88 protein-coding genes (1 of these 88 running past the window's edge) are annotated in these 115,343 nt (G+C 59.1%); 44 read left to right on the top strand and 44 right to left on the bottom strand.

Features of this window, described 5'->3' with window-relative positions; genetic code table 11:
* Both JNN07_17290 and JNN07_17285 read left to right on the top strand, forming a co-directional pair.
* On the top strand, positions 1-106 hold the 3' end of the coding sequence (locus JNN07_17290; GenBank protein ID MBL9169499.1) for a hypothetical protein. It extends 257 nt beyond the left edge of the window; only the last 106 of its 363 coding nucleotides appear in the window; the start codon falls outside the window, past its left edge; it ends in the stop codon at positions 104-106.
* 269 nt (positions 107-375) lie between these two features.
* Positions 376-3,738: a PAS domain S-box protein gene (locus JNN07_17285; GenBank protein MBL9169498.1), complete on the top strand. Its 3,363-nt coding sequence runs from the start codon at positions 376-378 to the stop codon at positions 3,736-3,738.
* 16 nt (positions 3,739-3,754) lie between these two features.
* Here the strand turns inward: JNN07_17285 and JNN07_17280 are convergent, their stop codons facing one another.
* A complete protein-coding gene (locus tag JNN07_17280; protein MBL9169497.1) occupies positions 3,755-5,017 on the bottom strand; it encodes a HAMP domain-containing histidine kinase in 1,263 nt (420 codons plus the stop codon).
* A gap of 244 nt (positions 5,018-5,261) precedes the next feature.
* A complete protein-coding gene (locus JNN07_17275; protein ID MBL9169496.1) occupies positions 5,262-6,008 on the bottom strand; it encodes a PRC-barrel domain-containing protein in 747 nt (248 codons plus the stop codon).
* Between the two features lie 392 nt (positions 6,009-6,400).
* Here JNN07_17275 and JNN07_17270 point away from each other — a divergent pair, with 392 nt between their 5' ends.
* The 4 genes from JNN07_17270 (at position 6,401) to JNN07_17255 (ending at position 10,108) form a co-directional block, all read left to right on the top strand.
* Positions 6,401-6,799, top strand: coding sequence for a hypothetical protein (locus tag JNN07_17270; GenBank protein ID MBL9169495.1), 399 nt, complete (start codon positions 6,401-6,403; stop codon positions 6,797-6,799).
* A gap of 158 nt (positions 6,800-6,957) precedes the next feature.
* Complete coding sequence (locus tag JNN07_17265) at positions 6,958-8,025, top strand: DUF748 domain-containing protein (GenBank protein ID MBL9169494.1); 1,068 nt, start codon at positions 6,958-6,960, stop codon at positions 8,023-8,025.
* Between the two features lie 26 nt (positions 8,026-8,051).
* A complete protein-coding gene (locus JNN07_17260) occupies positions 8,052-8,777 on the top strand; it encodes a group 1 truncated hemoglobin (protein MBL9169493.1) in 726 nt (241 codons plus the stop codon).
* A gap of 14 nt (positions 8,778-8,791) precedes the next feature.
* Positions 8,792-10,108 carry an AI-2E family transporter gene (locus tag JNN07_17255; GenBank protein ID MBL9169492.1) on the top strand — a complete coding sequence of 439 codons (1,317 nt, stop codon included), beginning with the start codon at positions 8,792-8,794 and terminating at the stop codon, positions 10,106-10,108.
* Positions 10,109-10,120: 12 nt separating this feature from the next.
* On the opposite strand, the gene JNN07_17250 is transcribed toward JNN07_17255, so the two are convergent.
* The 3 genes from JNN07_17250 to JNN07_17240 all read right to left on the bottom strand — a co-directional run bounded on the left by JNN07_17250 (position 10,121) and on the right by JNN07_17240 (position 12,821).
* A complete protein-coding gene (locus JNN07_17250) occupies positions 10,121-10,567 on the bottom strand; it encodes a response regulator (protein MBL9169491.1) in 447 nt (148 codons plus the stop codon).
* A gap of 277 nt (positions 10,568-10,844) precedes the next feature.
* A complete protein-coding gene (locus JNN07_17245; GenBank protein ID MBL9169490.1) occupies positions 10,845-11,195 on the bottom strand; it encodes a hypothetical protein in 351 nt (116 codons plus the stop codon).
* Positions 11,196-11,915: 720 nt separating this feature from the next.
* A complete protein-coding gene (locus tag JNN07_17240; protein MBL9169489.1) occupies positions 11,916-12,821 on the bottom strand; it encodes a DUF4142 domain-containing protein in 906 nt (301 codons plus the stop codon).
* A gap of 317 nt (positions 12,822-13,138) precedes the next feature.
* On the opposite strand from JNN07_17240, the gene JNN07_17235 reads away from it, so the two are divergent.
* From JNN07_17235 to JNN07_17215, 5 genes are all read left to right on the top strand, one after another.
* Entirely contained in the window at positions 13,139-14,653 is a 1,515-nt protein-coding gene (locus tag JNN07_17235) for an FAD-dependent oxidoreductase (protein MBL9169488.1), read from the top strand.
* 167 nt (positions 14,654-14,820) lie between these two features.
* On the top strand, positions 14,821-16,743 hold the full coding sequence (locus JNN07_17230; GenBank protein MBL9169487.1) for a hypothetical protein: 1,923 nt from the start codon (positions 14,821-14,823) through the stop codon (positions 16,741-16,743).
* Positions 16,744-16,784: 41 nt separating this feature from the next.
* Entirely contained in the window at positions 16,785-17,567 is a 783-nt protein-coding gene (locus JNN07_17225) for an SDR family oxidoreductase (protein MBL9169486.1), read from the top strand.
* A gap of 229 nt (positions 17,568-17,796) precedes the next feature.
* Positions 17,797-18,351: a hypothetical protein gene (locus JNN07_17220; GenBank protein ID MBL9169485.1), complete on the top strand. Its 555-nt coding sequence runs from the start codon at positions 17,797-17,799 to the stop codon at positions 18,349-18,351.
* A gap of 97 nt (positions 18,352-18,448) precedes the next feature.
* Positions 18,449-19,087, top strand: coding sequence for a hypothetical protein (locus JNN07_17215; protein ID MBL9169484.1), 639 nt, complete (start codon positions 18,449-18,451; stop codon positions 19,085-19,087).
* A gap of 141 nt (positions 19,088-19,228) precedes the next feature.
* Here the strand turns inward: JNN07_17215 and JNN07_17210 are convergent, their stop codons facing one another.
* The 3 genes from JNN07_17210 to JNN07_17200 form a co-directional block, all read right to left on the bottom strand.
* Positions 19,229-20,977 (bottom strand): DUF892 family protein, encoded by a 1,749-nt coding sequence (locus tag JNN07_17210; GenBank protein MBL9169483.1) that lies wholly within the window; start codon positions 20,975-20,977, stop codon positions 19,229-19,231.
* 316 nt (positions 20,978-21,293) lie between these two features.
* Positions 21,294-21,455, bottom strand: coding sequence for a hypothetical protein (locus JNN07_17205; protein ID MBL9169482.1), 162 nt, complete (start codon positions 21,453-21,455; stop codon positions 21,294-21,296).
* 47 nt (positions 21,456-21,502) lie between these two features.
* Positions 21,503-21,700, bottom strand: coding sequence for a DUF3185 family protein (locus JNN07_17200; protein ID MBL9169481.1), 198 nt, complete (start codon positions 21,698-21,700; stop codon positions 21,503-21,505).
* Between the two features lie 466 nt (positions 21,701-22,166).
* Between JNN07_17200 and JNN07_17195 the strand changes: the two genes are divergently transcribed.
* Genes JNN07_17195 through JNN07_17175 form a run of 5 tightly spaced genes read left to right on the top strand, consistent with a single transcriptional unit; the run spans position 22,167 to position 28,362 of the window.
* Complete coding sequence (locus JNN07_17195) at positions 22,167-22,316, top strand: lmo0937 family membrane protein (protein ID MBL9169480.1); 150 nt, start codon at positions 22,167-22,169, stop codon at positions 22,314-22,316.
* Entirely contained in the window at positions 22,316-23,596 is a 1,281-nt protein-coding gene (locus JNN07_17190; GenBank protein ID MBL9169479.1) for a hypothetical protein, read from the top strand. Before JNN07_17195 ends, JNN07_17190 begins: the two co-directional genes overlap by 1 nt.
* An 18-nt stretch (positions 23,597-23,614) precedes the next feature.
* Positions 23,615-25,843 carry a CHASE3 domain-containing protein gene (locus JNN07_17185; protein ID MBL9169478.1) on the top strand — a complete coding sequence of 743 codons (2,229 nt, stop codon included), beginning with the start codon at positions 23,615-23,617 and terminating at the stop codon, positions 25,841-25,843.
* Positions 25,840-26,982, top strand: a complete 1,143-nt coding sequence (locus JNN07_17180) for a hybrid sensor histidine kinase/response regulator (GenBank protein ID MBL9169477.1) — start codon at positions 25,840-25,842, stop codon at positions 26,980-26,982. Before JNN07_17185 ends, JNN07_17180 begins: the two co-directional genes overlap by 4 nt.
* A 12-nt stretch (positions 26,983-26,994) precedes the next feature.
* Entirely contained in the window at positions 26,995-28,362 is a 1,368-nt protein-coding gene (locus JNN07_17175) for a sigma-54-dependent Fis family transcriptional regulator (GenBank protein MBL9169476.1), read from the top strand.
* Between the two features lie 111 nt (positions 28,363-28,473).
* Here JNN07_17175 and JNN07_17170 read toward each other — a convergent pair whose 3' ends face one another.
* The 6 genes from JNN07_17170 to JNN07_17145 form a co-directional block, all read right to left on the bottom strand.
* Entirely contained in the window at positions 28,474-28,629 is a 156-nt protein-coding gene (locus JNN07_17170) for a DUF1328 domain-containing protein (GenBank protein ID MBL9169475.1), read from the bottom strand.
* A 388-nt stretch (positions 28,630-29,017) separates the two neighbouring features.
* On the bottom strand, positions 29,018-29,407 hold the full coding sequence (locus JNN07_17165; GenBank protein MBL9169474.1) for a phage holin family protein: 390 nt from the start codon (positions 29,405-29,407) through the stop codon (positions 29,018-29,020).
* 13 nt (positions 29,408-29,420) lie between these two features.
* Positions 29,421-29,720 (bottom strand): DUF883 family protein, encoded by a 300-nt coding sequence (locus JNN07_17160; GenBank protein ID MBL9169473.1) that lies wholly within the window; start codon positions 29,718-29,720, stop codon positions 29,421-29,423.
* Positions 29,721-30,262: 542 nt separating this feature from the next.
* The gene (locus JNN07_17155) at positions 30,263-32,533 is read right to left on the bottom strand and encodes a PAS domain S-box protein (protein ID MBL9169472.1); all 2,271 of its coding nucleotides are present in this window, start codon (positions 32,531-32,533) and stop codon (positions 30,263-30,265) included.
* 2 nt (positions 32,534-32,535) lie between these two features.
* Positions 32,536-33,060 (bottom strand): YfiR family protein, encoded by a 525-nt coding sequence (locus tag JNN07_17150; GenBank protein MBL9169471.1) that lies wholly within the window; start codon positions 33,058-33,060, stop codon positions 32,536-32,538.
* A gap of 71 nt (positions 33,061-33,131) precedes the next feature.
* Entirely contained in the window at positions 33,132-35,066 is a 1,935-nt protein-coding gene (locus JNN07_17145) for a TonB-dependent receptor (protein ID MBL9169470.1), read from the bottom strand.
* A gap of 581 nt (positions 35,067-35,647) precedes the next feature.
* Here JNN07_17145 and JNN07_17140 point away from each other — a divergent pair.
* The 5 genes from JNN07_17140 to JNN07_17120 all read left to right on the top strand — a co-directional run bounded on the left by JNN07_17140 (position 35,648) and on the right by JNN07_17120 (position 39,599).
* Positions 35,648-36,055, top strand: coding sequence for a hypothetical protein (locus JNN07_17140; GenBank protein ID MBL9169469.1), 408 nt, complete (start codon positions 35,648-35,650; stop codon positions 36,053-36,055).
* 103 nt (positions 36,056-36,158) lie between these two features.
* Positions 36,159-36,431: a hypothetical protein gene (locus JNN07_17135; GenBank protein ID MBL9169468.1), complete on the top strand. Its 273-nt coding sequence runs from the start codon at positions 36,159-36,161 to the stop codon at positions 36,429-36,431.
* A gap of 238 nt (positions 36,432-36,669) precedes the next feature.
* Positions 36,670-37,032 carry a glycogen-binding domain-containing protein gene (locus JNN07_17130; GenBank protein MBL9169467.1) on the top strand — a complete coding sequence of 121 codons (363 nt, stop codon included), beginning with the start codon at positions 36,670-36,672 and terminating at the stop codon, positions 37,030-37,032.
* Positions 37,033-37,045: 13 nt separating this feature from the next.
* A complete protein-coding gene (locus JNN07_17125; protein ID MBL9169466.1) occupies positions 37,046-37,513 on the top strand; it encodes a response regulator in 468 nt (155 codons plus the stop codon).
* A gap of 1 nt (position 37,514) precedes the next feature.
* The gene (locus JNN07_17120; protein ID MBL9169465.1) at positions 37,515-39,599 is read left to right on the top strand and encodes a PAS domain S-box protein; all 2,085 of its coding nucleotides are present in this window, start codon (positions 37,515-37,517) and stop codon (positions 39,597-39,599) included.
* A gap of 103 nt (positions 39,600-39,702) precedes the next feature.
* On the opposite strand, the gene JNN07_17115 is transcribed toward JNN07_17120, so the two are convergent.
* The 4 genes from JNN07_17115 to JNN07_17100 all read right to left on the bottom strand — a co-directional run bounded on the left by JNN07_17115 (position 39,703) and on the right by JNN07_17100 (position 44,228).
* Positions 39,703-40,248 carry a DUF3341 domain-containing protein gene (locus JNN07_17115; GenBank protein ID MBL9169464.1) on the bottom strand — a complete coding sequence of 182 codons (546 nt, stop codon included), beginning with the start codon at positions 40,246-40,248 and terminating at the stop codon, positions 39,703-39,705.
* 135 nt (positions 40,249-40,383) lie between these two features.
* The gene (locus JNN07_17110; GenBank protein ID MBL9169463.1) at positions 40,384-41,610 is read right to left on the bottom strand and encodes a putative zinc-binding peptidase; all 1,227 of its coding nucleotides are present in this window, start codon (positions 41,608-41,610) and stop codon (positions 40,384-40,386) included.
* Positions 41,611-41,685: 75 nt separating this feature from the next.
* Positions 41,686-42,081 (bottom strand): hypothetical protein, encoded by a 396-nt coding sequence (locus tag JNN07_17105; protein MBL9169462.1) that lies wholly within the window; start codon positions 42,079-42,081, stop codon positions 41,686-41,688.
* Positions 42,082-42,242: 161 nt separating this feature from the next.
* On the bottom strand, positions 42,243-44,228 hold the full coding sequence (locus JNN07_17100; GenBank protein MBL9169461.1) for a hypothetical protein: 1,986 nt from the start codon (positions 44,226-44,228) through the stop codon (positions 42,243-42,245).
* A 356-nt stretch (positions 44,229-44,584) separates the two neighbouring features.
* Between JNN07_17100 and JNN07_17095 the strand changes: the two genes are divergently transcribed.
* The 4 genes from JNN07_17095 to JNN07_17080 all read left to right on the top strand — a co-directional run bounded on the left by JNN07_17095 (position 44,585) and on the right by JNN07_17080 (position 54,964).
* Positions 44,585-45,016, top strand: a complete 432-nt coding sequence (locus JNN07_17095) for a response regulator (protein ID MBL9169460.1) — start codon at positions 44,585-44,587, stop codon at positions 45,014-45,016.
* Between the two features lie 93 nt (positions 45,017-45,109).
* Positions 45,110-45,448 carry a BON domain-containing protein gene (locus JNN07_17090; GenBank protein ID MBL9169459.1) on the top strand — a complete coding sequence of 113 codons (339 nt, stop codon included), beginning with the start codon at positions 45,110-45,112 and terminating at the stop codon, positions 45,446-45,448.
* A 295-nt stretch (positions 45,449-45,743) separates the two neighbouring features.
* Positions 45,744-45,938 carry a DUF2934 domain-containing protein gene (locus JNN07_17085; GenBank protein MBL9169458.1) on the top strand — a complete coding sequence of 65 codons (195 nt, stop codon included), beginning with the start codon at positions 45,744-45,746 and terminating at the stop codon, positions 45,936-45,938.
* 89 nt (positions 45,939-46,027) lie between these two features.
* The gene (locus tag JNN07_17080) at positions 46,028-54,964 is read left to right on the top strand and encodes a hypothetical protein (GenBank protein MBL9169457.1); all 8,937 of its coding nucleotides are present in this window, start codon (positions 46,028-46,030) and stop codon (positions 54,962-54,964) included.
* A gap of 2 nt (positions 54,965-54,966) precedes the next feature.
* Here the strand turns inward: JNN07_17080 and JNN07_17075 are convergent, their stop codons facing one another.
* The 4 genes from JNN07_17075 to JNN07_17060 all read right to left on the bottom strand — a co-directional run bounded on the left by JNN07_17075 (position 54,967) and on the right by JNN07_17060 (position 59,230).
* Complete coding sequence (locus JNN07_17075; GenBank protein ID MBL9169456.1) at positions 54,967-55,767, bottom strand: hypothetical protein; 801 nt, start codon at positions 55,765-55,767, stop codon at positions 54,967-54,969.
* A gap of 64 nt (positions 55,768-55,831) precedes the next feature.
* A complete protein-coding gene (locus tag JNN07_17070; GenBank protein ID MBL9169455.1) occupies positions 55,832-56,353 on the bottom strand; it encodes a DUF892 family protein in 522 nt (173 codons plus the stop codon).
* 195 nt (positions 56,354-56,548) lie between these two features.
* Positions 56,549-57,868, bottom strand: a complete 1,320-nt coding sequence (locus tag JNN07_17065) for a PRC-barrel domain-containing protein (GenBank protein MBL9169454.1) — start codon at positions 57,866-57,868, stop codon at positions 56,549-56,551.
* Between the two features lie 1,161 nt (positions 57,869-59,029).
* Entirely contained in the window at positions 59,030-59,230 is a 201-nt protein-coding gene (locus JNN07_17060) for a CsbD family protein (GenBank protein ID MBL9169453.1), read from the bottom strand.
* A 505-nt stretch (positions 59,231-59,735) separates the two neighbouring features.
* Between JNN07_17060 and JNN07_17055 the strand changes: the two genes are divergently transcribed.
* Positions 59,736-62,231 carry a response regulator gene (locus tag JNN07_17055; GenBank protein MBL9169452.1) on the top strand — a complete coding sequence of 832 codons (2,496 nt, stop codon included), beginning with the start codon at positions 59,736-59,738 and terminating at the stop codon, positions 62,229-62,231.
* On the opposite strand, the gene JNN07_17050 is transcribed toward JNN07_17055, so the two are convergent.
* Positions 62,228-68,524: a HAMP domain-containing protein gene (locus tag JNN07_17050; protein ID MBL9169451.1), complete on the bottom strand. Its 6,297-nt coding sequence runs from the start codon at positions 68,522-68,524 to the stop codon at positions 62,228-62,230. The two genes, JNN07_17055 and JNN07_17050, sit on opposite strands and share 4 nt — an antisense overlap.
* 239 nt (positions 68,525-68,763) lie before the next feature.
* Positions 68,764-69,636: a trypsin-like peptidase domain-containing protein gene (locus JNN07_17045; protein ID MBL9169450.1), complete on the bottom strand. Its 873-nt coding sequence runs from the start codon at positions 69,634-69,636 to the stop codon at positions 68,764-68,766.
* A gap of 501 nt (positions 69,637-70,137) precedes the next feature.
* Here JNN07_17045 and JNN07_17040 point away from each other — a divergent pair.
* The 10 genes from JNN07_17040 to JNN07_16995 all read left to right on the top strand — a co-directional run bounded on the left by JNN07_17040 (position 70,138) and on the right by JNN07_16995 (position 76,471).
* Positions 70,138-70,344, top strand: coding sequence for a hypothetical protein (locus JNN07_17040; GenBank protein ID MBL9169449.1), 207 nt, complete (start codon positions 70,138-70,140; stop codon positions 70,342-70,344).
* A gap of 95 nt (positions 70,345-70,439) precedes the next feature.
* Positions 70,440-71,171 (top strand): HAMP domain-containing histidine kinase, encoded by a 732-nt coding sequence (locus JNN07_17035; GenBank protein ID MBL9169448.1) that lies wholly within the window; start codon positions 70,440-70,442, stop codon positions 71,169-71,171.
* Positions 71,172-71,730: 559 nt separating this feature from the next.
* Complete coding sequence (locus JNN07_17030) at positions 71,731-72,546, top strand: nitroreductase family protein (GenBank protein ID MBL9169447.1); 816 nt, start codon at positions 71,731-71,733, stop codon at positions 72,544-72,546.
* Between the two features lie 2 nt (positions 72,547-72,548).
* Positions 72,549-73,064, top strand: a complete 516-nt coding sequence (locus JNN07_17025; protein MBL9169446.1) for a pyridoxamine 5'-phosphate oxidase family protein — start codon at positions 72,549-72,551, stop codon at positions 73,062-73,064.
* Positions 73,051-73,347 carry a hypothetical protein gene (locus JNN07_17020; GenBank protein MBL9169445.1) on the top strand — a complete coding sequence of 99 codons (297 nt, stop codon included), beginning with the start codon at positions 73,051-73,053 and terminating at the stop codon, positions 73,345-73,347. Before JNN07_17025 ends, JNN07_17020 begins: the two co-directional genes overlap by 14 nt.
* A gap of 24 nt (positions 73,348-73,371) precedes the next feature.
* Positions 73,372-73,845: a hypothetical protein gene (locus JNN07_17015; protein MBL9169444.1), complete on the top strand. Its 474-nt coding sequence runs from the start codon at positions 73,372-73,374 to the stop codon at positions 73,843-73,845.
* Between the two features lie 9 nt (positions 73,846-73,854).
* Complete coding sequence (locus tag JNN07_17010) at positions 73,855-74,061, top strand: dodecin domain-containing protein (GenBank protein MBL9169443.1); 207 nt, start codon at positions 73,855-73,857, stop codon at positions 74,059-74,061.
* An 86-nt stretch (positions 74,062-74,147) separates the two neighbouring features.
* Entirely contained in the window at positions 74,148-75,212 is a 1,065-nt protein-coding gene (locus JNN07_17005; protein MBL9169442.1) for a PAS domain-containing protein, read from the top strand.
* A complete protein-coding gene (locus JNN07_17000; GenBank protein ID MBL9169441.1) occupies positions 75,194-75,838 on the top strand; it encodes a response regulator transcription factor in 645 nt (214 codons plus the stop codon). The genes JNN07_17005 and JNN07_17000 overlap by 19 nt, the downstream gene beginning before the upstream one ends.
* A gap of 144 nt (positions 75,839-75,982) precedes the next feature.
* Complete coding sequence (locus JNN07_16995; GenBank protein ID MBL9169440.1) at positions 75,983-76,471, top strand: hypothetical protein; 489 nt, start codon at positions 75,983-75,985, stop codon at positions 76,469-76,471.
* 94 nt (positions 76,472-76,565) lie between these two features.
* On the opposite strand, the gene JNN07_16990 is transcribed toward JNN07_16995, so the two are convergent.
* Positions 76,566-80,240 (bottom strand): hypothetical protein, encoded by a 3,675-nt coding sequence (locus tag JNN07_16990; protein ID MBL9169439.1) that lies wholly within the window; start codon positions 80,238-80,240, stop codon positions 76,566-76,568.
* Between the two features lie 1,141 nt (positions 80,241-81,381).
* On the opposite strand from JNN07_16990, the gene JNN07_16985 reads away from it, so the two are divergent.
* Positions 81,382-81,951, top strand: a complete 570-nt coding sequence (locus JNN07_16985; protein MBL9169438.1) for a ferritin-like domain-containing protein — start codon at positions 81,382-81,384, stop codon at positions 81,949-81,951.
* A gap of 98 nt (positions 81,952-82,049) precedes the next feature.
* The gene (locus JNN07_16980; GenBank protein MBL9169437.1) at positions 82,050-82,547 is read left to right on the top strand and encodes a hypothetical protein; all 498 of its coding nucleotides are present in this window, start codon (positions 82,050-82,052) and stop codon (positions 82,545-82,547) included.
* A gap of 73 nt (positions 82,548-82,620) precedes the next feature.
* Here the strand turns inward: JNN07_16980 and JNN07_16975 are convergent, their stop codons facing one another.
* A complete protein-coding gene (locus tag JNN07_16975; GenBank protein MBL9169436.1) occupies positions 82,621-85,236 on the bottom strand; it encodes a hypothetical protein in 2,616 nt (871 codons plus the stop codon).
* Positions 85,237-85,709: 473 nt separating this feature from the next.
* Here JNN07_16975 and JNN07_16970 point away from each other — a divergent pair, with 473 nt between their 5' ends.
* The gene (locus JNN07_16970; GenBank protein MBL9169435.1) at positions 85,710-85,919 is read left to right on the top strand and encodes a hypothetical protein; all 210 of its coding nucleotides are present in this window, start codon (positions 85,710-85,712) and stop codon (positions 85,917-85,919) included.
* Positions 85,920-85,967: 48 nt separating this feature from the next.
* Here the strand turns inward: JNN07_16970 and JNN07_16965 are convergent, their stop codons facing one another.
* From JNN07_16965 to JNN07_16950, 4 genes are all read right to left on the bottom strand, one after another.
* A complete protein-coding gene (locus JNN07_16965; protein ID MBL9169434.1) occupies positions 85,968-87,170 on the bottom strand; it encodes an FAD-binding oxidoreductase in 1,203 nt (400 codons plus the stop codon).
* Between the two features lie 27 nt (positions 87,171-87,197).
* The gene (locus JNN07_16960) at positions 87,198-89,309 is read right to left on the bottom strand and encodes a catalase (protein ID MBL9169433.1); all 2,112 of its coding nucleotides are present in this window, start codon (positions 89,307-89,309) and stop codon (positions 87,198-87,200) included.
* A gap of 82 nt (positions 89,310-89,391) precedes the next feature.
* Complete coding sequence (locus tag JNN07_16955; protein MBL9169432.1) at positions 89,392-89,619, bottom strand: hypothetical protein; 228 nt, start codon at positions 89,617-89,619, stop codon at positions 89,392-89,394.
* Positions 89,620-89,629: 10 nt separating this feature from the next.
* Positions 89,630-90,571 carry a YihY/virulence factor BrkB family protein gene (locus tag JNN07_16950; GenBank protein MBL9169431.1) on the bottom strand — a complete coding sequence of 314 codons (942 nt, stop codon included), beginning with the start codon at positions 90,569-90,571 and terminating at the stop codon, positions 89,630-89,632.
* A gap of 447 nt (positions 90,572-91,018) precedes the next feature.
* Here JNN07_16950 and JNN07_16945 point away from each other — a divergent pair, with 447 nt between their 5' ends.
* Complete coding sequence (locus JNN07_16945; protein MBL9169430.1) at positions 91,019-93,007, top strand: PQQ-dependent sugar dehydrogenase; 1,989 nt, start codon at positions 91,019-91,021, stop codon at positions 93,005-93,007.
* An 865-nt stretch (positions 93,008-93,872) separates the two neighbouring features.
* Here JNN07_16945 and JNN07_16940 read toward each other — a convergent pair.
* The 9 genes from JNN07_16940 to JNN07_16900 all read right to left on the bottom strand — a co-directional run bounded on the left by JNN07_16940 (position 93,873) and on the right by JNN07_16900 (position 105,588).
* Positions 93,873-95,972, bottom strand: coding sequence for a response regulator (locus tag JNN07_16940; protein ID MBL9169429.1), 2,100 nt, complete (start codon positions 95,970-95,972; stop codon positions 93,873-93,875).
* Entirely contained in the window at positions 95,969-96,589 is a 621-nt protein-coding gene (locus JNN07_16935; GenBank protein ID MBL9169428.1) for a hypothetical protein, read from the bottom strand. Before JNN07_16935 ends, JNN07_16940 begins: the two co-directional genes overlap by 4 nt.
* Entirely contained in the window at positions 96,580-96,957 is a 378-nt protein-coding gene (locus JNN07_16930; protein MBL9169427.1) for a response regulator, read from the bottom strand. Before JNN07_16930 ends, JNN07_16935 begins: the two co-directional genes overlap by 10 nt.
* Positions 96,954-97,982 carry a chemotaxis-specific protein-glutamate methyltransferase CheB gene (gene cheB / locus JNN07_16925; GenBank protein MBL9169426.1) on the bottom strand — a complete coding sequence of 343 codons (1,029 nt, stop codon included), beginning with the start codon at positions 97,980-97,982 and terminating at the stop codon, positions 96,954-96,956. The genes JNN07_16930 and cheB overlap by 4 nt, the downstream gene beginning before the upstream one ends.
* Positions 97,979-98,821: a protein-glutamate O-methyltransferase CheR gene (locus JNN07_16920; protein ID MBL9169425.1), complete on the bottom strand. Its 843-nt coding sequence runs from the start codon at positions 98,819-98,821 to the stop codon at positions 97,979-97,981. The genes cheB and JNN07_16920 overlap by 4 nt, the downstream gene beginning before the upstream one ends.
* Positions 98,822-98,880: 59 nt before the next feature.
* Positions 98,881-100,908, bottom strand: coding sequence for a hypothetical protein (locus JNN07_16915; protein ID MBL9169424.1), 2,028 nt, complete (start codon positions 100,906-100,908; stop codon positions 98,881-98,883).
* Between the two features lie 23 nt (positions 100,909-100,931).
* Entirely contained in the window at positions 100,932-101,408 is a 477-nt protein-coding gene (locus tag JNN07_16910; GenBank protein MBL9169423.1) for a purine-binding chemotaxis protein CheW, read from the bottom strand.
* The gene (locus JNN07_16905; protein MBL9169422.1) at positions 101,405-103,411 is read right to left on the bottom strand and encodes a chemotaxis protein CheW; all 2,007 of its coding nucleotides are present in this window, start codon (positions 103,409-103,411) and stop codon (positions 101,405-101,407) included. The genes JNN07_16910 and JNN07_16905 overlap by 4 nt, the downstream gene beginning before the upstream one ends.
* Positions 103,412-103,761: 350 nt before the next feature.
* Positions 103,762-105,588: an ABC transporter ATP-binding protein gene (locus JNN07_16900; GenBank protein ID MBL9169421.1), complete on the bottom strand. Its 1,827-nt coding sequence runs from the start codon at positions 105,586-105,588 to the stop codon at positions 103,762-103,764.
* A 648-nt stretch (positions 105,589-106,236) separates the two neighbouring features.
* On the opposite strand from JNN07_16900, the gene JNN07_16895 reads away from it, so the two are divergent.
* On the top strand, positions 106,237-106,500 hold the full coding sequence (locus tag JNN07_16895; GenBank protein MBL9169420.1) for a hypothetical protein: 264 nt from the start codon (positions 106,237-106,239) through the stop codon (positions 106,498-106,500).
* 310 nt (positions 106,501-106,810) lie between these two features.
* Here JNN07_16895 and JNN07_16890 read toward each other — a convergent pair whose 3' ends face one another.
* The 3 genes from JNN07_16890 to JNN07_16880 all read right to left on the bottom strand — a co-directional run bounded on the left by JNN07_16890 (position 106,811) and on the right by JNN07_16880 (position 108,347).
* A complete protein-coding gene (locus tag JNN07_16890; protein MBL9169419.1) occupies positions 106,811-107,344 on the bottom strand; it encodes a cysteine hydrolase in 534 nt (177 codons plus the stop codon).
* Positions 107,345-107,396: 52 nt separating this feature from the next.
* Positions 107,397-107,561 carry a DUF3309 domain-containing protein gene (locus JNN07_16885; protein MBL9169418.1) on the bottom strand — a complete coding sequence of 55 codons (165 nt, stop codon included), beginning with the start codon at positions 107,559-107,561 and terminating at the stop codon, positions 107,397-107,399.
* A 429-nt stretch (positions 107,562-107,990) separates the two neighbouring features.
* Positions 107,991-108,347: a hypothetical protein gene (locus tag JNN07_16880; protein MBL9169417.1), complete on the bottom strand. Its 357-nt coding sequence runs from the start codon at positions 108,345-108,347 to the stop codon at positions 107,991-107,993.
* 294 nt (positions 108,348-108,641) lie between these two features.
* On the opposite strand from JNN07_16880, the gene JNN07_16875 reads away from it, so the two are divergent.
* Complete coding sequence (locus JNN07_16875) at positions 108,642-111,170, top strand: hypothetical protein (GenBank protein MBL9169416.1); 2,529 nt, start codon at positions 108,642-108,644, stop codon at positions 111,168-111,170.
* 118 nt (positions 111,171-111,288) lie between these two features.
* Positions 111,289-112,359 (top strand): exo-alpha-sialidase, encoded by a 1,071-nt coding sequence (locus JNN07_16870; protein MBL9169415.1) that lies wholly within the window; start codon positions 111,289-111,291, stop codon positions 112,357-112,359.
* Positions 112,360-112,386: 27 nt separating this feature from the next.
* Here the strand turns inward: JNN07_16870 and mtnA are convergent, their stop codons facing one another.
* Positions 112,387-113,484 carry an S-methyl-5-thioribose-1-phosphate isomerase gene (gene mtnA, locus JNN07_16865; GenBank protein ID MBL9169414.1) on the bottom strand — a complete coding sequence of 366 codons (1,098 nt, stop codon included), beginning with the start codon at positions 113,482-113,484 and terminating at the stop codon, positions 112,387-112,389.
* Between the two features lie 54 nt (positions 113,485-113,538).
* Positions 113,539-113,910: a hypothetical protein gene (locus JNN07_16860; GenBank protein ID MBL9169413.1), complete on the bottom strand. Its 372-nt coding sequence runs from the start codon at positions 113,908-113,910 to the stop codon at positions 113,539-113,541.
* A gap of 254 nt (positions 113,911-114,164) precedes the next feature.
* Here JNN07_16860 and JNN07_16855 point away from each other — a divergent pair, with 254 nt between their 5' ends.
* The gene (locus tag JNN07_16855; protein ID MBL9169412.1) at positions 114,165-115,184 is read left to right on the top strand and encodes an NAD-dependent epimerase/dehydratase family protein; all 1,020 of its coding nucleotides are present in this window, start codon (positions 114,165-114,167) and stop codon (positions 115,182-115,184) included.
* Positions 115,185-115,343 lie beyond the last annotated feature (159 nt).

Here is a 115,343-nt window from a genome sequence, read left to right as displayed (position 1 = left end):
CGTCGGCGTCGGGACAGGGGTGCCTCTGCCTGCGCACGGAGAATATTTACGGCTCCGATTTGGCAAGGATGGAAAACTCATGGAGTGGGCGAAAACCAAGTATTGATCCAGCGGAGTGCAGGTGTTAGTTCATCGGCCGGGCATCCCCGAGACCCTTGTACTTCGATCGGTTGGTGGAGTTTGAGGTCTCTGATCTGGAGGCCACCGCCGGGAGAGCCTGATTCCCGCTCAACTTCACGCCCACAATAGATTTGTCATCCCCGTTTGTTTTCACAAGTATCGCAAGGAACATGGTTAGCCCAACAAACAGGATCAGCGGGGCGCCGAACCGCTCTCAGAGCACTTCTGAGCAAGCGGCCAACTGAGCGGCCGGCGATGAATCCTCCATCCATGGTTCTCAACCGGAAGCCAGGCGAGGCCGATTCGGGGCAGGATTCGGGTCGCCTCGAACGTCGCGTTCTCCTGCTTGCACCCTTCGCGAATGAAGCCGAGCTGGCTGCCCGCTGGCTAACGGAAGCGGGGATGCTTCCTTACGTGTGCGGCAATGCCGCGCAGCTCATCGAAGAAAGCCGACGCGGATGCGGAGTGATCCTCCTGAGTGCGGAGGTTTTAGAAGGCGGCTCCTGCCCGGGCCTGGGTGACTTGCTGGCTGGCCAGCCCGCCTGGTCGGACATCCCGCTCGCCCTCCTGACCCTGAGTTCCAGGTCGACGGCAGCGCGGGGGCGCTACTCGGCGATTCTGGGCACCGGCCAAATCAGCTTACTCGATCGACCGCTGACTGCGGAGGCGCTCGTCAGCACCGTGGAGGTCGCGCTCCGAGCGCGCCAACGCCAATACCAAGCACGGGATTCCATCACCGCGATGCAAACGCTTTTGCGGCAGGAAGAGGATCGAGCGAGGCTCTTTGAGGCAACTCTGGCCTCGATCACCGATCTGGCTTACACCTTCGACCTGGAGGGCAACTGGATTTACGCCAACCAGCCGCTCCTGAAGCTGTGGGGTAAATCCCTCGAGGAAATCACGGGAAAGAGCTCGCTGGAACTCGGATACGATCCGGAGCTAGCCTGGCGACTCAAGGCCCAGGTTCAGCAAGTGATCGCAACTCGAAAACCCGTCCGGGGCGAGACCTATTTCACCAGCGCCTCAGGGGAGGAGGACTACCACGAGTACATTTTTAGCCCGGTGTTCGCACCCGATGGGAGAGTGGCGGCGGTCACCGGCACAACGCGTCTTACGACGGAGCGCAAACGCGCCGAGGCGGTTGCGGAAAGCCAGCGACGGGTCCTCCAACTCATTGCCGAAGATCATCCACTCGGTGAGATTTTGGAGTCGCTGGCGCGGGCAGTAGAGCTGGAATGCACACATCCAGCCTTCGTCTGCATCCATCTCTTGGATTCCGATGGAGCTTGTCTGAAGGAGGCGGCCGCTCCCAGCTTGCCGGCCCCGGTGCGAGCCGCTTTGGATGGCATGCCGATTGGCCCTGCGGCCGGCTCTTGCGGGGCCGCAGCGTTTTTGCAAAAGACGGTGCAGGTTGAGGAGATCGCGTCGGATCCGCGGCTGGCTTGCCTCCGAGCAGTGGCGCTCGACCATGGCCTCAGGGCTTGCTGGTCCCGGCCGATCCTCTCCAACCAGGGAAGCGTCCTCGGCACAGTGGGCATCTACTATCCCGAATGCCGACCGCCGGGCGAGCTCGATGTTCGCCTGGGGGAAATGGCCAGCCGCACGGCGGCCATCGCCATCGCACGCAAGCTCGGCGATGCTGCCATACGGGAGAGCCAACAACGATATAGCCAGCTGGTGCATGCCCTGCCCACCGCGGTCTACACTACCGATGCCCAGGGGTACATTCTACTCTTCAACGAGGCCGCCGCCGTTCTGTGGGGGAGACGTCCTGAGGTCGGGAGGGATCAGTGGTGCGGATCGTGGCGCACGTATGCTCCGGACGGGACACCGCTCCCGGCGGACCGGCTGCCGATGGCGAGAGCGTTGAGGGAGGGACATGGGATACGAGGAGGCGAAATCATCATCGAGCGACCCGACGGAACACGCCGGAGTGTGGTCCCCTACCCCGATCCGATTCGGGATGTCGCCGGCCGGGTCATCGGCGCGGTCAACATGCTGATGGACATTACCGAGAGCAAATCTGGCGAGGAAGCTTCGCGCCGGCTGGCCGCCATCGTTGAATCGTCGGATGATGCCATCATTAGCAAAGACCTCAACGGCCTCATTACCAGCTGGAATCGGGGTGCGGAACGGCTCTTCGGCTATAGCGCGCAGGAAATCATCGGAAAGCCCATCACGACGCTCATGCTCCCCGAGCACTCCCAGGAGGAGCCGAACATTCTCCGCCGCATACGTCGCGGCGAACGCATCGCGAACTACGACACCGTTCGCCGGCGGAAGAACGGGAGTTTGGTGGAAATCTCCCTGACCATCTCGCCCATCAAGGATGCCCACGGAAGGATAGTCGGCGCGTCCAAGATCGTGCGTGACATCACTGAGCAAAAGCAGTCGGAGCGCAAACTGGAGCAGGCGCATCAGGAGGCGGTGGCCGCCTCGCGCGCCAAAGACGATTTCTTGGCGGCGCTGTCGCATGAGCTGCGCACCCCCTTGAACCCTGTGCTGCTGTTGGCCAGCGAGGGTGCCGATGATCCCGAGCTGCCGGCCGGAGTACGGGCGCGGTTTCAGACGATTCGCAACAATGTGGAACTGGAGGCCCGGCTGATTGATGATTTGCTGGACATCACGCGCATCACCCATGGAAAGCTCAGCATGAACCTGGAGATGGTGAACGTGCACAGCGCACTAAACGAAGCCATCGCCACTGTTCAGTCGGAAGTGGATCTCAAGCGGATAGCGCTCACCACCCATCTGTCGGCGTCCGCCCCCTTCGTCGAGGGGGATGCCGTGAGGTTGCAGCAGGTATTCTGGAACGTGATCAAGAATGCGGTCAAATTCACACCCGAGTTCGGGACCGTGTCCATTTCCACACATTCGGAGGAGCCGGACAGCCTGAGCATCGTCATCTCGGACACCGGGATAGGCATGACCGAGCGAGAACTGGCCCAGGCTTTTGACGCCTTCACTCAAGGGGAGCATCTGAATGCGGCCGGAGCGCACCGCTTTGGAGGCTTGGGGCTGGGCCTGGCGATCGGCCGAAAGCTGGTGGAGTTGCATTCCGGCACCATCAGCGCCAGGAGCGCGGGCCGCGGCAAAGGAGCCACGTTCACCATAAACTTGCCCATTCGTCGCAAGACATCCAGCGGAAGTGTCAATTCATCGGAGAATGTTCCGGCATCCGGAACGCCCGCGCCCACCGGCACCGGTGGCCCGCGCCTCTTGTTGGTGGAGGACCATGCAGCCACCCGCGATGCGCTGAGACAGCTGCTGACCCGTCGCCACTACGAGGTGCAGTCCGCGTCCTCCGTCGCCGAGGCCCGCCGCCTGGCCGAGCAGCACGAGTTTCACTTGTTGATTTCCGACATCGATCTTCCCGATGGCACTGGCTGTGATCTGATGCGGGAAATCCTTCACCGCAATCCGGATGTGAAGGGGATCGCCCTCAGCGGATATGGAATGGAGTCGGACCTCTCCAAAAGCAAACTCGCCGGCTTCAGCATTCATCTCATCAAGCCGGTGCGCATGCAATCTCTGGAGCAAGCCCTCGCGCAACTGGCCTCGACACCGGCTCGCAACCAAGGCCCGGTGGAGAAGACCGCCCCGCGCCCAGCGGACTGATGGCGCATACTTCCCCTTAGGTTCCAGGATCGTATCGTCGCGGAAATCGGACTCGAAATTGAGTGCCGTGGGGGGCGGAGGAGGCGAGTTCCAGACTGGCGTCGAGCAGCTCACAGAGGCGCTTCACGATGGAGAGTCCAATCCCCTCTCCCGATTGCTGTTGGTGCGCTCGAGCTGAAACAGCCCCGGATGCTGAATCGGACACGACCATTCCTCCTACCGTATGGACCGGCGGACGATCGGCCTCGTGAGAAAAGTGAGTTGCCTGCTCCAGACCTGCCACCATTGCACCTCCCGATCCGGTGTGGAGCCCAGGGCCGGTATCCTTGACGTCCACCCACCATTTCTCGGGCTCCTCTCCCCAGGTAACCGTGACCCCGCCTTGGTCAGTGTACTTCAGAGCGTTGAGCAGGAGATTCTGAATGATGCGCCGCACCTTTCCTGCATCGCCTTCCACCACCAGGCTGGCGGGCCCCTGATCGCGCAGCTCCAGGGCGCGTTGAGAAGCGAGCGGGCGCGAGGAGTTGCACAACTCCGCGAGAATCGCCGCGGCATCAAAAGTCTGTACCTCCCGACGTTCCAACCCCGCCTCCAGTCGTGACAGGGTCATCAAATCTCCAAGCATGGAGCTCAGCGTGTCCACCCCCGTTTGAACCAACTGAGCAATCTTCGCGCGGTCGGACGCAGGCAGATCCTCCTCCCGCAGGAAGTCAGCCGCCGTGCTGACGGTTTGCACGTTGCCCCGGAGATCGTGAACCGCCTGGCGGATCAACTCGGCGCGACGCTGCTCCACCGAGGTGAGGTGCGTTAAGGCCTTCTGGAGATCTTCGACGTGACCCGCGGCCTCGGCCCGTTGCATCCGGGCATATTGGCTGGCGCTCTCGTTAATCCCCTCATTGATCAGGGAGATCAATTCCCGTTGCGCGATCAGCGCCACCGGGCGCGGAATCTCGGGATCGGTGGCAAAGCGCTCGATTTCATGGAAGAGGCACAGGTGGAGGTGTCCCCACTCCCGCATTAACTCCTTCAGCTGATAGCCCTGCTGCCACCGCTGAAGTCCATGCTTCACATTTTCAAGACTCTGTTCCTGGTCAGCGACCTGCGACGGGTTGGTACCGGGTTTGGATCGGAGCTTTAACTCGAAGGCATCCAGCAGTTGGGGTATATGATCAATGAACTGCGCTCGGGTGAGGGCGCTGACCGTGGTCATCTCGGCATCGGCGGCCGTAGCCTCTATCCACGCCTTCAAGATATGCTCCCGACGGGCGGCCAGGTGCATACTCAGATTGCCTAATAGCTCGAGAGTCCGGTCAGTCACGGAGCCGAACTGTAGAGACTCCCGACGCAAATGCGACCACTTTGATGCGCGGGCCGAACTTGCGAGTGGACTTCCCCGCAAACGCCTGGGCCCAGGCGCGCCAAATCCTTCCCATTGTGCGAATTAGCGGCAGAAAAACGGCGACCCTGAGCAGGATCGCCGTTTTCGTTGAAAGGCCCCAGCCTGATGCGCAGAGACTGACAGCTCAGGGGTTTCGGACGCGCAGGTGACTTTCGAGCGTATGGACGCCCTGAACGGATCGCACGCGGGTCTCGAGATCCTGACGAGCTTGCTCGCTCGGCACGGAGCCGTAAATATGAGTGACACCATTCTGCACCCGAACGTGCACTACATCCACGTTCTCGCAGACTTTATCAACGAGCGCCTGATCTTGAGGCGCAATGAGCAGCTCCCCGCCCTTGGGCGCCGGATCCCGCACAAAGGTGCGCGAGTCCTTCGCGTCGCGCGAAGCATCAGGAGCAAAGCGCTGCTCGCTGGACACCGTAGTGCCGTAGAAGCCGTCTACCTTCTGCGCCCATTCGGCATCCCGAGCGCTGGTCCACTCTCCACTCAAATTTTTTGTGGCTGTTCGCAGAGCCTCAGGAGTCGCGCGGAGCAAAATAGGCTTGCCCTCGGCGGAGCACTTGAGATCCCGCAAGGGCACGGCGATTTTGTTCTGAGTGCTGGAGACCGAGCTGTTCAAGGCGATGATGGCGTAAGGCGCCTTCCCGCTGACCGGGTCCACGATCACGTCATGCACCTTGCCCAGCTTCTCCTCATGATCGTTAATCACCGGTTGGCCAATCAGCTGACTCACCGATTTTCCAGCGGGCTTGGCGGAGTGTGCACCTCCCGCGACCCCGTCTTTTTCATGCTCCGCCTGGACGCGAGTGGGTGAAAGGGCGATACAAACAGCGGCTAAGCCGCAACTGACAAGGAAGTTGGTTCTCATAAAATTCTGCCGTTGAGTTAAGGACACCGTTAAGTGATTCGTGTTGGTTTGTTGTTACAAATTGCAGAACTCACCTAGCCGTATCCGTGCCAAGTGGCTTCGGAGCCCTGAGCAACCGATCGCGGGCCTGCGAATGGGGGCTGCCGGCTCTGTCAACCTCTCACTCCCTGCCTTTTGCACGAGATCGGGTCAGGCACATTGCAAAACGGCAGGCGCCCATGACCAATCCGATCCACCCATTTCTCCCGGCACCCGGGCTTGTTGAGCGCGAGTTCATGAGCAACAGACATCCCGCGTGCGAGGGAAGCCTTGACTGCAGGCACACAAAACCCACGTCGCCATTCTTGGGTACGATGCCTGCTTCAATAAAAGCAACTTCACATCATGCCATCATGAATCTATTCCAAAACCCCAACTGGTGGGACGAGACCTACGAATCCTCCTGGGAAAGAGTTAAAGCCGCCTTTAAACGCGACTGGGATCAAACGCAGCACGATTTGGGACGATCCTCCGTGCCCGACACCCATCAGCGACTTCCCCACACGCTGGCCCAGGCCATCGGGGAGGAAACCATCCCCCCCCGAGGTGTCCCGGCTTATGAAGACGCCGAAGCGGCGTATCGATTCGGTTACGGATCCCGGCACTATTACGGACGAAAAACGGACGAGTGGGATGATGATATCGAGGAGAAACTGCGGAAAGATTGGGAGGACCTCACTGCTCATCCAGACCAAAGCTGGGAACGCTATCGGGACGCGATCCGCCGCGGCTGGATGCACCGGAAAAGGTAGCTCCCAGATTACCCATGCCCGAGTCCTCGCCATCCAGTGGGACGATCTCACGCACCGACGCCAGGTTGGAGTCCGGGGGCCGGGCAGCTTCTCGCCCTCGTTCAAAAAGGAGAAGGATTCTGCTGACCCGAGTCCTACCCGGCCTCTTCTTACTCGCGGTGGGATTCCGCCTCTATCTCCCCACGGTCATCACAGGGTATCTGAACGATCTCCTGCAGCGAAACCCGCTTTATCGGGGACGGATCGAAGATGTAGAACTCAGCCTGTGGAGAGGAGCTTACGCGGTTCGCGGGATTCATATCAGCCGGACCACCGGAGCTGTTCCCGTGCCTTTCATCACGGCCAGAAGCCTGGAACTGGCCCTCGAGTGGCGGTCTTTGCTCCGAGGACAACTGGTCGGCAGGCTGGCGATCCATCATCCTGAGGTTAATTTCGTCGATTCGTCCGAAGCAGAACAGCGCCAGCAAGGAGGCGAGGGTGCGTGGATGGGATTGGTCGGCGATCTGTTCCCCTTTCGCATCAACACCGCCGTGGTGTCCGACGGCTCTGTAAACCTGCGCACCTACGACGGCCCCGTGCCCCTCAACGTGTATCTCTCCGATGTGCAGATCACGGTCTCCAACCTCAGCAACATCAGTCAGGAGACCAGCCCGTTCGTGGCGAACGTCCATGCCTCCGCCAGAGCGATGGATCAGGCACGCTGCGAGTGCCATATCCAGCTGGATCCCGCCAGTTACCGCCCGACGTTTCGCTTAAGCGCCCGGCTCCTCAATTTAGACGTAACCCTCATCAACGGCTTCGCGGCGCATTACGGGGCAATCGATTTCGAAAAGGGCTGGTTTGATATGGTAATCGAGGCCGACGCGAAGGAAGGGATGATCAACGGTTATGCCAAGGCGCTTTTCCGCGAGTTGGAGATCTTGAATGTCAGCTCCGACTTTGCGGAGGGAAGGATTCTCGAGGGTCTGTGGGAAGGTATCGTCAGTGTCGCCACCTTTCTCCTGAAGAATCAGGATCGCAACCAGTTTGGAACCTTGATTCCTTTCGAGGGGTCCCTCAGCGGAAGAACCCAAACCGATCTCCTCGCGCTGTTCTTGAACATTCTTAGGAATGCGTTCATTGAGGCCTACCTTCCCCGTTTCGAAGGTAGAACCGAGGAGGGGGGCCTGCTCCAGTTCCAAGCCCCGCAAACCTGGGACACCACCAACGGAATCTCCGACCCCTAACCGCCCACCACGAAACCTCATCGCTTATGTCTTCCATCTTCACTCCTCGGACGACCCTTACGGCTCGCCGTTTGCGCGCTTGGCTTGGAACCGGCTGGCTGTGTCTTGGCCTCCTCATCGCGACCCTGGCTCTGGCAGGGTGCGGAAGCCGGCATCAGGAAGCGGCGTCCGAAAACTACTTTACCTCCGGCAGCGATGAGGCGGATCAACGCGCCAGCCAGAGAATGGCCAAACAACGTCAACTGGAGGGTGGCAGCACCCGCGCCCGACAACGGTCTCGCAGCCAAACCACCAACGCCGCCGTGGCCTTAGCGGTCACAGATGACGAGAAGAGTCCGCTCTATGCTCGGCTGGGGGGGCACCCGGGGCTGGAGGCGATCGTTCGCGATTTTTTACCGCGCGTTCTCGAAGACCCCCGGGTGAATTGGAGACGCAGCGGCGTCCCTGGACGTTTCACGTCGATTTTCAAGCGCTCTGCGCCTACCAATTGGCAACCCACCCCCGCCAATGTCGCTCGACTCGAACGACACCTGGTCCAGTTCCTGAGCCTCGCCACCGGGGGCCCCTCGGATTACACGGGCGTGCCGATGAAATCGGGTCATGAAAACATGCGCATCACCAATGCGGAATTCGACGCGACGGTGGGTGACATCAAAGCCACCCTGGACAATCTCAAAATCCCGAACCGGGAACAGAAGGAGCTGCTTTCCATCATCGAGAGCACTCGAACCATCATCGTGACGGAACGATAACCGACCCCATCCACATGCCTAACAACTCAAGTTCATCCGCGGGCACACATCCGGCATTTGGTTATGTCCTGTTGGGGGCGGCTCTGTACGCGCTCATCCGATCGTTTGAGCTGATCGCTCCCATCCTGCTCTCTTTCCTGTTGGTCATTCTTATTTCTTTGGCACTGGATCCCCTCGTCCAGCGTCTCGCTCGTTGGACAGGAGGGCGCACCTCGGCCACAGCCTTGCTCGCAATGGCTTTCGCGCTGGTTGTCCTATTGACGGGATGGGCATTTTTCGGACCCATGACGACGTCGGTCAGCAAATTATCAGATCAACTGCCGCGCTACTGGGAGAAGCTTCAGAAACCGCTTATCAAGATGGAGCAGCAAGCCGTCCGATCTGAGCAGCGGCTGCAAGCTGAGGTCAAAACGGAGATTGCACGCGCCACACCATCAGCCACACCATCAGCCACACCATCAGCCACACCATCAGCCACACCATCGGCCACACCATCGGCCACACCATCGGCCACACCATCGGCCACACCGACTGCAACATCGGCTGCCATACCACGACGCCCAGCCGAGCCCACGCCTCCGGCGGAGGCAAGGCCCGCCGCTTCGCTGCGATCGGGTTTCACGCAGGTGTTCCAATCCCTGGCCGGGGGGTTTGCCGGAGCCGCGTTCAATGCGGCTCAGATCCTTGTTGTCCTCGGGACAGTCTTCTTCGGCGTTCTGTTCACCCTCATCAACCCGGTGCCGGTTTTTGGCATGTTCTACGCAGTCGTTCCCGAGCGATATCACGACCAGTCCAGGCAGATCGCCAAACGCGTCAGCAGCTTCCTTCCCGGCTGGGCCGGGGCCACCGCGCTGGGAATGCTGACGATCGGGGGCTTGGTGTTCTTGTTGATGTGGCCCATTTTCGGAGTAATGGATGCACTTCTGCTCGGCATGATTGCCGGCGTGTTCGAGGCGTTCCCGTATGTTGGCCCCATCTTGAGCGCGGTTCCCGCGCTCGTGTTCGGACTCGTCCAAGGAGGCACAACTCCGCTGTGGGTCATCGCCGCCTACGTGGCGGTCCAGGCGCTGGAAAACAACGTCATTCTTCCCTACATCATGGCCCGCGAGATGGAGCTTCATCCCGTGGCTGTGATCTTCTCCATGCTGATTTGCGTTCTGGCCTTCGGAGTTCTCGGAGTATTGATCGCCGCTCCCCTGGTTGCCATTGTGGCGATTCTCTACGATGAACTCTATCGCAAACGATTTCTCCCGACCGTGACACGGGGCGAGGTGGACCGAATGGTCCGGAAGGATATCGGAGAAAAACGCGCGCCCGCCGTGAAACAGTGAGAGCGGTCGCCGCTACTGCTGCTGGATCCGGGGGAATCGGTTGTATTCCAGCCAGTCACGAAGGCAGCACACCATGGCGATCAGGGAGGACATGGCAGCGGGTTTGACGAGATAGGAATTCGCCCCTAAGTCGAAGGCTTGAGTTACATCCTCCGGACGAGCAGATGCGGTCAGGATGATGATACATAGTCTTTTAAGGACCGGCTGCTCACGAACCCAGCGCAACACTTCAAAACCGTCCTTCATCGGCATTTTTAAATCCAAGAGCATTACCGTGGGCAGCGGAAAACGGATTCGGTCGCTGTATTCCCCTTCCCCACGCAGATAGGAGATGGCCTCGTCGCCGTTGTTGACCATTTGTAACGCAGCCTGGAAGTTCGCGGCTCGGCACGCGCTCCGCATCAACGACAAATCGTTGTCGCTGTCGTCGACCAAGAGAATCATCTGCTGCTCATTCATAAGGTCGGTTTGGAATTCGGCGTCCGCACTTGGCGATGAGGACCTTAGTAGTCGACCTTCATCCATCTCAAATAAAAAATTGAGGCCAACTCCACGACGGATCTGAGGTGGATCGATGGCGGGCGGAGGACGGTCGGTAGCGGGATCCATTGCCTCATCCCGACCGGGCGGGGATACGGCAGGCAGATTGGAAGTGCATGGGGAGTAGCTGAAGGAACCGCCGCGGACTCCTCCAATCGCTCGCGTTCTCCGCGACTACAGCCCATCCCCGAACAGACTACGGCCTGATGTCTTGCAGAAGTGATTGAGGATCAATGACCTGAGGAACAACCCGCGAGGACCCCACGCGTGAACGAGAAGCAAATAACAAAACCAAAGTGACTCCCACCGTCAGCACGGACACCACCACACAAGCTCTCTGAAAGTACTTTTGGAGAATTCGGCGTCGATGCCACCGTTGCGCCGCGGCGGACTTCACACGGCCCCCTCGGGGCAAGGGTGCACCGACGCTTGATAGAGGATCGCGCTGATTTCCCTCTTCGGCCTTTCCCGCCGCACCGCCTTCCGCCGACGATCCGGACCGGTTCGACGGAAGCAGGATGGCTGGCTTGGAGTCTAGATCGGACATGGGCAAACGAGGGCCACTCACTCGTCCCTTCAGCAGGCCGGTTGCCAGCCCGCCTGAATCGGGGTGGGTCGTGTCTATGGAGAAGCTGGAGAATGGGTTCCGCTGATAAGCAATTGCCCATTTTGAGGCCGGAGCCCTGCGAATTGCACTCCTCGCAGTCATCAAACCTGCATTTTGCAACACCCAAGGCAACCTGAACGTCGCCAAAGCGCTGACAAATTCCGGAGGCCACTCCTCCCCACCAAAAACTGGAGGGAGACTTTACCTCAATACTCCCTGCTTAACATCGCTGCCAGGGATTCGGTGAGCAAGCTAGGTCCCAATCCGTAAGGTCCGCGAAATCCATGGACCTTGCCAGCAGGAGTAGAAAAGCAGAGAGGACCGAGAAGATGACAGGCCCAAAAATTGCTAAGGAAGGCCCATTGAGTGTGGAGCCGGTGTGGTTCATGCGAAGGTTCCGCACTTCAAGATGCTCGGGAGGCGCGGCGAGCGATTACCTTCGGCCATAGGAGGTGAGAAACTCGGACGTCCTCCCGGGCGTCGCTTCTCTAACCGGCAAACTCTCCCCCTTTCCAGACGCTGTTCCCTCGCCCTTTTTAGATCGGCTGGGGACCACAACGTAGTCAATCAGCTGCGCGGGAGGGAGGCAGGTACAAAGAAAAGCCCGTCGCTCGAGCCATTCTCGAGCGACGAGCATTCTGCGACTAACCAAGCCGTCGTCTACTCCGACTTTGGCTTGTCGAAATCACTGGAAGAGGTGGGGCTCTTCTTGTCTTCACGATGTTCCACACTTACGCCCAACGACTGAGCGAGTTGTTTGGCCTGACGATGATGATCCTGCAGGGCCGGCAGAGTATTCTTGGCAAAAGTGCGGACCTCCTCATCAGAACCGTTCTTAGCGGCGTGTTCATACTTTTGAACGGAGGCGTAATGGCCACGCAGGACCTCGCGGGCATAAGCCTTATCGAACTCGGCGGTCGGGGTGTTCTTGAGTGCCTCGAGAGAAGTCCGACCTTGCATCTGCAGGCGGTCCCAGCGGGCCTCAGGCGCCTGTTTATCCGCTACGTCCTTACCACGAATCTGGCGATCCGCGTTGTAGTCGCGACGCTCCCGGTCGGTCGTCGGTGCATCCGCCACATCGGTGCGGTTCCGCTCCTTCAAGGACCCATCCTCCGTTCGGGCATTCCGGTCGCGGCCGGGTGCGACGCTGGCACCGACGGAAGCATAGGGTGATTGGAAGGTATTGGTGGGAGGCATCGTCCACGCCCGGCGTTGAGCGAGCTGCATGAGCTGATTGTTGACCTTGGTATGGTCCTGGATCATTCGTTGCGCGAAGGTCTTCACCTCGGTGCTTTCTGAACGCTCCATGGCGATTTCGCTCATGCGAACTTCTTTCATGCCACCCAGCAGGGCGGCACGGACAAAGCCCTCCGGACTTGCATCCATGTCCTTGTCCTTGGAATCCGGACGGGAGGCCCCGGAGTTATTCTTGTCTTGATAAGCTCCGCGATCTGAATCGCGACGATCTGCCTTGGCCTTGTCCGGCTCCGCCGCGGTGACGAGTAAACTGCACGCGAGGGTGGACAACGTGCCTGTTAATACTAAATGACGAATGGGTCGGTTCATAATTTGATGAGGTATATATTGTTGAAGTCGTGTTTGTCTCTGGCAGCACAGAGCCGGATGCGTGCCAGGACGGAACTCTCTTAGTGAGAACGAATCGATGCATGATCGGCTTCGAATATCATTCAAAACGCCACCAGTGCGCTGAATGACGACGCAATATGCGGGATGTCCAACGCTGAAAGCCAACTTCACCCGTCAAGGCATCTGGCATGCTAAAGGCTAAGGATGGAACGACTGACGACGAATAAGCATTCATCAATCAGATCCAACGTTATGCCACGCGGAGACAAATCCAGTTCCTAACCAGGAGCCATCCCATGCAGGACCATCCTTACTGGCTCCAGTCGGTACGTCCGGCGTCTTATCCTAGCATCGACCAGGACCTCACGGTCGACGTCGTGGTTATTGGCGGGGGCATCACGGGGGCCACCGCCGCCTACCTGTTCAAGCGAGAGGGCTACAAGGTATGTCTCGTGGACCGGGCTACCATGGGCGGATGCGATTCCTCTCGCACAACCGCCCATCTCTCGATGGTCACCGATGTGCGTTTAAAGGAATTGGTTTCGCGGTGGGGTGTAGATCGGGCGGCCGCCGTCTGGCAGGGAGGACAGGCCGCCATAGGTCTGATCGAACGAATCATCCGCAGCGGGACGATCTCGTGCGAATTCAAAACCGTTCCCGCTTACTTGGTGGCTTCGTCGGCATCCGACCCAGAAGCCGAGCGGGCTGATCTTTTGGAAGAATCGCAAGTGGCCCGCGACCTCGGCTTCTCCGCGGAGATGATGGAACAGACACCGATCTTCGGGCGTCCTGGCGTCAAGTTTGTTGATCAAGCCAAGTTCCATCCCGTAAAGTACCTGACCGGCTTGGTGGAGACCATCCCGGGCGAAGGTAGCCTGGTGGCGGAACACAGCGAGGTTACCGAGATCTGTTCCGACCCGATGGCGGTGGTAGCCGCGGGCCATCGAATTCGTTGCCAATATATTGTCATCGCCACCCACACGCCCCTAACCGGGCAAACGAACCTTCTTTCCTCCACCCTGTTTCAGAGTAAGCTGTTTCTTTACAACTCCTATGCCGTGGGAGCGCGCCTGCCGGCGGGCACAGCATGCGAGGCTTGCTTCTGGGATACCGAGACTCCCTATCACTATTTGCGGATCGATCGGAAGGGAGATTTCGACTACGCTATTCTCGGAGGGGGAGACCACAAGACCGGACAGCTCGAGCACACCGAGACCGTTTACCACGAGCTGAACGAGTTACTGCAACACTGGTTGCCTTCGGCGAAAGTGGATCATCGATGGTCCGGACAGGTCATCGAAACGCCGGACGGTCTGCCGTACATCGGTGAATCCGCTCCGCGGCAATTCATTGCGACCGGCTTCGGCGGCAACGGAATGACCTTCGGCACCTTGGCAGCGATGATGGCGGTCGACGCCTTTCACGGCTACACCAATCCATGGAAGGATCTGTTCGCTCCAAGTCGCAAGGCGTCCGGAGAGGGTCTCTGGCACTATCTGAGGGAAAACGCCGATTATCCCTATTACCTGATGCGAGACTGGGTGGCCGGCACGAAGTGTGGTTCATTGCAGCAAGTGGAACCCGGGAGGGGAATGATTGTGAACGTGGGCAAAGCGAGGGTGGCAGCCTACCGCGATCCATCCGGGGCGCTGACGCTTTGCTCGCCAGTTTGTCCGCACCTCAAATGCCTGGTCGCCTGGAATGAGGCCGAACGCACTTGGGACTGTCCTTGTCACGGGTCACGCTTTTCCCCGACCGGCGACGTGATCTCGGGCCCAGCAGAAAAACCGCTCGAGCGGCTTAAGGGCTAAGCGCCCACGGCAATTGCAAGATGCGCGACCGCGGGGTGGCAGAATGCATGCCGCGACGGTTTGAAAAGCATTTCACGGCGTAGCGCCCATCGCCAGCATCTAGCCCCATCCAGGCCTGGCCACTACCGTTCGCCCTGGCATGCCCTTTGCTAAAGGGGACGCCACAAATGAGCGAAAATCATGCGGATCCCACGCCGTCCCAAGAGGAGGAAACCGGATTGGTTTGGCAGAGTGCCGTCGAGCGCAAACGGAGCTTCTCCACCTGGGGAAATAACTCCCCGCAGCGCCTCGATGAAGCTCCGCCGGCGGTCGACATCGAGTTCAGAGGCGAGACCATTTACTTCATTGTCGTCGATCGATTCCATGACGCCCTTCCCCAAAATGCAGGGGCGAGAGCGGATCTGAACGACCCGTCTCATCAAAGCTGGACGAAGTACTGGGGAGGAGACCTCCAAGGCATTCTCGACAAATTGGACTACCTCCAATCGCTCGGTGTCACGGCACTCTGGCTGACTCCGCTCTTCGAGCAGGTCGAGTCGGCCAGCGGGGACGAATGCCCGCTGCATGGTTATTGGGCGCGCGATTTTAAGCGCATCAACTCCCGGTGGGTGAACGACGTCAGCGAGACCAGACTCTTCGCCCGTCAGGACACGGTTTTCGACCGCTTGATCAGCGAGCTGCACAAGCGCGGCATGAAGCTGATTCTCGACATTGTGTGCAACCACAGCTCCCCCCAGACGGACGAGGGCAAGGGCCGTCTCTACGATGACGGGCGACTCGTGGCCGACTTCTCAAACGATACGGAACACTGGTATCATCATTACGGGCCCGTGACCGATTGGGAAGACGACTGGCAGGTGCAGAATTGCGAGTTGAAGGGACTGGCCACCTTCAACGAAAACAACATCTACTACCGTCGCCACATCAAGGAGGCGATCAAGCTATGGCTCGACAAAGGGGTCGACGCCCTTCGCATCGACACCGTGAAGCACATGCCGTTGTGGTTCTGGCAGGAATTCAACTCGGACATCCAGATGCACAAACCCGGGGTGTTTATTTTTGGCGAGTGGATCCACAGCCATCCCGACAACGCCCGATCCGTCGCTTTCGCCAATGATGCGGGAATGAGCATCTTGGACTTTGGGCTGTGTCACGCCATCCGAGACTGTTTTACACGACCTGGCACCAGCGGTTTTCAGGAGGTTCAAAACATTCTCGACAAGGATGATCACTATCGTTCGTCCACCGAACTGGTCACGTTTTTTGAGAATCATGACATTCCCCGGCTGCAGTCGCTGAACGCCGACGAGGCGTGGTTACGCCTGGCGACAGTGCTGATCCTCACCGCGCGAGGAATACCCTGCGTCTACTACGGTTCCGAACAGTATTTGCACGACGACACCAATGGCGGGGAGGAGCCTTACAACCGTCCCATGATGGTGAGTTGGAGCATCGAAACGGAGCTGGCGCAGCTGCTGAGGGTTTTGTCCTCGGAGCGGAGGCGAAATCAAGCGGTGCAATGGGGTGGTCACTGGCCGCTGGTGGTGGAGGCGGATTTCTATGTGTTTCTGAGACGTTATCGCTCCGACCGCCTGCTGGTCTTTCTCAATAAGGGCCCCGAACGAATCTGTTCACTGGGCGATGTGGCGATGGAGGATGGTGCATACACGTGCCTGCTGAGCGGGGAGCAGATGACGGTTGTCAACGGCACTGCCAGCCCCCTGGCCGTTCCTCCTCGATCAGCGCGCGTGTTTAGTAGGGTGGGTCCGCCGCTCACCGCGCCGGTGTTGATCCGGGTTCAGGTGAACGGCGCACCCACGTCACCCGGCGAGACAGTCGCCATCATCGGGGATTGCCCGGAGCTCGGAGACTGGGACATCCGGGAGGCGGTGCCTCTGGAGTGCATCAACCGTAACACCTGGTTCGGAGAGATTTGCTTTTCCCAGACGTGTGGGAAACCCATGGCCTATAAATTTGTAATTCTCTCCGCGGTTACTGACGCCGCCCCGCATCGTGAGAACCGCACGACGCGACGTCGAGCCATCCCCATCCAGGGTGTCAGCCGTTGGCGTGACATCTGGGAGGAATAATTATGACGGAGTCGGACACAGACGAGCTGGTGTCGGACAATCTGAAAGGTCGTGTCGCCGTGGTGACGGGGGCAGGATCGGGGATTGGGGCGGCGACGGCGGAGCTGCTGGGTTTGTCCGGCGCGAAGGTGGCGTTGTTGGACCTCCGATTAGATCGACTCCAACAGGTCGCGATTTCATTGTCCCAGCAGGAGGTGGTGTTTCACACCAAGCAGGTCGATGTATCCGTGGAGGAGGATGTTCGGAAGGCCTTTCAAGAAATTGGAGCTCTCTGGGGAAGAATCGATGTGGTCGTTGCCAACGCCGGGATTAACGGGATTTGGGCTCCGTTGGTGGATATCACCGCTGCGGAATGGGATCTGACGCTCGCGGTAAACCTGCGCAGCACCTTTCTCACTCTGAAGCACTCCGTGCCTTGGCTGCGCCAGGGCGGCGGGGGCAGCATCATTGTCGTCTCCTCTATCAACGGAAATCGCGTCTTCAGCACGCTCGGCGCCACCGCCTATGCCTGTTCCAAAGCCGCTCAGATCGCCCTGATGAAAATGAGCGCGTTAGAATATGCGAGGGATCGAATACGTATCAATGCAATCTGCCCAGGATCAGTGGCCACGCACATCGACGAATCGCTCACGGCCCGAAACCTGGATTTCATCAGGCGTCGGCCGGTGCAATTTCCGGAGGGTGAAGTTCCTTTAGGCGACGGGGCAGCGGCGCAGGCGGATCAGGTGGCCGAGATCGCGTGGTTCCTCGCGTCCGACTATTCCAACCATGTGACGGGCACGGAGATTTATGTGGATGGTGCACAATCTCTCCTCAAAGGATGACCGCGCGGCGGACACCTCCCGCTCCGGTGGGATCCATCCCTGCCTACCTGCATCAGCCGCCGTTCAACAATTTCCCGCCTTTCAGCTGCCAAGCCTCACAGGAGCGAGCGAGGATCGAGCTGGGTTGGCACGTTCATAGCTAGATGACTACCGCAGCCGATCGATCGCGCAGGTCATGGCTGACGCAACGAGTAAAACCTAACGGTGGAGTGAACAGATTATGAAAGCCATGAAACGAGCGATTCTTTGGGTGGGATTGGCAACCCTGGTCGGGAGCATTGCTGATGCTCAGGAGCGAACCCCTTCAGCCGACATTCTCCCCGCGAAGCCTGCGACTCCGGCGAAGCCGGCAGAGCCCGCGATCCCGGCACCCCCCGCCCGCCCCACAACTCCCCCCATCCCCGAGCGGCCCGTGCTTCCGGTGGAGCCGCCCCCTAATATTGATCCCCCTCCCCCTCCTCCTTCCACCAATCTCCCTCCTGATTGGTGGACCAAGAGGCCGGGAGACTGGTGGACGAACCAATCGCCAGGATGGTGGGCGGGATTGAATCCTGCCTCAACCAATGTTCCGCCAGGATGGTGGTCGAACGTTCCACCGCGTTTCTGGACCAATGTCCCCCCGCATTGGTGGACCAACGCGCCTCCACAATGGTGGTCCACCCTTCCCCCCACCACTCTGACGAATGTGCCGCCCAACTGGTGGTCGAACGTTCCCCCGGCCTGGCGCGACCGCCCGCCCTACCCCTATTACACCAACCGCGGCCCCTTGCGACGCATCCCTTGATTCAAGCCCGCCCCACATACAGGCGAACCCCGTTCGCTCGAGCAACCGGCGCCCGTCTCGCCCACTCGCAAGCACTGCTTATGCCCCCTCAAGATTCATGGCCGCAATCCTAACCCGAAAGTCCTCACATCGGTATTGGGTTGAGATAGGTGCTGCCTGGAGGCCGGCGGTGCTGAGTTGCCTCATGCTGGGGACCGGATGTTCGCAGACCACCCTCACGCACCCTTTGAGGTCAGGATCGGAGCAACTGCTCCTCAGCACTGCCGCTGACCGAGCCATTTCACACATCTCATTGGATGTTCTCCGCGGTAAGCGTGTCTATATTGATGGGTCGTTCGTGGAGGGCTACGACGTGAAATACTTGTTAGGATCCCTTCGTGAGGCCGTCAGTCGAGCCGGAGGACTGCTTCAGACGGACTCCTCCCGCAGCGAAGTGGTGATCGAGCCCCGCGTAGGCGCGATGTCGATCGATCCCAGTGATTCACTGATAGGAATACCCAAGACCGGACTACCTCTCCCGCTGGCGGGTGCGATTGAAACCCCCGAGGTGGCGCTCTATAAAACGTCGCGGCACAATTCCATCACCAAGGTTGCCCTGTTCGCTTACTCGTCCGATTCCAAAGCCTATTTATTCGGTAGCGGCCCAGTCGTAGGAAAAGCCTATATCCGCTACTACAAGCTGCTCGGGCTCATTCAATGGGTGGCGACTGACGTTCCCGACCTGAAAAGTAAGTAACCAAGACAATCCAACCGCCCTGCGGCATGCCGGAGCCGAAGAGCATCCCTTGGAACGGCACCAAGGGTGCGAAGGACTTTTGTCTTTTAGTCTCTCCGGCACCCTTGGTGGAGGGTCAGACACTCGGCTCAACGAAGTGCCTCAATTGCTTTCGGAATAAGAGGAGTATGATCGGCGATTCCATCCCGTCCGATTGTCATCGTCTTCGTCAGAGTAGGATCGCTCACCCCGGTCTCCCGCCGAAGAGGATCCAGCCTCGCCCCGAAAACGGCCTTGCTCATCCCGATTCGAGCGATGGTCTCCTGCGGTGATCACTCCGGTCCGGCGTCGGGAGGCGTCGCGTTCCCCAGCGCGAGTGTCGCTGCGGCTGGAACTGCGCGAGCGGTTCTCAGAATTGGATTCGCGATCCCGCGCATAACGACCTTGATCGGCCTGATTTCGAGCTGAACGGTTGGAACCCGGGCGTGAGGAGCCACGAGAGGCATCGTCAGAAGAACGTCGGGTTTCATAGCTGCGATCGGCCGATGATCGGGACTCACCCTGAAACCGGTCCTGGTTGCTTCGCGAAGAGTATCCCGAGCGGCCTGTTTGCCCCCTCTGGGAGCCTTCACCCGACGAGGAGGAACTACGATTTTCGCTCCGGTACCGTCCTTGATTATCCCGGTCACGATCAGAGGACGATCCGGAGGATCGAGCGCTGCTGCGACGATCGTTGGAGTAGGCGGAGGAGTCACCTCCGTAGTTTTGGCCCTCGAACCGACCATATTGATCCCGGTCGCGACTCGTGTCGGAAGATCTCCAGCCGGAAGAACCCCGGTTCATTTGGTGATCCGAATAGCGATCATCGCCTTCCTCGCGGGACGCTGAGGAGCGAGAGCGGGTTGGAGATCTTCCGTGATCGTCACGCTCACGCTCGGGCCCTCGATCCCAGTCGCCCTCCCGTTCGGAGTTAGAATATTCAACCCGAGGGAATGATCGGCGGCTGTCGTCGTACTCGGTCCGGAAGGTGGGTCGATCCCGGTCAGAGTAGCGCTCATAGTCTCTATCTTGACCCTCTCGATCCTCATCACGATGACGACCGCCGCTGCTCGAGCGTGGCGAATCTATATCTTCATCGTCCTCGGGAAAATACCTTCGGCCATTACCTTCACGCCATTCATCGGGGTGCCGTTCACGTTCATATTCTCCCTGTTCAGAAGTTGAGTGGCGATGCTGTGGGGCATTGTCCCATACAGGCTCATTGTCGCGTGGCATATCCGTCCTTTGTTGTGGTTTGAGTTTGTTTGTTTTGTTATCGGCGGCGTCTTGGTTGAGTCGGGCTTCTGAAATCCGGGTGAGCAACGCATCGGTGGACTCCTCCTCGCGAAGTGTCGTCTCGAGGAGCTGCGTGATTTTGTCCTGCTGCAAAGTTTTCGCCCAGGCCAGGAGCGTTCCATAAGTGGCGATCTCATAATGCTCAGCCTTTTGGGCGGAGGCGACGATGAGCGCATCCTTGCTGGCCGAAGGGGCACCTTGGAGTGACTTCCTGGCTTCGCCGATGATTCCGCGCATTCCGACGCAGGGTCGGTGGGGGGCTGGCTTGCCCAAGAGTTTGAAAATTTGCTGATCGCGTTTCACATGCTCCCGCGTCGCTTTCGCGTGATCGTTGATCGCCTGCTTCAGAGCGGGTTCGTGAACAGCTCGAGCCAACAGGGGCAAAGCTTTGACCTGTTGCTTTTCAGCGTGAAGAACATCGGCCAACTCACTCAGAAAAATGCGCTGTAGTGGGGAACTGGGAGCTTTTCGAGTTCGTGGCTTGGATTTCTTCCTGCGCTTGGCCCGGGGCTTCTGGGTCCCCGGAGGCTTGGGTGTGGATGGGGCCTCGGTAAGAGTTAGAGTGGGAGTTTTCACGGTTTCACATTTTAGCAAAACAGGTGCCAGCGGGCGGCCCGCATGCGTCCTATGGATTCGCCGAGAGTCTCTTGCAATCCTCCGGATTGCTTTGCATTTTGCGTCATGCAAAGCGCGGCCTTGAATCCAGTCGTGTCCCCACCCGGAAACCGGACCATCCGCCCTTCACCACGTTGAGCGGTCCGCGTCCACCAATAAAAAACCCGACAGTTGATAGCTGCACGAGTTGCCCCTCGTGGCCGTTCAACCGTCGGGCGTGGAACCGGAGGAGGCCTTCCCCAGAGGAGTCAGGCCGTCCTTCAGTTACCAGATGCCGTCAGGGTTGGGTTTTTTCCTGGATCTTTTCACCCATCTTTTCAATGTCCTGCCCCGCGCCGTTCGCTGTGTGTTTGCAGCCGCTACCAGCAAAGGAGAGCATCAAGCAGACGAGGAGGAGACCGAAGCGTGTAAGTGCCAGTTTCATGGGGATCGAGTTCATAATTGTTGTAGTCAGGTCGTGGTGGACGAGTTGAAAAAATCAAGCGCTCATGCTTTTCCGAGTCTCAAGACGGCCCCGACGGACGTCAGGGCGACCCCGAGCAGCAACAGCCAGATCGACTTCTCGGTAGGGCTGCCGGTAAAGAATCGAGAAAGCTCGGAACTGAAGGATTCGGAGGCGCTCACACCAAGAATGGTGACAACGATTCCACAAATGATCAGGACGAGGCCGAGGTTCTTGTTCATACGACAACTTCCTACGCAAGGACCGTGCCGAGTCACGCCCCCACCAATGAGTATGGATTTTTGGGTCAGTGCCCCCGATTGAACCCAGTAGGAGGCTCGAAAGATTGCATTTTGCACGACCCGCATGGCTGGTAGTGCGATTTGCAATGCGAAATGAACCCTCATGTGTCGCCAGACATGAACAGGGCTTCCGACGCCCGCTCGTGTAACCCGGATACTCCAGATCGCCCCAGGACCTCTGCCTACCGCGAGGAGAGCCAGCTTTCGCGGTTCGCATCGTTCGGAGCCCGAGGTCAAGCCACGTTCCAAATCGCCTGCGCCACGCCAACCTCCTCACCCGGCATGCTTATAGCTAAAGCCAAGCCGCTTCCGTTGATGGGTGAGGTTTGAACGAGACCCAATCGCTGCGACGCGGAAGCAGAAAAACTGAAGACGGACTTACACTAACATTCATCCGACTGGTCCTATGCTCTATACTCTAGCTCTCATCCTGATTATTGCTTGGCTTCTAGGTCTGGTTTCCTCCTACACGATGGGTGGCTTTATCCACATCCTCCTGGTCGTGGCTATCGTCGTTGTGCTCGTGCGAGTGATTCAAGGCAAGAAGGTCAATTAATGAAGCCCCTCGTTCCACTCCGCCACAGCGGCCGCAGCCATCGCGATGCTCACCGCATCGCTCCATCTCCCGAGTCGTTGTTGAAGACCAGGGATTCCAGCATCCGGAGCTGGATCCAGGTTTCGAGCCAATGGATCGGAATCCTGCTGCTTCTGGTGACATCACCAGGTTCTGTCTATGGACAGCTGGACCCAGTGCGACGCAGTCTGCTGCAGGTCGGGTATGACCAGCCGATCAACGGGCGTGGTCCCCAATCAGGGTACGCCTATTACTATTACAACAACCCGGCGATTGCGGGCACCAACGTGATGCTCCGGCTGGCGATCGCTCCGATTTACCTGGACGGAGAACTGGGATTCCGCGGGCTGATCTCGCCTCATACCGATCTCGGGATTGGCTTCTCCGGGGGAGGCTATGGTGACAATTACTACGAGATACGACAGGGTAACTATCATCGGGAGGAAAGCTTCGATGGCCACGGAGGCGGACTCTCCGTCGGCATCTACCAACTGCTGAATCCAGCCATGACCATCCCCCTTTCGCTGGTTGTGAAAGGAGGCGGCCGCTATTCGGTGTTCAACCGGACCGGCAATACCGATGACAGCTTTGAGCCGCCCGATGATCGCTTTATGCCGTATTTCCGAACCGGCTTGCGCTTCGCCGGAAAAGAGCCCGTGTTGTATCCCGACCTGGGTCTCGAACTCTCCGTCTGGTTTGAGCGACAATGGCGGTCGAACGATGGCGGCTTTGGGTTTCTTGGAGATCGACGCATTCAATCGCGGGTGGACCTTTACTGGGCGTACGCCGGTTTGGACTATGCGTGGACCAACACCGGCCACAAGGCCTCCTTGGCGGTGACGGCGGGTGGATCGGGCGACGCAGACAGACTGGGTGCCTGGCGGCTAGGCGGAGTGCTTCCCCTGGTGGCAGAGTTTCCCTTGATTCTGCCCGGGTACTATCATCAGGAATTAACGGCCCGGCGGTTCATGCATTTTCATGCGAGCTACCTCATTCCGCTGGACGGCACCGGTCGGTTCCAGCTTAGGTTAGAAGGGGCTACCGCCTACCTCGATGAGCTGGAGGGATTTGAACAACCGGACAGCTGGCAGTCAGGGGTGGGCGGGGGGCTGACCTTCACTCCAAAAAGCAGGATCTGCCGAATCGTGGCCCGCTACGGTTACGGCATCAATGCCGTGCGGGAACGTCGAAGCGAAAAGGGAGGGCACAGTGTTGGCCTCCTAGTCCAATACGATTTTGAGCAGGCTCGGCAGGGGCGCTAACAAGCCCGGGGTGACAGGATGCAGGTGCGCTCCGAAGGGGCCACGCCAGCGCGGTGCCGACGCCGCCCTGCTCTGCCTGAATCGGCACAACTGTTAACGAGCACGAACAAGCCTCTGAAGCGCAAGAACCAGATCTACCGGTCGGTGGTCGTCGTGTGGCTCACGCTTTCCTTAGTCAGCGTGGTGCTGGCAGCCGCGACGTGGAAGGAACTCTCGCGCCGCCTCGAGGCGAACCGGGTGATGGTCACCACCGCGCGGCGTGTCGACGAGCTGCTCAAGCTGATGCTCGACATCGAAACCGCACAGCGTGGTTTCACCATCACGGGCGATGACCAGTTTCTCGCGCCCATGGGTAACGCCGAAAAGGAAGTGCCAGCCCTCCTTGCCAATCTCAGGGACCTGGCGCGCGACCGCCCCCGTTTGCTCGAGGAAATCGGGAAGTTGCAACGGCAAGTGGACCTATGCATGGCTTCCCATCAGGAGGTTCTGGAGAGTCGAAGGAACCAAGGTCTCCTGCCCGCGGCGAAGCTGGTGGCGTCGCGTGAAGGCCTGCTCCGCATGGACGCGCTGCGACAGCAGATCGACGCCATACAAAACCTGAGCCCCGAGCGTGCAGAGATCGGGGAAAATGATACCAAAGGTCAGCTCTTGCGCGCCGGGTTGACCAGCCTCAGTGCAGGCGTGGTCGGAATCGGCGCGGGCGTGTACGCCTTCTGGCTGGCCAGAATCATGTTGGGGCACAAGGAACGCGAAAGGCAATTGGTCGAAGCGCGTTTGCAGGCTGAGCGGAGCAGCCGCGAAAAATCGGCCTTCCTGGCTAACATGAGCCATGAAATCCGCACGCCGATGAATGCGATCCTGGGGTTTTGTGAACTGCTGGCCAGCGAACTGAAGCATCCTCGCCAGCTCCAGTATCTACACGCCATGCGAAGCAGCGCCGACTCTTTGCTCCAGCTCATGAATGACATTCTGGACATGTCCAAGATCGAAGCAGGAGTGCTGGAGCTGCGCCCGGAGCCAACCGATCCCAAGGAGATCTGCGATTTTCTGCAGACTGTGTTTTCAGAGCCCGCGTCGAAAAAGTCGATCAAGCTGGAATGCCACATCTCCGAGGAACTCCCCCGGGCGCTGCTCATTGACCGCGTACGACTGAGACAAGTATTGATCAATCTCGTCGGAAACGCCGTCAAGTTCACGGATCGGGGGAAGGTCGCGGTGCAGGTGCGGGGCCTCAACCTGGATGATCGGAGCAACATCACTCTGGTGATTGAGGTGATCGACACGGGTGTTGGGATCCCCGAACACCGCCTCGATGCCATTTTCCAACCCTTCGTGCAGGCGGGCACACATCGGGAAAAAGAGACCTCAGGCACCGGGCTCGGCCTCTCGATCGTGCAGCGCCTGACCGAGAAGATGGGGGGCTCCGTCAGAGCCACCAGCGTCCTCGGACAGGGTTCGACGTTCCGATTGGAGTTTCGCGACGTGCCCGTCTCGGCTCGCGCCAGCTCCTCGGACCCCTCGGAAGCCAGTCCGTCGCTGAACTTTGACGCGTTGCAGCCTTCGACAATCATGGTCGTGGACGACAACGAGACCAACCGTCACCTGGTCCAGGGGATCTTCGCCGGCTCCCGCCACCGCCTCGTGCTGGCATCGGACGGCAGAGATGCTCTCCTCAAGGCGCGGCTCGAGCGTCCCGACGTCATCCTGCTCGATCTGCGGATGCCCGTGATGGACGGCAGGGAGACCTTGCCGGAACTCCGCAAGATCCCCGGCATGGAATCCATCCCCATAATAGCCGTGACCGCGTCCAGCCTCTTGAATGACGAGCAGGAACTCAAGCGCATGTTTACGGGTTACATTCGCAAGCCGTTTACCCGCCAAGGCCTTTTTGAGGAACTCGCCAAATTCATTCCTGCCTCCCCCGATTCTAGCGGTGCTGCGGTTGTCAGCCCGCTTCCCACAGGACGACCATCGCCCGGGAATGCCGCACCGGAGCTGATTGCCATACTCGAGCAGATGGAACGAGAAGTCTGGCCCGAGGTTCGAGCGACCGGCGCATTTGGCGAAAGCCGGCGTTTCGCCGGGGCTCTAATGGAGCTCGCCACAGTATGGCATTGCCCCTATCTTCAATCCTACGGCCTTGAGCTAGCTCGACACGCGGACTCCTACGCGCTAGTAGAGCTTGAGCAAAGCTTGGCGGCATTCACTTCCGTCATCAGCGCTTTGAAAGGCCACCGAACCTCATGACTTCAAACACACCAGTTGCATCAGATCCCCGAGGGGAAAACCAAGCTCCGGCGACGATACTCGTCGTGGATGATCAACCCGCCAATATCCAGGTGGTGGGCGGAGTGCTCGGCAAGCTCGGCCATGAGATCATCCCCGCACAGGACGGAACCACCGCATTAAAGCGGTTAGCCCTGCGCCCGCCGGACTTAATCCTCTTGGATTTCCTCATGCCGGAGATGGATGGCTGTGAGGTCTGCGTGCAGATCCGGAAGAATCCTGACCTGAGCGACATTCCGGTCATTTTCCTCTCGGCCGCTGATGACAAGGACTTCATCGTCCGTGCCCTGGAGGCAGGCGGTGTCGACTATGTCACCAAGCCATTCCACCACGCGGAATTGGTTTCACGCGTCAACACTCAGCTCGCCCTGAAACGAGCGCGGGACCGACTACGCTGGCTGGCGGAAGACAAGGATGAGCTGCTCGGCATTCTCGCTCACGATCTTAAGAACCATTTGGGCGGGATGCAGATGAGCGCCCAACTGCTGGGCCAGGCCATTGTCGGCGGCCGAGGCTCGGAAGTTCGGGCGAGCCAGCTCGCCGAGAACATCAGCCATACGAGCGGCCAGCTCCTGGCGTTCGTGAAGGAGTTATTGGCCAACGCGGCCACAGATCATGCCATGGTCCTCAAGCCGAGAACGCTGAGCCTGGCCGACGCTGCGGTGGTTGCGGTGCGCCAGTACGGCGAAGCCGCCCACCGAAAGCAGCTCCAGGTCCATACCGCCATCGCTCCGACCGGGACCGATGTCATGGCCGATCCCACGGCAGTAAACCAGGTCTTGGACAACCTGCTGTCGAACGCGTTGAAATTCTCGCAACCGGGACGGGAGATCTTTGTGACGGTTACGCCGGCTGAGAGCTACGTCGAGTGCACTGTGCGAGACCAGGGGCCGGGTTTCACGCCCGAGGACCGGGCGCGGATGTTCAAGCGATATGGACGACTTTCAGCGCGACCCACGAGCGGCGAACCGTCCACCGGCCTAGGATTGAGCATTGTAAAGAAGCTGGTCAACGCCATGGACGGGGAGTTGATCTGCGAGAGCACTTTCGGCCAAGGGACCACATTCGTCGTTCGCCTTCCCAAACCAAAGCTTAGCTAAATATCAAACACTATGGACTTTCTGGTAATCGACGACGATAGAACGTTCCGCGACGCCACCTGTTTTGTCATCGAGGATGAGGGGCACTATGCGGAAGGCGTGGCTTCCGGGCAGGGCGGGCTGGCCCGGCTCAAGGAGGACAAGTTCGATGCGGCGCTGCTGGATCTCAATCTTGGCCAGGAAAGCGGGCTAGAGGTGCTGGTGGAAATCCAGAAGCAATTCCCCGCCCTGCCGGTGATCCTATTCACCGCTCAAGGAAGCGTCAAAACAGCCGTGGAGGCGATGAGGAGAGGCGCGGCCGATTACTTGGAGAAGCCCTTCCTGCGCGAGCAACTGCACACCGTGCTCGCTCGAGTACAGCGGTTTCGGCAGCTCGGCCAGCAGATCGAAAAGCTGGAACGGGAGGTGATCGAGACCAAGTCGCAGAACGCGGAGCCCATCTTCGATTTCACCACGCCCTTGATGCGCGAAGTCATGGAGGTGCTGATGCGGGCCGCGCCGACGCCGGCATCCATCCTGATTCTCGGCGAGAGCGGCACCGGGAAGAGCGTCGCGGCTCGAGCGGTTCATCAAGGCAGCCACCTCGCCGACAAGCCTTTCGTGACCATCAGTTGCCCCAGCCTTTCCAAGGAGCTTCTCGAGAGCGAGCTCTTCGGCCACGTCAAAGGCTCGTTCACGGGAGCGCTCAAAGATCATTGGGGCAAGACCAAGGCGGCGGAGGGAGGCACGTTGTTCCTGGACGAGATCGGCGATCTACCCATGGAGATCCAGCCGAAACTACTTCGCCTGCTGCAGGAGCGAGAGTACGAACGGTTGGGCGAGAACGTTACCCGCCAAGCGAACGTGCGTGTGATCGCCGCAACCAACCGCGACCTGAGGAAACGCGTAGCCGAAGGAGCCTTTCGGGAGGACCTTTACTTCCGTCTGAACGTGATTGCGGTGGAGATGCCGCCGCTGCGCGCCCGCCAGAACGACCTACTCCGTTTCGCCGAGCACTACCTGAAACATTTCTCCGCGCAATGTGGGCGCACGATTTCCAGCTTTTCCGAGGATGCCGTAGCGCGACTGTTTGCGCATTCCTGGCCGGGAAATCTTCGGGAATTGCGCAATGCGATCGAGCGGGCGGCCATTCTTTCGCGGGGAGAAGCGATCCTTCCTAAGGATCTCCCGGCCGACCTCAATGGCTCCGCCGACGGATCTGCCCCAGGGCAGAGCCCAACCCCGGCGGCGGCCGGCACGCTCATTTCTCTGGAGACCCTAGAGGAGCAGCACATTCGCCAGGTTCTGGCTAGGACCCGAAGTTTGGTGGAAGCGGCCGAGGTGCTGGGCATCGATCAAGCCACCCTCTACCGGAAACGCAAGAAGATTGGCTTGGAATAGGCCAGTTTGGTCGAGCCTCCCCACCACTTACTTGTGGCTGGGAGGCCGAGTGGTGGGCGGACGGATAAGCCTGTCACCTCCAGGACATCCGCGGCAAACCAAGGTCCTGGCTCAAGCGTTTCTCTGAATCAAAGACACCAAGAATAGAATCAGAAACACACCAAAGAGGACCTTCGCAATCATGGCAGCGGTTCCGGCCAGAGCGCTGAAGCCCAAGAAGGCGGCAGCCAAGGCGACGATCAAGAAAATCAAGGACCAGCGTAGCATAAATGAAACTTTCTCCCGGATTGTTTGGGTTAACAGACAGGACTTTAAAAATCGGATTTCGATCGGAACCCGCTCGAAGGATTGGACCCGCCGCTTCGCAGACCGTTCCATAATGCGGTGCCCAACTTGAACCACCCCAACGCACGAGAAAAGACCGTCGCGCCAGGTTTCGCTGATCCTGGCGCCTGAGGAGTTCCGCGCAGGAGGCGTATCGCACTCCAGATCGCGGTGCCGGCGGCGGCCAGGCTTCCAACCCGCGTGGCATCATTTCGAATGCCACTTATTGCGAGTTGCGTCACTGAACGAAGTCCGGCCCAGCTCTCGCCAAGGTTCCTTCGTTGAACTTCGGCCGTGGAAGTCAGCAGCCGCCGTCTCGATTCCAGAGTAGTCACTTGAGCAAGCGTTCTAAACATTCGCGGTCCTTCTGGAGCTGCCCCAGAGTCTCCGGGAGGATGGACCACTCGCGTCGCATTTTCGCCAATCGCCGATAATAAAGAAAGGCGGCCAGCGAGTAGACCGAAGTGAGAATGAGCAGCGCATACCCCGGGGAATGCTCCCAGAGGAGCACCGCCACTGCGATCGTGAGCGAAAAGCCAGCCAGAAGGCCAAACGCGGCCACCAGCAAAGAGAGAAAAAACGCTGCGATCCAACGCTCTCGTTCCTCCTGGATTTCCACCACGAAGAGCTCCAACCGGACCTGTCCGAGGCCGAGCAAATCTCGTCCGAACCGCTTGAGCAGACCCTGGATCTCTCGGAAAATGGAAGGGCTTTCGACCATGCCAGACCCCTGGTTAGCCACGTCGGGTAATCAGATAGCTGAGCACCGCTCCCAATCCGAATGCGATCGCCATGGCTTCGTATGGATTCTCCCGAACGCGCTTGTCAGCGGCCGTGACGCTGGCGGTGGCTTGTTCTTTAACGAGGGCTATGACGTCTTGACCTCGTTCCAATGCGCTCTCCAGGCGCTTACGGGCTTCGGCCACCTTCTCGTCGGCCACATCCGCGGTGGCCTGGAGCAGGGCTCTCGCTTCTTCGGCTAAAGTATGGGCGTCATGTCGAACCGCAGCGGGGGTTTCGTAACGTGAATTCATAATAAGGTTGGGGGCTGGTTGTGTCGGTTAAAGTTTGGGATGAGGAATGATGAGTCTGGCTAAACAATTAAAGGGTTCCGGAACGCGCTCCGGGATGCGCTCACGTTCCAGATCCACCAGTGCGGCGCCGGGAATAATCTCGATTGCCGATCGGTGCGCTGATGCCGTTGCAGAGGTCAGGACAGGACGGTCGTTCTCAAGCCTCACGATCATCACGAGGTGTAGTGGCCTCCTTGGCTCGGTCCGATCCGTGAAACGATAAATGGCTTCGCCACGAGCGGGACCCGCCTCCGGCGAGCGCGCGCTCTGCGGTTCGACGGCCAAGGCTGAGTGCGATTCTTTCATTGCGGCGTTCCTTCGATTCCCACTCTAGCTAGTAAGGTGCCAACGCGATATGACGGGCGATTCCTGGTTTTATCGCCTTGTTACGGCCATCGTGTCCTGGAATCGGCGCTGAGGTCTTCGCAGACTGCCCAATCCGCACGGAGACTCGTTGCAGGTTGCAAGCTGGGTTGCGGCGGACACGAGTCGTCCGGAATCGTTCAGCGGGAAGCAGCGTCGTCCGAAAGCGCGATGGATCTCAAAGCGGCCTCTAGCATGTCGATGCGAACCGGCTTGATCAAATGGGCAGAGAATCCCGCTTCCTCACTGGACGCAACGTCCTTTTCCATACCGTAACCGGTAAGCGCGACGCCCCTCGTGCGAGGGTTCGCCCGTCGAGCCTCGATCATCAGATCGCAGCCGCTCCCATCCGGCAGACCGATGTCCGAAACCACCAAGTCAAATGACTCGCTGGCGAGCCATCGGCGGGCTTCCTCCAAGGTGGCCGCCGACCGTACCCGGAATCGACGCCTAACCAGCAACTGTTCAAGGGCCTGTCGCGTCGGATCATGATCCTCAACGAGGAGGAGGCTGCTCATGGCCAACGGAGCCGCCGACGATGGGGATAGGGGCTCCGAACCCGGCTGCAGGGGAGCGGACGTGTCAAGGGGGGCCGGCTTCAGCTCCGAGGGAAGAGTAATTGTGAACATGGCTCCTTGTTCGGGTCCTTGGCTCGATGCCTCGATGGTGCCGCCATGGTGTTCGATCAAGAGACGGCTAATCGCCAGCCCCAAACCCAGACCGCCAAAGGAGTGCGCTTTGCCGGACCGGGCGTGCTCCCCTTGCTTGAAAGCTTGGAAGATTCGACCCAATTCGATCTCGCTGATGCCGATGCCATTATCCGATATGATAATCTCCGAACGATGGGTTAGGACCGACCGCCGCGTGGTGACCCAAACGTCTCCTCCCTTCGGCGTGAACTTGATGGCGTTCTTCAGGACGTTCCAAAGAACCTGCTGAAGTCTGACGGAATCCCCCATCACCCAGCTGTTTTTATCCTTGAGGTCGAGGTGAAGATGAAGCTCCTTCTGCTCGACCTCCGGACGGACGGTGGCGATGGCATCGAGCAGAACAGAGTGCAGCTCGATGGACTTTAAATCGAGCGGGAGTTTGCCCCGGGTGATGCGGGTAATGTCGAGCAGATCGTCAATCAGGCGAGCCTCCAGCGTCACATTCTTCGCGATGGTGGCAAAATCAGCCCTCACCTCCGCCGGTAGAGACATATCGTTTGCTGATTCACTGGCGAGCAAGAGCACGGGGTTTAGGGGAGTTCTCAACTCGTGGGACAAGGCGGCCAAAAAGTCATCCTTGGCTCGATTCGCCTGCTCCGCCGTATCGCGCGCCCGCTCCAGCTCTTCTTCCGCACGCTTTCGCTCGGTCACATCCTGCGAAACGGCAAGAGTGGATTGGGGTCGGCCTGCTTCGTCTCGAATAACGACAAGGCTCGTGCGAATCCAAATCACTTCGCCTCCCGGGCGAACGCAGCGTTCTTCGATGACCGACCGCGCTGGCCCCTTCATCAATTCCTGAAGACACGCTTCGCTCCGCGGCCAGTCTTCGGGGTGGAGGATGTCCTCCATGCGCATCTGCAGCAGCTCCTCGCGGGTGCGTCCGGTTATTTCGCAGAACCGGTCATTCACGAGGGTGAGCCGGCCGGAGAGGTCGCGCTGGGCGATGCCAGCGCCCGCCTGATTAAAGACGCCGGACAGGCGGGCCTCACTTTGGCGAAGCGCCGAATCGGTGGATTGAATCTGATCAAGCATCGAATTGAACGCCTCGGTAAGCACTCCCAACTCGTCCTGACTTTGTTTGAACACACGGACGGAGTAGTCCTTCTGCGCGGAAACCACCCGGGCGGTTTGGGCCAGGTCGAGCAGGGGCTGAGAGATTCCTCGCTGAAACAGGTTCGAAAGGAAAAGCGCCACGAGCCCGGAGCCGCCCAGCACGAGGAGCATCACCAAACCATACACCCCCATCCGGCGGTACATCTCGTAAAGGTCCGCCTTGACGATGAGAGTACCCACCCGCCGATGGCCCTCCACCACCGCCCGGACGATCGTAAGGAAGTTATCCTGGAACAGGACACCATCCGGGACTTCCGCGGTAGCAATCGGGTTGTTGGTTTGATGGGCGGGGTAGCGAGCGTAGAGCTGCCCCTGATGATCGAAGAGCGCGGCCGCGACGATTTCCGGCTCAGCACGCAGGCCTGACAACAGCTCCTCCGCCAGCTTTTTATCGTCAAAAATAATCACGGCGGCACTGTTCGCGGCGATCAGCTCCGCCATGGTGGAGATGGCCCGGGTGCTGGCAGCCTTGTAGCTGTGGAGCTCATAGGAGAAGAGGGCGACACAGGTGAGGATCAACACCGAGAAGCTGGTGGCCAGATTCACCACCACTAATTTGCGCTTAATGGGAAAATCTCTGAATCGCATGCTCACTCATCTCCTGCCTGCACGATCGTGCAAACTCGCAGAAGCTTGGCGCTCATCGTGAGCCCGCTGGCTTTCGCACTGTCTAGATTGACCCGGAGTTTGATCTTGCGGTCCGGGGTTGATGCCATCCGCACGGTCCCGCCAGAGGACAGGAATCCGTCGAAGTCACTCACGGTCAGCAGCGAACGGCCTCGAACTCGTTTCAGAGCCTCGGCCACTTCATTTCTCCGGGCGAGCCCGAAGAACACCACTTGCGCGTCAGCGGCCTCCTCAATTCGGTTGATCCGACGAATGACGATGGGGCGGTTGTTGCTCCGTTCCGCCCGCACCGCCTCATCCAGCGCACCGCCGAAGGGATCCGGACCCACCACACACACAATAAACGGCGATTCTGGAGAAGGAAAGGCGGAGGCCGGCCACTCGACAAACTGAGTCAGGTTATACAACAACACCGCCTTCAGCTGATACTCCCGCGAGACCTCCTGGCCGATGGACCACGGTGCCGCCCAGGTTAAGGCAATCCACATCAGGCCCGTAAGCGCGAGGTGGCTTCCCTCACGCAAAAGCCTCCATGCTCTCGGCAGGTGTCTAGCGTGTCTCAGAACCTCCATGTGATCTTTCCGTAAACGCTGCGCGGGATTTCCTGAGTTCCAAATTCTGGGTGCTTGGAATCATAAAGATTCTGGCCGACAACCGAGAACTCCATCCGTTTGTATTGCCAGGCCAGCCTCACATCGATGCTGAAATAACTGTCCACACGGGGATTGTCCAAGGTATCCACGAATCGACCCGTGGCATCCAGTTGAAACCCGTTCCAAAGATTGAGGATGGATTGGAAGGAGAATTGGTGTTGCGGATCGTTTCCCTCTCGCACGCTGGCATTGACCCCTCCCGGACCATCCGGCCAGAGATTCTTGTGAAGGTAGTTGTAACCCCCTTGAATCCTCCAATTATCACTCAGCTGATATTTGGACGTCAGCTCAACACCCCAGATTTCGCCCCGATAATGATTTGCCAACACATAGCTTCCGGGCCCGATGAGGTCCAAGCTGCGCAGATCCTTATAAAAGTTATAGTAAGGGGAGATGGAAAACTGGAGGCGATCCGTTGGCTGAACGCGATAACCCAGCTCATAGGCGAGGAGATCCTCGGCTTCGAACCCAGGCCCGCCTGACAACCGAGGAACCCCGACCGGGACGGGAGGCGCCGGCGTGTAGTAGTCGGTATCGATGCGGCTGGGCGCCCGAACGGCCCTTGAGACTGCCGCCCACACAATCTGCCGCTCGGCCGGCATATACGCCAGACGTACGCTGGGTTGCACTTCGATACCCGAGTAATCGTTATGCTCGATCCGGGCGCCCAGCGTCGTTTTGAGGCGTTCAGGAACCAACTCGATCTCATCCTGGAAGAACGCGCTCGCCAGCTGTAGGTCTCGATTGGGGGGGAGGAAAGCAGCCACGCGCGTGTTGGTGATGCGATCCTGCATCAAGCGATACCCGCCCCCGACGACCAGGGTCTGACGTTCCCCCAAAGGCAGCTGGTGCTGCAGGTCGATGTCATAAGTCTTTAAGTCCTCCACGAACGCATTGGGAATCTCCCGCCACGTACGATCGAAGTAAGTCTGCACCTTCAGCTCGGCTCCGTTTGCGTAACGTCGAGTCCAGCGACCGAGCAGATTCTGTCCATCGATTCCAATGGAAGACGTGGGACGGCTCTGGGTGCCGCCGTAAAAATCGCCTTGGAAGGTGAACGCGCTAAGTTCGGAAAGGTCCCAGTCCGTTCGAAAGCCTCCTTGCGTCAGGTCCCAGCCGTTCTGGGCGGATCGCCCGTTCGCCAGGGAGGTTTCATTCCGATCGAACCGCTGAACGTAGACCCGATAGAAGAGATTCGAGGACGCCGCCGCTCCGTAACGGATCGCACCGAAATCCTGGAGAAAGCTTCCCCCGCCGCCGGTGATATAAGTGCCCTGGGTATCCTTTGCGCTGCGGGTGATCACGTTGATCACTCCGTTTACGGCGTTCGCTCCCCAGAGAGCGCCTCCCGCTCCACTGACGACCTCGATGCGGTCCACATCCTCGAGCAGCACATGCTGGGCATCCCAAAAGACACCGGCATAGAGCGGGGTGTAAATCGTGCGCCCATCGATCATGACCAGCAACTTATTGGCGAGAGTATTGTTGAAACCTCGAGCACTCACGGCCCACTCGCTCGAGTTCACTTGGGCAACAGAGAGGTTGGGGGACAATCGCAGGGCCTCAGGCAAGCTGGTTGCTCCAGATCGGCGGATATCTTCCCCGGTGACCACGAAGACGGCTGCGGGGGCCTGTGACGAGAGCTCCGTCGTTTTTGACACGATGGTGACCCGCTCATCGAGCAACTCAGCCAAGCTCATGTCTTTGAGACGGCGGATCGCCTCCCCGACCTGGTTGGTAACGCCCGAAGTCTGAGCCGACCCATGGATGGGCAAAAGCCACAACCCCAAACGGATTAGAATCCCCTGCCCCAACCTTATTCTCCAGGAGGCGCCCTTCATAGCTCCTCTCTCAACATGTCCGGACAACGCCCACGGCCGAGATGGATAAGGAATCCGGATAGCCCAGTGCTACCTGAGCGAAGTTACCTTGATTAGCACGTGACGCCTCTGTGAAAAACTGGGTCAAGGCGCGAGCGCGCTCGCCGCTGTCAAGAGGGTGGTCGCGTTGGTCGTACATCTTTCGGTTCGATGCAAGAGCTTTCACTGTGCCATTTTACGTGAAGAGGACACCCCCTAAAACGCCGAAGGTTTCCGCTGGAACGGTCAAAAGCGACAGCGCGACTCATGCAAAACGCCCTAGCGTTCTGCATGGTGCATTGCAGCCTGCAATCCGTGCTTTTTGATTATCTAGGGTGCGTAACGATCGGAGTGCCGTTGTCTGGACCATGTTGAAGGCCAAGATCGTTGCGAAGTACGGGAGGGCGCCGGGTGAAGCCGGGCGGTCTGCAAGGAAATCATGGCGATGAGGGCCCCGAAAACGCTAAGGAGCCGAAGGCGTCTCACCACCCGGTCAGTGGCATTCTTCCAGCTTAATACACCGGCCTTACACCCAGTTCCTACACCACCAAACCAGCCTGACTATGTTCAGAAAATTCCTGATCTGCGTTGCACCCTCGGAGGCCCATACATTTCACATGGTGGATCAGCTTCGGGCGGGAGGCTTCTCTAATACCCGCATCAGGGCATTTCTTGGATTCGACCGTTCACCTCTAGAAACCTTTTCCTCCCTGGATGTCGCGGGAGAGGAACAGTGGGCCACGACGGGTGCCTGCGGAAGTTTTTCTGACTTGGGATTTCCGGATTTGGAAGCCCAACGCTACGAGCAAATGCTCCGCGCTGGGCGTATTGTCATCTGCGTCCAGACCGATGCTCCGGAGGAAATGGAGGACGTCATGCAAATTTTCGAGGAAGCCCGCGGTGAAGAAATCTCCAGCGTCGCCGACATTGGGCACCGTAGGGTCTTCACCGAATATGTTCCATTGGTTTGATGAGCCGGATCATGTGCAGAGATCGATGGAGTCGAAGTCTGAGTCGGGGAAAGTTCGACACGGAATCGATCTGCCTTTCGGAACTCTCCAACGAACAGCGCCTATGAATACACCCAACTTCGCACTCTGTGGCTGGGCAAGTCTCCCCTGCAATTGGGATTTCGCCTCGCGTGATGACATCCAAGGCTTGGTGGACGACAAGAAGGCAGAGCAGCCGCCCACCCCCGCTGCGACTGCTGGGGGACTCTCGCCTGGCGAGGATCCTAATGCCCTGGACCAGCCGGGGGAAGATCAGCCGCCCCCCACTGTGAACGCGCCCCGCGTTCGAGGATGGCTGCCAGGTTGGATGGCCGCCTTAGCGGAAATCATCCACTGACTAGCGATGTTGAGCCTGGAGGACTCGAGACTGGCGGGAACTGGGTCGAGACCCGCCCGTGACCCGCTCCGCCTGATCCACCGTGCAGAATGCAAGAATCGGAGAAGCCCAATTGTTCCAAACTGTTGCAATTCAAGAGCCGGGCGATCAAAGAGACCAGTGGCACCAGCTTTGCTGGAGGAATGCGACGACTATGGCGGTCACTGTGTGTATCTCCAATTCTTAAACGCAGACATTTATGAACAAACCTACGACTACCGACGTTCCACGCTGGGTAGCCCGGCCGCGGTGGATTCAGCCCACTGAGGAAGATCCAAGCCGGGACGGAGTGGAAGTATCCCATCGCGACGATGTGTTTGTTTTCTTCGTAGCTTCCTTTCCAGAAGCGGAACGGGTGCGCTTAATTGGAACTTTCACGGGCTGGGAAAATCATTCCCTCGTGATGGATCGCGCACCCAACGGTACTTGGTTCACCACTGTCCCCCTGGCTCCCGGTCGCTACGAGTACGCCTACCTGGTCGATGACCAGTGGCGGCTCGATCCAGCCTCGCCTCAGGTCTCGCACCGTTTTGGGCCCCGCGTCAATGAGTGCGTCGCATGAGAACCATGCAGCCATGAATTCCGAACTCCAGATACTCTTAGCCGAGGATCAGGAAAACGACGTGACATTGCTGAGGCAGGCCTTCATAAGGGCGGCCGTCAAATGCACCATGCAGTCGGTGCCGGACGGCGCCGAGGCATTGGCTTATCTCGGCGGCAGTGGGTCATATAGCGATCGGTCCACATTTCCCTTTCCTCAGCTCGTGTTATTGGATGTGAACCTGCCACGCCTCGACGGATTCGAGGTGCTGCAGAGACTCCGCAGCAACGAATCACTCCGACCGCTTATCGTTCATTTGTTCACCTCGTCCACCCGCAGCTCCGACATTGAGCGTGCCTATAGGTTGGGAGCCAATAGCTACGTGGTGAAGCCGGGTAGTATGGACGGTTTGGTGGCGTTCGCACGTGCCTTGCAGGATTGGCATCGATTCGTGCGCGAGGCGCGACGGGTGCCAGGGGATCAAGGTTCCTTGAACCGATAGGATGAGCCGCCTGCCCGAAACAACCGGCGCGAAGGCGGCTGGAAGCTGGTGGGGTCGTCTCGTCTCTACCCCCCCGCCAGCAGCGACGGTCCGTCTCGTGGTGGCTGGGTTGGGTGGATATGCCCTGGCAGGGGCGCTGGTCACGTTGGCGGGATGGGCCACCGGGATCCAAAGGCTCGCGGATTGGGAGGCCAGCGGGATCACCATGAAAGCGAATGCCGCGATTGCCTCCGCGTGCGCGGGTGCCTGCCTGCTGCTTCTTGTCCTCCGACCTGGCTTCCGGCTGGCCATTCGCAGCCTGTCGTTCGTCGTCATGGCGCTCGGAGGCTTGACACTGCTGGAACACCTCATCGGCTGGGATCTGGGCATCGACACCCTCCTTTTTCACGAGGACCCGGGAGCCCGAGCCACGGCATCGCCAGGCCGAATGGGGCTTCCCGCCTCCACCTCCTTTCTTCTGTTGGGCACCGCAACGCTTTGGCTGACCTTCGAGTCATGGGCTCGGAATTGGCCCGTGTATTTAGGCACCACGGCGGCTGCCATCGCGTCCTTGTCCTTAACGGGCCACTTTTACGGAGCGGATTTGATGTTCTCCATTCCGCGGCTTACTGGGATCGCGATCCAGACCGCCTCCTTTATTCTGGCTCTCGGATTAGGTGTAGTTGGCTGCGTTCCCGAGCGCGATCCTGTTCGGATGGCCTTCGATCGGGGATCGGGGGGATTGCTGATCCGACGTCTTGTTCCGTTCATCGTGATCACGCCGTTCGCTCTGGGCTGGCTGCGGGTGTCGATCCAGGAAGCCGGGCTGGTCGACACTGCCTTCGGAACGGCTCTCAGAACGGTTGTGGAAGTGGGGCTGCTGATCGCGCTGCTCTGGTCCGCCGCCCGCTCCGTTCGTCGCCACGAACGGGCGCTGTCCGAAAACCGGGAGTTATTGCAGACCACGTTGCAAAGCATTGGAGACGGAGTGATCACTACCAATGTGCACGGCTGCGTAACGTATCTCAACCCCGTCGCAGAAGATCTTACGGGTTGGCGCCAAGCGGAGGCCGTCGGCCGGCCTCTGCGAGAAGTGTTTCAAGTTGTCAACGAGACCACGCACCAGCCGGCGTCAGATCCCACGCGGAGGGAGCTCGCCCGGAGCACTCCGGTAAGCTTGGAGGAGCGCTGTCTGTTGGTATCTCGAACGGGCACCCAGATTCCGGTCGACGATACGTCCGCTCCACTGCGCAACGCGGACGGGGAGGCGGTGGGTGGCGTGGTGGTGTTCCGGGACGTCACCCCACAAAGAAATGCCGAGCGCCACCTGCGCACCCATGCTGCCGAGTTGGAGCGTCGGGTGAAGGAGCGAACGGCGGCCCTCGAAAACAGCAACGAGCAACTGGAAGCATTCGTCTACTCGATTGCTCACGATCTTCGAGCCCCCCTGCGTACCATGGCCAGCTTCTCCCAGCTATTGATGGAAGATCACGCCGCTCGTTTAGACGACACCGGACAAGATTATCTGCGTCGCATCAAGGAGGGTTCCGAATTCATGGATCGACTGCTACTGGATCTTCTGGCCTACGGCCAGATCAGTCAGGCGGAGATGAAACTTGAGAAGGTGGAAGTGAGAAAGGCCCTGGATTCAGCCTGCCATCAGCTCGCCGCACAGATATCAGAGACGGGGGCACGCATCCAGGTGAACGGAACATTGCCCGTCGCTCTCGCTCACGAATCAGCCTTAAGCCAGTGCCTGGCAAATTTGCTCAGCAATGCCATAAAGTTTGTGGCACCCGGAGTACGGCCAACTATCGTCATTTCGGTGGACACGGTGCCGGCCAGCCCTCCGGCTGGAACGGATGCTCCGGCCTCGCCGGAACGGATTCGCCTATGGGTTTGCGACAACGGAATCGGCATCGCTCTCGAGCACCAGGAACGAATATTCCGAGTGTTTGAACGGTTGTATGGAGGTCGTTATCCGGGAACCGGGATAGGACTGTCCATCGTGCGGAAGGGCGTCGAGCGCATGGGGGGACAGGTCGGACTGCAATCCGCAGCGGGAGCAGGCTGTCGCTTTTGGATTGACCTGCTCAAGGCTCAATGAGAAGGACGGCTCCGTGGGTAGCACCAACACAGAACCGTCCTCGATGGATTCCTATCTGCTCCGCCAGCTGTTGGAGAACCAGCTGCGGTTCAGAGAATCCAAATCATCTCACGACTGGCCTGCGCTCGGCCTCTACGCCGGCTTCCCCGGCGGTCGAAATATCTTCCGCACCGGCTTCTTCGAAGATTTTCTTGGCACGCTTCACTTGTTCGGAAGAATCAGTATGGACTGACAGAAGCACGCCGCCCTCCTTCACTTTTCCTTCGTAGCGCTTGGCTTCAAATTCAGGAATGCCCATGCCGATGAGCGATCCCGCGATTCCGCCGACAGCGCCGCCAACGGCGGCACCGCTCAGGGCAGCTGCGATGGGACCAGCTGCGACAAACGGACCTACGCCGGGAATGGCCAAGGCTCCGATGCCCGCCAGCCATCCCAAGGCACCACCAAGAACGGCGCCCGTGCTGACCCCGGTGACCGCGCCCTCGGGTGCTTTGGTTCCTTTTTCTAACGCGAAGTCGCGTGTGCCTGTCTTGTCGGGAAATAGTACGGAGATGTCGGTGCTGGTGAAGCCATCCCGTTTGAGGCGTTCCACAATCTGAGAGGCTTGCACACCCGAATTCACGATGCAAAACACGGATTTGTTGCTCATATTAATTAGTTCTTTCCGCTTTGAGTTTGCTGTTGACTGCGCTCCCGCCCGAGATTGTTTCCCACTGGGTGGAGGTACGTGTTAGATATAGCTAGGAGGGTGCCAGCGGGGCCGATTTCCAGAACAACATCCGCCTCAAGGCATTAAGGAATCGACGCACCGCTGCGCTGATTCAGACTTCGGTGCGGAATGCGGTTTTTCTGGCGATGTCGTTGCAGACTGCAACTCCGTCCCCTCATTCGCCGAAGGAGACGTAGTGGTCTCCTCAGTCTGGGGCGCCGCTTGCGAACGACTTTCGGAACTTCGCGCCTTAACCAATTCGTGCACAAAGCGAATTTTTTCGATGACGGTGCTGGCCATGACGTAGGGATAGAGATCGGGCAAGCCCATGGACCGATTCAGGGAGTTCGTCGCTGCGACCAGCGGGAACCACCGGTCCAACATTTCATCAAATGATTGGCCGGGATCTGCCGGAACGAGCGTCGGCGAGCGGACGTTGATTGGCTCGGGCACCTCCGGATGGATGCGATAGTTTTGCCCCGTTTCGATCAGATCGATCATATGCAGATAATGAGCCCAAGTTTCGGCCCAATCCTCCCAAGGGTGAGAACTCGCATAAGCACTGATGAAGCGCGCCTCCCAACCAGGCGACGGTCCGTTGGCATAGTAAGCGCCCAACGCGGAATCGTAGGCGGCGGTTTCGTCGCCAAAAAGAGCTCGAAACCGCCCTGCCCAATCCGATCCCGCAATCAGAGCCCCCCAATAGTAATGGCCGGACTCATGACGAAAATGGCCGAGCAGCGTGCGCTGGGGTTCGTGGAGATGTTTCCGACGACGCTCCCTCTCCACAGGGTCGGCCTCGGCAAGGTCCACGGTGATCACGCCTTGTTGATGAGCGGTGGGTACCGGCGGGCCACCCGGCAGTTGGGCCATGAACTGGAAACGCAGCGCGGGCCACTGGTGGCGGGACGCTGCAAAACCGGACGTCGGCAGGGAGAGGTTGAGCAATGAATAAACCAGGCGACGTTTCGCGATTTCAAGCTGGTGCCAGTGCTCCAGGTTTCCGGCAACGCTGAGGTCGGGAATAATGAGGTTCAAACGACAGCAGTAGCATAGCTCTCCCGGATCATCGGCTTCCAAATACCAATTGCACACCGAGTGAATCCGACCGTTCGAACACAGCTGGAACTTTCTCCCCTGCGCCGCACCTCCCGCGGGAGACCATGATCCATCCGGGAAGGGCGTGAAGGTCGCGAGCTCCATCTGGGCGGGTAGAAAACCCAGAGTGTGACCACAGCGCACACAGCGGTCATTCTCGAAAAAAATGACCCCGCCACAAGAGCCACAGGCAAAGGTTTTCATGACTCGACAACCGGCGGAAGGCGCACCCCGCAGAGGCGCGCGCCTTTCCGCCTCTCTGATATTCAAATCAAAGACTCAGGGTTCCTCATAATCCCAGCCGCGGCGGATTTGGTGGCGATATTGTTCATACGACCGCTCGGGGTCGGCACCGCCCGATTCCCAGTCGTTTTTCAGTTGCGCATCTAGTTTCTCATCCCAGGCAGGATAGCGCTTCCCGTAGTGTTGCCGCGCGCCATAGCCAAAGCGATAACCGTGCTCCGCCTCCTCGAAAGTGGGCGCGCCGCGGGGAGGAATGGGCTCCTTGCCGACGGCCTGAGCCACGGTGTTGTTGACGTCCTGATCGGTGTCAGGTTCCTTGCCACCGAAGTCATGTTTGGTTTGATCCCAATCGCGCTTGAAGGCAGCTTTCACGCGCTCCCAGGACGAGTTGTAGACGGGCGTCCACCACTGAGGATCGAGTTGCTTGTTCATAAAAGGAGGCTGTTCGGTAACAGTTCAGGTTGTTGTTGTTGTTGTTGAGATCCACTGCAAAGCCGCGGTGGCCTTATTCGCGGAGTACAGCCTCCGCTAACGAAGGGACTCCAGCAAATCACATGCCCGCGAGAATTTCCCTCGTGGAAACCGAGGTCGGCTCATGGTTCGGAGGATTGGGTCCGCCTTTCGTACCAGCGCTTCGCACCAAGGAGATGCCAATCCCGATCTTCCTCCAAAAGCTCCAGGCCGAGGGCGATCAATCCGTAGCGCACATAGATCAAGCCCAACACCTTCTCGTCGATCCAATCCAGCTCTGCCCGAATGTCCGTTCCGCGGCCAACCAGTGCCAGACGGTGCAGGGTGAGGCTTTCCTTGGAGGCCCCCAAATCGAACTGCCCATTCAGATTGCTGATGGTCGGGACCCAGCGCAGCCAGCCCGGCGTGTCGGGCAGCGACCGGAGCGCCGCCAGCACCGGCCGTGTATCATGCATGCTCAGACGAACGCCGGCTTGCAAACTCCACGGCTCGCGGAGAGTCAAATCACCTCGATAGAGCTCTACTGTGGCGCTCCAAGGGGCGAGCGATCGGGTCGAGAGTCGGGGTGTAGATACATTGGTGAGCTGAAGGGTGGTCTCGGAGAGATCAAATCGTCCCTCCGCTGCCGGACCGGCGGAGAACCGCGCGGAAAGACGGGCATCCACCCGATACTCTTTCGAGGCGAGCAGCACGGCGAGGTCATCGCCTTCCAACTCGATCCGCCCCTCGAGCCCTTGATCGGGAGTGCGCTGTAACTGAACCATGGCGAGCACATCGCCGCTCTGAAATACCCGGGACAACGGCCGGGGCAAATATGCATTCAACCTGCTGGCGTCCGGAAACCGCATGGGTGATACCTGCATGTGCAGGTCCGCGTCGGCGAACCGACCCACGAGACGAAGGTCATGGGCGATGGACTGTAGCGACAACCGAGGCCCGATGGCCCCATCCACCCGCGTGTTGAGATGCCAAAGCTCCAGCTGGGTCTCCTCCAACTCCAAACGAGCCCGCGGGCGCTGATCGGGAGCCAACTCGATCTGATCGATCACGCTCGCGGGTCCACGCCAGGAATAGCTGCCCGTCGTGAGGATCAGCTGAGGCGAGTGGATCTCAAGTCGGGATCCTGGCCAATAAACCCCTCCGATCACCTGAATCGAAGCATCCAGAGTGCCCGCGCCTCCCAGCCGGATGTTCGAGGAGGGGTCAACGCGTCCACCCACCTGTCCCATGTCGATCAAATCGCCCTGGATCTCCAGTCGGGCGTCAAGATGATTGTAGATCTGGTCTCCGCGCGAGTCAGCAAACACCAGCGGGCCGAGCCGGCCGCTGAGGTTGATGCCGGCATTTGTTGAGACGGTCGCACCGCTGATGCCTACATCTCCGCGTCGGACTCGCCACGCATCGACGCGCGCCTCGAAATCCCCCCGGGTCAGGAAGCTGACCGCGCCAGTAATCTCCCCGGATCCAGTCACGCGTAAACCCGCGATCCAGATCTGATCCACCCGCTGGAGCTGCACCGACTCTATCCCGATGTACCACGAAGCCGAGGTAATGGCGGAGTTGGTTGCCGCCGGTTCAGCCAGCAAGGGAGGAATGGGTGGTTGTCCCGGACGTGCCGCACTGCCATCCCCAGAACGAGGATGGCGCAGTCGAAAATCGACTCCCGAAGCCGTTAGAGTCTCACAGATCACGCGCCGCCCCAGGAGCGGCACCAGATCAACATCAAAGGCACACTCGCGGAGCGAGCAATACCACACGTCCTTCGAGCTTCTGCCACTCAGCGAAACACCCTTCAATGAAATGACACCAGGGATCCAGGTGCGCGCCTCCGTCCAGCTCATGTAGAATCGCTCAGGACGCCGATTCACGAGTCGTTGAAGGGAGGCGGAATTCAAATAAAGATTCGCGCCGACCACATAAACCAACTCCAGCACTAGGACCACGAGCAACACCCGAAAGGCGACGCGTCGCCATCGCTTTCCCGCGGAGCGGACGGAAGCGGACGGTCCACCGCGGGTCTCCTGCCCTTCCGTGGCGCCGACCGTGCAACCTCGGGGAGGAGCAGCGTCCGCCCCCACCCGGCGTGGTTCAGGAAGCGGTGGGCGCACAGGCTGAAAGGTTGCGGCGATTCCCAATCACCGCCGGACGCTGCGCGAGGCATGCGCCTTTCCCGTTCGCAGGCTTCAGAGTCATGCCATGCAAAAGCCGGAATCGTGCCGAGACGGGAAGCACGGCCAGCGGACGTCCGATGCTTAAGCTGCAGAGCGCTTTGCATGGTCCGGCGAACCGACCGGGCGAAATGCAAGCGTCTCAGGCCCGAGGGGATCTTATCAGGGTCCATAACTGCACGCTCCGCTCGGCGGACTCATGGCACACCACCAGCTAAGGATGCTTGGCGCGGTTTGAGACCCGACACAGGTCACGAACGCCGATGAATCAACGATCACATCAACCTCGATAACCTATGGAACTCTCGCCCGATCTACTCACCTTGGAGACGCACCGGCAGGACGTGACATCCGGCAGGACGCCTCGCATCCTGATTCTGGAGGATGATCCGGCTCTCCGCCGCATTCTTTGGAGAACGTTCGCCGGGTGGGGATGGTCGGCGGTCACGGCTGCCACGCTCGATGAGGCAAAACTCTACGCCTCCGAAAAATCAAGCTACAACCTGATTATTTCGGACTACCACCTTCCCGACGGCACCGGACTAGAGTTTATGGACTGGATCGTGGAGCGAGGTAACCCGCCCCCGTTCATTCTCATGTCAGCCGATGCGCGGATTCCCTTCCGGATACAAGCCAAACGGCTGCAGAAACCATTTTCGATTGATGAGCTCAGGTCCTTGGTCGAATCCACCTTATTGTTGAAAGCCAATCAGTCGCGGTTGGACTGAGCATTCGTCGGGACACCACCGCTGGCACGTACGCTGCTAAAGATTACTCACAAGTAAAAAAACATCATCACCTCAACCATAAATAGGTTCCCCATGAAATGCTCCCCCAATTTTCTCTCCCTTCTAGCCAGTTCCAGTATCCTCCTGAGCACCGGGCTCTGGACCGGTTGCATGACCAATGCGAGCAGCGATCGAACAGCCGAGCAAAACCGCGAAGACGGCACCATCACCACTCGGGTTAAAGCCGCGCTTGCGACCGATCCCCAGTACAAATATGACGGGGTGATTGTCTCCACCTTCCACAGCCACGTCCAACTCAGCGGCTTTGTCGATTCGGAGGCTCAGAAGGACCAGGCCGGCGAAATCACGGAGAAGGTGGCCGGCGTCAAAAAGGTTGATAACAAGATCTCGCTCAAGAAGCCGACTCAGTAGAGCAGCTCAACTCAGCCGCTCGTATTGGGTCTCACCTCCGCCCACAGCCCGCAGGTCGCGAGAATGCTAGGGAGCTGCAGCTACTGCAGCTCCCTTCATTATTTTAGGCCTCAGACGCGGCGGCGCGGACCAACGGGGAGCCCACCTTTCAGGATGCTTATGCACCTCGCGATGAGCCATTGCAATTTGCATAAACTCTTTCCGCGGCCTCTTTCCCTCACTTGCTAGATGCCTTGTATTGTTGGCTTTACCGAAACCAGCGATGTCCGGCGCGGTTCCTGCTGAAGGAACGAGTATGAACACGAACAACTGTTATCCTGCCGACTATTACCAAAACGGTTTAGTGAGCCCCGAAGATGTGAGAGCACTGGCCCAGCGGCTCTCGCTGGAACGTGGGGATGTGCCCGGCGAAGGCTCCCAACATTGGCTAGAAGCGGAAGCCTGGTTTCGATTTAGGAACAGCGAGGGAGGCGATCCAGTGTGGAGTTGACGGAAAGTGCCAGCCACCGCGAAGGAAGAACAAGCCCTGGCGGCTGACCCCGAGCGCAGTACTGGATGCAATCCACTTTCTCCATATGGATGACCACCCTTCGGTCGTGGCTTCCTCGCTTCTCTCAGCCGCTCGAACCCCCACTTCGGGGGGAACTGCTCGGCAGGGACGAACTGGAGGCGCGAGCCGGCACCATGGCCCGGCTTCACCGAGTGGGCAAACAGACGCGCTCGAGCCATCTGCTCCGCCGCCTGGATGCGAATGAAGCAGCGCTCAGCACTTTTAACCGCGCTTCCCTAGGAGTAAGGCAAGTGCGGGTGATGACGCCGGCGGCCGAGTGGTTGCTGGACAACCTGGGACTGATCAGTGAGCAAATCACCCTGGCGCGACGACATCTGCCTAGCAGCTACAGCAAGGAGCTTCCAGCCCTGTCAGCGGGCCCCTCAGCCGGTCTTCCCCGAATTTACGATTTAATGCTGGAGTTCCTGGCGCACACGGATGCGCAGGTCGATTCCGAGCTATTGATTAGCTTCGTCGCGGCCTATCGCCCAGAGCTCCCCCTCACGTTGGGCGAGCTGTGGGCGGTGCCGATCATGCTTCGCCTGGGGCTGATCGAGAACCTGAGGAGAATCAGTGCGCGGGTCACGATCGGTCGACATGAACGCGACCTGGCGGACGCTTGGGCCGACCGTCTGGAAAAAGTCCTGACGACCAACCCTTCTGATTTGCTGGTCGTCGTCGCCGAAATGGCCCAATCCAAGCTTTCCTTTCACAGCGCCTTCGTGGCCCAGTTCTGCCAACGCGTCTCCCGGCTGGATCCAGCCGTGCACTTCGCCCGGCATTGGCTGGAACAGCGAATTGCGCAAAACGGAACTTCCGTCGAGGAGATGATTCTCAAGGAAAGCCGCGACCAAACCTCAGATCAAGCTTCCGTTAGCCGCTCGATCTCCAGCCTGCGTTTTCTGGGGGCATATGATTGGCGTCAATTTGTGGAAACGCTCAGTCATGTGGAGCGCGAATTGCGGAACGATCCGGCCGGGGTCTATGCCAGCATGGATTTTGCGACGCGCGATCATTATCGCCACTGTGTGGAACAAATCGCGCGTCACAGCGGATCCAACGAGCCACAGGTGGCGCACATGGCGATCGAGTCCGCCCGCGCAGGCAGCGGCGATCGCGATCAGCATGTGGGGTTCCACCTGGCGGACAGGGGCCGCCGCCAGCTCGAACATCGACTCCAAGCCTCCCTGCCCCTCAAGCTAAGGCTCGAGCGTCTGATCCGAGATCATCCCCTAAAATACTACTTGGGCGGCAGCGCGTTCATTGTGCTGCTGATGAGCGCGTACGGCGTTATGGCAGCCCAGGACTCCGAAAGTCCGTGGTGGAAAGTTCTGCTGTTCGGCGGCACGACGGTTCTCGCCTCGAGTCAGTTGGCGATCGCGTTGATGAACGCCTTGTCAACCATGGTGGTCAAACCGAGACTGCTGCCCAGGATGGATTTTTCTAACGGGGTGGATGAGCGCTCGACCACCATGGTGGTGGTGCCAACCCTGCTGACGAGCACGGAAACAGCCGATCAGCTGCTGGAAACACTCGAGATACACTATCTCGCCAACCGTGACCGCCAGGTTTACTTCGCCCTGCTGACCGACTTTCGAGATGCTGCGAGCGAAACGGTTCAGGGCGACGCAGAACTCGTGGCACGGATTCATTCCGGAGTGGAACTCCTGAATGCGAAATACCAGGCCGACCGTCCCGGCATCTTCTATTTGTTTCATCGCCCTCGCCGATGGAATGCGGTTCAGGGCACCTGGATGGGCTACGAGAGAAAACGAGGCAAGCTCGCCGAGTTCAACGCGATTCTGCGCGGCCATGGGTTGGAGCGGTTCTCCACGATCGTAGGATCCATCGAACGGCTGCCGACGATTCGGTACGTTATCACACTGGACACTGACACCCAGCTTCCACGCGATGCGGCGAGGAAGCTAATCGGGACCATTGCGCATCCACTCAACCGTCCGCGCCTGGATCCAAACCAGGGGATTGTGGTCGAGGGATATGGCATTTTGCAGCCGCGCGTAGGGGTAAGCCTGCCGAGCGCGGCCAAATCCTGGTTCGTGCGGCTCTTCGCAGGCGACGCCGGCATCGATCCCTACACCCGAGCGGTTTCGGATGTCTACCAGGATGTCTTCGGAGAAGGCTCCTTCATTGGGAAGGGCATTTATGACGTGGATGCATTTGAGCAGGCGATGAAGGGTCGCTTCCCCGAAAACAGCATTCTCAGCCACGACCTGATCGAATCGGTGCACGCGCGCTCGGCCCTGGTCAGCGACGTGGAGCTCTATGAGGAGCACCCCTCTCGTTACAACGCCGACGTGAACCGCCGACATCGCTGGATCCGCGGGGATTGGCAGATTTCACAGTGGCTGCTTCCCCGTGTTCCCGGCTCGGACGCCCGAAGGATCCTCAATCCCATTTCCGCTCTGTCCCGCTGGAAAATATTCGACAATCTGCGTCGAAGCGTGGTCCCACTGAGCTTGCTGATCCTGATGGTCGGAGGCGGCTGGTTGGCACCCCATCGTCCGGAGCTAGGCCTGACTCTGGCCCTCGTCATCTTGTTTTTGCCCGGGTTTTTGACAGTGGTTCGGGACGCATGGCGCAAATCCGCGGAATGGCCCTGGGCGATGCATTTCGCTTCGGTGGGGCGCGGTTCGCTCCGCATGCTCGCTCAAACATCCCTTACAGTGTTATTTCTTCCCTACGATGCCTGGATGAGTCTGGATGCCGTGGGCCGAACGATGGCCCGAGTGCTATTCACCGGCAAGCGTCTGCTGGAGTGGCAGACCTCCAGCGATGCGGAACGTAACGCGCGCACCGACCGGGCCGGTTTTTATCTGAGCATGTGGATTTGCCCGGTCCTGGGAGTGGCGGTGCTCGTGTTGGAGTATGCCAACTCCCTGCCCGTCCAGTTGCCTCAGTCCCTCATCGGGCTGACCTGGATCGTCGCACCGTGGGCCGCCTGGTGGATCAGCCTGCCGATCGCCACCCGTCCCATCCGGCTAAGCCCTACGCAGCACACGTTCCTCCGCCACAGCGCCCGCAGGACGTGGCGGTTCTTCGAAACGTTCGTGAGTCAGGAGGAGCATTGGCTTCCCCCTGACAATTACCAGGAGATCCCCGCTCCCTTGGTGGCCTCACGGACCTCCCCCACCAACATCGGCCTGGGGCTGCTCTCGAACCTCGCCGCGGTCGACCTTGGTTATCTCTCTCAAGGGCAGCTGGTCGAACACTGTCGCCGGACCCTGGGCACGCTGCGCGGACTGGAACGATACCGGGGACACCTCTATAATTGGTACGATACGCGCACTCTGAAACCGCTATTGCCGCATTATGTTTCGACAGTAGATAGCGGCAATCTCGCCGGATGTCTTATGGTCCTCGCGGCAGGGCTAGAGGAAGGGCGCGCGGCCAAGCCGGTAGGGGCCCAGATCTTCGTCGGCCTGCGCGATACGTTGGCCCTCCTCTATGAAGCGGCGGGGGGACCGGCTTACCTGCAGCCATTCCTCGCTTCCCTGGACTCCCCGCCGGCGGACCCGGGCGCGGCGGCTCACCTGCTGCGGCGATTAGTTATCGTGGCGGAAAAGGCGGTCGTCGACTTGTCGTCTCGATCCGAGGAAGCCTCGTTCTGGAGTGCCGCGTTTCTCCGCGAGGCTCAGGCGCACCTGCACGAATTGGAATGGTTCGCTCCATGGCTCTTTCACACCGCGGAGCCGGCGTTCGATCCACAGTTGGACGGAGAGCTTCGCCAGTTGGAAGGCATGCTGACCCTGGGAGACTTGGCGAGCGAGAACAGCAGCCTCAAATCCAAGCTTTCCACGCTCTTGGAGGGCAGCCGAAAGTCCGGGGATCGAAAGCAGACGGAGCATTGGTCTCATCGGTTGCGAAGCTCTGAGACCGTCCGGGAGAGGGCTGCGCAGCGTTTGAGAGAGCTTGACGAGCTCGCCGCGATGGCGCGGGAGATGGCGTCCATGGATTTCGCCTTCTTATATGATGTCGATCGCGACCTGTTCCGAACGGGCTACAATGTGGGAGAGCATCGCTTTGACGCAGGACACTACGATCTCCTGGCGTCGGAAGCCCGCCTGGCGAGCTTCGTGGCCATCGCGCAGGGACAGGTTCCGCAGGAGCATTGGTTCGTGCTGGGTCGTCTGCTCGCGTCGGTTGGAGGCGAGCCCGTCCTGGTTTCGTGGAGCGGCTCGGTCTTCGAGTATCTGATGCCGTTGCTGGTGATGCCCTCCTACGACGGCACATTGCTGGATCGGACCTACCAGGCGGCCATCCATGCGCAGATCAGCTACGGCAAGATCTGTGGCGTGCCCTGGGGAATTTCGGAATCCGGCTACAACCTCACCGATGCGCATCGGAACTACCAATATCGGGCCTTCGGCGTGCCTGGGCTGGGCTTCAAACGCGGATTGTCGGATGACCTTGTGCTGGCGCCGTATGCGGCGGTCATGGGCCTCATGGTGGCTCCTGAGGAGGCGGTTCTCAACTTGGAGCGGCTCGCCCGGGAAGGAGCTTTGTCCGACTACGGGTTCTATGAAGCGATAGACTACACGCCATCCCGAGTGCCCCCCGGCCATACCATGGCCATTGTGAAATCCTACATGGCTCACCACGCGGGGATGAGCCTGCTAAGCCTGACCTACCTCTTGGCAGACCGGCCCATGCAACGCCGCTTCCTCGCGGACCCCATGTTCAAAGCAGTCGATCTCCTGCTTCACGAGCGCACCCCCAAGGCGCTGACCAAGCTGGGCACCGAGGAAGGAGCCGTCGCGTCGGCGGTGCCGTTGCTGACCGAGGATGAAGTCGATACTGGAGTGCGCGTCTTTACCCGACCAGACCTTCCGAGCCCCGAGGTGCACCTTCTGTCGAACGGTCGCTATCATCTGATGATTTCGTCAGCGGGGGGCGGTTACAGCCACTGGCGGGATTTGGCTCTTACGCGATGGCGAGAGGATGCGACCCGTGATGCCTGGGGCTCGTTTTGTTACCTGAGAAATCTGGACGATGGCAGCGTGTTCTCCGCCACCTTCCAGCCCACCCTCCAATCCTCGGGCACTTACGAAGTTACCTTTAACCAGGGACGCGCGGAGTTTCGCCAGCGACGGGGCGATCTGGAGATTCACCTCGAAATCAGTATCTCGCCCGAGGACGACGTGGAGCTTCGCCGTCTGACCTTGGCCAATCATTCGAGCCAGCCGATGTCGATCGAGGTCACCACCTGCGCGGAGATTGTTCTGGCGCCCCAATCTGCGGATGCTTCGCACCCGGCTTTCAGCAATCTATTCGTCCAGACCGAGTTTATCGAGAGCAGCCAGTCCCTGCTCTGCACGCGACGGAGCCGCTCCGACAGCGATAAACCCATCTGGTTCATCCACTCCTTGATCGGGACGGCCGAGGAATTGTCATCCCTTTCCTACGAAACCGACCGATCCCGATTCATAGGTCGAGGCCGGGATTTGGCGGCGCCGGCCGCTATGCTCGCAGCTGGGGCCCTGTCCAACTCAGTGGGCTCGGTGCTTGATCCCCTGGTGGCCCTTCGCGGCGTGCTGCTGGTGCCGGCGGAATCCAAGGTGCGGGTGGAGGCTATCTTTGGGGTGGGCGAGACTCGCGAGATGGCAATCAGGCTGGGAGACAAGTATCGTACTCACCGAATGGCGGATCGGCTGGTCGATCTGGCCTGGACTGAAAGCCAGGTCACCCTGCGCAATTTGGGGGTGACGGGGGGAGAAGCCGGTCTGTTCAGCGCGCTGGCGAGTTCATTGATCTATGCCGATGAAACCCGGCGCACCACTCGCACCACCCTCCTCAACAACCGAAAAAACCAGAGCGGCCTCTGGAGCCTGGGAGTTTCCGGGGATCTTCCGATCGCGTTGCTGGTCCTGAGCGACGGCACCAAGACGGAACTTCTGAGACAGGTGATTCGGGCGCATGCCTATTGGCGCATCAAGGGGCTGGCGGCTGATCTCGTCATCCTGAACGAGGACACCTCGGTCTATCACCAATCAGCGCATGCCAGCATTATCCAGATTATTGAGTCGGGAATCGAATCGCAGATGCTGGACAAACCCGGGGGCATCTTTGTGCGTCGGGCGGAGCAACTCCCGGCCGAAGACCGCTTGCTGCTGCACGCGGCCGCGAGAATCATTCTAACGGATGGCGCTGGATCCCTGAGCCAACAGGTCGAGCGCCGGGCGGGTTTCGAGCCGGAGATGCCCGCCCTGCGGTCTTCGATTCTGCCCGCCGCTCCCGAAACCATCGAAGATTCCAGCCCGCTGCCACGCCTTTTCGACAACGGCCTCGGCGGCTTCACGGAGGACGGGAAGGAATACTTGATGGTGCTTTCCGGGGGAATGCCTCTGGAGCCGTTGAGCCTGCCACCATCCTTTCGGCCCAACGGAAACACCGCGAAAGATCCGCGGTTTCGACTGTTCGCGACACCCCGGCGCTGGATCCACCATGCCGAGAGCGAGATTCGCGACAGCGTGACCCAGTTGTTCTCCCCTGCACAAGAGACCAAGGCAGGCGCCAGTTCGCAGCTTCCGCAAACCACCCCCGCCCCCTGGATCAATGTGATTGCCAACGCCTACTTCGGCACGGTGGTGTCCGAGAGCGGGGCGGGCTACTCCTGGCTCGAGAACAGCCACGAATTCCGCCTGACCCCATGGAGCAACGATCCGGTGTCCGATCCCTGCGGAGAGGCATTTTACATTCGCGATGAGGAGACCGGGCAGTTTTGGTCCCCCTGCCCCTTGCCGACGCGCGGAAGCGGGAGCTATCGCATTAGCCATGGATTTGGTTACAGCACCTTCGAACATCGGCAGCAGGGCATCCACTCGGAGCTGACCATTTTCGTGGCACCTGACGCCCCCATCAAATTTACCACCCTGCGTTTGCGCAACGAGTCGGGCAGGCCGCGCCGGCTGACGGTGTTCGGCTACTGGGAATGGGTCCTCGGAGCCCTCCGACCGCAGACACTCATGCATGTGCGAACGGAGATCGATCCTAGGACTGGAGCCATTCTGGCTCGCAACCTCTTCAGCAATGACTTTGCAAGCCGCGTCGCGTTTGTAGACGTCAGCGAACCCACGCGCTCCGTCTCCTGCGATCGTAAGGAGTTTTTGGGGCGGCACGGGCGTCTGAGCGCGCCGGCGGCACTCAAACGGACGGGGCTGTCGGGAAGGACTGGCGCCGGGCTGGATCCCTGCACCGCCGTGCAGGTTGAGGTTGAACTGGCGGATCAGCAGGAACACGAGGTGGCGTTTCGATTGGGTGCAGGCCGCAGCCTGGAGGAGGTGCAATATCTGATCCAGCGCTTCCGGAGATCTGATGCGGCCAAAGCCACACTGCAGGAAGTGAGAGCCTATTGGGAACGAACCCTGGGCGCCGTCCAAGTTGAGACTCCCGATCCGGCCGTCAACGTGATGGCCAATGGGTGGCTGCTGTACCAGACCCTCAGCTGCCGAATGTGGGGCCGTACGGGCCTATACCAGTCCGGCGGAGCTTATGGCTTTCGCGACCAGCTTCAAGATGCGATGGCGCTCGTGCACGCCGAACCGGCCCTGCTAAGGGAACAAATCCTGCGGGCGGCTTCCCGTCAGTTTCGCGAGGGCGATGTGCAGCACTGGTGGCATCCCCCGATGGGGCGGGGCGTGCGCACGAAATTCAGCGACGACTACCTCTGGCTCCCATTCGCCACATGTCGTTACGTCCGCTCTCTGAATGACACCGGTATCCTGGACGAAATGATTCCCTTTCTGGAAGCTCGAGCCCTGCGGCCGGAGGAGGAGGGCTATTACGATCTGCCACAGAGGTCGACGGAGAGCGCCAGTCTATACGAGCACTGTGTGCGCGCCATCCGCCATGGCCTTCGATTCGGCGAGCACGGGTTGCCCTTGATCGGCTGCGGGGATTGGAATGACGGATTGAATGCGGTCGGCATCCATGGGCGCGGAGAAAGCGTGTGGTTAGGGTTCTTCCTCTATGATGTGCTGAGGCAATTTGGAAAACTGGCGGTGTTGCGGGGCGATCCAGTCTTCGCCGAACTTTGCTCCTCCCAGGCGGAACTCCTGGCGCAGAACATCGAGCGCAATGCTTGGGATGGCTCGTGGTACCGCAGAGCCTACTTTGATGACGGCCAGCCGCTGGGTTCCCAGCAGAACCTCGAGTGCAAAATCGATTCGTTGCCACAGAGCTGGTCGGTACTGTCGGGAGCGGGCAACTACGCGCGCTCGGTCCAATCGCTTCAGGCGGTTTACGAACGGCTGGTCCGGCCCCAGGCAAAGCTGATACAGCTTTTCGATCCTCCCTTCGAAACATCCCAGCCCAACCCCGGGTACATCAAGGGTTATGTACCGGGGGTCCGGGAAAACGGGGGGCAATACACGCACGCGGCGATCTGGATGGTGATGGCCCTCGCGCAGCTAGGCCAAAACGATCGGGCCTGGGAACTGTTTCACCTCCTGAACCCGGTGAATCACGGCAAAACCGCCGAAGGCATCGCGATCTACAAGGTCGAGCCCTATGTTGTGGCCGCCGATGTGTATGCGGTCTCCCCTCACTCCGGCCGAGGGGGATGGACTTGGTACACCGGCTCGGCGGGGTGGATGTACCGCTGTGTGGTGGAAAGCCTGTTGGGAATTCGGAGGGAGGGAGACCGGCTGATTCTACGCCCGCGGCTCCCGGCGTCGTGGCCAGGGGTGAAAATGCGGTATCGCTACCACGCGACTTTCTACGACATCACGGTCACCAAGCGTGCGGATGACAGTATCGATGGCAGAACCGGTCTTTATCTCGATGGCCAAGCGGTGCAGGAAAACTGGCTTCCCCTTCACAATGACTTGGGAAAACACTCCGTGGAACTCATCCTTGGGCCGAATCTTCAAGGCGTCGAGCCAACCTCCACCCCACCAACGTCGGTGGAATCGGCCTCGGAGGTGCGCCGTCCCGAGGCTGCGACCTGAGTTTAATAGGGCTGATCCAACAGCCCACCGCTCCCCTCGCGCTCGCCCGACCGGCCAAACACCTCATCCTCGCGTAGGCTTGCCTCGACACGATGCTGATCTCTAGAAAGCTGTTCGACCTGAACATCGGCGAATCGACCGAGCGCAGGGTCCAACTTTCGCAGCCCTGGATTGCCATAAGCTTTGATGGCCGCCGCGAGGGCAGTTTTGAGACAGGTCAATCCCATCCGATCCCGACGAGCCGCGGGCTCGAAGGACGAAGGTCCTCGCCTCACCAATCCCGTGCTCGCAGCGGAGTCATTTACCCCGAACGCGGATTCAGAGGCGCTCACGCTCAACTCGCCCGCCAGCGCCGGTGGAAGCGTGAGGGTCAGGCCAGCCATGGGCGCAGACGGGTCGGCGTTCAGTCCAGAACCGCGAGATCCAGCGTCGTCCGAGCGCGCCACTGAATCCCTCGCTGCCACGGCAGCCTGAGCGATACGGTTCGTGAGCATCCCCAGGTTGGACTGAACTTGACGGTAACGCTGCGCGATCTCACCTCCCATTTGGCGTATCAGGGGATCTCGGCTGCTGTTTTTGAGGTTCTCCCCTGCAACGATGATTCGATGTCCTACGCGAAAAAGTTCAGCGACATCCCCCGCGCTGAGTCCGCTGAACCGGGGCGCAGGATTCTCCGAAGTGGGATGAACGACGAGGCCGCGGTTATCCTGCGCGTTGCTCCAGAGCAACGACAGGCCGAGGCCGGCCATTAAGGCTCGTGCCCACGACATCCGGCTGGTGGGTGATGCTGATCGTGGTTGCATAAGATTACCTTTGTTTAGAAAGGAGGCGAGCGCGCGCTGCCTCCAACTCGCCGTCAGCCCACCTCTAACCGCCGCAGATCATCTGATCGCCATTCTGTCCACAGCTTCGGGCGGCTCCGGGGTATTCAATGGCGATATAGTCTCCGATGCTCTTCTCGCAGGCCCGCTCTTCTGCCAGCGTCTTGAGGAGCAGCGCAGACGCCTCCTCCAACCCCAGCTGCCGTGCCCACTCGGACAAGCAGCTGTAAGTCGCCATTTCATAGTGCTCTATTTTTTGCACCGAACAGGCAATCGCAGCATTAATGCTGGAGTAGGCTTTGTGGTCAGCGACGAGGTCATGAGCATCCTCGATAAGCCCGACCACGGCATGACACTTTCTTCCCGACGCGGGTTTTTGACACAGCTCGAAAATGGTATTCAAACGCTGAACATGGAACTCAGTCTCAATGATGTGATGATGCAGCAAATCCCGCAGCGCCTCCTCGGTAATGTGCCGCATCAACTTGGGAAGCACGCGCGTGAACCTTTGTTCCGCGTCGTAAATATCCGACAGTTGCTCCAGAAACAGCTTAGTGAGCCTTTCCATACTCCGAAAGGGTAAGCGGATCGTGATAGACACACATCTTCATGATCCGCGGGTTAACACATCCGACAAGCAATTGACACTGGGCCAGGTTTCTTGGTGGTTCGATGGAGCACAGCCCGAGCTCCTGCTTAGAACCGAAACCGGCCCAGTGTCAGGGGCAGCCCCCTCAGGAGCTGCAATCCCCCTCGCGAGGGCTCAATTGTTGTTTACGTCGCGCTTGATTTCCAGCTGATCATCGACGTCTCCATTGCGGGAGTGCTTCTTGGCCAACTCGACGATCCAGGCTCGCTCCTCTTCCGAATTGACGGGCCCGCGGAGGGTGATGCGGCCATTCACAGTGATGACCTTGACATTGCGAGCGTTGACCGAGAGTGCGTCGCGGTCGTTGATCTGCTGACGAATCTGGCGGGTTGTTTCCACATCCGCCTCGCTCTTTCCCTGGTCCAAGGGCGACAAACGATCCGCCTGGCGATCGCGGACATTCCGACTGGTGTTGTCTGCATCCGTGGTGAAGTAAGGCTCCACTCCATAGGCACGGTATACCTTGCCCGAGTAGGCCGGATCGCCAAAATTCGGCCATTCGGAGGACTTGAAGTTCGGCGCGGCTGCCAGCTGTTCCTTGGTCAAGTTAATCTGGATAGCATCCCGGGACGCGTTATAGCGGAGGACGTTGGGCGGCACCACATTCAGGGTATCACCAATCCCCAGCACTCCCCCTGACGAGATGATCACATGGACAATGCGGCCGGTCTCCAGATCGAGAATCAGATTGTCAACTTCGCCGCACTTCTTGTTCTCCTGGTTGATCACGTTCATTCCGATCACGGCACTTGCCTTGTTCAACCAGCCCAGCTGGGAAGGTGAGGTTCGTGAGCTGTCAAACTGCCGACTCTCGACAATCGCGTCGGCTGGGCGGGTTACTGAGACATCGGGCCGCTCTAACTTAGTTCCGTCCAGGCGAGTGGCCGGGTTTTGGGTCGGGGTTGCAGCAGGCGCCGGTGGCGTTGTGCGTAAATCTGCATCAGCCCTTTGAAAATAGGGTTCCTGCCCGTAGTAGGTGTAGGTCTGCGTCAGGCGATCTCGCTGCACCTGCTCATCCCAACGAGACTTCTCAAATGCGGGCGCGTCTCTGAACTTATCCTTGTCCACATTTAAACGAAGGTTTTTGGATGAAGGTTCGTAGGTGAACGCCGAAGGGGGTACAGCGATGTCCTTGGACCCGACTCCCAGGACGCCCCCCGTGCTGACGATGACCAGGCTGACCCTGCCGGATTCCAGGTCGATGGCGATATCATCCACCTTGCCCAGCGACTTGCCTTCGGCGTTGCTCACCGCTTTTCCGATCAACTCCGAGGCCTTGGAAGGGGCCGCCAAGGTTTCGCCGCTCGCGGTGCTATGGCGTAACGTTTTGTGGGGGCTCTCCAGGGCGGGACGAGTGGTGGGCTCCGCAGCCGTGCCCGTGGTGGCGATGGCACAGGTCATTGCGATTAAAGCGTGTTGGTAGATTGGTTTCATGGGAAGTTTCATCATTGCGGTTGTTGGTTGTGAGCAGCGACTGCTCCAAAGGACGATCACCGATTAGCCAGTGGCGTGCCGAAACTTTCCCATTGAGTGGGTGCTTGCGACTAAAGGCTTTAGCCTGGTGTGACCTAGATGAGCAAACAACGCGAGGTGCATTGTGCAACCGGAGCACCCCGGTTTCGTGCAGGGTGCAACCACCTAATTCGTTAAGTGGGATTCACCTGCCACGATCGCATGGGTGCAATTTGCATTCCCCACCATGCAGGTTGCAGCACGATGCGGCCCCCGACTGTTAACCGATACGCCCCCTCGTCTGCGCGACCCCACGGAAAATGAGGATTATCGGCCAGCGAAGGCGCGGAGCCGGACCCCAGACAACTCGGCAACGTTTGTGCTTTAGGAGATCTGACTTTGAAGAATTTATGAAAACCCTTCCGGTGGCCGTGGCCTCGTTCGTGATAAGCCTTGTGATTGTGGTCGAAGCAGGAGGCCAAGCGCTGACGGCCTTAGCTCCCCCTCTCACCGTGTCCCACCGCCCCTCCCTGAATCCCGTTCCCGCTCCCTACCCTTTCATTTCCCCATTCGTGGGAAGCAATGGGTTTTACTCTGGCTTATTCCCCATGAAGAGCATCTCTCTGCCACCTTTTCCCGCTCTCTCTTCGACCACAATGGCTATGCAACCGTTGATGGTGAGTTCCAATCGCACCACGTCGACGGGCTCTTTCCGGGTTGTTAAAGCGCCTCGTTGGCTGACCAATGCGTTTGCCGTGAGCAACGCAATCGCTCAGGCACCAACACCGCCCGCCGACAGGCCCTTACCACCCACGGGTCTGAGGATCATCTCCATAGGACCCTAGGGACTTCTGAATAAACTAACCCTCGGGCCAGGATTTACTCTCAGCGGACCCGTAGCATTCAGCAGGGGAGACCGCATGATGAACACAGAGCCCGACCGAACCCTGTCGTCCTCCCCTCACTACGGCTGCGAGCATACAGGTCTACCGCGCTCGGGCGCTGGGGCGGTGGAAACCCATAGGGATATGCTTGAATCGCCCCGCTCCGAATTCCGAGTGCAGGTGCACCGGCGGGAGCGGGGCGTCTGAAGAAACCACTATGGTTTGGAATTTGAAAGGATGATGCGCGCAGGCTGGCAGCCTAGCGGCAGTTCTCGCATTCCCGATCAATCGCTCGTTCGATTTCTTCGCGAGTCTTCCCAGTTCGCTTCTGGAGACGGCCAATCAATTCGGTCTCTTTTCCTTCCACAAACTTGAGGTCGTCATCAGTCAGGTCGGCATACTGTTGTTTCAGTTTACCTTTGATGACATTCCAGTTTCCTTTGAGTTGCAGTGTGTTCATGGCGTTAAGTGGTTGTCGATTTTACGGGTCAATCCACCCCCAGTGGAGTGGTGACAGCAGTTGGTCTGCATAGATTGTACCGCCAGTTGCGAGGGCGGTTTCGGTGGCATTGCGGGTAATTTTCAAGGGATATCACAGGAGGCCAAGTTTCCGAATTGCAGATTACCCAGGGCCATATCGGTGCCCAACTGCAGATTGCATGATCGAGTGACTTACGGATTAAAGTGTCATCGACTGTCGGAGGATACGCGAATTCCCTGATGTCATTTTCAGCTTGTCGCTTGCACACCCCGGGCGCGCATGCTAATTCACACGCATCGCGTTTTTACTAGTTCGACGACTCAACAGCGACACTCCAGCCAAATCGTCCCAAGAGACATGTGTGCTAGGAATGACTCACCAGACGCCGGGCGGAATTGCCGAGGCACCCTTGCGCCCGCCGCGTCACACGCGCCGCTTGCATGAGTGACACCCTGGGAGCGAATGCAACGAAGAGGGCCTGCCCATGAGCACAACGGCCGAGCTAACGGGACGACCAAGCGTCAACCTCCTCCTGGTGGACGACCAAGTTCGAAATTTGGAGGTCCTCGAGGCCATCCTCGAGTCGCCCGATTACCGTCTGGTGCGGGCTCCCTCCGGAAACGCAGCGTTGCTCGCCCTCATGAATGAGGAATTTGCCGCCATCGTACTCGACATCCAAATGCCCGATATGAGTGGTTTGGAGCTTGCGAGACTGATCAAGCAGCGCAAACGCAACCAGTATATCCCCATCCTCTTCCTGACCGCGCATTTTTTGGAGGACACCGATGTGCTGGAAGGTTACGGGGTGGGGGCGGTGGACTACCTGACCAAGCCGATCAACCCTCAGATCCTGCGGTCCAAGGTGGCCGCGTTCGTTGAACTCTTTAGGACCACCCGAGCACTCGAGCAGGCCAACCTGGCCCTCGAACAGGAGATCGGACAGCGCAAGGCGGCGCAAGCGGCCCTGACTCGGGTGAACGATGAGTTGGAACTTCGAGTGCGGCAGCGAACGGAAGAGTTGAGCCGCAGTGAGGAACAATTTCGGAGAGCGATCGAGGACGCTCCCATCCCGGTGATCATGCACGCGGAGGATGGCCAGGTGCTGCAGATCAGCAAAACTTGGGCGAAGTTGACGGGGTACACCATGGCGGAGGTGCCCACCATGGATGCCTGGTTGACGCGCGCCTATGGATATGGGGCCAACGAGATCCGCAGCGCCGTTCGCAGTCTCTTTGAAAGGGACACGGGCATGGGCGAGGTCGAGTTCGAAATCCTCACCCGGAGCGGCCAGCAGCGGGTTTGGGCGTTCAGCGCCTCCTCCCCGGGGGTTTTGGGCGACGGGCGCCGATTCGTCGTCGGAACCGCGCTGGATATCACGGAACGAAAAGCGGCGGCGGACCTCCTGCGTCATAGCGAAGCGCGCTACCGGCACCTGATTCACGCTCTCCCCACCGCCATTTACACCTGCGATGCGGATGGAGTGATCACATTGTACAATCAGGCTGCCATAGATCTATGGGGACGTGCCCCCGAAATCGGCCAGGAGTCGTGGTGCGGTGCCGTTCGTTCCTATCTTCCGAACGGGAGCTACCTGGCACCCGACGCCGGCCCCATGGCACTGACCCTCCGAAGCGGATGCACCCACCATCGTCAGGAAATGGTGATCGAAAGGCCGGATGGATCGCAGCGGTTCGTGATCTTCGATGCTCATCCCCTGCGGGACCAGGAAGGAGAGCTGATGGGTGCGGTGAGCATTGTGTTGGATGTCACCGAATCCAAACGAACGGAAGCCGCGCTCCGAGAGGCCAAAGAGGAGGCTGAAGCAGCCTCCAAGGCCAAGGACGACTTTCTCGCGGCGCTTTCTCACGAACTGAGAACGCCCCTCAATCCAGCGCTCCTACTGGCGAGCGAACGGGAGGGCGACCCAATGCTGGAGGCGGCGGTGCGTGAGGATTTTGGCGCCATCCGCCAAGACATTGAACTGGAGGCGCGCCTCATTGACGATCTGCTGGATCTGACCCGGATCTCCAGCGGCAAGCTTCACCTGGAGCCCCGTCGCATTGACCTTCATGCGCTGATCCACTGGAGTTGGGATCGTCTCAGAGCGGAAGCCGACGAAAAGCAAATCCAGGTCCACTTCGACTGCGGGACGGCCACCCCCTGGCTCAAGGCTGATCCCGTGCGCCTGCAGCAGGTGTTCAGCAATCTGATGAAGAATGCGTTACGCTTCACGCCAGCCGGGGGCCGGATAGAGATTCGTTCCTATGCGGTGGCACCGGAGGCCTGGAGAGTGGAGATCGCGGACACGGGAGTGGGCATCGCCAGCGAAGACTTGGAACGGATTTTTTCTCCCTTCACTCAAGGGGAGCACGGCCCTCGATTTGGCGGGCTGGGCCTGGGACTCGCCATCTGCCGGAGGCTGGTGGAGCTTCACCGCGGACGCATTTTCGCGGAAAGCGAGGGACCGGGCCGCGGCGCGCGGTTCATCATCGAACTGCCGTCCAGCGTTGGCCCAGACGGAGGAGACGAAAAATCCACCAGCCCCTTCCGGGTCGCCATGCGTCCAGCCGCGGGACCGCAGGTTTCGTTCCGCATTTTGTTGGTGGAGGACCACGGCCAGACGCGCCGTACTCTCGCGCGGCTTCTCACTCAACGAGGCCACACGGTCACCACGGCGGAGAGCGTACGGGAGGCCCTGGAACAAGCGCAATCCTTCAGCTTTGACCTGTTGCTCTCCGACCTGGGACTGCCGGATGGCAACGGCCACGACCTTATCGGGGAGCTTCGGCAACTGCGACCAGACTGCTGGGGCATCGCCCTCAGCGGCTACGGGATGGAAAGTGATGCTCAACGCAGCTTGGACGCTGGGTTCCACGCCCACTTGACCAAGCCGATCGATATTCAAGCCCTGGAACAAACGCTCAGCGTCATCCGATCGATGCCGCCCGCTCCGCGGCGAGCTGAACCGAACACTCCTTAGCGAAAGAGCCAAACGCGGAGGAGCGAGAGGAGCTGGTCCGTGTTTACGGGCTTGGCGATATAGTCAGAAGCGCCGGCCTCCAGGCACTTCTCACGATCTCCCTTCATCGCTTTGGCTGTCAGGGCCAGGATGGGCAGCGACCGAAAACGAGCCTCCTTCCGAATTTCCCGCATCGTCTGAAAGCCGTCCATCTCAGGCATCATAATGTCCATCAAGACCACGGCGATGTCGGGTGTTTGCTGGATGGTATCGATCGCCTGTCGCCCGTTGGTTGCGCTGAGCACCTGCATTTCTGCTCCCTCCAGCACCGTCGCCAGAGCGTAGATGTTGCGAGCGTCATCATCGACAATCATGACCTTCCGATGGCGCAGCGCTTCGTTCGAATCGTGCAGCCGTGCCAGCATCCGTTGCTTATCCTCGGGAAGATCGGTAATGACACGGTGCAGGAACAACGACGTCTCGTCCAAAAGGCGTTCCAGAGAGTGAACATCCTTGAGGACCACCGTCTTGGCCATCTGCCGCAACTGGGTCTCCTCAGGGGGAGTGAGGTCTTTTCCCGTGAAGATGATGATGGGGAGGTTGCGCAGCGCGGGCTCCGCCTGGACCTTCTCCAACAACTCAAATCCAGTCATGTCGGGAAGCCGCAAGTCTAAGACTGCGCAGTCGAAGGGTCGGTCGAACAGCGCCCTCATCGCCTCGGCACCGGAAGGCACCGCCGTGATTTCAATGTCTCCATGGCTGAGCAACTCCACGATGCATTGGCGTTCGAGGGCGTCGTCTTCGATCACCAGGAGTCGCTTGGTGTGAGGTTCCGCGAACTCGCGGAGGCGAAGCAGCGAACTCTCGATGCTCGCCGTCGTGGTTGGTTTCACCAGATAGGCAAAGGCACCGTGGGAAAGACCATGCTGCCGCTCTTCCTCGCAGGTGATGATCTGTACCGGAATATGCCGGGTCGAAGCGTCCAACTTGAGGTTGTTCAGCACCGTCCATCCGAGCATGTCCGGGAGGAACACGTCGAGGGAGATGGCGGTGGGACGAAGTTCGCGGGCCAAGGTCAACGCCAAGGCCCCGCGCTGAGCCACCACGCCTTTGAATCCACAATCGCGGGCTAGCCCCAACAGCACACGCGCATAGTGGGGATCATCCTCCACGATCAGGATCGAGACATCGCCGGGTCGGAGATTATGGCGATCGTCCGGAATGTCCTCCTCGCGAATCTTGGGCAAAACTGGCAGTCCCGTGCTCAACGGGGTTTGAGCAGGAAAGACGGGAGCCGGTGTGAACCGGCTGGCCACGGGCCCGAGGTAACTGTGCGGAAGATAGAGCGTAAACGTGCTCCCCTCGCCCAGCGTGCTGGCGAGCCGGATCTCGCCACCCAGCAGGGTGGCAAGCTCACGACTGATGGCCAAACCAAGACCGGTTCCTCCATACTTCCGGCTCGTGCTCGCATCCGCTTGCTGGAAGGCTTCAAACACCAGCTTCTGCTTGTCCGGAGCGATGCCGATTCCGGTGTCGCGCACGGCAAACGACAGCACCACGGAGGAGCGGCTCAGGACAGGATGGGTGAGACTCCAGCCCCCGGAGGCCGGGGCGACGAGCATGGTCACCTGCCCCTGATGCGTAAACTTGAAAGCATTGGACAGGAGATTCTTCAAAATCTGGTGCAGCCGTTTTGGATCGGTGGTGACCGAGCGGGGCAGCGATTCGTCGAACTCGAGGTGGAAGGGCACATTCTTGGCCTCCGCCACATGGCGAAAGTTTCGCTCGATCGTGTCGCGCAGGTTGGCGAAGGGTGTCTCCTCCGCCTCGACCGTCACCGTACCCGATTCAATCTTGGAGAGATCCAGGATGTCGTTGATCAAATTCAGCAGCTCAGATCCCGCGGAATGGACATTCTTGGACCATTCGACCTGTTTCTCCGTGAGGTTTCCATTGGTGTTGTTCGCCAACTGTTGGCCGAGGATCAAAATGCTGTTCAGAGGGGTCCGCAGCTCATGGGACATGTTGGCCAGGAACTCGGACTTGTACTTGGAGGTCAGCGCAAGTTCGGCCGCCTTCTCCTCCAAAGCCCGCCGCGCCTGTTCGACTTCCTTGTTCTTGCGCTCCACCTCCTCATTCTGCTCCGCGAGCTGCCTGGCCTTTTCGCCCAATTCTTGATTCGTGTTCTGCAGTTCCGTTTGACGAGTCTGCAGTTCGGCGGTCAGCTCCTGGGACTGTTTCAACAACCCTTCGGTGCGCATATTGGCCTCGATGGTGTTCAACACCACGCCGATGCTCTGGGTGAGCTGTTCGAGAAACGCCACATGCGTGTCGGTGAATGGTTGAAGGGAGGCAAGCTCCACGACGGCCTTGGTCTCCCCTTCGAACAGCACGGGAAGAACAATGAGATGGCGAGGAGAGCTTTCCCCCAGGCTGGAGTGCACCCGGATATAATCCGCCGGGATATTCGCCAGCAGGATCCGCTGTTTCTCCAGAGCACACTGCCCCACCAGGCCTTCACCCAGCGCGAACACGTCCGGCTCGCCTGATTCGCCTCCGGCAGCATAACCGGCGAGGCGCCGGAGATAAGGCTGAAGCTCCCCGGTGACCATCTGATAGATCGTCCCATGCTGGGCCTGGATCAACGGGGCCAGCTGCGAAAGCAACATCTGCCCGACAGTCACGAGATCCCGTTGCCCCTGGAGCATGCCCGTGAACTTCGCGAGATTGGTTTTCAGCCAGTTTTGTTCCTGGTTGCGTTGGGTGGTCTCCCGGAGATTGCCGATCATGGTGTTGATATTGTCCTTCAGATCGGCGACTTCTCCGCGGGCTTCCACGGTGATGGACCTCGTCAAATCCCCCTCTGTGACCGCGGTCGCCACCTCCGCGATGGCGCGCACCTGGGTGGTGAGATTGGCAGCCAGTTGGTTCACATTGCCTGTCAGGTCCAGCCAGGTTCCAGAGGCGCCCGGAACATGGGCCTGCCCGCCCAGCCGTCCATCCACCCCGACCTCGCGAGCCACGTTGGTGACCTGCTCGGCAAAGGTGGCCAGAGTGTCCGTCATGTTATTGATGGTCTCCGCCAGCGCGGCGACTTCACCCTTGGCTTCAACGGTCAGCTTCTGCCTCAGATTGCCGTCCGCCACCGCGGTCACAACCTTCACGATACCCCGGACCTGATTGGTCAGGTTCGCGGCCATGACGTTCACATTGTCGGTCAAGTCTTTCCACGTCCCTGCGACGCCGGAAACCTGAGCCTGGCCGCCGAGCTTCCCTTCGGTGCCCACCTCCCTAGCCACCCGTGTGACCTCGGCGGCGAAGGCGTTCAGCTGATCCACCATCGTATTGATGGTGTTTTTAAGCTCCAGGATCTCACCCTTCACGTCCACGGTGATCTTGCGTGAGAGATCGCCACGCGCAACGGCCGTGGTGACCTCGGCGATGTTGCGAACCTGAGCGGTCAAGTTCGTTCCCATCGCGTTCACGGAATCCGTAAGGTCCTTCCAGGTGCCGGCCACCCCGGGAACAATTGCCTGTCCCCCCAGCCGGCCCTCAGTACCCACTTCGCGCGCCACGCGCGTCACTTCGGAGGCGAAGGAACGCAGCTGTTCCACCATCGTGTTGATGGTCTCCTTCAGCTGCAGAATCTCGCCGCGCACATCCACGGTGATCTTGCGGGAGAGGTCCCCATTCGCCACCGCGATTGTGACATCCGCGATGTTTCGCACCTGATTCGTCAGATTGCTTGCCATGGAATTCACATTGTCGGTAAGCACCTTCCACGTCCCCGCGACCCCGGGAACCTGAGCCTGGCCGCCCAGCTTCCCCTCCGTCCCGACTTCCCGCGCCACCCGGCTGACTTCCGAAGCGAAGGCGTTCAGCTGATCCACCATGGTATTGATGGTTTCCTTCAACTGGAGGAGCTCACCGCGAACGTCGACGGTAATCTTTCGAGACAGATCGCCGTTGGCCACCGCGATCGTGACGTCCGCGATATTTCGCACCTGATTGGTCAGGTTGCTCGCCATCGAGTTGACACTGTCAGTCAGCCCTTTCCAGGTACCCGCCACCCCCGGCACCTGAGCCTGGCCGCCCAGCTTCCCCTCGGTCCCCACCTCCCGCGCCACCCGCGTCACCTCGGAGGCAAAACCGTTGAGCTGATCCACCATGGTGTTGATCGTCTCCTTGAGCTGCAGGATCTCACCGCGCACATCGACGGTGATTTTGCGCGACAAGTCCCCCCGGGCGATGGCGGTGGCCACGTCCGCAATGTTGCGCACCTGGTCCGTCAGGTTGCTCGCCATCGAGTTCACGGAGTCCGTCAGATCCTTCCACGTGCCAGCCACCCCCTTGGCTTCGGCCTGGCCGCCCAGCTTGCCTTCCGTTCCCACCTCGCGCGCGACGCGGGTGACTTCCGAGGCGAATCCGTTGAGCTGGTCCACCATGGTGTTGATGGTGTCCTTCAGCTCGAGGATTTCTCCGCGCACATCCACAGTGATCTTTCGCGAGAGATCCCCACGGGCGACCGCGGTCGCCACCTCCGCGATGTTTCGGACCTGCGCCGTCAAATTGCTCGCCATCGAATTGACATTGTCGGTCAGATCCTTCCAGGTGCCCGCGACACCTCGCACCTCCGCCTGGCCGCCGAGCTTTCCCTCGGTGCCCACCTCCCGCGCCACCCGGCTGACCTCCGAGGCGAATCCGTTGAGCTGATCCACCATGGTGTTGATGGTGTCCTTCAACTCGAGGATTTCCCCGCGTACATCCACGGTGATTTTCCGCGAGAGATCGCCGTTGGCTATCGCCGTGGCGACTTCCGCGATGTTTCTAACCTGAGACGTCAGGTTATTCGCCATGGAGTTTACGTTGTCGGTCAGATCTTTCCACGTGCCCGCCACACCCCGCACCTCCGCCTGCCCGCCCAACTTGCCTTCGCTGCCCACCTCCCGGGCGACGCGGCTGACCTCGGAAGCGAAAGCATTCAGCCGGTCGACCATCGTATTGATCGTTTCCTTGAGCTGCAGGATCTCACCTCGGACATCGACCGTGATTTTTCGAGACAGGTCGCCGCTGGCAATGGCCGTGGCGACATTGGCAATGTTGCGCACCTGGTTCGTCAGGTTGCTGGCCATGGAGTTCACGTTGTCGGTCAGATCTTTCCAGGTGCCCGCCACCCCTGGGACCTCCGCCTGGCCCCCCAGCTTCCCCTCCGTGCCGACTTCACGGGCCACCCGCGTGACCTCGGAAGCAAACGAGTTCAGCTGATCCACCATGGTGTTGATCGTGTCTTTGAGCTCCAGAATCTCCCCCCGCACATCCACGGTGATCTTCCGGGAAAGATCGCCCCGCGCCACGGCCGTCGTGACCTCTGCGATGTTACGAACCTGCGCTGTTAGATTGCTGGCCATGGAGTTCACGTTATCGGTGAGATCCTTCCAGGTGCCCGCCACTCCGGGCACGATCGCCTGCCCCCCCAGCTTGCCCTCGGTCCCCACCTCGCGCGCTACCCGGGTGACCTCCGAGGCAAACGAACGAAGCTGCTCCACCATGGTGTTGATGGCTTCCTTGAGCTGCAGGATTTCCCCCCGCACATCGACGGTGATTTTTCGTGAGAGATCCCCGTTGGCCACCGCGATGGTCACTTCGGAAATGTTGCGCACCTGCGCGGTCAGGTTACCCGCCATCTGATTCACACTCTCGGTGAGATCGCGCCATACGCCGCTTACCCCCTTAACCTGAGCTTGCCCTCCCAGCTTCCCCTCCGTGCCCACCTCGCGGGCGACTCGGGTTACTTCCGAGGTGAAAACCCCGAGCTGCTCGATCATTTTGTTGACGATGTTGGCGCTGCGGAGGAACTCGCCCTCCAGGGGACGACCTTCCACTTCGAGTGTCATGGGTTGGGTCAAATCTCCTTTGGCCACCGCGGTGATGGTGCGGGTCACCTCCGTCGTTGGCCACACCAGATCATCAATCAGCGTATTGATCGCCTCGACTTTTCTGCTCCAGTCCCCGCTGGCTCCCGAAACCGTCAACCTCTGCTTCAGCTTGCCTTCCTTCCCCACTGAGTGACTCACCCGAGCGGTGTCCACGGTCAACCGTTCGTTGAAGGAAATGATGTCGTTGAACTCGTCCGCAATCTTCCCCGCAACCCCGGTCCAGTCCGACGGAAGACGAACCGAGAAGTCGCCCTCCTTGTACGCCCGCAAAGCATAGAGAAGCTGGGACAACAGATCAGCGTGGCCATCTAGCTCGGTCTCCCCGCGAACAGGAGAGAGCACTACAGCGGACGATTTCTTTGTCGAGGGACGTTTCATAGAGGCAAGTCGTTTAGAATGGCTTCGTTAGTAGCGCTTCCACTCAGGGGAGGCGTTGACCCTAGTGACTCAGGACAGTGGCCGGCAGCCGTTTTTGTGGGAATGTGCGTTGGACCTGGAGACTTAAGGCTGCCTTGCCGAAAGTAATTGGCGGGTGCGACGGGAACAAGTTTTTTGATGACCGGAACGAAAACGGACACCGAAAAAGGAAGGCGCGGTAGGGGGAAGCGGGTCGAAGCCTAGCGCCAAGACCCAGGAGGCACGGTGAACGTGAAGGTGTTTTCCTGGCCGTTGGTTCTGATCCCAACAGTGATCCGCTGGCCCACCAGGCGCTCCATCAAAGTTGCAAACTGACCAAAACCCCCGACTCTGGTGTCACTAGAAGTCTTCACCACAGGGAGGTCGCTGTGCAGTTGTCGTGCGGGTGTGGGTAATGCGGCGCGCTGCGACGGATCGTTCAATGTCACCACCGCGGCTTGAGGATTGAGCCGACGAAGTTCCAGACAAGGAACGACAAAACTAACATTTTGCGCGTCGGATTTGGTCCAGGAGACGATGCCTGCTACCCGCCCGCGCTCATTTAACAGCGGCCCGCCGCTGTTCCCAGGTGAGATGGGGCACGAAACCTGATATTGCGCAAACCCATCCACGGTGCGGAGCTGGCTGACCAAGCCGTCTGAAATGCTGAATCCCAGCCCTTTCGGTGCGCCGATCACATAAGCCCGGCTGGCCACCGGCATCAGGCTCAGATCGACCGTGGCCCGGCGTCCGCGCAACGGGCGTGCAAGCTTGACCAACACCAGATCGCGCTGCCAGTCGCGATCGAGGTATCCCACGACCGGTACACGGGTGCCGTCTGCGAAACAAGCTGACACCACCCGGGCATCGGAAACGACATGCCAAGCGGTAATGGCTATATCGTCCGCCAAGGCCATCACCGCGCTGCCAATAAACCTCTCATCCACCTGATTCTCGACTTCCAGAGTCATGACGGAAGGCAGGACACGCTGGTAAATTCGCTTGGGGTTGGTCTCCGCTCCTGCGTCGTCGGGGTAAACGAGCAGTGCCAGCATCAGGGCGATCTGAAAAACTGATCTAGGATGAGTGGGCATTCCAGCGGTGAGCCCGGTGACACGCGAGACGATTCAATTTCGCTACGCACCACCAACGAGCTCGATGCGGGCCGGAAGCCCAAATCATGCCAGCCCGCTCCCGATTCGAACGCTTGAATCGGAAACTCTTGAGAGCCAGTAGAGAACGATGACACCCATTCCTGAAGGTTGTCCGGGCAAGGGCTCACTGGCGGCAAAAAGCTGTCAGCAAACTGGATCAGAACGATCGACGAAGGAAAAAATGCGCAGCTCGTGTCGCGCAGCTGGAGCGTGCAAATTGCAACACATGACTAGGTCAGAACGGAGCCGCGCGCCTTCAGGCTGCGAGCGTGTCGCGGATACCTTGAGCCGAAGAGAAGCACCGCTAGCCAGCAAACGCCTCCAATTTCGGTGGTTTGGACAACGGTCGGATCCTTCGCGCGCCGTGGTGAGTCGTCTGGCACGGGAAGCGCTGAAGGAGGGTGTCGATCAAAACCGAAACGATCAAAGCCAATACCACTCATGAAAACTAGTTCCCTACTCCTCTCGAGCCTGCTCTTCGTCGCCGTGGCCGGCTGCCGCCCGGCCTCTCCTCCCATTCCTGAAGCAACGTCGACGACCAACACGGTGACGCCGCCAACCACGCAACCGGGGACTCCCACCAACGCCCCGAGCCAGATTCCCACGACAGGAGAACCTGCCAAACCGAACCAACAGAATTCTCAATAGGGACGAGGAGGTATCCCTCGCCGACCGGCTTCCCGTGAAAGCCGAGGTGTTGACTCAAGGGGGGAAACTCGTTAGGAAAGCTCGGCAAAGGACATATGCCCCAACAACCCCCATTCAACCCGGAGCTGGCCGCGAACAGAAACGCGGGGGCCTCGATCGGTGGGGGAACTTCGGCGGAGGCTCCCGTGCTTTATCCGCTTAAGGACGTTTCTTTGATGGTGAAGACCTACAGTCACGATCTCAGGAACACTTTGAATGGGATGGATCTGGATTTAACGCTGCTGAGCGAGGCCAATTCAGAGCCGATTGTGCTGGAAGCCATCAAGAGACTGCAGTCCACGGCCACGGAAATTGGGCGTCAGGTGCAGGGGCTGATGTCCAAGTTTGCACTGGAAAGCCCATCGCAGATTCCAGTCATCCAGATCGTGGAACGTTGGAAGATGGACGGCGCGCTGCTGGACATCACTCCTGAGGTTCACTGGATCATCGAACCTGAGGATGAAGTGATTTATGGGGAGGCGAGTTTAATTCGGAACCTCCTATGGGAGATGCTGCAACTGGCCCAGCGGATCTGCCCTCGAAAGCTGCTGAAGCTGACGTGCACCTGCCGTGGGGGCAAGGCAGTGTTCGAAATTCTCGTCCCAGAAGCGCCCGCCGAACCCAGACGGGTTCAGTTGCAGCAGGCTTATTGGCAGGCCCTCCGGCGACTCGCCGAGCGTGGGGTCGGCCGCTTGGACCCGCCGCAGATTGAAGAGAACCAACCTCTCAGCCTTCGCCTCGTCGCCGCCACGCGGCCAATGGCAGATCCTGCGTCGCTTCGCTCCTAGCTCCGGTTGGGCCGTTCACTGGCATGCCTCTAGCTAGAGGAAATCTGCATCGACCCGTATGAACTTAAACCGTGGAAGCTCCCCTACGCAGAATGTATCGCCGTTGAACCTGTCGGCGAGCCGAGACATCCGAGGTTGTTCGGCTCGCACCATCGCGTCCCTGCTTTGCAGTGAGACCAGCCGGCAGCGCAGGAGGAACAACCCGTCCATCCGCTCGAGCCAATCTCTCCCATCATTCCCACCACCGGTCCCGCCCGCCGACGCCTCCTGGCGATCTCGCTAAACCAAAGGTAACGAGTTGGGACAACACATCCGCCTCCGTTGCTACAACGGCGGCGGATTGCGTTTGTGAAGCCACGAAAGACGGCAAGCAGTGGGATCGTTGCAAAGCGCTGCCTTAACAAGGCGCATTGCAAGCTCAACAAGCACCATCTGTCCGAGCTTTCCCTGCTAAGATCCTTAAAACCCCGCCTTCTAGGGTGGAACGAGGCCAGATGCGGATCTGGCATCCTCCAAGCTATAGCTCCTGTGTGATCCTGACCCACCAAGAGCCGAACACATGACAAACCCCTTTACCAATCCATCGATCACGGCCCCGAGAAGGGGTGCGAAGCCCACGCCGTCACCGGAACACCTGGTGGAAGGGTCTCTCTCCGCGCCGGGAGGTCGGCCTCTGAAGGACTTGGCAGACATCGTCATGAACCGACGGGCCACCAGCCACTTTACCAATGAAGCGGTGCCAGCCGAAGTCCTCGACTTCATATTACGGGTCGGCGCGCAGGCTCCCTCGGGTTACAACCTCCAACCCTGGAGATTCATCGTAGTACGGACGGAAGGCGGACGAAAGCGTCTTCGGAAGGCCTCGATGAACCAGGAGAAGATCACCGAAGCGCCCCTTGTTATCATCGCCATCGGAATGAAAAGCGAGCCACTGGCGATGGCCGAGGAGATTCTGGCGGAGGGAGCGCGGCGGGGGGCCGGTTCACCTGAGGAGGTGGAGAAGACGGCAGTCCAGGCGCGCAAGTTCCTCTCCGAGTTTCCACTGGAGGTATGGGTGAACCGCCACACGATGATTGCCGTTACCTACCTCATGCTGGCTGCAGAAGCCTGTGGTTACGACACCGCTCCGATGGAAGGATTCGATCCCGCGGGGATCAAACGGGGGTTCGGCGTGCCGGAGGAGGGCGAGATCGTGGCGCTACTGGCCATCGGACGCATGAAGGAACCTGACAAGGCTTATCCGGGGCGGCTGCCGCTGGACCGGATCTTTTTCCGCGAGTCCTACGGTCTGCCATGGCATGAGGGCTTCTCCTCCGAGGCCGGTGAAGAGAAGGCAAAGGGCCCATCTGCACCTCACAACCTGAACGAATTCTGACTATGAAACTCAGCTCCATTCCTAATTTTAGGGAAATGTTAGCGGACTATTCGGTTGCGGTCCTGGTAACCCACCGGGCAGGAAACGGCACACCGTTTAGATCCAGGCCCATGGCCATCGCCCGCGTGGACGAGAATTGCGACCTCTGGTTCATCACCAGTGAAGAATCCGCCAAAGTCCATGAGATTGAGGCTGACACGCGCGTGCATGTCATCTGCCAGGACGGCCATTCAAACTGCTTGACCATCTCGGGGCGGGCGTCGTTGAGCCACGATCGCAACACCATCCAACGCCTGTGGAAACCGACCTTCAAACCCTGGTTTCCCGAAGGTGAGAACGATCCCGCCATCGTATTGATTCACGTGCTCGGTGAGCATGGAGAATTTTGGGACAGTCAGGGCTTGAACGGAATCAAGGACGCGTTTCAAGCGGTCAAAGCGGCCATCACGGGAACCACTCCCCAAGTGGAGGAGGGCCAGCAACATGGCGAAGTGGACCTACGCTATGAAGGACGATAATGACATCTTGCGCGACGCCATATCCGGCCTATTCGATATTCAAGCCGAACCCGATAAGGTCGTCGTGACCGCTCCCACCTCGCTGTGCAATGACTTTTACCGCTACATGGAAGAACACCATGCCGAGAGTCGGAAAGTCATGTGCCGCCCGCTCCTGGAAATCGGACAGGAGATCCACTTTGGAAACTGTTCAACCGACCAGGTCGTGGAGTGGGTCCATGAGTTCGCCGACCAACTTGACACAGCCGCGGTTTCGGAATGTTATCGCGCGATCTATCCGTAAAACCTCCCTATCTCTGCCACTCTTATGAGCCCTCCAGTCTCCCCCGAATGGACCAGCATCGGCACTTTCAACCGTCTTGCTGATGCGGAAGAACTCCAGTCCCACCTGCAGTCTGAAGGCGTTGCTGCCCGCGTCTACGACGAACGATCCCTGCAAAAGTTCTGGTTCTGGGTGCATCCCAAGGCTGGCATCCACGTTCAAGTGGATAAGACCCAGGTGGAGACGGCTGAAAAGCTGTTTCAAGCGAAGGAGACTCTCTGGATGCGCGCGGTGCGGTGTCCCGAGTGCGGTTCTTCGCGGGTCCAATACCCCGCGGTGACGCGTAAAAACATGCTGCCGGCGATCCTGGATCACGTGTTCACTTTGGTTGGGCTCTTTCCCGCCGCGTATTACTGTGAAAGCTGCCAATTTACCTGGAATCGACCTCACCGCGATTCCATTAAGGACCTCAAGTCACCCGACTCACCGCTTCCCTCGAAAGGAATCCAGTCCAATTAAGGAGTCACTATGTCATCTGTTGTTAAAGTCATCGAGTTGATCGCCGAATCCGACACGAGCTGGGAGGAGGCGGCCCGAGTCGCGGTAGAAACCGCCGGGCGGACCATCCATGGTATACGCAGTCTCTATGTGAATGATTTACAGGCGGTGGTCCGCGAGGGAAAAATCGAGCGATTCCGCCTCAACGCGAAGATCTCGTTCGAAGTCGATCCCTGATCGTTCCGCCTTTCATTGTGGGCTGCCATCATCATACCTCCCAGGATCACGAGAGCCCGAGCCTCGGCGTGAGTCCGTGCTATGAGATGATAGCTCGGGCGACGGCGGACCTTCTCTTTGAGTGGGACCTCCAATCGCACCGGCTTTGGTGGGGTGGCGGATTGACGGGAAGGTTCGGCGACCTCCAGGACTGCGTGGAGATCGGGCGGGAAGCCTGGCTGCAGCGGATTCACCCTGAGGATCGCGAACGTGTACTCCGCGGTGTCGATGCCTTGGTCGGCCAAAGCGCCACTGCTTGGTCGGACGAGTTTAGGGTGCTTTGTCCGGATGGAAAGACTGCCTTCGTTCTTGGCCGCGGCCTGGTCTCAAGAGATCAGTTCCAACGCCCACTAAAACTCACGGGAGGGATGTGCGATATCAGCGCTCGGCGGGAGTGCGAGCAAAGTCTGGATCAATCTCGGCGTCAGCTCCGGGCGCTCTCCTCACGCTCCCAAAACCTCCGCGAAGAAGACCGGCGCAGGATATCGCGCGATCTTCACGATACCCTCGGCCAGATATTGACCGGGCTCAAAATGGACCTGGGCTGGATTGAGAAAAACATCGCCGCCAACACCGATACGAATCCGGCCCTGTTGGAGAAATTGATGGAAACTGAGGACATCGTGGATTCCGCCATCACCGAGGTCCAGCGCATCGCCACGGACTATCGCCCTGATGTTCTGGATAATCTGGGGCTCGCCAGCGCCATCAAGTGTGAGCTTGAGTTGCTGCAACAACGCAGCGGGATGCAGTGCCACCTGGAGATGGAGGAAGGGCTGCCGGAGCCCTCGCCCGGAATTTCTATCGGGTTGTTTCGAATTCTTCAGGAGGCGCTGACGAATGTGGTGCGCCATGCCCGGGCGGGGCAAGTCATGGTCAAGCTACGGAGGAATCAAGCACGGTTGGAGATGGAGGTGCTCGACAACGGCGTGGGTATCGATCCGACGGTGCTCATCCGACCGGGAGCCCTTGGCCTTCTGGGGATGAAGGAGCATGCCACTCTGCTGGGAGGCGAGTTGGAGCTCAAGCCTGGCGAATCCCAGGGTACCAAGTTGATCGTATTGGTTCCGTTCCACGAACCCACAACGTCGATATGGGACCTTCCCAGTTAAAGATTTTAATTGCCGATGACCACGAAGTCGTGCGCAGAGGCCTCGAACTCATCCTTTCGGATGAGTTTCAACCGCTTTTGGTGGGAGAGGCGAGCAATGACCTGGAAACACTCTCCGCCGCGCGGCGGGAAAGTTGGGACATCATCCTGCTCGACATCAACATGCCCACCCGAGGTGGACTGGACATCCTCCCGGAACTACGGAGCATCGCACCGAGCACGCCCGTCCTGATCCTGAGTGTTTTTCCTGAGCGAGACTATGCGATTCGAGCTTTCAAACTGGGTGCGGCTGGATATCTCACGAAACAAAGTGCGTCCGACGAATTGCTCCTGGGTATCCGAAAGGCGCTCTCCGGCGGCCGCTATGTCTCCTCTTCCCTAGCCGAAAAGCTTGCTCTCAGCCTGTCAGGCGAAAACCCCATCGCTCCACACGAGCGGCTATCCAACCGTGAGCTGCAAGTATTGCGTCTGATCACGACTGGTAAGACCGTGAAAGAGATCGCCGCCGACATGTGCTTAAGTGACAAGACCATCAGCACCTATCGGGCTCGCATTGCCCAAAAGATGCGCATAGGAACCAATGTCGAGCTGACCCGTTACGCAATTGAACATCACTTGGTCGAGTGACGCACTCTCCCGCCCTGTGAATCCGCGAATCCCGGCGAAGTCACTTGTAGGGACATCACCCTACAAGTGACTTCCCTGCACCCTACATAAAATGGAGGCAATCCCGCTCTGGCGAGGGACACCGACGTCCTTGATGCTAGGAGCATGTATAACCATGCTCCTTTCGTTTATTTCGGGCGCTGGCTTTGGGTGATGACCTTCCTACTGCTTTGGGGAGGGAGCGGCTCAGCAGACACCTTCACCATCGCGTGGGAACCTCCGGCCACCGGCAGCGTCGTTGCCTACAAAATCTATAATGCCCGCTCGAGCGGTGAGCCCTTCATCCATGTGGCGACGACCGACACGACTTACGCCCGCCGCTACCACCCCGGATCCGCACAGGGACAGCTTTACTACGTCACGGCCCTCGATGCCGAAGGGATGGAGAGTCTGCCCTCGAATATCATCGAGATCGGAAAAACCTTGGGTATCCGAGTGGAGCCGGATTTGCTGATTTTTCAGTGGAACGACGAGCACTATGAGCTCGAAACCGCCCCGACGCCAGAGGGGCCTTGGACTCTCCACACCACGGGCAGCCCGGCCTTTAGCGACACCTCGCAAGGAATGCAATTCTTTCGGCTGCGCGATCGTTGAGCCTGGGACGAGGACTTAAACAGGTACAAAAGGGAGAGGCCGGACTGAAGCCCGGCCTCTCTTGAGGGGAGGAACTAAAAGAGGAGCGGCTAACTTATGGAGCGCCGCGTGTACGGAAAAAGCGGTTACCAGGACCGATGGGGATCACTGCCGGACTGGTGGCATTGGGAACGTCAGTATAGGGTCCCTCCACCTTATCCGACGACTGCAACACCCCGGTATAAGTGAGTCGGATATCCGTTCCCACTCGCTCAATACTGAGGATGCGGAGAGCGGTCGCTGCACTGATCTGAATGTCGTCGATCCAATGATTTGCATTGGCTCCGCCCGTTCTTGCACCCCAGGCGTACCGTCCGCCCGTCAGCCCCTGGAAGCCCGGAATAGTGACATTGTAGATGACGACTTGGCCGTCATACACAACGTCAACCGATCCGTCCGGCTCCACCCGAATCAGGACCGACACATACTCGCCTGCCGTGTCCAGAAGCGATGCTGGAACTTTCCGAGACTCCACCAAGGTGCTATTGAAGCGGACATCGACCGCCGGTGCTTCTCCGGCACCATTGTCGTAGGTGTCGAAACTCACGACCAGCCCGCTCCCCGCGCCGTCCTCGCCGAATGTTCCATCCGCCAGATCCGAGGCCCAAACAAAGCTAAATCCGTCAGCCGGCGGACTCGTGCCTTCGCCCACCCTGGCTTTAAAGGCTACAGTTAGGGTATCGATGTTCATTCCTGGGTTAAGGTCGTTCACGATGAAACTACCGACCTGGTCGTTGACTGCTGAGGTGAGCTTAAGAACGCCGCTGTCGTCCACCCCTTCGTTGGCTGATACGGCAGCGGTGCCGAACACGGCGGAGTCAGAAGGAACCGCTCCATCGTTAAAACCGATCTCGATGGCGCCCGGAGGAAGGCTCAGCTCGAAAACGGTGATGGTTGCGACCATACTCGTAAGCACGTTGGCTGAGTTCGTCACAACAACTCGGAACTGCGTGCCCGAATCCGTCAGCATCAGCGGAGCGGTGGTCAGAGAAGGACCAGTCGCGGCGGGAACGCTCAGGAAACCCGGCTCACCTGGCCCTCGGCGTTGCCATTGGAAGGACGCCTGACCAGGGTCATTGACCTCGACGGTCAACGTGGCCGTTTGTCCGTTCAGAACCGCCAGGTCGGATGGTTGGCGGGTGATAAGCAAGGGGCCCACATAACTTTCCGTGTCCACCGCAATGTCATCAACCCACTGGTTTTCATTGAGCCCGCCCGTGCGCGCTGCGAAAGCGAAGCTGGCTCCGCTCAAGCCCGTGAAGTTGGTCAACGGAACATTATAAAAGACCACGTTGGTTTCATAAACTACGGTCACCGTCCCATTCGGATTCAACCGAACCAGCACGTCAGCGAACTCATCCCCGGTGCGAATGAAGTCCACGCTTACCATTTTAGAGGCGATTAAGCCGCCCTGCCATCGCAGATCGATGGAAGGTCCCTCAGCCGCGCCGTTGTCATAGATGTCGAAGCCAACGCTGAGCCCGGTCCCCCCCCCATTCTCGGGCTCCCCCGGGAGCGCCGCTGGGAAGTCGCTGGCCCAATTGAAACTAAAGCCGTCGGCAGGAGGTTCGCTACCTCCTCCCACCCGCATGCGAAAGGCGGCGGTGAAGCTGCCCACCGCCTGGCTGGGCGCAGCGTTAGAAATCACGAAAGCGCCGTTCTGCCCGTTCACGGCATCGGTCAGATGTAACACTCCCGAGTCCCCCACCCCGCCGGTGGCCGTGACCACGGCAGTTCCCAGAACGGTTGTTCCGGCAGGAACCGCGCCGTCATTGAAATTGAAGTCGATCTCGGCGGTAGTCGGGCGGGTAACCGTCACCACGTCCAGACTCACCGCTTCGCTCGACACTGTATTCGCAGGCCCCGTAACCACCACGCGATACAGGGCACCTTGATCTCCGCCGGTGGTCGCGGAAGTTGTAAATGATGATCCCGTTGCCGCGGCAATGTTGCTGAACGTGGCCTCCCCTGGACCACGCCGCTGCCATTGGAACGTAGATCTCGAAGGATCATTGACTAAAACGTCGAAGCTTGCGGCCTGACCGACCAGGACTACCGCATTCGTGGGTTGGCGAGTGATGGCCGTCGGTCCGGTGAACAAGGTCGTGGCAATCGATATGGTATCGAGGTAATGGGCCTGGTTGGCACCGCCGGTGCGAGCAGCGAAACCAAATCGAGCTCCCGCCAGGGCGCTGAATCCAGGAATCTGGACCCCTGAGTGCAACAACATGCCATCATACGCTACGTCTACCAATCCGTTGGGCCGCACTCGAATAAGGACGTCAGCAAAGCGCTCCAGCGAAAGCTCTTGGATAGTGAGCTTGCGGGACGCGAGCACCGTGCCTCCAAATTTCACATCCACTGCCGGCGCCTCTCCCCCGCCACTGTCGTAGGCATCAAACGAGACGGTCAATCCGGTGCCGGCACCCTCCTCGGCCGTCGCCAAAGTGGCGTTCGGAAGATCGCTGGCCCAGTTGAAGCTAAATCCATCGGCAGGAGGTGTGGAACCGGGTCCAAGCTGGAGTTGGAAGCGGACGTCCAGGCTGTCTACCGCCTGGCCACCGTTGATGTCTTCAATCGTGAAAGCGCCGTTCTGATCGTTGGCAGCCTCGGTGAGATGCACAAAGCCGTCGGGTCCAACGGCAGCTGTCCCGAAGACGGCCGTGCCGGACGGCACCGCACCATCTCCGAAGTCCAGTGTTAGATTCGCTACCGGAGGAGGGATGTCGACTACCGAAACCGTGGCAGCCCGCGTGGTCACCTCTGTCAACCCGGTCACAGTGAGTCGATATTGGGTGCCAGCGTCCGCCACCGAGAGCGGAGCCGTGACTAAAATCGCCTCATTGGCTCCAGCGATCGCCGTGAAACCAGCGTCGGTCGGCCCCTTTCTAAACCACTGATAGTTTAGCGAGGGATCCGAACTGTTAACGGCAACCCGAAGGGTCGCCGCGGCATTCGCCAGAACGGTCACATCAGCAGGCTCCTGGGTCACTGCCACCTGAAGATCGCCAGTCGTCGTCGCAATGGTGAGATCATCCACCCACTGGTTCTCATTCAAGCCGCCCGTCCGCGCCCCAAACCCAAACTTGGCGGCTACCATGGGCGCGAAGTTCGGGATGAACACATTGGAATAAACCTGAGTTCCGTTGTAGGTCAGGTCAAATGTGCCGTCCGGGTCGACTTTGATCATCACATCCACAAAACCGGCGCCGGTTCTGAGCAGATCCAGAGGAACTACCAGATGACGAAACTCGACCCCGTTCCAGCGAAGATCGATTGCGGGTGCCTCACCTCCGGCGTTGTCGTAAATATCGAATGCCACCACCAGTCCGGTGGTGGTGGGGCCTTCCTCGCTCCACGCGGCGGCTGGCAAATCAGAGCCGACACTGAAGCTAAATCCATCGGCCGGCGTTGCCGTTCCGCCGCCGACCCGCATTTTGAAATCGGCCGTGAACGAATTGAGGCCGCCCGCGCTGCCCGGATCGAGATCGTCCACCACAAAGGATCCGGTCTGACTGTTCACCGCCTGGGTGAGTTTCAACACGCCACCGCCGTCGACGCCGCCGGCGGAGTCGACGATGGTGCTGCCATAGACGGCGCTACCTGCAGGGACCGTTGCGTCGTTGAAGTCGGCCGTGAAGGTGCCGGCGGAGAGCGATGCGCCGGTGAGGGCGCATAGCCCAGCGAAGATCGCGCCCCGCCTAAAGCCTATTTGGTAGTTCATATTCATCGGATAAGTCTTGGTTCAGTAATGTCGATGCTCCCCGCACTGGCCAAGCAACACACGTAGGCTTGATGAACGAATCAATCTAGTCGGAGTCCGGGCTACCAAATACGCGACGACGTCCATTCTGGTTCGCTCCATGCAGGGGTGGCAGGCGGGTCCTTAGCACGGACAGTGCCAGGGAAAAGACAGATCAACACCGGGGTGATGGGTTCGCGTCAGCCCCGTATGCACCAAGGGGTTCTAGTGAACTGACCCTTCGGCTGCGGCGAGCCTGGCTTTGCAATTTGTCGACTCATGATTGCAGGGTGCAACGTTTCACTCCATCTCACCCGGGTTTGTAACGAAGCAATGCCAGGTCGCCACTCATTAAAAATGGGCTTGAGGGAGGCGGATCTTCGATTCTCCCGACGGTCCATTCTGCAGGCACCCCATTGGCCTAGGCTTTGCTAAGGCCGTGCGCTATGCAAACGTCGATTGGTCCGGTTCACTCCATCCGCCGTAAACCTCAATACGAAGGAATCGCCAAATCCGCCCGGCTCTACCTAGGACCATCGGCGGTAGCGGATCCAGAGATACAAGAATCGGCGCAAACCCAGCCACCGAGGCAGGTGGCCATTGCTTGGGCTCCCCCCCACGCCTTCACGTTGAAACCCGGTTCTGCAAACAACTCCACTGCCCGGACGGTTTAGCCGAGGGGAGTCGCCCTTCCAGCTTTCCCGATTGGGTTGCCGGTCGCACTCGCGAGCGAGGGGCACGGGATCAAGCCCTCATTTCTTTCGCCGATCCGCTATTCCCAGCGGGCGTCGTTTTCACGATGCTCTCCGAGGGGGGGCTGAAGGCCGCGGGCCGCTTGCGCGCATCCCCCACGCTCGTTCTGAGCATGCTCACCAACTCCTTCTCAACTTCGCTCTCCAACGGGCCGTGCTCGCGATTGCATTCCGCCCGAAAGCCTTTCGTTCTGTGCAAACTGCACCCTGTTCCACGCCCCCCTTTAGACTGGAACCAATGGATTCATTCAAGGATTTCGCTTGGCTCCGTTCTAGCTAAAGCCTCGATGGATCGAAAGCCGACCGAGCCCGATCCAAGCGATGTCATCGCCAACACCCACGGGCTCGGAAGGACTTTCATTACAAAACAAATTCCCATGAAAATGCTCAACGAACTGTTTTTGAACGAACTTGCCGACATGTATGATGCGGAGCAGCGAATCGCTAAAGCTCTGCCGAAAATGGCCAAGGCCGCCACCTGCAAGGAACTGCAGGAAGCCATCCTGTCCCATCTCGAGGAGACCAAAGGCCACATCTCTAAACTGGAGCAAGTCTTCGAAGCCTTTGGCAAACCGGCGAAAGGCCAGAAATGCGAGGCGACCATTGGACTGCTGGAGGAAGGCGACGAAATTGCCACCGAGTTCAAAGGCTCCCCCGCGATCAATGCCGCGCTCATCTGCGCCGCACAGAAGGTGGAGCACTATGAAATCGCTTCCTACGGCTGCCTGTATCAATGGGCCGGATTGCTGGAAAACGAGGAAGCGGCGGACATCCTCGCGGAGATTCTAGCTGAGGAAAAGGCGGCTGATGAGGCTCTCACGGCATTAGCCACGAGCAAAAACCAGGAGGCGCTGGGAGACTCGGCTGGAGAAGAGAAAGAAGACCAGGACGAGACGACCACCTTTGGTGAACGAGGGATCCGTCCCACGGGCACCAAGAAGCGTTAGTATCCTGGTATCGCTTCACGGGGACGCCCCCCGTGAAGCGATCGTATCCTATCACCTTTCACCGATCGCTTCGAGGTCCCACTGTGAATCCCCAGCCCATGCCACCAGCCGATCTTTCCAACCTCGGTGAGTACCTTGCTGATCATTTCGCCGGGTCCGTGGGGGCCGTCGCGCTACTCGAGGATCTGGGAAATTCAGAAGCTAAGCCCGGGATGCGGGAGCTGTGCACCCACCTGAAAGTCGAGATACAGAAAGACCAAGCCGTCCTCGATCGGCTCATGTGTCTCGTCGGTGCCAAGCCAAGCTTGGCCCAGCGTGGTGGGGCGTGGTTGCTTGAAAAGGCCACCGCCCTGCGCTTGGGAAGCTTCGGCCGCCCGGGTAACGACTTGGGCCTCATGGAAGCCTTCGAGCTGCTCGCCTTGGGGATCGAAGGTAAGCGGCTTCTCTGGAGGGCCTTGGGGTATACCCTTGCAGCGGAGACGAGATTTCAAGAGTTTGATTTTTCGGGTTTGGCGGGACGAGCGGCTGAGCAATTCTCGATCGTCGAGAAGTGGCGCATCGAAATGGCCCGCTCCGCCTTTGCCGTACAGGACTGACCCGGACTCAAAGCCGGGCCGAAACACAAGGGCTCCGGCCCGGCTTTGACGCTGTGCCCTATGAACGCTTCGACTATTCGCTCATCACCCGATAGTATCGTTGCGCCTCGCCGGATCCATCCGTAACAACCTTCCGGCTGCCGTCCCCCACAACGCTGCCGAGCGTTTGCCAGTCCCCTTCGGCCAGTGACATCCGATACTGCACTACATAGTTGGCCCCCGCCCTCGACTCGAAACCAAATCGCATCGAGCCGCCAACGACCTCAGGTTCGACCAGCGTGACTGCTTGCGGCCCCACCGAAGTTCCCGCGTGTACCACCAGTTCAAAAACGCCCAGGAAGCCGCCTCCCGCAGTGCCTCCGTCGTTCCCCACTATCCTGAGGCCATTGATGCCGCTAAGCGGCTGAGCCGGCCGGAATGTCGCCATCGCCCGAGTAGGCGCGCCAAACGCGACGGCCGGTAGCGGGTGCTGGTCCAGCGCCTCCAAGTAATCGGAGGAGGCGCCGATCGCCGTCCAGGTGATGCCGCCGTCCGTGGTCGTTTCCAGAATCGGTTCCAGCAAGTGATCCGCTGCTGAAAGAACCTGTCCCGCTCCCGGTCCCGTACCGTTCACGCCAAACCAGCCACCGTCAAAAAAGATGGCCAAGTGGAGGTCCAGACTGAGAACTGTGTTCGTGATGGGTCGATCCCAAAGTATCCCTACAAAGCTGACGGCGCGCGCCGGCGTTCCATCAAACGTATCGACGCTCGAAGTCAGATTCGCGTCGTTAATGCTAGCAGCCGTGCCGGCGTGGAAAAGGGGCAATTCTGTTTCCGGACCATCTTCCAGCGCAGGCTTGGTCCCCAGAATTCCGGTACCGAGGGATGCGATGTTGTCTGGAACACTCGAGGGGTTCGCGGGGTCGCTCTCCAGTCCCACCTCGATCCCATCATCAAAACCGTCACCATCGCTGTCGTCGAGCGTCGGATCGGTCTGGTAGACCAGAACTTCATCGCCATCTCGAAGTCCATCAGCATCCGTATCCACCCGACGCGGATCGGATTGATATTGGGTGATTTCTAACCCATCCTTAAGGCCGTCCCCGTCGCTGTCACCGGTCTGCGGTCCCGTGAGGCGTACGAATTCCTGACCGTTCGGCAACCCATCCCCATCGGCGTCGTTGCCTGCATCATTGATGCCCACAACCAGCCCATTGATCCGCTCCCACACATCCTCCATTCCGTCGTTGTCCGAGTCGATCGCTGGGGCACGTGGGGTGAGCTCGAAGACGCCAAGAAACCCCGCGCTGGCCACTCCACCATCCGTTCCAATGAGGCGAATCCCGGTGATGCCTTCAACCGGAGTGGCCAGGGTGAATCGGGCAGTCACAGAACTGGGATTGGGGTTTCCTCCACCTCCTATGCCATGACCGGTGAGCACGGAAACATAGTCGGAGGTAGCAGGCACCGGTGTCCAACTGAGGCCACCATCCGAGGAGACTTCCACGGAGGGCTCCACCAAATCTGAGGCAACCAAGCTACCTCCCGGCGCCGGGCCTTGATTATTTACGCCGAACCAGCCTCCATCCAAGAACGTCGCCAATGTGAGTTCCAATCTCGCGACGGGCGTTGGCAGTGGAGATTCCCAGACGATGCCCACAAAGCTGACGGTGCTCGCGCCAGCGTCGTTATAGGTATCCACACTCGTTGTAAGCTGCCCATCGTTAATATTACCAGGGGTGCCGGCATGGAATAACGGAACCTCCGTTTCAGGGCCCGGCTCGAGGGTCAATTTAGTCCCGAGGATACCATTGCCCTGAGCCGCCAAAGTGTCAGGAAGACTACCTGCACTGTTAGGGTCGCTTCCTCGTCTCACCTCATCAAAGTCGGAAACCGTGTCGCTGTCCGAATCCATCACAGCGGGATTGGTACGGTAGACCACGGACTCTTCCTGATCGGTCAGCCCGTCGCCATCCGCATCGACCGCGCTGCCCGCCTCGACAACCAACTCTGATACACCGATAAAACCGTTCCCGTCGGCGACGCCGCCATTCTGTCCGATGATCCGAATCCCATTGATGCCTGAAACCCCCGGGCTCAGCGTAAATGTGGCAGTCACTGGGTTGGGAGTTGGATTGGCACCGCCTCCAATCGAAAATCCGGTCATGACGCCCAGATAATCCGAGCTATGCGGAACGGTGGTCCAGGTGGCACCACCATCCTTGGTGGTTTGCACGGTAGGTTCGAGCAGATCAGCGGCGGTGAGCGCTTCTCCCGCGGCCGGGCCGCGGCCATTGACACCAAACCAGCCGCCATCTCCAAAGGTGGCCAGGGTCAGCACCAACGAGTCGATGGTCTCCACCCGCGGAATGGTCCACACAATCCCCACGAAACTGATCCCCTGGCCGCGGTCCGTTCCCGCGTTGCCAAACCAGGTGTCGACATGGGTGTCAGGTTGCTCGTCGTTGATGTTCGCGAGTGCCCCAGCGTTGAACCGTGGAGTGCCTGCGTCGACATCTATCGCGTTGTTGACTCCGAGCACGGCTTGGCCGCGCGGAGCAAGATTCAGCGCTTCCACAGGCAGCACCCCGCTGGCCGCGAGCCCCAGGGCAAGGAGGAGGCCATGATGCGCGCGATCCAGGGTAATTGTGTGGTTGAGGCAGGAATGACCTAAATGTGCCGTTTCAGACGAAGAGGAATTCCATTTCATACATACACGCAGTGAGAGACACGAGCGCTAGCGCCGACCGAGAGACCCTAAGAATTAGCCTCCGACTGGCCGTGGCGGCCAGGGGTGGGAGCGCGTTGCGCCATCGTGAAGGGTCTTCACAAAGCTCGCAGACGATTCACCGTTTGACAAAAGTTTTTGATTCAAAGACCCCACTTTTTTCCCCGCAAACAACCATGACACTCCGAGACAACACTCACTGCGGCGCCGGCGTGCAAGTCGCCTGGGATGCTCCAAGCAATTCGTGCGTTCTGCCTTCTTGATAGCTTGAAAGTGAATCGTCTGAAGTCGAGGAGGGAGGGCGGGAGTCAGGTTAGTGGCCGCCCGCCTCCTCAATGGATCACGAGCACAACTGGCATATAACCAGCTTAAGGTTTGGAGAGCTGCAATGACGGGAGCGCACACGGACGCTCACGGGTTCCACCAGGTGCAGAACCAAAGAAAGCTTATTACCAATGAACAGCATCGATTCGGAAACAGCTAAGAATCAGTCCTTCATGGCGCGTCGAATGATGGAGACGCTGGTGGTGTTCTTACATGAGAGCACCCGTGAAGCATCCGACCCCAAGGCCCAGGCGCTTTTTGAAACCTCTGCCGAAGTCCTTCAGGGCGTGATCAAAGCCTTCCAGCATTTCGAGAACAAATCCGAGGAGGCTTGGCGGTAATCTCGACCCGGAGCGCTCGTTCCGGCTGAGCCCCCAAGCGGCGGATGGCTAGCGACCGAATCGGAAGATGCGGGCGTCAGGGTTCTTCCGCCCGAGGAACGAATCGCGAATGATTTCGGCCGCAATCAGGCTGAAGGTGATTCCGTTACCTCCGTATCCCAGGGCAAAGTAAAGATGAGGAAACCGGGAGTGGATTCCGATAAAAGCCAGCCCATCCTTGGTCTGCGCGAACGTTCCTGCCCAGGAGTAAGCGACCTCAATGGGCATGGTGGGGAACAGCCGGGTGAATTTGGTCAGCAGGGTCCTCGTTTTGCGCGCCAGGCTAGCATCGCGGCGTTTGGCACTCACGAAATCGTCATCTTCTCCGCCCACGATCACTCTCCCCTCCTCGGTGGTGCGCATATAGAGATAGGGAGAACCGCTCTCCCAGATCAGGCACTGATGAGGCCATCCTGATGTATTGCTATGGGGTTCGCTGATCAGCGCGTAGGTGCTCTTGAGCGATCCCGCGTCCCCGCGCAGCAGCAGCTTGGATTCAAAACCAGCCGCGATAATCCCTCGACGCGCGGTGATTCGAAAGCCCTGGCGGGTGGTGAGCCGAACCCCACGACGTGTTTCCTCCAGTTCCGTCATCTCCGTACGATCATACACCTGCAAGCCTCGCTTCATCCCTGTCCGAAGCAAGCCATGGGTTAGGCGATGCGGGTCAACCTGCGCTCCGTCACGCGAGAGCAGCGCCGCGGGACGCGCGAAGGAAAATTGCTGCCGGAGAGCCTGCGCGTCGAGCAGCCGCAGCTGCACGCCCGCCTCCCGTCGCAGTCGAAACTCCTCTTTGAAGGCGGGGATTTCGCTCCCGTAGCGGGCTAAAAACAGACTGGGCTTCCGCTCGAAGCCGCACTCAATGGAGGAGCGGGCCGCCAATCGCTGAAGCTTGCCTATGGCTTCTCGGCAGAGCTGCAAACTGCGCAGGGCAGCCTGACGACCGACCCGAGGAATCAACTCGCGCAACGGGACATCGATCTCGTACTGAAGCAGTCCCGTGCTGGCGCTCGTGCTTCCTCCACCGATGTCCCGCTTATCGATCAACACCGTCTTAATCCCAGCCTCGCTCAGGTGCACCCCTGCGAGAGCTCCCGTAATGCCACCGCCTACCACAACCGCGTCGCATTCCACATCGCGCTGCAGAGAGGGGTAGCTTTCCACCAAACCGTTGTTGACGGTCCAGAATGGATGGCTTGACGTGAGATTCATCTGCGCCTGCTTGCTTCCAGCTAGGCGCTAGGCCAAGGTCCGGACCTTTTTCTCCCGATCCCATTGTCGGGTCTTGGCCGCCTGCAGAAATGCGACCAGATTTCCATCGACAACGACTCCTCCATCCGGCTCCAGATTGGCCGCCCTCAACAACTCCAGCCCTCCCTGATCGACGAGAATGGCTTTGAGGTGGCCGAAAGCGTCACGCATGAAGTCGATGGCAGCGCTCTCCTTCTTCAATGCGGAGGCCGCCGTTTCCGAGAGCAGCACCGCCACTGCATCGAACATGACAGAGGGCGTTCCCGCGAGTTGCGCGGTCGCCATCATCGAGGAACCATTAAGAAGCTTCACCGGCCCGATTCGCGGCGCTATGACCTTGGCTGTGGCCTGCTCGGCCGCAACCATCTTAAGCAACTTCTTGATCAGTCCTTCATCCGAACCCTCGGCGATCAAAATCCCAATCGATCTTCCCTCCAAGGTTGGCTTCATTTTACCGATGAGTTGCAGGGCTGGGGAAGGCGGAAGCGGCTGCACAGGAGCCGCGGTTCGGGGAGGCGCAGGCAGCTTTTCCATGCCCAATCCATCGGCCACACGCTTGGCCAAAGGTTCATCGATGTGGATCAAGTGTCCCACCATGAGTTCGCGTATGTGCTCGTGCTCCACTTTCGAGAGTTCAAACACGAGAGCAGAAGCCAGATGGGCCTGCTCGATTGCGGATTGGCTGACGTAGAACTGCCGGGCCTGGCTGTAATGGTCGGCGAAACTCTCAGGCCGGACCCGACCTTTCTCACCGGATTCTACTGCGGCGAACGAACGAAAGCCCCGGGCGCTGGTTTCCCGTGGCGACGTATTGGATAGCGAGTTGGGTTCGTAAGCAACTCGCCCCGACGGCTGCGCCATCTGCATCTGTCCGTCCCGTTGCTGATTGGCAAAGGGACACTTCGGCGCGTTGACCGGTATCTGATGAAAGTTGGGAGAGCCCAGGCGTGATAACTGCGTGTCCTGATACGAAAACAGCCGTCCCTGAAGCAGCGGATCGTTGGAGAAATCGATCCCCGGCACTATGTGCGACGGACAGAAAGCGACCTGTTCCGTTTCCGCAAAAAAATTGTTGGGCCATCGGTTCAAGACCATGCGCCCGATTATCTTCAGCGGGACCAGCTCCTCGGGGATCAGCTTGGTGGCATCCAAGTGATCAAAGGGAAATTGATCGGCCTCGGCCTGAGTGAAGAGTTGAACCCCAAGCTCCCACTCCGGAAACGAACCGGCTTCAATTGCCTCGAAGAATTCCCGACGATGGAAGTCGGGATCCGCTCCGGCGATTTTGACGGCTTCATCCCACACGGTGGACTGGAGGCCCAGCCGCGGACGCCAATGAAACTTGACGAAAGTCGACTCTCCGCTGCTGTTGATCAGCCGAAAACTGTGAACGCCAAAACCTTCGATCATCCGCAAGGAACGAGGCAGCGTTCGATCCGACATAATCCACATCACCATGTGCATGGATTCGGGGGTCAGCGAGATGAAGTCCCAAAACGTGTCGTGGGCGGTCGCGGATTGGGGAAAGCCGCGGTCCGGCTCCATTTTAACAGCATGCACCAGGTCAGGAAACTTGATCGCGTCCTGAATGAAAAACACCGGAATGTTGTTTCCCACCAAATCCCAATTCCCCTCCTGAGTGTAGAACTTAACCGCGAACCCCCGCACGTCTCGCGGGGTATCGACCGACCCCGCACCGCCAGCCACGGTGGATAACCGGACAAAGACCGGAGTCTGTTCGCCTATCTCAGTCAGAATCCTCGCGGTGGTGTATTTCTTCAGGCTCGTGGTCAGTTCGAAGAAGCCATGCACCCCGGTACCCCGGGCGTGAACGATCCTTTCGGGGATTCGCTCATGATCAAAATGCATGATCTTCTCCCGCAACACGAAATCCTCAAGCAGGACGGGACCTCGGGGGTTGGCCTTCAGGGAATTCTGATTGTCCGAGATAGGCATCCCCTGATTGGTAGTAAGCGGAGCATGCTCTCCCCGGCATTCCTGATGCAGCTCGCCACCCGCTCGCGGTGACTGCTCACCGGAGGAACTGATCGATTTTGTGGGTTGAGACTTACTGGCCTTGGATGTCCGCTTAGTGTTCATAGAGTCTTCCAAATCTGAAAAAGTAATACCAACGCTGGGTGCAATGACGAATCGGTCCACCTCAGCTAATGCCATGCCAGGATCAAAGCTCATCAGGATGCCCGTGGGCGGGGTCAGCCATTGAATGTGCGATGTGGAACCATGCAAAGCGCCCGGTTGCTCCGCCCAAGGCTTGCACCTTACCCGATGCGCTCCGGCCAGCCAGAGAGCACCAGGGATCAGCGTTGGTCAGCAACGCATCGAGCGCCGGAGCAGGCTCCCATCGTTGCTTCATCGCCAGCCAAGGAGTGATTGTTTTCGAGCGGTCCATCCTTCGGCTTTTACTCAAGGAGTTGCGCCCAGCGGGGCATGGGATGAGCGCGTTGCTCAGTCGGAGCCTTCAGGGCTCGGTCGGTGGGGGAGTTGGAGTTCTCAGCGGGATGTTGACGGGAATAGATCTGCGTCAGGGTCGCCCCGAACAGCAAAATCTGAGCGGAGTAATAAACCCAGAGCAGCACCACAACGAGGGATCCGGCCGCCCCGTATGCCGAGGCTATGCCCGTTCGGCCCAAATAGAGTCCAAAAAGATGCTTGCCCAGGTTAAAGAGGAGAGCAGTGACCAAGGCTCCCCGCCAGACCACCCGCCAGGCGACATGGACATCCGGAAGCACTTTGAAGATGATGGCGAACAGCAGCGTGACGATCCCGATGGAAATGATCAGGTTGAGCACCTCCCAGAAGAAGGCCTCGCTGGAAGCCGAACGCACCACCCACGCACTCACTGCTGCGAGTGTCGCACTGATAACCAACGAGACGAGGAGCAGAAATCCGACGGCCAAAATGAGCGCGAAAGACAGCACCCGACCGCGAATGAAGCGCACGATCCCTTTCCCGCTCCGGCGAGGCACGTTCCAGATAAAGTTCAGGGCGTCCTGGAGTTGAACGAAAACACCGGTGGCACCGGCTAACAGGGTGATCGAAGCCATCAAGGTAGCCGAAGCACCCTCCAAGGGCCTATTGGCGGCCACGACCAAAGCCTGGATGGTTTTCCCACTCTCCGCGCCCACGAGACCCGATATCTGAGCAAAAAGCTCCCTGCTGGCAGCCTCCTCCCCGAACCAGAAACCCGCAATCGCCAACACCATGATCAGGAGGGGAGCGATGGCAAACAAGGTATAGAACGCCAACGCCGCCCCGAGCTTGGCGACGTCACGATCCATCCACTCCCGTACGGCACCCCGGAAAACCCGATAGATCGAGAGGATTGATTTGCTGGACGGCATGCGACGCAATGTGAGCCAGGTCCCCTCCAGCTAAAAGAGAGCCAAAGATTCAGCGGAGGGAATCTCCCTTCCAGCGAAGAAGCCAAACCATCTCCAGCCCAGTCCATGCGGGAGGACAGCATGGATTGGGCTCCAGACGCGGTGGGAGCGTCCCGTCCCGTGCAATGTGCCCGGGAGACTGTGCAGGTTGCCACGAAGGGACGCTGCCTGAGCTGAGATCCAACTCGAGCATTGAAGGAAAACGGCCCGACGTGATTGGCCCGCGATAAGCTAGTGCGGTCCATCGCGGCCTCCGACGACCGCACGCACAACTCCCGCTCAAACCACACAGCTCCTATGAATCGAAGCAAACCATGCGCTGGCCGGATATCCCACCTTCTAGGGCTCCTGTGCCTCACGGTGCTAACGGCGCATCTGCGATGCCAGGGAGCAACGTCGACGGTATCCATGAGTAACTTCGCATTTATCCCGTCCACGGTAACGGTGAACGTCGGCGACACGGTCATTTGGATCAACGATCAAGGCGAACATACTGTCACTGGGGTGGGAAGCGATGTCTTTTGCGGCACTCCAACCGTTCCCGTAAGCTGTTCGGTGACCTTCCTGCAGCCTGGGAGCTTTCCTTATGTATGCTTGCTTCACGAATTCCAGGGTATGATTGGCACGGTGAACGTGGTGGAGACGAACGAACCCGTTAGAGTGGCGATCACCAGCCCGACCGCAGGTGAACGCCTGCCCGCCTCGGGTGCAGCGCTCCTGGTCGCCACCAATCTCTCTGCAGTCGAGTTGAGCGAGGTGGAGTTCTTTGACGATGAGCAGTCTGTGGGCGTAGTCACCAACAGCCCGTTCCAGTTGAACGTCACGCTCAATATCGGCAGTCACACGTTAACCGCCCGTGCAAAGGGCACCGACGGAGGCATCAGCACTTCCGCGCCGGTGTCAGTGACTGTGGATGTTGAAATCCCCAACCCTATCGCGCAGCCGATTGCCCGAAGCACGAGGGTCATTGAGTTGGAAAGCGTGATGGAGGGACTGGTCGCACCACTGGGTATCGCCTCACTCGACGATGGCAGCACACGCCTGCTGGTCTATGATCAAGTCGGATTGATCCACCTGGTCAGCGACGGGGTCCCCCTGCCCACCCCGTTTCTGGATTTGCGATCCCGGATCGTCACCCTCAATACCAATTACGATGAGCGGGGTTTGCTCGGTGTGGCTGCCCACCCCAACTTCGCCCAGAATCCGCTGATCTACACCTACACATCTGAGCCAGTCGGGCCGGCGGCAGACTTCCCCATCCCCCTGGCGGAAGGTCAGACCCACAATCATCAGTCCGTCCTCGCTGAATGGAGACTCGATGCCGCCAACACCAATCGCGCGCTTCCCAACTCACGACGTGAGCTGCTCAGGCTCGACCAGCCCCAGGCCAATCACAATGGTGGCACGCTGCGTTTCGGCCAGGACGGATTACTCTATATCGCCACGGGTGACGGTGGAGCAGCGGATGATCAGGGCGCGGGACATGTGGCGGGGGGGAACGCTCAGAGCCTGACCAACCTCCTGGGCAAGATGCTACGAATCGATGTAGACGGCCGCTCTTCTGCTAACGGACAGTACGGGGTTCCGGGGGACAATCCGTGGGCAAATCAAGCGGGCACGCGGCAGGAGATCTTCGCCTACGGATTTCGAAATCCATACGCGTTCAGTTTCGATCGGTTGACCGGGGAACTTTGGTTAGGCGATGTGGGGCAAAACCAAATCGAGGAGGTGAACGTCGTCATCAAGGGCGGCAATTACGGCTGGCCGCTGAAGGAAGGAAGTTTCTTCTTCAATGCAAATGGAAACAACTCCGGCTACGTGACCTTAACCCCTCCGGCCAACTTACCGGTCGACCTCATCGATCCGCAGGCGGAGTATGACCATGACGAAGGAGAGGCGATCATCGGAGGCTTTGTCTACCGGGGATCGGCCGCAACCAATCTGTCAGGTATGTATCTGACGGGGGACTACGGCCGGTCCGGGGACGGGCAAGGTCGACTCTTTGCCGTCCGAAGCAATTCGCTGACGGAACTTCGGATTGGACTAGAGAACCGAGGTCTGGGAGTGTTGCTCAAAGGTTTCGGAGAAGATGCCGACGGGGAACTGTATGTTCTGGGTTCGACGAAAACAGGCCCGAGCGGCACGACTGGAAAAGTTTTCAAAATCGTTCCCCCGTCCGCCACCTCGCTCGCGATCGTCGCTATCGACATGACTCAGAACGGAGTGATGCTCTCATGGGCCGGCGGCGCCCCTCCCTACAAGGTGCAAAAAAAGATGTCGCTCTCTGAACCCCAATGGACCGACCTACAAACGACCTTCCTGCAAGAACTCACCTTGCCCACGGCGGGCGCAGCCGGATTCTTCCGAATCATCGACCAAGGGGGCTCGCTTCCCTAAGCACCAGCGACGACTCAGGGGATTCTCCAGCTAAGGCCTTGTGAAACTGGAGCACGCCTTGAGCTAGTTCGCGCCTCACCTCAGACTCGGATAGTTTTAGAATGTCGGCTATGTCCTCGCAACTCCGCCGCTCGAGGATCGCCAAAAGTAGAATAATGCGTGGTTGTCCGCCTAACTGTTGCAACCCGTGATGAACACTAACCAACTGCGGATCCGAATCTGGCTGGAGACCCGGCTCTGCACCCCGAGATGGTTTCAGATCGTCAACCTCATTGCCCAGGGCCTCACCCGGAAACCGGATCATCAGTTTTAACAGCCATAGTTTTGCGTCCGCAGGGGACTGGAACCCGTGCTCGTTGAGTTTATCAAAACCCGCGACCAGGGTGACGTGGATCAGTCGCTCGGCTGAGGCTCGGTCATACCCAATCCCTACTGCCAAGCGGTACAAGTCTCCCCAATGACTGAGGACATAGTTCTCAAAGCGGGAGTGTTGACTGTCGCCTGATTCTGTAGTCACAGGGTCAACCTCTGGCACAGGCTGAGGAACCCAGTCACAAAGTCCTGTAAACCGCAAATAGTTCGTCCTTGGTAGGCCATAGGAGTTCCAATCTTCCGAGGCAGTCAGATCGCTCTCTCAGCCCGATCGGGCTTCGTTTCGACGACGCCTCCGCAAGGAGCGTGCCAGATGGTGGGGAAGTAGATATCGTGCCGTAGTCTTCCGATGAACCGACTGGATGAGACCTCGCCCGCCGGAAGCGCTTCGTCGCTCCAGCGCCACACGAAGAGAGTTTCAATTTGCAAACCCTGACGTTGCAATACGCCCATCCGCACCAGGCAGCGGGTCGGGAGAATTGCTGGCAGGCGATTACGAGTCTCGGCGAGAAGCGAGAAGCTCCCGCAAGACTTCCTCCAGAGCCGAGAGGTTGATGGGTTTGGTGAAATGCGCCACGAACCCGGACTCCAGACTCTTTGCCACATCCGTCTCTGTGCCATGGCCCGTCAAGGCAAGGCCTTTGAGTCCATAACGTTTATTGAGAAATCCCATTAATGAGTGCCCGTCTATGTCCGGAAGATCAATGTCGGCCAGCACCACATCAAATCCGGACCGCGCGGCTGCTTCCAACGCTTCCACCCCTGACCCCACGGCAACAACCTCATAACCCCGTCGCCCCAACAGCGATGCAAAAGGTGACCGCGTCGGCTCATGATCCTCGACCAATAGAATCCGAAACGCGGGGGCATCGCTTTGGAACGATGTTGAAGGTGCCGCGGGGGGAGACCTTAACGGGCGCGCGGGAGCCTCGGAGCTCGGCGGTGCCGTGGAGAGCGGAAGTCGAACCAAAAAGGTGGAGCCTCGCCCCCGCCCCGGGCTGCTGGCTTCGATGGTGCCTTCGAAGAGTTCGACCAGCTTCTTAGTGATCGCCAAGCCCAGGCCCAAGCCCCCAAAGCGGTGTCTGCCGCCCTCCGACGCGTGCTCGCCCTGTGAGAAGGCATCAAAAATCCGAGCGAGCTCCGCCGGCTCCATGCCAATGCCCGTATCTTTGACCTCCAACTTCCAATACTTGGATTCCCCTTCCACGCTGCTCGAGATCCACAGGCGTCCGCCCGGAGGAGTGAATTTGATGCCGTTTTTAATTACGTTCCAAAGAATCTGCTGCAAACGGGCCGGATCTGCATGGACATAACTTCGATCGGCTTGGAGCTGCAGGACCACCACGATGTTCTTTTGGGCGGCATCGGTCCGAACATTCTCGATCGCATCCATCACGGCCGTGTGCCCGTCTATCGTCAGAAGGTCCAGACTTACCTTTCCGTTCTCGATCCGCGTGAGGTCCAGCAGATCATCAATCAATCGGGCCTCTAGGAGCGCGTTTTTCTCAATTAAACGAAAGGATTCCCGGACCGAAGCCGCGAGCTCCGGGTTCTGTGCCCCATCGCTCGCTAACATGAGAACGGGGTTGAGCGGAGTTCGGAGTTCGTGCGAAAGCGCGGCCAGGAAATCATCCTTGGCCCGCGAGGCCGCCAAGACTCGTTGCGACTTGGACGCCCGATCCAGAGCGAGAGCCAGAAAATGCACCAGGCGGGACAGCAGCTGGTACTCCTCCCTTTCGAGCACGCTCGGGGGATAACTTCCAAAAGAGATGAAACCCAACACCTCATCCGCGATCGAGAGAGGCCAACAGCTCACGCCGCTCATGCCTAAAGCCGTCAGAACCTTTGCGTGCTTGGCCATCGTTTTAAGGATGTTGGCGGGCCCACCAGAAGAGTTGAGGCGGTCTTCATTCGCCAACCTTTTCGCGCGCATCACCTCGCGCTGAGCGGTGGGCACCCCGGAGCAGGAGCGAAGTTGAAACAGATTGATTCCAGGATGCCAGACGTAGCAAAAATGAGCATCAAAACCAAGATACGGCAGCATCGGCGTGAGGATGGCACCCAGATCCTGCACAACATGGGTGGACTCCATCATGGCTCCCAAGGATTCGGAGAGGAGACGATCCAACTCCTGCTGCCGTCGGAGGGTGTAAGCGTGAAACTCCCGTTGAGTCACATCTTCGATGATCGTGATCGTTCCCACGATGCGATCCTCATCGGGCAACGGAGCGATGCGCGCCGTCTGGAGCATCCACTGGGACCGGCAACCCTCGATAGTAACGGGAAATGGCAGCAGGTATTTGTGGAGGGCCGTGGACAACACACTGATCTCCCCGGCCAGAGCGCTTTCGAACCGGGACAAAAGACGTCGTTGCTGCAGGTCGGGAAATAGTTCCACCAGGCTGCGCCCGATAGCCTCCGAAGCAGACAGGCCGCTGTGGAAAACCAACCACTGATTCCATGTTTGAATGCGAAGGGACCGATCAGTGGTCAGGATGCCGTAGGGCGCTATGGCCTGAAGCCAACTCACTACGGACTGAATCCCCGCCACGCTGGGGTCCGATTCCCGCCTGCTTTCGGTTGGGCCGCTCATGTGAGCTGCTTTTGTTCCCACTGGTCCAGCTCCGCGAGGAGACGGTCCAGGGAGGCGATGCCCAGAACGATCACGAGATAACCCGCGATGTCCTTCGTCTTGACGTGAAAGCGGGTGTGGATCATGAGTCCATAACGTTTCGATTCCTCGGATTCACGATCGACGGCGCCCAGCACGGACGCCACGGTATCGAGCCGAAAGCGCGGCACGTGAAAGGCGACATGGACGTGCAGCAAATTGCCGAAGACGCCCAGACACGCATTGAGCAGGATGTTCCCCACCTCCGTGATCGTTTCTCGCGCGTTGGAATCCAACAGCGAGGTCTCGGCGAAATTCTCGGTCAAGAGCTGGCTCAGTACCAGCGCCGCCCTCTGATCGAGCAGCAGGTAGGCGCGGCCCGAAATCGGACCCGAGAACACCTGGTCGACACTGGCGACCTGCGAGGGTATCAGGGCACCTAGAAGCTCGGCGATACGGTCCAGCGTATGCATCGCCACCTCCGGCACCTCGAGAGTGATCCGGTATCCGGTGAGCTCAGAAAGCGCTCCGGCGGCGCGCCCATAGCCTATATTGATGAGCTCCGCCAAAGAATCCTGCTGGCTCGCCGTCAAGTCCATAGAGTGCCCCCTTCGAAAATGGGCTTGAGGGCGGCGGCAAGCTTCTCCCTCGTGATGGGCTTATTGAGGATGCCAATGGCACCGTTTTGCCTCACCTGCGAGGAGGTGGAATCCTGAACGTCGGCGGTAAGCATGAGCACTCGAGCCGCCGGGTCTATCTCCAGCAGCTTGGCCAACACTTCGGTGCCATACATTCCATGCATCACGATATCAAGGATCACTAGATCAGGTCTATGCAGGTAGAATGATTCGATAGCTTGGGGACCGTCCGAGACATCCTCGACGAGATAGCCAAGATCTTCCAACGCCTGCCGAAGAGTTCGACGTGCGAGGGAGGAATCGTCCACAATGAGAATTTTAGGTTTCATGCGAAGTTAATGATCGTTTCGGCCATCTGGTCTAAGGGAACTGCCGAGTCGCTGAGTCGAGCTTCCACCACCGAGCGGGGCATTCCGTAGATCACGCAGCTTTGCTCTGCCTCCGTGATAACCGTTCCACCGGAAGCCTTGATGCAGCCGGCCCCTTCCTTGCCGTCGTCCCCCATCCCGGTCATGACTACCCCCAACGCCCGGGCTCCAAAAGTCTCCGCGACGGATCGAAAGAGAACATCCACCGAGGGTCGGTGTAATTTGTTGATGGGCTGCACGGAAAGCCGGGAGATGACGCTGCCTGTGCCTGTCCTCTGAACGGTGAGGTGGCGTCCCGCCTGGGCCAGAAGAACCATGCCCGGCTCCAGGACATCCCCTTCGGCGGCCTCCTTAACCTCCAGCGCGCAGATTTCGTTCAACTGCTCGGCATACATCGCCGTGTAGCCAACAGGCATGTGAAGGACAATGGCGATGGGTGCAGGAAAGCTCCTGGGAAACAAGGGAATGAGCCGACGTAGAGCCTGAGGACCACCGGTGGAAATCCCGATGGCCACCAGATCAATTCGTCGTTCGAATGCGATGCGTTCCGGGGAGGCCGCGATGGTTGAAACGGGAGCCTGTTTCTCCGGAGCGATGCGCATGATGAGCATGATTTTCTCCATGAGGTCCACCTTAACGTCGCGCAACAGATCATTCGCCAGTCCGCTGGGTTTGTGCACCACATCCACCGCGCCCGAGTTTAAGGCGGTGAAGACCTCCGCGGCATCCTGCGCGGCCGAGGAGAGAATCAGGATTGGAACGGGCCTTGCCGCCATTTGCCGCCGGATGAACTCGATGCCATCAAGTCCGGGCATGGCGAGGTCGCAGATGATCAGATCGGGGTTTAAACTGGCCGCCAGCGCCAACGCCTCGTGGCCGTCGCGGGCCGCTCCGACCACCTCGGTTCGCTCACTCTGCACAATTTCGCGCACCACCTTGCGGGCAAACGCCGAATCATCAACGATCAAAATGCGAACACGTTTCATGAGCCGGAAGGGGTTCTTTTATAAGCGAAACAGGTTCCCAGGTCCCGAAGCTCGAACCGGTCAGTGAGCCTCAACAGCGACTCGGTGGCGCCGACGAAAAGGTATCCGCCGACCGACATGCGCCGGGCGAAGGCACGAACAGCCTTCGCGATTGAGATCGGCGAGAAGTAAATAAACACGTTGCGGCAAAAGATGACTTGCGGGTCGGGAATCCGATCGAAGTTGTCCTCCGTCACCAGGTTCATCCATTGGAAGGTGACCCGACCGGCAATCTGGGAGTTTAACTTCCATCCCTTAGGCTGCTCTTCAAAATATTGTCGGCGAAAAGCCTCAGGAAGAAGCCGAAACGCCCGCTCGCGATAGAGGGCCGAGGCGGCCTTCTGCAGGGCTTTGTCGCTGGCGTCGCTGGCATGGATCCGAATGGGATGGTGTCCCCAGCCGGCGGCGTCCAGCGCCATGGCGATGCTGTAGGGCTCCTCCCCGCTCGCGCAAGCAGCGCTCCAGACGGTCAGAGGGGCCGACGTTGCGGCGAACCAGTCGGGCACGATCCGATCGACGAAATAGCGAATCTGATCGATCTCCCGCCAGAAATAGGTCTCCTGGACCGAGAACAGGTTGATCACCTCACGCCACTCGGGCGAGGTCTCGGGCTCTCCTTTGAGGCGGTAGTAAAAATCCAGATATGCCGCCGATGCCTGAGTTGCCACTAGCCCATCCAGTTTATCCGCCATCAGTTGTAAGGACGCATTGTCGAAAAATATTCCCGTTCGTTCGTGAACCAAGTCGCGAATGAGCATCAGGACCGATTCGTGGGTCGGCTGAGCGGGGAGGTGGCTCACGGCGCGAGAGGGCATTCGCATCAAATTCAAGAGTTAGGCGCCATAGCGTGCCGTCATGCTCAGGAACGAGTGCGATTGCCGGCATGGGTCGAGGAAAGCTTCCGGGCCTTAAACACCTGGGGTGATCCATCTGAGGAGCTTGGATCCCCGGATGGGGAACCAGGCGTGCGCTGCCTTTCGCTCAGGTAGGACACGAGGGTGGCGGCGGAATTGGAATGCTCCTTATTGGCGTCCCCCACCAGCTTGATCTGATGGGCCACGTTGGCGGTCGAGACAGAAATATTTTTGATGGCCTGGGCCTGCTCCTTGATGCCTAGAGCCGCCTGTTCCGAGAGCGCCTTCAGCCGATCCGTGTTGGTGTCGACCTGTGACGCCGCCGACGCCTGTTCAGTCAGGGCTTGTGAAATCGAAGACACCAGTTGACGCAAGCGCTCCGCTTCCTTGGAAATCTGGTCCGTCGCTGATCCGTGTTCGAGCAGCGCCCGCGAGGTGGAAACTCCCACCTTGCGCATGACATCGACCGCCGACACCACTTGGCTAGCGCCGGCAGCCTGCTCGGTCGTTGCCTTGCGCAGCTGCGTCGCCACGGTGGCGGTCGCCTGGACGGATTTGACGATGGTCCGAGAAGCCCGGCCGTGCTCGCTCATCGCCTGCGAAACCTCACGGGTGACTTTCCGCATTTGTCCCGAAGCCTGAATAATCATCGCCGCGCCCTTGGATTGTTCGGCCGTGGCGGTCGAAACCTGACGCGACTGAGCGGCGGTGACGCCAATGGACTCAATCACGCGCCGGTTGGCCGCGAGCTGCTCCTCCGAGGCTCGGCTGACCTGCCCCATCAGCCCGCTGGTCTCGCGAATGCCCAGAAGGATTTTTTGCAAGCCCGCCGAACCACTCTCCGAGAGCTGATGAGACTCTTCAGTGAGCCGGGCGCCATCCGCGGAAACCTGAGTCGCTTCGTGTGTGATCTGCTCCAGGTTGCGAATAATCTGCCCGATTTCGGAGGTGGCCTTCGCACATCGATCGGCCAGGTTGCGAATCTCTTCGGCCACCACCGCGAATCCACGGCCGGCATCGCCCGCGCGAGCCGCCTCGATCGAGGCGTTGAGGGAGAGCAGATTGGTCCGCTCGGCGATGACATTGATAGTGCCGACGATGCCGCCGATCTCGCTGGTGCGTTTGTTAAGCTCACGCATCACCGCTGTCGAGTTGCTCATGGTCTTGGCCACCCGCCCAATGCCCTCAATGGATTTGCGTATCGCTAGTCCCCCTTCATCCGCATCGTGGGAAACGCGGTCCGTGATCTGATGCATCTGCCGGAGCAGGTCCGCCACCGTGCGACTGGAACGATCCATCTGATTGGCGCTGGAACCCGCTTCCAGAGCAGCCTCGGTAATGCGCTCGCTGTTTTGGGCTACCGACTGGATGGAGCGAGCCATCTGCTCCACGGAGGTGAGATTCTGTTCCACGGCGGTCGACATGCCGTCGGCCATCGCATCCACCTCCTCGATGGACGCGGCCATTTCGTTCATGGAGGACAACGCCTCTTCAGCCAACCCGGTTAGCTCGTCGGCATGCCGAGCCACTCCATGCACCGAACGGCTCATCTCCTCGATGGAGGCGGCGGTTTCGTTGAGCCCCGAAACGAGATCTTCCGAATCCTTGGAGATATGCTTGGCGGTGGCCGCCACCTCGTTGATGGCGGTGGAAAGCTCGGCGGAGGAATGGGAGATCTCTTCCGTCGTGGTGGTAATGCTGGATGTGGCGGCCGCGATTCGCTTGATGGCACTGTTGGTTTGAATGGCCGAAGAAGCGGCCTCCTCGCTATGCGCCGTCACCTGCTCGACGGCGGCAACCATCTGATGGAGGGCGGCCGCGGTTTCCTCTCCGGAGGCCGCGAGCGACTTCACCTGCGCCCCCGTCTCTGTCAGGGACATCGCCATCTGACCGGCAACGTCCAAGACCACCTTCAACGAGTCTTCCTTGACCGCCGGCCTCTCCGCAGCACGCATCATGCGCTCGGTGGATTTGCGCGCCGGTCGAAGGCTCAGAGGGAGAGAGGCGGGATCACTGTTTTTGTTGGATTGCATAACGGGTTTCATCACACCAGGGTTCAATCGGAGGTTGCGACCGGAAGCGAATCTTCGATGGGAATTTGAACCTCATCGAGGGCGAGCACTCTTGCCACGTCCAGGATCAGCACTGACCGTCCCTTCACGGTGGTCATGCCCTGCACATAATTTCCTTCGATGCCCACCAGGCTGTCCCCCACGGGACGGATGGCGGAGGCGGGAATCTGGTGGAACTCTCTGGCAGCATCGACAATCAATCCCACGACGCGTTCCTGAACCTTCAGAAAGATCAAGCGAGTTTGAAGGGTATGAGGTTTGCGGGGAGCTCCGAATCGAATCCGGAGGTTGAGGGCGGGAAAGACTCGCCCTCTCGAAAAAACCACTCCTTCCACGGCAAGAGCGGTATTGGGCACCGGCGTGACGTGTTCGAGCATCTCGATGTGCTGCACTTCTGCACATTTCAGGCCGTATGCTCCTCCGTTTACCTCAAAAATGATGTAGGATTGTTCGAGGCTCATAACGTGCCTTTCGTGTTCGGGCCGGAATTCAGATCGGACTCTGAGATCGCGGGGCCGGCACGGGGACTGTGCACTAAATCGTCCGGAGCAATCACGAGCACCGGGCGGCCGTCGCCAAATTCGGTTGCCCCGGCAACGCCCGGAACACGGATCAGAGGATCGCAAAAGCTAGAGACCACAATCTCTTTCTGACCACGTACGGAGTCAACCACCAGGGCATGCGCAACACCCTCTGAGCGAATGACCAAGACGGTCACATCTTCGTCCACCGAGGGGACCGCCCGAAAAATCTTCCGCAGCCGAACCACGCGAAGCAGGCCATCCCGGTAGCAAACGAACTCCGCGCCTCCCACCGTTCGCACCGCCGCACTCGACACCTGAAGTACTTGATCCACGTGGATTTGGGGAATCGCACAAAGCTGGCCCGCAACGCTGACGATCAGCGCTTCGATGATCGACAGACTCAGTGGCAGTCTCAGGGTAAACTCCGAGCCCACCCCGACCTGGGTCGAGAGCCGCAGGGTCCCTCCCAACTCCGCGACCGTTCTAGCGACGATTGCCATACCCTCCCCTCGCCCCGCAGTGCGGTCCGGAGTGTCTCGGGTAGAAAAGCCCGATTGGCACAGCGTGGTGAGCACAGGGTTTGCGCCGTCGCTCAAGGGCGATGCTAGGCCCAGTTTCATGGCCCGCTCGGCAATCGCGCGGTGGTCAATGCCCTTGCCATCATCCGCGACCCGGATTTCTACGGCATCACCCGTGCGCCTCGCGTGCAAGACGATGGTGCCCTCACGCGGCTTGCCTTGCTGGAGCCTGACGTCCGGGGGATCAAACGCATGCGCAACCGCGTTCCTCACCAGATGCAGCAGCGGCTCTCGAAGCCGCTCAACCAAGTATTTGTCCACTTCGGTCTCCTCCCCTTCAATCCGAAGCCGGATCTCATCCTGAGATCCGCGGATCAGCTCCCGAACCACGTAGGGCATGCGGGAGAACACTTCGGCAATGGGCACCAGCCGCACCCGATATAGAGTTGAGCTCAGATCACGCAGGGAACGTCCCAAAGAGTGGTCCAAAAGCTTGAGATCGTCGTCGTCCCCGAAACGGTCCCCGAGCCGGTCTTTCAACTTAAAGCGCTGAATGAGGATTTCTCCCGTGATACGCATGAGCTCGTCCAAATGAGTGAGATCCACTCGGACCAGACGTGAAGGTGCCAAGTCAGACTCCGCGGGCGCGTTCCCCCCCTTCAGCGAGCCGTCGAGGAAGGACTCTTGTCGCGGCGAATCCGGCGGGGGCTCGAATCGCACTCCTAGCCGGGACCAATGTGCAAAGTCGGTCGGCGGAACTCGCAACTCAACGGTTAACACAAAGCTTAAGCGGCCACTAGCCTCGACAACCGGGGTGCAGCTCAAGACCTTGCCGATGTCGGACAACCGATGCCGCACGACATCAATGCCTACCCCCTGCTGGGCAAGAGCCGGGGTGGGCGTGAAATGGCAGGTCCAAGCCTCCGGCTTCTCACCCGAATCCTGCTCCTCGCTCGCATCCTCATTCTCTTCCGGTTGGGAACCGTCGGGTGTCGGATGGATTCCCTCTCCTCTCTCGCGTGACAACCAGTCAGTCCACTCCCGTTCGAGATTATTAAGCCTGGGCAACGGCAGCTTTCCACGATGAGCCACGAGAAACTCTCTTAATCGTTCGGTGGCGACCCCGATCGAATCAACCAGAGCGGAAGACAACTTCAGTTCACCACGAACAACGGCGCGAACCACCGCTTCCATAGCGTGCGCTACCTGTTCCGCAGGTCTGAGACCAACGATGCCGCAATTGCCCTTAAAAGTGTGCAGTGCACGAAACAACTCCTGCAAATGGCGATCGCGTTCGAACGCAGTGGATCGGACTTCGACCGCGCCAAGATGAGTCCCCATCGAGGCGAGGAGTTCATCACACTCGGCATAAAACTCCTCGAGCAGATCCTGGCGCAGTTCTTCAGGTAGTTCAGAACTCATGCAGCAAATCACTCCCCCTAGGATGAATCATTCAGGTCTTTATAATGGTCTCCATACGCAGCAGCATTCCCTCAGGCAGCGAGTTCTTGTAAAAGGATTTATCAGCGCGAAGCAAGGAGTCATGATAACAAAAGTTTGCTGGGAAATGCGCGGTTGGCATCGACCAAATTGGCAGCCCAGTCAGGCTCGGGCATCTTGCAAAGCCCGGGCTGAAATCGTGCAAAATGCATTAAGTAGTGCCTCTCTGCAAACGGGGGCGTTGGAAGGCACGGAGGATTGTGGACGGGTTTGAGCAGGCCTTTGGAGATAACTCTCCTGAATGCCCAAGGCATATGCCGGTGCTTCCCTCGCTATCGAACCGATCCGTTCAAAGACACATGCCCTTTGGCAACCCGTGAGAAATAGTTTCCTCTTCGGATCAGATCCTCAGGCGACCCAAACTCGCTGACAACCCCCGCCTCCAGGACCAGGATATTATCAACGCACTGTATGGTGGAAAGGCGATGGGCAACCATGAGGGTCGTTCGTCCCTGCATCAACGCCTGAAGGCTTTCGACCACCTGCCCCTCGCTCTCCACATCCAAAGCGCTGGTAGGCTCATCCATGATGAGGATCGGAGCATTTTTCAGAAAAGCCCGGGCAAGGTTGATACGCTGACGCTCGCCCACGCTCAACGAATCGCCCCCCTCGCCAATAGTAGTCCGATACTGATGCTTCAAGTCACAGATAAAACCGTGGGCGTTGGCAGACTTCGCGGCCTTCTCGATCTCCGCCATGGAAGCGTCCGCTTTTCCAAACGAAATATTCTCAGCGACGGTGGTAGGAAGGATGATGGGCTCTTGCAGGACCAGAGCGATTTGCGCCCGCAACTCCCGAACCCGCAACTGGCGAAGGTCAACCCCCTCGAGAAGAACGCTCCCCGTGGCGGGATCTATGAAGCGGGGCAACAGATTTAACAGCGTGGTTTTGCCAGATCCGCTGGGACCAATGATAGCGGTCGATTGTCCGGCGCGGAGCTGAAAGGAAAGTCCGTTCAGCACGTTTCGGCACGGTTCGTATCCGAAAGTCACGTTGTCGAACTCGATGTTCCCTTTGACCTCCAGAGCCTCACGTGCGGCCCGTGCTCGAGAGCGCTTAACCCGATCACTTCGCACCGGCCGTGCGTTCGGTGCATCTTTCACCTCATCCGGGGCGTCTAATACCTCGAACACCCGCTTGATGCTCGCGCTGGCGGTCGAAAGCGTGGCGCCCACCATGGAGAGCTGATTGAGGGGATCAAACATTTGGCCCAGGTAAGCCAGAAAGACCAACAATTCGCCCAAGCTAAGCTGGTTCTCCAAGACCTGCCGAGCGCCAAACCACGTCAGGAGGGCGGTGTCGCTCGTCAGTAGAACGGAGATGGCCAGCCAATAGAACACCTCTAAGCCATGCTGCGACAGTTTGCGTCGTTGTGCCCGGCTCGTCTGGTCCTGGAATCGTTGCTCGGCCTCTTGCTCGCGGGTGTAGCTTTGCGTGAGCGGCAGCGCCTGGATTCCCTGATGAATGAGCGAATAGACTTTGCTTTCGGCCTGCTGAGCCTTAACTCCGCGGGCTTTGAGTTCCTTGCTAAACGCTCGCACCGTGAAAATCAGGAGGGGAATCGCGGCCAAAGCGAACAGGCTCAGCTGCCAGTTGAGCGCGAGCATCACCCCGGACATCAGAAGCAAACTGAAGAGGGCTGATAGTGAGGTAAACACACCCTGTTCCAGCAACGATTGGAAAGCGCAGGCATCAGTGCCGGCTCGGAATATGAGATCGCCCGGTTCCGTCCCCTTGTGAAACCTCATCGAGAGTCTTTGCAGCCACCCGAAAACATCGTCCCGAACTCTTTGAAGCCCGCGCAGTCCGACCGAAATGGTGAGGTAATTCTGGCCGGCCGAAAGGACGGCGTGCAACAGATGCAAACTCATGAAGATCACAATGAGAGTGCCCAGCAGTTGCGGCTTGGACCAGTGGGACCAGGACTCCGGCAGCCACTGGGGGAAAGGCTTCTGTCCCAGAACCGAATCGACTATCAGAGCCATTGGCCAGGGCTTGAGGAGGTTCAGACCAACGCTCGCGATCATGAGGCCAACCACTACGGTGACTCTCGAGTGATCAGGCTTGAAATAGCTCAGGGCGCGAAATAGGGATTTCATGAAGATGCGGCTAGCGGGACACGCTTGGAGAGAACCCAACGAAAGTGATTAGCCTTCAATCCTCCCACAAGAGGTGAAAAACCAAGTGGGCGATTTCTTCGTGGGCGGGCTTTCGGATCGCACCTAAACTCCGAGCGATTGATTTGACCATGCCGCGGACTTTGCAGGGATCATGCCAAGAAGGGATTCTTGGGGGGCAGCTCCCTTTAATTTCGCGTGGTTGACGTGGTTCGAGGGACGTTCATTCTTCTATTCAAGCTGAACCCTCGGCCGTTGCAAATCGCCTAGAGGCTTCAGAGATTGGTAGCGTTTTGCAATTGCTGCTCACACTATCGACAGGGGCTGCGTGCTCACTTGCCGGTCGCGGAGTGGGGGGGAAGCAACCGGCTTCGATTCGGGAGACCCACGCTCGCGTAACCAGACCGACCGTTATCACGGAGAGCTTTCTTCATCGAACATGGAACCGACGGCTCCCAGCTTAAAGGACGCCAAGAGCGGGGCGCGACATGCGCCGGCTTCATAACGATCCACCTCGAACGCGGATGGTGGTTTCCGCTTTAAGATGGCACGCCCCGCCTCGAAGTGAAGGAAGTTAGGGCGACGGGTGAACGGGGCCAGCCTTGGCACGTTGCAAGCTGAGGGGCCACCATGGACACAACACAACCATCCAAGACCTGTGAGACCTGTGGGAATAATTACGATAAAGCCTTCGAGGTCGTCATGAACAACAGCAGCCACTTCTTCGATTCGTTCGAATGCGCCATTCAGGCACTGGCACCCCAATGTGCAGGTTGTGACTGCCGCATCATCGGGCACGGCGTGGAACTCGACGGGGTTATGTTCTGCTGCGTGCACTGCTCGAAGGCCTGGGGCGAAACCAATCTCAAAGATCGAGCCACTGTTCGTGGATAACCACGAGAGCCTCTCCACCGCGGATGGTCACAGGGATACTGAAGGTACCTACCCATTCGACGTCCACCTTCGACGACTGTTTTTACATGGACAGGCCGGATTTGGGTCCTAGCGAACGAGAGCGGGTAGCGGGCCTGGACCATCACATCCTCCAGACCCAAGTGCACCGCTAGTTCCGACGCACCCCCTCATGGTCGTCCGCCCCTGCGGGCTGTTCCCGTTCGATCTCGATCTGACTCGAATGGCCGACATCCGCCTTCAACACATCGGCCATCTGGCGCAGAGCGCAGTCTTTCAGAACCTTTGACGTCTAAGCGATGCAGTCGGAGGGGATGCAGAGATTGTATTCCCTGAGGTAGGCATCCATGGCGGTAAACAAAACGCAAACGTCGGCGGCGATGCCTCCAATGATCAGGCGTTTCACGCCCAGGTCCTTGAGCAGCAGCTCTAAGTTCGTGGCATAAAAGGCCGATTCCTTGGGCTTCAGTATGAAATAGTCGGAAAGGTCCGGGCTCAGCGCCCGCACTATCTCTCGCCCTTTGGACTGCAGGCAGTGATCTACAATGACCTCGAAGCTGGACTGCCATAAACCAAAATTGTCATTCGCATAGATGATCGGCACCCCGGCTCTTCGCGCTCGAGTCTTGAGGGCCTTTAACCTCCTCGCCATAGGCATTGCAGAGCGCAAGAGCTGATTGCCTCCGGGAAAGTCGAAGTCATTGATGACGTCGACGAGGACAAGGGCGCTCGATTCGGCATGTTCCGACCACATTTTGGCAAACTGGGTCACGGTTTTCTTTCCACGGGGCGTCGTTATCCCGCTTACGGTTTCGCGTGCTTCCATCTCAACAACCAAATCGGAGCGCCGCTAGAGGCACTTTCGGGAAAGCCGGGGACTAAGACGGAAAGCGGCCGGTCAGTAAGAGGAGGAGGATAATCAAAACCACCAGACCCAAGCCGCCACTGGGATAATATCCCCACCCTCGGCTGTAAGGCCACGAGGGCAGAGAGCCGACCAGAAGAACCACCAGAACGATCAGTAAGAGAGTAGATGTGGCCATACGTTTAAAGGTTGAGTTGAGACGATCTCGCTTACTTCAGCACATCAGATGCCACGGCGAGAGTGTCGAAAGGAATCGTGCGCAGCCGTCCTCACGGTAATTTCAGGCCCTGGTGTAGATAATTTCCATGGAACGGACACCATCGTTGAACATCTCCAGGAGCTTCCTGCAGCCCAGGGCAATCCACAAAAACCAGGCGGAAGTGGAGTCTGCGACGAAACGGTTGATCGGAGGTCCTGAACGCCAGAGCGTGGAAAGGGGTGTCAGGCAAGATGCAATCCGCGCTGCTTATCTACCTGAGGAATGCAAGGCCTCTGGTCCCCACCCATAGAAGACCGTCAGCGGCGGGAGATCCTCATTCGTCGCCTGCCAGAAAGGGACGAGACGGTGAAAAACCCATGAGCCCGAACAAATCGTCCACCCAGGGTCTCACCGCCACCAGAATAGTCCGCTGAGAATCGCACCGAGAGTATAGGCCAGCACATCGCCCGGATCCCCAGTGGCATGCCCCACCCATCTGGGGCCTACCCATTCAAACAACACCGACCAGAAGACCAGGTGGCTCGCGATTTCACTAACGCCCGGGGGGGTATCATGTCGGCGCAGCCCGAGTCGCCGGTGCAACCAAAGAATCGGAGGCAAGGCACAGGGGATAAGCCAGAGGTCATTAAAATAGGAATGGAGAAACCCGAGGTGAACCTGAGGCTTGAGCACCCAGCGGTTGACGGCATACGCAGCACAGCCTGTCAGGAACAGCGGATCGCGCAGATAGCCAAAGTCCCGCATGTCACAGCAGGTTAAGGATCGCCCAGCCGGAAGCTGAGGCGATGAGGAGTTTCAGCAGGAAGATTTTGATCATAGCTCGTTTAGTTGTTGATAGGTGCGCTTAACGTTCATCTCTCCACCCGGCCAATCCCTCTGCATAGCCAGGGAGGACTCACCCTGCGGCGTCACGTCATCCATGGTGAATCAGGCCACGATACATGTCAAAGGGGCTCACAAAGTCTTGCAATCCGTTTTCATCCCAGACATTGTGCAATTACAGCCTTGTCCGAAACCGAAGTAATTCAATTACTCACTATGCGTACACGTATAATCTCCCTACCCACACTAGCATTGTTAGGACTCTCGCAGCCGATATTTGCAGCGAGCTTTATTCAAAATCCGAGTTTTGAGGCAAACTACAACGCCACCTTCCCGAGCTATAGCAGCATCGATAGCTGGTCGGGCGGCAGCGGCGTAAACCAGAGCAACGGCCCATTCCACAACGGTGGCACGCCGATCCCAGATCAGGCTCGTGTCGCGTTCCTACAGGGCAGCACCTCCCTTTCCCAAGCCATCTCCGGACTCACCCCCGGTGAGACTTACTGGATTCAGTTTAACTACGATGCGCGGGGCTGCTGCGGTGGCACCATCGATGTCATTACCAAATTCAACGATGCCGACCTTGATCGAATCGTCAACCTCCGACCGGTCACCGGCGGCAAATCGTACCTGTCCCGCAATGTCGTGTTCACGCCGGATTCCGATGCGGGAACCCTCAAGTTCACCACGATCGCCGGCGGTGACGCCACCGCGCTCTTGGATGGCGTGACGATCGTTCAACGCAGCACGAACGATGTGGTGGTCATCAACCCAAGCTTCGAGGCCAGCGGCATCGTAGCCGGAACCGATGAAGTTCCAGCCGGAATCGTGAGCCCTCGCTCCATCGCCGGATGGGTCGGTGAAGGGACTTACGGGGTCGACCAGTCGGGTGTCGGGCCCTATGCCGACAACGGAACGAATCCAGACCAGGACAATGTCGCATTTATCCAGGGAGTCGGGTCCTTGCGCCAAGTCGTCCCGAACCTGTCCGCCGGAACGGAGTATGAACTCAGCTTCGCCGTGAACGCCAGCGGGGGCAGTGCTCCGCATCTGCGCGTGAGCGTCGATGGGACTGCACTCCTCGACTTGGATGTAGCTGCCGTGGGCGGGGCGGAATACCTCAGCCAGACGGTCAAGTTCACTCCGACCTCACCTTCGGCGGAGATCGCCTTCGAACAAACGGTCGATGGTAGCCACACCCTCCTGCTGGACGATGTTCGAATCAAAGGCGCGGTCATCATCCCGCTGGAGTGCATCCAATTCACCCCGTCCGCGGCCGAAATCGCGCCTGGGCAGGTGGCCAACTTCAACCTGGAAGTGGATCCTCGTCTGCTGGAAAGAGACTCGGCCACTCTCGTCCTGCGCCTGGCCAACCAGAACATCGCTCGATTGGTGGGAGCCCAAGAAGATGGAACGTTGTCCATCACCTTCCCCAAGGGCGGGCCGGCAAGCCAGCCTTTCTCTGTAACGGGAGTGGGACGCGGAGTCGCCCGAGTTGAGATCATTGACGACGCGAACCAATGTGTGAAGAACGACGCTGCCATCAATGTCGTCACCTCGCTCATCCGCAACCCGAGCTTCGAGGCGACAGCCGCCGGAGCCGCCCCCGGGTATGGCGAGATCCTGGCCTGGGAAGGCGAAGGCAATCGCGGGTTGAACAAGGCGGACGGGCCGTTCCACGATAACGGAACGATCCCCGATCGTCTCCAGGTGGCCTTCATCCAAGGCAGCGGAAAGCTGCGGCAACAGATCACCGGGCTCCAAGCCGGCAAAACCTATTGGCTGCAGTTCGCCTACAACGCGCGCAACTGCTGCGGCGGCAAGATCGACTTGGCCGTGAATTGGGATGGCACCGAGATTGGCAAGATTGCCGAAATCGCACCTGCGGGCCAAGGCGGTGCCGGAGACTACCCGCGTCATCATATCGTGTTTACCCCGTCCTCGAGCACGGGAGTGCTGGAATTCGCATCGAAGGCGGAAGGCGACGCCAGTGTGCTGATCGATGCTGTGACCCTGGTCCAAAGGAATGCGGATGAGGTGGTGGTGTTCAACCCCAGCTTCGAAGCGGAAGGGATTGCTGACGGCGTTGGTTACATCCAACCGTCGAAGATCATGGGCTGGCGCGCCACGGGCGGCTACGGTGTCAACATCGTCGGAGTCGGGCCTTTCTCCGACAACGGAACCGGTCCGGACCAGGACCGGGTGTTTCTGCTCCAGGGCAACGGAAGCTCGATCACGCAGACCATCGATGGGCTGACCCCGGGTGAAATCTACACCGTCTACGTCTGGCTGAACGCCCGGAACTGCTGCGGACCAGAAGCCACCGCTTACCAAATCGGCCTGACGGGACTCGAAGGGCCAATCGCGGAGGCGGAAATGCGCCCCGTTGGCGGGAACAACGCGTATCGGGCGGTGCGCGCGGTATTCACCGCTCCGGACGTCTCCGGAGACCTGACCATCAAACACACCTCGCCCACGGGCGACCACACACTCCTGGTGGACAATGTTCGTATCTTGCCTGGGGACGTTGAACTGCCGGTGATCCAGCAAACCGCCACCATTCAGCCCGACGGCACCATCCGCATCGCCTGGACCGCGGACGGCACCGAGGGAATGGCGCTTCAATCGGCCCCCAGCCTGGACGGACCGTGGACGAATGTGGGTGATCCCACACCAGAGGGAAATCTCAACGTGATCTTCCAGTCTCCCGATGGCAAAGCGGCCTACTACCGGCTGGTGCGCTAACATCCCGACTTAGCAACAACCCACTCACTCACTCACGGAAGGCCAGCCGGCCCGGCTGGCCTTCCTTTTTGCTCGATCAAACTTGATTCCCAACCTGGTGTCCTCACTGTATCGGCCCATGATCATCTCACCACTGCGGAGCCTGTGTTTGATCGGTTTAGTCGTGCTGGGCGGTTCCTTGTCTGCCGCCGATCGTCCGTCCCAACCCGGACTCATTTCGTCCGAATTCATCTACGAAACTGCGCCCTTCCCTTCCTGCCATGCGTCCACGCTGGTGGAGACTCCCGAGCGGGAGCTGGTTGCCTCCTGGTTTGGGGGCACGCATGAGAAGCATCCTGATGTTGGAATCTGGGTTTCGCGCCGCGAGGGTCAACGATGGACAACTCCCGTGGAGGTGGCCAATGGCGTCCAGGCGAACGGCACCCGGCATCCCTGTTGGAATCCGGTGCTCTTTCAACCGAAGCAGGGACCGCTCCTGCTCTTCTACAAGGTCGGCCCTGATCCCAAGACCTGGTGGGGAATGCTGCGAACGAGCATGGATCAAGGACGCACCTGGAGCGAGGCGCGTCGGCTGCCGGAAGGCATTCTCGGTCCGATCAAGAACAAGCCGGTCCAACTGGCCAACGGAGATATCCTTTGCCCCACCAGCATCGAGTATGACAATGGGCCCAAGCGAGTGGATTGGCGCGTGTATTTCGAGCGCACTACCGATCTGGGCGTCTCCTGGAGCAAGGTCACCCCGCCCGTGAAGGCAGACGAATCCGAGTTGAATGCGATCCAGCCAAGCATTCTCTTTCATGAAAAAAACACACTGCAGGCGTTGGGGCGAACCCGCGGCGGGCGTGTGTTCGAGACGTGGTCTAAGGACGGCGGTAAATCATGGACGGCTTTGAGCTACGGAACCCTGCCCAACCCCAATTCAGGAACGGATGCCGTCACGCTCAAAAACGGCAGCCATCTCATTGTCTACAATCACACTCCCAAGGGCCGCTCGCCGCTGAACCTGGCCATCTCCAAGGATGGCAAAAACTGGAAGCCGGTCCTGGTGTTGGAGGATTCGCCAGGCCTGGAATTCAGTTATCCGGCAATCATCCAGACAGCCGATGGCCTGGTGCATTTAAGCTACACCTGGCATCGCGAACGCATCCGCCACGTGGTCGTGAATCCCGCCAAACTCGTGGCGAGATGATTGGCCCCGCCGCAGCCGGGTTGTCGGTCAACCCATCAGTTTGGCGCGCTGTTTCCACAGCTGCCGGGGCGGAAAAATGCCCATGGGCGTGATGATGCCGGTGATCAACTCAGGGGGAGTGATGTCGAAGCCGGGGTTAAACGCCCGGCTGCTCGGATTCGCGATCCGAACATACTCGCGCTTCTTCCGATCAGTCATGCCCCAAGCGCCGAGCACTTCCCGTTCATCCCGCTCCTCAATGGGAATCTGAGCCCCCGAAGCCAGAGTCCAGTCGATGGTGGACAGCGGAATGGCGACGTAGAAGGGCACGCGATGGCGACGCGCGAGCACCGCCTTGGTGTAGGTGCCAATCTTGTTAGCCACCTCTCCGGTTTGACCCAGCACGCGATCACTACCCACGATGACCATGTCGATCTCGTCGCGAGAGAAAAGAAGTCCGGCGGCATTGTCGGCTATCACCTGATGGGAAATCCCCTGCTGCGCCAACTCCCAGGCAGTGAGGGCTGCGCCTTGGCATCGCGGACGAGTTTCATCGCAATAAACATGGAAGCGTTTCCCCAGCGCGTGCGCGGCATAGAGGGGTGCGGTGGCGGTTCCAATATCCACAAAGGCCAGCCAGCCGGCGTTGCAATGGGTCAGGATGTTCATCCCCTCGCGTATCAGCGGCTCCCCAAAATCACCGATGGCGGAACAATCCTCCAGATTACTCTCCGCGAACCCCTCCGCAGCCAGCACGGCATGCAGCTTCTGCTCCCCGACAGTGGCGCCTTGAAGGGCCGCCTCGCGGACAATGTGCATGGCATTCACCGGGTCGACCGCCGTGGGCCGTGCATCTGCCAGGGTGCGGTAGACCCGGTCGAGATGCTTGCGAAACGCGGACAGACTTCGCCCGCGATAGGCCTGAGCCCCCTGAGCCAATCCATAGGCAGCCGTGGCGCCAATCGCTCCAGCGCCACGAACCACCATGTCCCGAATCGCATCGGCTGTCGCCAGGTAATCCGGCGTCTCAATGATCTTGAATTGATGCGGAAGCAGCCGTTGCTCGATCAGTTGAACCGTGTTGCGAGCCGCGTTGAAGTCCACCGTGCGACAGAGACGCGTCTTTCCACCTACAGTCACATTCATGCCCCGATCCTCTCGAAAGAGAGGGGGAAGGCAATGAGGAAAGGATGAGAAAAATCAGCAGACGGGGGTAAGGATCGCCTGGATCTTGGCGAGCAGCTCCTGGTAGCAGGCATCCTGACGAAGATTCTCCAGGCTGCCCTCTCGTGCGATCCACTTCCAATCGTTGTAACCATGGTCAATCGCCATGGCCAAAGCGTCAGCTGCGGCACGAATCTGTCCGTTCACGGAATAACTGCAGGCAAGATTGAAAAAAGTTTGAGGATGGTGCGGCTGGAGGTGCATCAGCAGTTCGTCGATCTGAAGCCCCTGGGCATACGAACCTCTCATGAGATAGTCATCGCTCAGCAACCGAAGCGCTTCGATGTAGTGAGGATCCCGCCTGATGACCCCTTCGAGAAACCCAATCTCGATGTCTAATTCCCGCATTTGTTGGCGGCTGAGTCTCTTCCTGGTACGGCTCTTTTTGGCCATGTCGCAAGTCCGGTTGCGGCGCTTGAAGCCAGTTCAACGAACGATTTTGATTCCGACGACCGAAATATTCCTTTAAATCCCGTCGTCACTTCATCCATCGGCGAACGGTGATCGCGGCTTAACCGGGAATCACCGGGAATGTCGGCGAATGACTGCCCGGAATCCTCCGCGGCACCGAAGGGGTGAACTGTGCAGTCTACTCCGTTGCTATGAAATGTCTCGTTACGGGCGCCTCCGGATTCGTAGGTGCCAACCTGGTTCACGCGCTGGCAGCCCAGGGGCACAGCGTCAAGGCCCTTGTGCGTCGCACCAGTGACTTGCGAGGTCTGGAGGGAGCCGATTATGAACCGGTATCGGCGGATCTCGAGGACCCTGGCCAACTCACAAAGGCGCTTCGAGGGGTCGATTGGTGTTTCCATGTCGCCGCCAGTTATCATCTCTGGCTACCCGACTATCGTCCAATGTATGCCGCCAATGTGGAAGGGACGCGAAACCTGATCGAGGCCGCACGAGAGGCCGGTTGTTCTCGCATCGTTTATACCAGCACCGTGGGGTGCATTGGCCTGCCCAAGGAAGTGGATGGGCAGATTCAGCCTACTGATGAATCGACTCCGGTCTCCGAAGCCCAGATGAGCAATCACTACAAGCGCTCCAAGTGGCAGGCGGAGGTGGTGGCCCGAGAGCTGGCGAGCAAGGGCGCGCCGGTGGTCATCGTGAATCCCAGCGCTCCCATCGGGCCACGCGACGTTAAGCCAACGCCGACCGGCAAGGTCATTGTCGATTTCTTGAACCGCGCGATGCCGGCCTACCTGGACACCGGTTTAAACTGGGTGCATGTGCGGGATGTCGCCCAAGGTCACATCCTGGCCGCCGAAAAAGGCCGCTTAGGCGAGCGCTACATTTTGGGGAATCGGGAAGGCAATTGGACCATGAAGCAAGCATTCGATGTCCTGACCGAACTGACCGGAATCCGGGGACCTGGATTCCAGGTGCCGTATGGAATTGCCTATGCTGCTGCTTGGGTCGACGAGGGGATTGCCCGTTTCACCGGCAAACCGCCTAAAGCCCCGCTGGCCGGGGTACGCATGGCTCGTTACAAGATGTTCTTCGATCCGTCCAAAGCGATCCGCGAGCTGGGGTTGCCTCAGACTTCACCCCGCCAGGCGTTGCAGGATGCGGTCGATTGGTTCCGGAGGCAGGGGTATGCCAAGAGGGGGAGTGACGAGTGATGAGTGATGAGTGATGAGTTTTTGGGACGCTACCGGTCGGCGAGGGACGATTACGTTTACGTTTACGTTTACGAAGGGAGGGAGGCGACTATGGAGTGCGGAGACATGTCTCCGCTTTTCCTGCACGTGGCGGAGTGGCTTGTGGTGAGCGGATTATCC

This window comes from Verrucomicrobiales bacterium, from assembly GCA_016793885.1.
Taxonomy (GTDB): Bacteria; Verrucomicrobiota; Verrucomicrobiia; order Limisphaerales; family UBA11320; genus UBA11320.
Note: the sequence above shows the minus strand (reverse complement) of the source record. Positions and strands in the feature narration are given on the sequence as shown.

Coding starts and splice junctions, on each gene's coding strand:
- JNN07_17175 (MBL9169476.1), top strand. CDS start 26,995: ATGGACTTTCTGGTAATCGACGACGATAGAACGTTCCGCGACGCCACC.
- JNN07_16900 (MBL9169421.1), bottom strand. CDS start 105,588: ATGAAATCCCTATTTCGCGCCCTGAGCTATTTCAAGCCTGATCACTCG.
- JNN07_17020 (MBL9169445.1), top strand. CDS start 73,051: ATGAAGGACGATAATGACATCTTGCGCGACGCCATATCCGGCCTATTC.
- JNN07_17015 (MBL9169444.1), top strand. CDS start 73,372: ATGAGCCCTCCAGTCTCCCCCGAATGGACCAGCATCGGCACTTTCAAC.
- JNN07_17130 (MBL9169467.1), top strand. CDS start 36,670: ATGAACAAACCTACGACTACCGACGTTCCACGCTGGGTAGCCCGGCCG.
- JNN07_17200 (MBL9169481.1), bottom strand. CDS start 21,700: ATGAACAAGAACCTCGGCCTCGTCCTGATCATTTGTGGAATCGTTGTC.
- JNN07_17235 (MBL9169488.1), top strand. CDS start 13,139: ATGCAGGACCATCCTTACTGGCTCCAGTCGGTACGTCCGGCGTCTTAT.
- JNN07_17120 (MBL9169465.1), top strand. CDS start 37,515: ATGAGCCGCCTGCCCGAAACAACCGGCGCGAAGGCGGCTGGAAGCTGG.
- JNN07_17160 (MBL9169473.1), bottom strand. CDS start 29,720: ATGAATTCACGTTACGAAACCCCCGCTGCGGTTCGACATGACGCCCAT.
- JNN07_17205 (MBL9169482.1), bottom strand. CDS start 21,455: ATGAACTCGATCCCCATGAAACTGGCACTTACACGCTTCGGTCTCCTC.
- JNN07_17270 (MBL9169495.1), top strand. CDS start 6,401: ATGAATCTATTCCAAAACCCCAACTGGTGGGACGAGACCTACGAATCC.
- JNN07_17055 (MBL9169452.1), top strand. CDS start 59,736: ATGAGCACAACGGCCGAGCTAACGGGACGACCAAGCGTCAACCTCCTC.
- JNN07_16960 (MBL9169433.1), bottom strand. CDS start 89,309: ATGAACACTAAGCGGACATCCAAGGCCAGTAAGTCTCAACCCACAAAA.
- JNN07_17155 (MBL9169472.1), bottom strand. CDS start 32,533: ATGCGATTCAGAGATTTTCCCATTAAGCGCAAATTAGTGGTGGTGAAT.
- JNN07_17180 (MBL9169477.1), top strand. CDS start 25,840: ATGACTTCAAACACACCAGTTGCATCAGATCCCCGAGGGGAAAACCAA.
- JNN07_17150 (MBL9169471.1), bottom strand. CDS start 33,060: ATGTGGATTGCCTTAACCTGGGCGGCACCGTGGTCCATCGGCCAGGAG.
- JNN07_17285 (MBL9169498.1), top strand. CDS start 376: ATGAATCCTCCATCCATGGTTCTCAACCGGAAGCCAGGCGAGGCCGAT.
- JNN07_17025 (MBL9169446.1), top strand. CDS start 72,549: ATGAAACTCAGCTCCATTCCTAATTTTAGGGAAATGTTAGCGGACTAT.
- JNN07_17030 (MBL9169447.1), top strand. CDS start 71,731: ATGACAAACCCCTTTACCAATCCATCGATCACGGCCCCGAGAAGGGGT.
- JNN07_16945 (MBL9169430.1), top strand. CDS start 91,019: ATGAGTAACTTCGCATTTATCCCGTCCACGGTAACGGTGAACGTCGGC.
- JNN07_17065 (MBL9169454.1), bottom strand. CDS start 57,868: ATGAAACCAATCTACCAACACGCTTTAATCGCAATGACCTGTGCCATC.
- JNN07_17215 (MBL9169484.1), top strand. CDS start 18,449: ATGGCCGCAATCCTAACCCGAAAGTCCTCACATCGGTATTGGGTTGAG.
- JNN07_16950 (MBL9169431.1), bottom strand. CDS start 90,571: ATGCCGTCCAGCAAATCAATCCTCTCGATCTATCGGGTTTTCCGGGGT.
- JNN07_17240 (MBL9169489.1), bottom strand. CDS start 12,821: ATGAACCGACCCATTCGTCATTTAGTATTAACAGGCACGTTGTCCACC.
- JNN07_16870 (MBL9169415.1), top strand. CDS start 111,289: ATGATCATCTCACCACTGCGGAGCCTGTGTTTGATCGGTTTAGTCGTG.
- JNN07_16955 (MBL9169432.1), bottom strand. CDS start 89,619: ATGGACCGCTCGAAAACAATCACTCCTTGGCTGGCGATGAAGCAACGA.
- JNN07_16985 (MBL9169438.1), top strand. CDS start 81,382: ATGAAAATGCTCAACGAACTGTTTTTGAACGAACTTGCCGACATGTAT.
- JNN07_17170 (MBL9169475.1), bottom strand. CDS start 28,629: ATGCTACGCTGGTCCTTGATTTTCTTGATCGTCGCCTTGGCTGCCGCC.
- JNN07_17005 (MBL9169442.1), top strand. CDS start 74,148: ATGATAGCTCGGGCGACGGCGGACCTTCTCTTTGAGTGGGACCTCCAA.
- JNN07_17250 (MBL9169491.1), bottom strand. CDS start 10,567: ATGAATGAGCAGCAGATGATTCTCTTGGTCGACGACAGCGACAACGAT.
- JNN07_17080 (MBL9169457.1), top strand. CDS start 46,028: ATGACCACCCTTCGGTCGTGGCTTCCTCGCTTCTCTCAGCCGCTCGAA.
- JNN07_17280 (MBL9169497.1), bottom strand. CDS start 5,017: ATGCACCTGGCCGCCCGTCGGGAGCATATCTTGAAGGCGTGGATAGAG.
- JNN07_17000 (MBL9169441.1), top strand. CDS start 75,194: ATGGGACCTTCCCAGTTAAAGATTTTAATTGCCGATGACCACGAAGTC.
- JNN07_17115 (MBL9169464.1), bottom strand. CDS start 40,248: ATGAGCAACAAATCCGTGTTTTGCATCGTGAATTCGGGTGTGCAAGCC.
- JNN07_17050 (MBL9169451.1), bottom strand. CDS start 68,524: ATGAAACGTCCCTCGACAAAGAAATCGTCCGCTGTAGTGCTCTCTCCT.
- JNN07_17220 (MBL9169485.1), top strand. CDS start 17,797: ATGAAACGAGCGATTCTTTGGGTGGGATTGGCAACCCTGGTCGGGAGC.
- JNN07_16940 (MBL9169429.1), bottom strand. CDS start 95,972: ATGAGCGGCCCAACCGAAAGCAGGCGGGAATCGGACCCCAGCGTGGCG.
- JNN07_16895 (MBL9169420.1), top strand. CDS start 106,237: ATGGACACAACACAACCATCCAAGACCTGTGAGACCTGTGGGAATAAT.
- JNN07_16915 (MBL9169424.1), bottom strand. CDS start 100,908: ATGCAATCCAACAAAAACAGTGATCCCGCCTCTCTCCCTCTGAGCCTT.
- JNN07_17060 (MBL9169453.1), bottom strand. CDS start 59,230: ATGAACACACTGCAACTCAAAGGAAACTGGAATGTCATCAAAGGTAAA.
- JNN07_17090 (MBL9169459.1), top strand. CDS start 45,110: ATGAAATGCTCCCCCAATTTTCTCTCCCTTCTAGCCAGTTCCAGTATC.
- JNN07_16935 (MBL9169428.1), bottom strand. CDS start 96,589: ATGGACTTGACGGCGAGCCAGCAGGATTCTTTGGCGGAGCTCATCAAT.
- JNN07_16980 (MBL9169437.1), top strand. CDS start 82,050: ATGCCACCAGCCGATCTTTCCAACCTCGGTGAGTACCTTGCTGATCAT.
- JNN07_17125 (MBL9169466.1), top strand. CDS start 37,046: ATGAATTCCGAACTCCAGATACTCTTAGCCGAGGATCAGGAAAACGAC.
- mtnA (MBL9169414.1), bottom strand. CDS start 113,484: ATGAATGTGACTGTAGGTGGAAAGACGCGTCTCTGTCGCACGGTGGAC.
- JNN07_17085 (MBL9169458.1), top strand. CDS start 45,744: ATGAACACGAACAACTGTTATCCTGCCGACTATTACCAAAACGGTTTA.
- JNN07_16875 (MBL9169416.1), top strand. CDS start 108,642: ATGCGTACACGTATAATCTCCCTACCCACACTAGCATTGTTAGGACTC.
- JNN07_16885 (MBL9169418.1), bottom strand. CDS start 107,561: ATGGCCACATCTACTCTCTTACTGATCGTTCTGGTGGTTCTTCTGGTC.
- JNN07_17045 (MBL9169450.1), bottom strand. CDS start 69,636: ATGCCCACTCATCCTAGATCAGTTTTTCAGATCGCCCTGATGCTGGCA.
- JNN07_16930 (MBL9169427.1), bottom strand. CDS start 96,957: ATGAAACCTAAAATTCTCATTGTGGACGATTCCTCCCTCGCACGTCGA.
- JNN07_16855 (MBL9169412.1), top strand. CDS start 114,165: ATGAAATGTCTCGTTACGGGCGCCTCCGGATTCGTAGGTGCCAACCTG.
- JNN07_16965 (MBL9169434.1), bottom strand. CDS start 87,170: ATGAATCTCACGTCAAGCCATCCATTCTGGACCGTCAACAACGGTTTG.
- JNN07_17260 (MBL9169493.1), top strand. CDS start 8,052: ATGTCTTCCATCTTCACTCCTCGGACGACCCTTACGGCTCGCCGTTTG.
- JNN07_16910 (MBL9169423.1), bottom strand. CDS start 101,408: ATGAGCCTCGAACAATCCTACATCATTTTTGAGGTAAACGGAGGAGCA.
- JNN07_16890 (MBL9169419.1), bottom strand. CDS start 107,344: ATGGAAGCACGCGAAACCGTAAGCGGGATAACGACGCCCCGTGGAAAG.
- JNN07_17070 (MBL9169455.1), bottom strand. CDS start 56,353: ATGGAAAGGCTCACTAAGCTGTTTCTGGAGCAACTGTCGGATATTTAC.
- JNN07_17140 (MBL9169469.1), top strand. CDS start 35,648: ATGTTCAGAAAATTCCTGATCTGCGTTGCACCCTCGGAGGCCCATACA.
- JNN07_17275 (MBL9169496.1), bottom strand. CDS start 6,008: ATGAGAACCAACTTCCTTGTCAGTTGCGGCTTAGCCGCTGTTTGTATC.
- JNN07_17255 (MBL9169492.1), top strand. CDS start 8,792: ATGCCTAACAACTCAAGTTCATCCGCGGGCACACATCCGGCATTTGGT.
- JNN07_16860 (MBL9169413.1), bottom strand. CDS start 113,910: ATGCGGGAATTAGACATCGAGATTGGGTTTCTCGAAGGGGTCATCAGG.
- JNN07_17185 (MBL9169478.1), top strand. CDS start 23,615: ATGCAGGTGCGCTCCGAAGGGGCCACGCCAGCGCGGTGCCGACGCCGC.
- JNN07_17035 (MBL9169448.1), top strand. CDS start 70,440: ATGCCCCAACAACCCCCATTCAACCCGGAGCTGGCCGCGAACAGAAAC.
- JNN07_16995 (MBL9169440.1), top strand. CDS start 75,983: ATGTATAACCATGCTCCTTTCGTTTATTTCGGGCGCTGGCTTTGGGTG.
- JNN07_17095 (MBL9169460.1), top strand. CDS start 44,585: ATGGAACTCTCGCCCGATCTACTCACCTTGGAGACGCACCGGCAGGAC.
- JNN07_16970 (MBL9169435.1), top strand. CDS start 85,710: ATGAACAGCATCGATTCGGAAACAGCTAAGAATCAGTCCTTCATGGCG.
- JNN07_16880 (MBL9169417.1), bottom strand. CDS start 108,347: ATGCGGGACTTTGGCTATCTGCGCGATCCGCTGTTCCTGACAGGCTGT.
- JNN07_17245 (MBL9169490.1), bottom strand. CDS start 11,195: ATGTCCGATCTAGACTCCAAGCCAGCCATCCTGCTTCCGTCGAACCGG.
- JNN07_17165 (MBL9169474.1), bottom strand. CDS start 29,407: ATGGTCGAAAGCCCTTCCATTTTCCGAGAGATCCAGGGTCTGCTCAAG.
- JNN07_17105 (MBL9169462.1), bottom strand. CDS start 42,081: ATGAACAAGCAACTCGATCCTCAGTGGTGGACGCCCGTCTACAACTCG.
- JNN07_16905 (MBL9169422.1), bottom strand. CDS start 103,411: ATGAGTTCTGAACTACCTGAAGAACTGCGCCAGGATCTGCTCGAGGAG.
- JNN07_17145 (MBL9169470.1), bottom strand. CDS start 35,066: ATGAAGGGCGCCTCCTGGAGAATAAGGTTGGGGCAGGGGATTCTAATC.
- JNN07_17190 (MBL9169479.1), top strand. CDS start 22,316: ATGAAGCCCCTCGTTCCACTCCGCCACAGCGGCCGCAGCCATCGCGAT.
- JNN07_17075 (MBL9169456.1), bottom strand. CDS start 55,767: ATGCAACCACGATCAGCATCACCCACCAGCCGGATGTCGTGGGCACGA.
- JNN07_17195 (MBL9169480.1), top strand. CDS start 22,167: ATGCTCTATACTCTAGCTCTCATCCTGATTATTGCTTGGCTTCTAGGT.
- JNN07_17010 (MBL9169443.1), top strand. CDS start 73,855: ATGTCATCTGTTGTTAAAGTCATCGAGTTGATCGCCGAATCCGACACG.
- JNN07_16975 (MBL9169436.1), bottom strand. CDS start 85,236: ATGAAATGGAATTCCTCTTCGTCTGAAACGGCACATTTAGGTCATTCC.
- JNN07_17230 (MBL9169487.1), top strand. CDS start 14,821: ATGAGCGAAAATCATGCGGATCCCACGCCGTCCCAAGAGGAGGAAACC.
- JNN07_17135 (MBL9169468.1), top strand. CDS start 36,159: ATGAATACACCCAACTTCGCACTCTGTGGCTGGGCAAGTCTCCCCTGC.
- JNN07_17040 (MBL9169449.1), top strand. CDS start 70,138: ATGAAAACTAGTTCCCTACTCCTCTCGAGCCTGCTCTTCGTCGCCGTG.
- cheB (MBL9169426.1), bottom strand. CDS start 97,982: ATGAAACGTGTTCGCATTTTGATCGTTGATGATTCGGCGTTTGCCCGC.
- JNN07_16990 (MBL9169439.1), bottom strand. CDS start 80,240: ATGAATATGAACTACCAAATAGGCTTTAGGCGGGGCGCGATCTTCGCT.
- JNN07_17110 (MBL9169463.1), bottom strand. CDS start 41,610: ATGAAAACCTTTGCCTGTGGCTCTTGTGGCGGGGTCATTTTTTTCGAG.